Below are 114,864 nucleotides of genomic sequence, written 5' to 3' on the forward strand. Positions count from 1 at the left end.
TCCGGATCCACGTCGGAGAAGGGGACATGGTCCGGGCAGAGGACGCCCTTGTACCCGACCTCGCGGTAGGCACGGATGCAGGCCGCCATGTCGACCGACCCCTCGTCCGGCATCGCTTCGCGGAAGTCGAGGTAGCCGCCCCTGATGTTGCGGAAATGGACCATGAAGATGCGGTTCTGCGGACCGAAGGTGCGGATCGCTTCAAGCACCGTCTCGGTCGGGTTCCGCGACATCTCGGCGATGGTGCCCTGGCAGAAGTTGAAGCCGAGCGACCTGCTTTCCGGCGCCAGGGCGACGAAGCGCTTCAGTCCATCGAGCGAGCCCAGCACATGATGCACGCCGTTCAGGCCGCCCGGCGGATAGGCGGGGTCGTGCGGGTGGCAGGCGAGCTTGACGCCGGCCTTCTCGGCGGTGGGGAGCAGCGCTTCCACCAGATACTCGATGGCCCGCCAGCCGTCCGCTTCGGAGATGCCGCCGGCCTGGGAGGCTATCACCTGGCCGCAGGTTTCGGCAGCGCCGCCGGCGCGCGCGTCCTCGTCGTCCGGCAGCACGGTGCCCCAGTAGGAGAAACGGGCATCGTTCTCCGCCCGGTACTCGTCGGCCTTGAAGGTGGAGCAGCGCATGCCGCCGCGTCCCTCGACCTCGCCGGTGCGGGTGATGCCGACCATGGCGACCGTGTATTTCACCATGTCCACGCCGCCGTCGGCGGCGGCTTGGATATTGCGGCGAAGCTCCTTCGCCTTGGCCGCCGCCTTTTCCGGCGCGCGCAGGCTGTCGAGCAGGATGGAGCCGACGTCCAGCGCCATGCCTTCCAGGCGCATGCCATGGCTTTCGATCCACCGGCGCTGCGCCGCGACCTTGCCGGCATCCCACAATCCGTCCTCGCCGATCACCGCGTTGTTGGGGCGGGTGTCGATGACGATGCCCTTGCAGCCGAGTTGGGCGGACAGGCGCAGGCGGCTGTCTGTCGGGTTGATCAACTGTTCGCCGATATACATCGGGAAATCCTCTCGAATGCGTCTTCAGCGTGGGATGGCGGAGCCGTTTACTTCCTGAGTTCCATGCGCTTGATCTCGCCGACCACGACCAGATAGCTGACCGCGGCGACCAGGGCGTTGGCGCCGACGAACAGCAGGGCGCCGTTGAACGAACCCGAGGTCTGGATGATGTAGCCGATGATGATCGGCGTGCTGATCGACGAGATGTTGCCGCACATGTTGAAGACGCCGCCCGACAGGCCGGTGATCTCCTTGGGCGCGCAGTCCGACATGACGGCCCAGCCCAGCGCGCCGATGCCCTTGCCGAAGAAGGCCAGAGCCATGAAACCGACCACGATCCACTGCACGTCGGTGTAGTTGCAGGCGATCATGCTCATCGACAGCAGCATGCCGAGAACGATCGGCGTCTTGCGTGCCGCGGTCAGCGAGAAGCCCTTGCGCAGCATGGCGTCCGACAGCACGCCGCCCAGGATACCGCCGGCAAAGCCGCAGATGGCGGGGATCGAGGCGACGAAGCCGGCGCTGAGCACCGACATGCCGCGGGCCTGAACCAGATAGACCGGGAACCAGGTGATGAAGAAATAGGTGATCGCATTGATGCAGAACTGGCCGAGGAAGATGCCGACCATCATCCGGCTGGCGAACAGCTGGCGGATGTAATCCCACTTGGCGCCGCCCGCCGCATCGGTCTTCTTCTTCGCGGCGTCGTCCATGTTGACCAGACCGCCGCCCGCGGCGATGTAGTCGATCTCCGCCTGATTGATCTTCGGGTGCTCGACCGGGCTGTAGACGGTCTTCAGCCAGATGCCGGAGACGACCAGACCCAGGGCGCCCATGAAGCCGAAGGCCCAAGGCCAGCCGAAGGAGTGGGTGAGCCAGCCCATCAGCGGGGCGAAGATCACCGTGGCGAAATACTGGGCCGAATTGAAGATGGCCGATGCCGTGGCGCGCTCATGGCCGGGGAACCAGGCGGCGACCACGCGGCTGTTGCCGGGGAAGGACGGAGCTTCCGCAAGGCCGACGGCGAAGCGCAGCGCGAACAGGGCTGTCACCGCCGCGGCGCCGGTCAGGAAGCCGACGAAGCCCTGGAACAGGGTGAACACCGACCATGTGAAGATGCTCGCCGCATACACCCATTTGGAGCCGAAGCGGTCGAGCAGCCAGCCGCCCGGCAGCTGGCCGATCACGTAGGACCAGCCGAAGGCGGAGAAGATGAAGCCCATCTGCGCGGCATTGATGCCGAGGTCCTTGGACAGAACCGGGCCGGCGATGGCCAGGACGGCGCGGTCGGCGTAGTTGATTGCTGTCACGACGAACAGCATAACAACGATCGTCCAACGGATGCGTGTTTTTGTTGCCGCTGCCGCGCCTGCGACAGAGCTGTGATCCATCACTGTGTTGACACTCATGTGGCGCCTCCATTCCCGATGCTGCGCTGCCGTTTGTTATTTTCTAAGGCGCGCTTATCGGGAGAAAGATTCTGATGTGAGCGCTCTCTTATGGCTGGAAGAGCGCTTGATGTCTCTTGTTACCGCTCACAATAGCGCTGTGACTCCTAAACTCAACATCGGGCCGGCGCAAGAGCCTGCGGCGCTTTGCCACGATTTTTTCCGTTGGCCCAACGATCGAGGTAGTCGCCGGGGGGATCGGCCGAGACAGTAACCGGCACGTTTGCGGGCAACCCCCGGCTTGGGCACGCCGCCCGTCCTCGGGACGTCCTTGCGTCGAACCGTCGCAAGCCGTATCTAGACTCTACATCCTGGGGTTTACGCCGTGTCCGACACACCAGTTATTCGCCCGCGTCAGGGTGCAGCCAAGAAAGACGTCATGCCGGCGAAGACCGCCGGGAGCCGTGGCACACGGCCGACCAGCGGCAAGGCGACGCTGGAAACCGTGGCGACGCTGGCTGGCGTTTCCAGGATGACGGTCTCCCGCGTGATCAATCGTCCCGAATCGGTGACACCGGAACTGCGGGAGATCGTTCTCAAGGCCATTTCGGAAACCGGCTACGTGCCCAACCTGCTGGCCGGGGGACTGGCCTCGAGCCGGACCAAGGTGGTCGCCGCGGTCGTGCCGACGTTGACGCATGTGCTGTTCTCCGGGGCGATCCAGGCCTTCACCGACCGGCTGGCTTTGGACGGCTACCAGATGCTGCTGGGGCTGTCCGGCTACCCGACCGAGCGGGAGGGCGAACTGCTGCAGGCCATCCTCAGCCGCCGTCCGGACGCCCTGTATCTCACCGGCACCAGCCATCTGGCACAGACGCGCCGGCAGCTGCGCGCCGCCAACATTCCGATCGTCGAAACCTGGGATCTGTCGCACAAGGCTGTGGACATGGCCGTGGGCTTCTCCCATGAGGCGGTTGGCCGGGGTGTCGCCGAGTATCTTCATAACAAGGGCTACCGTCAGTTCGCGGCGATCAGTGCCGAGGATGAGCGCGCCATGCTGCGCACCCGCGAATTCGTTGCGACCCTGGCCCGGCATGGCATCCAGGAGGTCACCTGCCTTTCGACCGAGGCCCCCAGCTCCATGGCCATGGGGCGGCAGGCCTTGGGAGAACTGCTGGCCCGCGGCTTCCGCCAGGGCGCCATTCAGTGCAGTTCCGACGCCATGGCGCATGGCGTGGTGCTGGAGGCGCAGGCCCGCGGATTGTCGGTCCCGGGGGACATCGCCGTTATCGGCTTCGGCGACCTGGATTTCGCCGCCTACATGTCGCCGCCGTTGAGCACGGTGCGCATCGATCGGTCGGCGATCGGCCGTTTGGCCGCCGAAGCCCTGCTGACCCGACTGGCAGGCAACCGGGTGACCAAGAAAGTCATCGACGTCGGATTCGAGATCGTGGAACGGGCCACCGCCTGATCGACGATCTAGAGCCGGGTCAGACCGCCCCGTGCGCCTCCACATACAGGGCGTAGACGGAGTGGCAGCTCGCCATGTAGAGCCGGTTGTTCTTCGGCCCGCCGAAGGTCAGGTTGGCGCAGCGCTCAGGCAGCTTGATGAAGGCGATGGGTTTTCCCTGGGGGTTGAAAACCATCACGCCGTCCAGGTCTTCGGATTTTCCCTTCAACGGATAGACCATGCGGCCGCCGACCTGGGTGGGTTCGGCCTGTAGGGCGCCGTTGCTTCCCCAGCCGCACCACAGGTTCCCGTCGCGGTCGACCTTGAAGCCGTCCAGCGCCCCGAAATCGGCCGCGTCGATCAGCTTGGTCTTGTTGGACAGCGTGTTGTCCTTGCCGACGTCGAAGCTCCAGACGCTGCGGTTGGGCGTGCCCTTCCATTCCACCACGTAGAGTTTGCTCTCGTCGGGCGAGAAGGCCAGACCGTTGGGATTCACGAGGTCCGTGACCACCGCCGCGATGCGGCCGTCCGAGGCGATGCGGTAGACGTTGGTGGTTTCCTGCTCCGGCTTCGCCCTGAACCCTTCCCATTCGCCGTTGATGCCGAACAGGGGATCGGTGAACCAGACGCTGTCGTCCGACTTGACCACCACGTCGTTGGGCGCGTTCAGGCGCTTGCCCTGATAGGACTCGGCGAGCACGGTGATCTCGCCGCTCTTCTCGGTGCGGACCACCCGCCGGGTCACCGAATGCTCGCAGGTGACCAGCCGCCCCTGCCGGTCGCGGGCGTTGCCGTTGGCATAATTGGCGTTTTCGCGGAACACCGTGGTCTTTCCGGTCTTCTCGTCGAAACTCATGATGCGGTTGTTGGGAATGTCGCTGAACAGGAGCGTGCCCGTCTCCGGGAAATAGACCGGGCCCTCGGCCCAGCGGAAGCCGGTGGCCACCTGCTCCACCGAACTGCTGTAGATGCGGTACTTGGCGAAACTCGGGTCCAGGATCTGGACGGCCGGGTCGGGGTAGCGGGCGTTCGGCGTGAACGGGATCGCCTGGGCGAAGGCGTTGCCGGCGGCCATGGCCGCACCGGCGCCGGCGACCTGCAGGAAGCGGCGCCGGCCGAGGGTGTGCCGACCGAGGGTGGAGAATGTGGTCATGATGTCTCCTCCGGAGTTTCAGCATAGGATTTTTGGGCATGGATCGCCGGCTCACGGGAAGCGGTCGCCTTCCGTGTCCTTGCCCTTCCGCGCGCCGGCCGGCAGCGGAAGGGTCATGCGGGAAAAGTCATTCCACGTAGATGGCCGCCTTGCGGAGGATCTCCCCCCAGCGCTGCACCTCGCTGGCGAGTTGGGCCTGCAGGGCGTCGGGTTGCGCGTCACCGGGTGAGGCCGGGCGGGCGCCGCGGCCGGCGAAAGCCGCCGTCAGGCTCGGGTTCGCCAGCGCTTCCCGCAGTCCCGCCACGAGCGCGGCGACCGTTTCCAGCGGCGTGCCCTTCGGTGCGTAGAGGCCATGCCAGACCGTCAGGTCGAAGCCGGCCAGCCCCGCCTCGTCGAGGGTCGGCACCTGCGGCAGCTCCGCTGTCCGGGCCTTGGCGCTGACCCCCAGCACCTTCAGGCGGGCGGACCTGATCAGCGGCAAGGTGTGGGTGGTCTGGTCGCAGAGCAGATCGACATGTCCGTTCATCACGTCCATCACCGCCGGTTTGGTTCCGCGATAGGGGACGCTGGTCAGTTCGGTCTTCAGCATGTCCATCAGCAGCAGCCCGCACAGGTAGGAGGCCGAGCCGACGCCGGCGTTGGCGATGGACAGCCGGTTTCCCTCCGTCCGGACCAGCGCCTTGAACTCCTCGACCGTGGCAGCCTTCAGGCCCGGCTTCGCGACCAGCGTCATCGGCACCTCGGCCACCATGCCGATGGGGGCGAAATCATCGACCGGGTGGTAGCGCAACGCCGTGTAGAGCCACATGCTGGTGGCATGCCCGATGTTCGACAGCAGCAGCGTGTTGCCGTCGGGGCCGGCCTTCGCGACCCGCTCGGCGCCCACGGTGCCGCCCGCCCCATCCACATTGCGGACGAGCACCTTGCGGTCCAGGGAGTCGGCCATGGCCGTCGCCAGCGCGCGACCGAGCGCATCGGTGGGGCCGCCGGCCGCGAAGGGAACGACGATGGTCAGGGGCGGCCCGGCCCGCTCCGCGGCCTGGACGGGCAGGCAGGCCGTCACGAGCAGCACGAGGGAGGCTGACAGGGTGGCTCCCAGGGAGAACAGGGTCTTCGGCGACATGACGGTCACTCCTTGGAAACGGGTATCACTCCTGGAAGGCTTCCTCGCGCTTGCGCCGGACCGCGGGCGCCAGGACCGTCACCAGCAGAGCCAGCGCCACCACCAGCATGGCCGCGCTGATCGGGCGCGTCGCGAACACCATCGGGTCGCCCTTGGAGATCAGCAGCGCCCGCCGCAGATTCTCCTCCATCATCGGTCCCAGGATGAAGCCCAGCAGCATCGGCGCCGGTTCGCAGTCGAGCTTGCGGAAGACGTAGCCCAGCACCCCGAACCCGGCCATCAGGAAGATGTCGAAGACCGAGTTGTTCAAGCTGAACACGCCGATGGCGCAGAACACCAGGATCGCCGGATAGAGCAGATGGTAGGGGACCGCGATCATCCGAACCCACAGCCCGATCAGCGGCAGGTTGAGCACCAGCAGGAACAGGTTGCCCACCCACATCGAGACGATGATCCCCCAGAACAGCGCCGGCTGTTCGGTCATCACCGACGGGCCGGGCTGGATGCCCTGGATGATCATCGCCCCGATCATCAGCGCCATCACCGGGTTCGACGGGATGCCCAGCGTCAGCATCGGGATGAAGGAGGTCTGCGCCCCGGCATTGTTGGCGGCCTCCGGTGCGGCGACGCCCTCGATGGCGCCCTTGCCGAACTCTTCCGGATGGCTGGAAACCTTCTTTTCCATGGAGTAGGCCGCGAAGGAGGCCAGCATCGCCCCGCCGCCCGGCAGGATGCCGAGCAGCGATCCCAGCGCCGTGCCGCGCAGGACCGGCGCCACGATGCGTTTCAGGTCGCCTTTGGAGGGAAGCAGGCCGGTGACGCTCTTCACCATGGTGGTCCGCGTCGCCTCGTTCTCCAGATTGGCGACGATCTCGGCGATGCCGAACACGCCCATGGCGACGATGACGAAGCCGATGCCGTCGGCCAGCTGCGGCAGGTCGAAGGTGTAGCGCGCGGTGCCGGAGTTCACGTCGGTGCCGATCAGGCCGAGCAGCAGGCCCATGACGATCATCGCCAGGGCATGCAGCAGCGAGCCCTGCGCCAGCACGATGGACGCCACCAGCCCCAGCACCATCAGCGAGAAATATTCGGCCGGACCGAACTTCAGCGCCAGATCGGCCAGCGGCGGCGCGAACAGCGCCAGCAGCACCGTCGCCACCGTGCCGGCGAAGAAGGAACCGAGGGCGGCAGTGGCGAGCGCCGTGCCCGCCCGGCCCTGGCGTGCCATCTGATAGCCGTCGAGCGCCGTCACCACCGAGGAGGATTCGCCCGGCAAATTGACCAGGATGGCGGTGGTCGAGCCGCCATATTGCGCACCGTAATAGATGCCGGCCAGCATGATCAGGGCGGATTCCGGCGGCAGCCCGATGGTGACGGGCAGCAGCATGGCGATGGTGGCGACCGGCCCCAGCCCCGGCAGCACGCCGATGGCGGTGCCCAGGAACACGCCGAGCAGGCAGTAGGCGAGGTTGGAGAGGCCCAGCGCGGTCTGGAAGCCGAGCGCGAGATTTGCCAGGATGTCCATGGTGGCCTCCCGCTCATCCGGTGAACCAGGGGCCGAGCAGCGCCATCGGCACGCCCAGCCCCCTGACGAAGACCAGCGCGCAGAAGGCCAGCAGGGCCACAAGCCCCGCTGCGGCGCGGATGTCGAAGCGGAACATACGGCTGGCCGCGGCGCTGACCAGGATCAGGGCCAGCAGTGCCGGGATCAGCCCGGCCGGCTCCAGCAGCAGGCCGAACAGCGCGGTTGCTCCCGCCACCAGCGCCAGCCCCTTCCAGGCGACGGCGCCGATCGGCCCGCCGTCCTGGATGAAGGACCGGAGGACGGACAACACGCCGAAGACGGCCAGCAGCCAGCCGAGCACGGTGGGGAAATAGCCGGGTCCCATGCGGCTGCCGGTCCCGGGGGCATAGTCGCGGCCGATCCACACCGCCGCCAGCCCGACGGCGATGTAGATGACGCCCGCGTAGAGATCCTTGGGATTGCGCGAACAGGTCGTCATCGGATTTGCCTTATTGGTCCGGGGTGATGTTCCCGGTCTCCACCACCGACTTCCAGCGCGCCAGTTCGGCGTCGAGGAACTGCGAGAACTTGGCGCTGCCGGTGCCGACCACCTCGAAGCCCGCCTCCTCGAACCGGCCCTTGACGTCGGGGGCGGCCAGCGCGCCGGTAAGGCCGGATTCAAGCTTGGCTTTCACCTCCTTCGGCAGCCCGGCGGGGGCGGCGACGGCCTGCCAGGAATAGACCTCGATGCCGGCGACGCCGGCCTCCGCCATGGTGGGCGTATCGGGGAAGGCGGGGATGCGCTTGTCGCTGGTGACGGCGAGCAGCTTCAGCTTGCCTGCCTTGATGTGGCCGGTGACGACGCCGAGATTCTGGAATGACACCTCGGCATGGCCGCCGATCAGGTCGGTGATGGCCGGTCCGCCGCCCTTGTAGGGCACATGAAGGCCGGTGGTGCCGGTCTGCTGCCAGAACAGCGCCGCGGTCAGATGGTCCGATGAGCCGGTGCCCGAGGATGCGAAGGTCACCGCCTCCGGGTTCTTCTTCAGATGGGCGATCAGGTCCGCGACGGTGTTGACCGGAAGATTGGGCGTCGCCACCAGCGCGTTCGGCGTGCGCACCGCCACCGTCAGCAGGTCGAAGTTCTTTCTGGGATCGTATTTCAGCCCTTTGTAGAGCACCGGATTGATGGCGTAGACGCCGATCGAGGCGACCAGCAGCGAATAGCCGTCCGGCTTCGCCTGCGCGATCTGCGCCGCCCCGATGGAGCCGTTGGCGCCGGGCCGGTTCTCGACGACGACCGGCTGGCCGACCGCCTCGGTGAGCTTCGGTCCGATCAGCCGCGCCGTGGTGTCCGACGCGCCCCCCGGCGGGAAGGGCACGATCATCGTCAGCGCCTTGTCCGGATAGTCGGCGAGGGCAGGCACGGACAGCACCGCGGCGAGCGCGGCCATGGTGAGAAGCGGCAAGGTCTTCATGGTTCCTCCCTGTTCCACTTTGTTTTTTGACTGCCGCCGGCGATCGGCGGTCATGTCCGATGTCGTTTTCAGTCCCTGAATTTCCGGGCGATCGCCTCGGTGGTGCGGGCGAGCAGGCCGGTGTCGATGCCGACGGCGGTGTAGACGCAGCCGGCGGCCATGTAGCGGCGCGCCAGCGTTTCGTCGGCGGTGAGGATGCCGGCCCGGCTGCCGGCGGCGACGATCCGGCCGATGGTCTTCTCGATCAGTTCGACGATCTCCGGGTTGCCCTGGTCGCCGAGATAACCGAGGTCGGACGACAGGTCGCCCGGACCGATGAACAGCCCGTCGATGCCCGGCACCGCGGCGATGGCCTCCAGATTGTCGAGGCCCTTGCGGGTCTCGATCTGCACGAGGATGCAGATCTCCTCGTGGGCGCGGCGGTGATAGTCCTTCACCCGGCCGAAGCGCGAGGCCCGGCTGGCCCCGGCGAAGCCGCGGATGCCGTCGGGTGGAAAGCGCGTGGCGGCGACCGCGGCCTCGGCCTCCTCGACCGTCTCCATCATCGGGATCAGGAAGGACTGCACGCCGATGTCGAGATGGCGCTTGATGACGATCGGATCGTTGTCCGGAATACGGACGACCGGATGCGTCGTGTTCTCCATCATCGCCTGCAGCTGCGCCAGGATGCCCGGCACGTCGTTGGGCGCGTGTTCGGCGTCGAGCAGCAGCCAGTCGAAGCCGGAACCCGCCAGGATCTCGGTGGCGGTGGGGCTGGCCATGCTGTTCCAGAAGCCGATCTGCTTTTGGCCGGCCTGGATGGCGCGCTTGAAGGAATTGGTGCGGAGGTCCACGGGACGGCGTGCCTTTCGATGGGGGTTGAAGTCGATGGGGGTTGACGGGTTCGCCTGCCTATTCCGCCAGCGCTTCGGTGCGTTTGCGCAAAACGGCGGGGGACAGCATGGCGAGAAGCAGGACCGCGACGACCGCGAGCAGGACGGCGCTGATCGGGCGGGTGAGGAAGACCGAAGGGTCGCCGTCGGACAGCTGCATGGCGCGGCGGAAATTCTCTTCCAGCTGCGGGCCGAGCACGAGGCCGAGCAGCAGCGGCGCGGGCTCCACGCCCACCTTGATGAAGAAGTAGCCGACCGCCGCGCAGCCCAGCATGAGCCAGACGTTGAAGGCGCTGTTGGAAATGCCGTAGGTGCCGATGCAGCAGAACAGCACGATGGCCGGGAACAGCAGGCGGTAGGGGATCTTCAGCATCGAGACCCACAACCCGACCAGCGGCAGGTTGATGATCAGCAGCATCAGGTTGCCGGTCCACATGCTGGCGATGACGCCCCAGACCAGCGCCGGCTGTTCGGTCATCACCTGCGGACCGGGCTGGATGCCCTGCATCATCAGCGCGCCGATCATCAGCGCCATCAGCGCGTTGGCCGGAATGCCGAGGGTCAGCAGCGGGATGAAACTGGTCTGCGCCCCGGCGTTGTTCGCCGCCTCCGGCCCGGCGACACCTTCGATGGCGCCCTTGCCGAAACGCTGGGGATCGCGGGCGATCTTCTTTTCCAGCGCATAGGCGGTGAAGGGCGGCAGCGCCGCACCCCCGCCCGGCAGCACGCCCAGCGCCGAGCCGATGGCGGTGCCGCGCAGCATGGCGGGGAAGGCCGCCTTGAGGTCGGCGCGCGTCGGCACGAGGTCGCGCAGCTTCTGGCTGACCACCTGCCGGACTTCGTTACGCTCCAGGTTGGCGATGATCTCGGCCAGCCCGAACATGCCCATCGCCACCGGGACGAAATCGAGCCCGTCGGACAGGGCCGGGATGCCGAAGGTCATGCGGGCGGCACCGGAATTCACGTCGATCCCGATGGTCCCGAGCAGCAGCCCGAGAAACACCATCGCCAGCGACTTCGACACCGAACCATGGGCCAGAACGACGGCGGCGAGCAGGCCGAGGACCAGCAGGCTGAAATACTCCACCGCGGTGAATTTCAGCGCCAGCGCGGCCAGCGGCAGGCTGAGCAGCGCGATGACGATGGTGGCGACGGTTCCCGCGAAGAAGGACGACACGGCGGCGATGGCCAGCGCCGGACCCGCCCGCCCCTGGCGTGCCATCGCGTGCCCATCCAGGCAGGTGACGACCGAGGATGTCTCTCCCGGCACATTCACCAGGATGGCCGTGGTGGAACCGCCATACTGCGCGCCGTAGAAGATGCCGGCGAGCATGATCAGCGCCGATTCCGGCGGCAGCCCGAAGGTGAAGGGCAGCAGCAGAGCCACCGTCGGGATGGGACCGATGCCGGGCAGCACGCCGATGGCCGTGCCGATGACGACGCCGATCAGGCAATAGAGCAGGTTGTTGAATTGCAGGGCCGTGGACAGGCCGAGCAGGAGATTGTCGAACAGCTCCATGGGGCGCCTACCAGGGCCAGATGGGGACCGGCAGGGCGAGCGCCTTCACGAACAGAAGGACCGCCCCGGCGGTGACGCACAGGCCGAACAGGATGACTTCGAAAAGGCGGCTCTCGCGGCTGGCGGCGGCGGCCAGCAGGACCGCCGAGAAGGAGGCCGCCACCAGACCGGCGTCCTCGATCAGGAGCGCGAAGGCGCCCACGGCGACGGCGATCCCCAGCATCGGCCGCATCTGCACCCGTTCGATGCCGGTATGTCCACGCATCAGGCCGCGGCCGGCGAAGAACAGACCGAAGCCGAGCAGGATCAGCGCGATGGCACGCGGCATGTAGCCGGGTCCCATATCGGCTGCGGAGCCGCCGGAAAGCCTCGACGTTGCGGCGAAGGCGCCCGCCGACACCGCGATCAGGAATACGCCGAACAGAAGGTCGGGCCAGTCGAGCCGCCGCCCCTGCGGCCGGAGCTGGGACATGTCGAAATGGGGCATGGCGAATGTCCGGTGAAGCTGGTCAGTTGGACTTGATGTCCGCGGCACGGACGATGTCGCCCCAGGACTCGATGTTGGCGGCGAGCCAGGCCTTGACGTCGTCCGGCGTGCCGGGGCGCACCATGCCGCCCTGTTCCGCGACCTTCTCCTTGATCTCCGGCATCGCCAGGATCTTCTGAAGCTCGGCATTCAGCTTGGAGATCACCTCCGGCGGGGTCTTGCCGGTGGTCAGGATGGCCTGCCATGTCCCGGCGTCGGACAGCGGGAGCTTGGCCTCCTTGAAGGTCTGCGCCTCCGGCAGGGTGGGCAGCCGGCCGTCGCCGGTCACGGCGATCCCAACGAGCTGCTTGGACGTCACGAAGGGCAGCGTCGCCGTGGCGCCGTTGATGATCACCGTGCTTTCGCCGGACACGACCGCGCGCGACGCCGCAGCGCCGCCCTTGTAGGGCACGGCCTTCCAGTCGATGCCGAGATCGCGGGCCAGGGCCACGGATGTGATGTGGTTGAGTGCGCCGACGCCGGAATTGGCAACCGCCAGCTTGCCGGGGTTGGCCTTGGCGTAGGCGACCAGTTCGGGAACGGTCTTGGCCGGCACGGACGGATGCACCGCCAGCACATAGGGGCCGAACATCACCATTCCGACCGGCGCCAGATCCTTCTGCACGTCGTAGGACAGATCCGGGAACAGGCTGGGCGCCACCGCCAGCGAGCCGATGTCCATCAGCAGGAGCGTATGCCCGTCCGGCCGGGCCTTCGCCACGGCATCGGCGCCGATGTTGCCGGCGGCACCCGGCTTGTTCTCCACCACCACCGGCTGGCCGACGGCTTCGGACAGCTTGGGGCCGATGAGGCGGGCGAGAATGTCGGACGTGCCGCCGGGCGCGAAGGGAACGACGATGCGCACCGGGCGGTCGAACGACTGTGCCTGTACGAGGGTGGGAATGATGGCGCCGCACAGCGCCAGGGCGGCGACGGCCGCCCCCAGTCGACGAAACTTCATCGGCATTTCCTCCACTTGGCGGTTTTCGCGCGTGTCGTGCCTGTGGTCGGCGGCACATTTTTGTTCGCAGCGTTGATGGTATGTTACACGGACTGTCGTTGCTTAATGAGTTGTTCTGCGCATCGATCGATGCCATTTTTGGATCGATGTTCGAACTCAGCCATCTCCGATGCTTCGTTGCGGTCGCCGAGGAACTGCATTTCGGCCGCGCCGCTGCGCGCCTGAATCTCACGCAATCGCCGCTCAGCCGTCAGATACAGCTGCTGGAGCACGCGCTGGACGTCCGGCTTCTGGACCGCACCAGCCGGTCCGTCACCCTAACGCGGGCGGGGCACAACTTCCTGCCGGAAGCGCGCCGGCTTCTTCGGCTGGCGGAGGGCGCCGCCCTGGCCGCCCGGCGGACGGCGATCGGCGAGGAGGGCACGGTGACGCTGGGTTTCACCGCGGCCTCCGGATATGAATTCCTGCCGCGGCTGATCCAGACGCTGCGGGAGAAGGCGCCGGGCATCGATCTGGATCTGAAGGAGATGGTGTCGGCCGACCAGCTGGAATCGCTGACGGCCGGGCGGATCGACATCGGCCTGATCCGTCCGTCCTACAACCGCCGCGAATTCGACTCGCTGTGCGTGGTGCGCGAACCGCTGGTGCTGGCCGCACCGGAAGGCCATCCTCTGGCCACGCTTCCGGAGGTTTCGATCACCGACCTCGACCACCAGCCGATGGTGGCCTATTCGCCCTACGAGGCGCGTTACTTCTACGATTTGCTCGCCACCCTCTTCACCAGCGCCGGGGTCCGCCCGCGCTATGCGCAGCACATCAGCCAGATCCACACGATCCTGGGGCTGGTGAAGGCGGGAATCGGGCTGGCGCTGGTGCCGCGCGCGGCGCTCAATCTGGGTTTCCAGGGGGTGGTGCTGCGGCCGCTTGCGGGCGATGCGCATCCGATCGTGGAACTGCACGCGGTCTGGCGCCCGAGAAACGCCAACCCCGCCATGGCGACGGTGCAGACGGTCCTGCGCGAAATCGCCGGCGAACGCCGGACGCGCGGACAACCCTCCGCCTGCTCACCATCGGTCGCCGGATGATGTTCCCAAATCGGATGCCGGCCTATGCGAATTGGCGCCCGTAGCCGATCGGCGGCGGGGCCAGATCGAGAATGCGCTGGTAGAGCCGCTCCGCCTCCTCCTTCGGCTTGATGCCGAACAGGGGATTGTCGTTCTCGCGGAAGGCGGCGTCGATCTCCCGCCAATCCTCCTCCGTCAGAACCCGTTCGGCCAGGGGGAGAAGCTGTTCCTCCTCGGTCTGGAGATGGGCGTATTCCAGGGTGGCGTAGCGTTCGGCGGTGGCGAAGAAATCCTCCGCCGCGCCGTCGTCGCCGGCCTCGTAGCAGACCAGCTGGCGTTTCAGCATCTCGATCATCGGATAGCCCAGCGCGTGCTCGCGCTCCAGCTTGGCCAGCAGGGCTTCGGCTTCCGGCGCGCGGCGGCGGACCGCGGCGAAGAGGAAGCGGTCCTCCTTCGGGTGGTGCCAGTGGTCAGGGTATGTGACGATGTAGTCGAGGATGGCGCGCAGCAGGGGGAAGTCGGGGGATGCCCCGCTGCGGATGGCGCGGATCTGGTGGCGCAGGGCGTGCAGCACCGCGGCGATGGCGAAATGCTCGTCCTTGATGATGCGGATGGCGTCCATGCTGGGTCGGTCTCCCCGATCTGGGTGGTGAGGATCAGGGCAGCGCGCGCGAGGCGTCGCCCAGCCGGTGGTAGGCGCGGTTGAAGTAGACGAGGCCGAGATGATCATTGCCGCTGGCCTCGCGCTGGCGGATGTCGACGACCTGACAGTAGAAGACGCTGTGGGTGCCGACGCTGTGGGTGTCGACGATGCGGCAGTCGAAATTGACCAGTGCGCCGGCCAGCGCCGGGCTGCCGGTTTCCAGGCTGGTCCAGTCGGCATGGGGGAAGCGCTCGTCGGCCGACAGGCTGCGGTTGGAGAAGACCTCCGACAGGGACTGCTGCCCGCCGCAGAGCGGGTTGACGCACAGCACGCCATTCTCCGTGAAGGCCCGATGCACGAAGGACGACTGGTTCAGGCAGACCAGCAGGGTCGGCGGCTGGTCGGTCACGCTGCACACCGCGGTGGCGGTGAAGCCGGCCCGGCCGCCGGGACCGGCGGTGGTGATGATGTTCACGGCACCGGTCAGCATCGACATGCCGTTGCGGAAGCGGGAAACCTCAACCATGGGGGAAGTCCTTAGTCTCAGATGTCGAGGACGAGCGTGTCGGTGCGGGCGCGCGAGCAGCAGAGCAGGATCTGGTCGTTGTCGGCCTTCTCCTCTTCGGTCAGGAAGACGTCGCGGTGGTCCGGAATGCCCTCCAGCACGGTGCACAGGCAGGTGCCGCAGACGCCCTGTTCGCAGGACATCTGCACCTTGATGCCGATGCGGCCGAGCGCCTGGACGATCGTTTCGTCCTCCGCCACCTGCACGGTCTTGCCGCTGCGCTTCGCCACCACCTCGAAGGCACCGCCGCCGGTGGCGACCTCAACCTGGAAATATTCGCGGTGGATGTGCTCGGTGGGCAGGCCGAGGCGCGTCGCCTCGCCGATCACCCAGTCCATGAAGCCGGTCGGGCCGCAGACATAGAGGTGCGTGCCGGCGGGCGCGTTGCCGAGCAGGGCGGGCAGGTCGAGGCGCTGGCCGGCCGGGCCGTCGTCGAGATGCAGCGCGCTGCGGTCGTGGAACGCCGCTTCGGCCAGTTCGCCCAGGAAGGCGCAGGCGTCACGGCTGCGGCCGCAGTAATGCAGCTCGAAACTGCCGCCGGAGGCCGCCAGGGCGTGGGCCATGGCGATCATCGGGGTGATGCCGATGCCGCCGCCGATCAGGATGGAATGGGCGGCATCGACCGCCAGGGGGAACAGGTTGCGCGGCAGGCCGACCGCGACCTCCGCCCCCTCCTGCAAGCCCTCATGCGCCGCCACCGAGCCGCCGCGCGAGGCGGGGTCGCGCAGGATGCCCAGCCGGTAGCGGCTGCGGTCGGCCGGGTCGCCGCACAGCGAATATTGCCGGACCAGACCCGGCGCCAGATGCAGGTCGACATGCGCCCCAGCCTCGAAGGGCGGCAGCGGGTTGCCGGTCCTGTCGATGAGGTCGAGCAGCAGCACCCCGTTCCCTTCGACCCGGCGGCGGGCCACCGTCAGCGTCAGCTTGTCTTGCGTCGTCATGACCGTCTTTCCTCAGCGCATGAAGATGCCGCCGTTGATGTCCCAGGCCGCACCGGTGGTGAAATCCGCATCCGGCGAGGCCAGTTCCACCGCCATCCGGGCGACGAAGGCGGGGTTGCCCAGCCGCTTCACCGGGATCATGCCGATCAGCGTCTCCAGCCGTTCCGGCGGAACCGAGGCGCGGACGGAGGGAAGCTCCATCGGGCCGGGGGCGATGGCGTTGACGGTGACGTTGCCGGCCGCCAGTTCGCGGGCGAAGATCTTGGTCAGCGTCAGGATGCCGGCCTTGGAGGAGGCGTAATGGGCGCCCGACGCCGTGCCGCCGTTCTGCCCGGCCAGCGAGGCGATGTTGACGATGCGGCCGTAGCCGGCCTTCGCCAGATGGGCGCCGAACACCTGGCAGCCGAGGAAGGTGCCGCGCAGGTTGACGGTCAGCACCGCGTCGAATTCCTCCGGCGTGATCTGCATGACCGGGGTCATCGGCGTCATCGCGGCGTTGTTGACCGCCACATGCAGCGCGCCCCAGCAGGCCAGCACGGCATCGAGCGCCGCGGCGAAATCCGCCTTGCGGGTGACGTCGAGAACCAGCGGCAGCACCGCCTCGCCCGACGGATCCAGGCTTGCCGCCGCCTCCCGCACCGCGTTCTCCGCGACGTCGGTGAGGGCGACGCGGTAGCCGGCGGCGAGGAACTGTTCGGCGATGACCCGGCCCAGCCCCTGGGCCGCGCCGGTGACGAGAGCGACCTGTGCCATCCCGTGGACTCCTGTCAGAGGATGTAGCCGATGCTGTGCAGCGCGTCGGTGGAGTTCACCAGCCGGACGATCTTGCTCTTCAGCCGGAACCCGTCACCGCTGCGGGCGAGTTCGTAGGTCACGTCGGCGGTGTAGTCGCGCAGCGTCTCCTTGCGGAACTCGCACAGATGCTGGGCGGCGCGCACCGTTATGGCGGCGCCGTCGTCGGCCAGGATGCGGAAGCGCGACAGCGAGCGCACCGTGCGCGAGGCCGGCTGGGTCGAGACGGACTCGCCGCTGGTCAGGCGGGCGACGCGCTTGGCCCGCATGTCGGCATCGTCATAGGCGTAGTTCAGCCGGTCGGCGAGGTCCGTTGCCTCGGGATCGATCGGCACGATGTAGAGGCCGTCGGCGGTCCATTGCGCCAGCCAGTCCTGATAGTCGCGGTGGTCGAGCATGTCGGCCTCCTGCCAGAGGAAGGCGCTGACCTCGGTGAGGAGTTGGGTGTTCATGGGGTGTGTCTCCGGGGGGTGTCAGGGGGTGGCGGGGCCATTGCCCCCTCCCTAACCCTCCCCCGCTTCGCGGGAGAGGGAGGGACCCGCGGCGCAGCCGTGGGAGGGAGGGGGCATGCAGGGATACCCCCCTCACTCCGTCATCAGCTTCTTCCACTGCTGATAGGCGGCACGCATGCCGGTCTCGGCGCTGACGTCGCCGGCGCGGCCGTCTTCGGTGATGCGCTCGCCGGGCAGGCCGCGGTTCAGCAGGATCCACAGGTCGGTGCCGGCCTGGGCGCCCTTCTGCACCCGCTCCCAGGCTTCGGAGTCATCGGGCGTGCCGAAGCCCATCGGGCCCTGGAAATGCTCGTGCAGGCGAAGGCGGGCGCGGTTGCCCGCTGCGGGACCGCCGTCCATGGTGATGACGGCGTGGTGGATCTCGGTCTCGTTCACCGACACCGGGCGCAGCACGCGGAAGAAGGCCATCGAGCAGGCGATGTTCGGGAACAGGTTCAGGTTGAAGCCCGACCCGCCGACGGCGCGGACGATGCGGCGCACCTTGGCCTCGTCATGCCCCTCCCGGCGCAGTTCCTCCGCCAGTTCCTCGAAGCGGGCGGGGATGGGGGCGTCGAGATTCTCCTCCAGATCCACCAGCTCGGGGATCATCACCATGACGCTATGGCCGTTGCCGAGATCCTCGACGAAGCCGGGGCCGTTAACGAAGTCCAGCATGCGTTCGGTCTGCTCGTCGACCGAGGACAGGAAGGATTTGTGGACGACCGGGAAGTGATAGCCGTCGGTGGTGTTCTCCAGCTGGATCTTCCAGTTGCCGGGGAAGCGGAAGCGGTGCTCGCCGGCCACTTTGATCGGATAGCCGCCGCCCTGCTTCATGAACAGGTCCATCCACTTCTTCGCCGGGCCGAGCCAATCGGCCAAAGGCTCGATGTCCTCGCGGAAGGTGGCGAAGACCATGCCGGCATATTCCTCGACCCGCAGGCTCTTCAGCGGATATTCGCCCTTGTCGAGGCACTGGCCGTAGCTTTCCGGATGCGGCACGCCGCGCAGACTGCCGTCCAGGCCGTAGCTCCAGCCGTGATAGGGGCAGACGAAGCTGTTGGTCCGGCCCTTCTTCTCCTCGCAGACCGTGGCGGCGCGGTGGCGGCAGCGGTTCAGCAGGACGTGGATCTTCTGCTTGCGGTCGCGCACCACCACCACCGGCTGGCGGCCGACATAGGTGGACTTGTAGTCGCCGGCCTCCTTCACCTCGCTTACATGGGCGACCCAGACCCAGCAGTTGGCGAAGATGCGGTCCATCTCCTGCTCGAAGATCGCCGGGTCGGTGTAGAGCGAGGTGTGGGCGCGGTCGGCGCGGACGAGGTCGGCAAGATCGCGCGACGCTGCCGTAGGGGAGGCGGGCGGAGCTTTGAGGTCAATGGCCATTGCTATGGTCTTTCCGTCTTGGGGGCGGAGAGGAAGGGGGATCACTCCGGGACCGGAACCGGGTCGGTGCGGTTCCAGCCGTCGACCGGGCGGCTGAACAGGTTTTCGGTGCGGAAATGGCTCATGCGCCAGGCGCCCTCTTCCAGCCGGAAATCCACCGTCAGCCGGGCGGCGTTCAGGTGCGATCCGCCGGCGGTGAAGGTCGAGGTCTGCAGCATGATCCAGCTGCCCTCCGCCGATTCCGGACCGGTGATGCTGATCAGCTCGGAGGTCAGGAAATGGACGTTCAGCGCGAAGTGGGAGGGTTCGAGCATGTATCTGGCGAACATCCCCCGCAGGGCCGCGCGGCCGATGATCCGGCCGAAGGTCTTCGCGTATTTCTCACCGATGCCCTCCCACACCGCGTCGCGCGTGAACAGGCCGGCAAGCTCGTCCAGCGGCGTCGCCGGGGTCAGCGCGTCGCACAGCGCCATATAGCGGACCATGCAGGCGCGGACGGCGGCCTCCGCCTCGAAGCGGGCGAGGCGTGCCTGCAGATCGAGGACTTCGGCGGGGAGGGCGGCGGTCATTGCGGGATCACCAGCTCGCGGCCGACGCGGGCCTCGACGCGGCAGTATTTCCACAGCTTGAAGGTGCCGTCGCCGACGGGGGTAACGCGGAACAGGTTGCAGGCCGCGGTCACCGTCTCGATGTCCGGCACGTCGGCCAGCACATAGGTGGTCCAGGGCCAGTTGGTGGAGGGGCCGACCATGATCTGGTCGTCGTCCATGTTGCCCAGAACCGTCACGCCCGGCAGCTCGCCGATGCCGCGCATCATGCTGGAGAAGGCGCCCCAGACCTGCTTGGCCTCCTCCGCCGTCGCGTCGAAGAAGTTCTGGTTGACGCCGATGCAGAACAGAACGCGCAGGGGCTTCTTGTCGCTCATGGAAGGTCTCCGGGGTGGGGGTCAGAGATAGCCGGGCAGGGGGGACAGGCCGAACAGCATGGCGCCGGCGTTCTGGTAGGTGACGTCGCCGAGGAAGGCGTGCTGGGTGATCATCTGGACATCGCGGACCTGCCGCGCGATCGGGCAGCGCTCGTAGACGCCGGCCATCCCGGTCAGCATTTGCGCCCGGCGCGTCACCTCGGCGGCGGTGCGGGTGGCGTGGGTGGCCGACAGGCGCAGCATGCTGACCTGATCCGGCGCCGGATCGTCGCCGGCCAGCAGACATTGCCACACCTCGTCGATGGCGCCGTAGAACCAGGAGCGGGCTGCGCGCAGTTCGGCCTCCAGCTTCGCGGTCTCCAACTGCGAGGCGACCCGCTCGCCCAGCTTCGGCGCGCCGGTGACCGACGCGCGCGACCCCATGGAGCGCAGCTCGTCCAGGGCTGCCCGCGCGATGCCGAGAGAGACGACCGACAGGACCTGTGCCGCGAAGGCCAGCGTGGGATAGCGGTAGAGCGGCTCCTCCAGCGCCGATTTGCCGCCGCGTACGAAGGTCCATTCCTCCGGCACCACCACGTCGTCGACCACGAGGTCGTGGCTGCCGGTGCCGAGCAGCCCGACGACATCCCAGTTGCGTTCGATCTTGACCTTACTGCGCGGCATCACCGCCATGCGCGGCAGACCGCCGGTGCCGTCGCTGTTCTTCGGCGCGATGCCGACGCCGACGATATCGGCGCCCATGCAACCGCTGGCCCAGCTCCACCGGCCCTTCACCTTCAGGCCGCCATCGACGAAGACCGCCGGCTGCGGCGGGAAGATGCCGCCGGCGAAGACGAGGTCGGGTCCGCGGGCGTAGAGGCTGCGCAGCGTGTCGAGCGGCAGGGCCGACAGATAGACCGCCCCGATGCCGAAGCTGGCGACCCAGCCGGCCGATCCGTCGGCCTCGGCGATGCGCTCCACCAGCCGGCAGAACTCGGCCGGTGAGCGTTCGTCGCCGCCGAAGCGCCGGGCGACCAGGGCGCGGTAGACACCGAGCGCGCGGTAGCGTTCGACGATGTCCTGGGAGATGAACTGCTGCTGTTCGAATTCGGCGCGTCGGCTGCGGATCTCGGTCAGAAGCTCCGCAAGCAGAGCGTCGTCGAAGCTCCGGCCGCCGTCCTGTGTCTGCGCGGGCAGAGTCACCAACATCGGGATCTCCATGGCAAGGGATGGAGGGAGGGCGCGCGTCCGCATTCGGAGCGCGGCTCCGTCCATGGCGTCGGGGAATGAGGTGTTGGTCCTGAAGCGGCTAGGCTGGATTGGGCAATCGCTTGGCGATGTGGGCCGCGACCGCGCACAGCAGCTCGTCCTCGCCCTTGGCGGCGACCAGCTGCAGGCTGGCCGGCGCGCCGGCGACGGGGGCGAGCGGGATGGCGATGGCCGGGTGGCCGGACAGGTTGAAGGGGCGGACCAGAGTGGTCATGCGGACCAGCCGGCTGGTGTCGCCGGCATCCGCCACCAGCGGCGGCGGACCGGCCATGGTCGGTAGCGCGATGATGGGCACCCGCGCCAGCAGCGCATCGACCTCCGCGGTGAAGGCGGTGCGGACCGCTTCGGCGCGGGCCAGATCCTCCGCCGTGGTGCGGGCGGCGTTGCGCAGGCGGAACGCCACGTCCTCGCCCACCAGACCGGTTTCCACCAGGGCGGCGCAGGCGGCCCAGGTTTCGACATTAATGACCGACAGTCCGGCCTCGAAGGCGGCGTGCATGCCGTTCAGGGCGACGGGTTCCACCGGAAGGCCGGCGGCTTCGGCCGCGGCACGGACGGCGGCGGCGATGCCGTCGTCGGCGTCCGTTTCCAATAGGCCGATGATAACGCCATCGATGGCCGGCAGCGGGCCGAAGGTCGGGTCGATGGCCGCCATGCAGGCGACCAGCCGCTTCATGTCGGGGGCGAAGGGGCCGACGCAGTCCAGCGTGCTCCGGGCCGGCATCGCGCCCCGGCGGCTGACCCGCCCGAAGGTCGGCTTCAGCCCGAACACGCCGCAGCAGGCGGCGGGAATGCGGACGGAGCCGCCGGTATCGGTGCCGATCGCGGCATCCGCCAAGCCCGCGGCTATGGCGGCGGCCGACCCGCTGGATGATCCGCCGGGCACGAAATCGGGGAATTTCGGGTTGGGCGCGGTGCCGGCCCAGCGGTTGATGCCGGTGGTGCCGAAGGCCAGCTCGTGCATCGTGGTCTTGCCGGTGATCCGCCAGCCGGCGGCGAGCAGATTGTCCACGATTTCGGCGTTTCCCGCAGCCGGCGGAGCGTCGTCCAGCGACCGGCTGCCGGCGCGCGTCGGCGTGCCGGCGATGTCGATGCTGTCCTTGATCGCGACCGTTGGCGCCGTGTCGCGCTTGGTGGCGTCGCCGGCGAGGTCGAGCGATTGAACGAAGATGGTCATGGGCAATGCCTTCCCCGGTCGAACCGGACTCCCCGAGGACTCACACGACACCGGGCTTGTCATACGCCGCCGGGATCGGAGCCGTTAGGGGTGGATGGGATGCCCAAAGCCTAACGGTGAGAAACGTGAATAGTCAATTGACTTTGGGAAAATAATTTTTGGCGGCAAAGCACAAAATCCGAGCAGTGCTTTGGCGGTGACGCGGGCGGGCAAGCGGAACGGGATCGACGGGGCGCTTTCTTCATCACACTGATGAAAAAGGAGTTTTCCGAAACTTCGTACTTTCCGGATAAGGCCTCATTCCAAAGTACCTGATCGCCGTGCTGGGTGGGAGTTCGCCTGCAAAGCATGCATTCGAGTGCCAAAAAATGGGCAGTTTTTCTTGAAAATTCGATTGCGGATTCACGGAACTCTGGCTTAATGGGCGACAAGAGCGGCCGGCACCGGACGTGACCACCACAGGATTTCACCGGTGGTGCGTGGTGTCGACGCCATCGAACCCCCAAAAGAACAAAGCTGCCGGGCAATATTGGCCGGTGTGATGCGGAAGCGTCTTCGTTTCCTCATGTCCTTCCGATCTTCGTTCCTGCGGGGTATCCGATAAATGTTCGCGTCTCCTATTGTCGCTGTATTGGCTGATTGACGCGGCAGCGCCGCCGTTTTCATTGGCGCGGTCTTTGCTTTGTTCCTTTCGACAGAACAAGAGGTTGGGCGGCAGGGGGCTCCTTCTGGAACCGGCCGCACCGGCCCGGCGGGTCCGGCGGCGAAAAGCTCGTCGGACCAGGACAGACGGCTACACGAAATGGCGGCAACACGAAATGGAGGGTGTGGTGATTGCAAAGAAGCTGGCGGTTTCGCTGCTGTTCGGGGCGTTCGCGGTCGGCGCCGCCCTGCCGGCCGCCGCGCAGGTGAAGGTCGGCGTGGTGACCTCCTCGACCGGCCCCATCGCGCTGGTCGGCATTCCGCAGAAGAACAGCGTGCCTCTGCTGCCGGCCAGCGTCGGCGGCCAGACGGTGCAGTACATCACGCTCGACGACGGCAGCGACCCGACGGCCACCGTCGCCGCCTTCAAGAAGCTGATCACCGAGGAGAAGGTCGACGCCATCATCGGCCCGTCCGGCTCGCCCAACGCCATGGGCGTGATCCAGTTCGCCTCTGAGGCCGGCGTGCCGATGCTGGCACCGGTCGGCACTGCCGCCGTGGTTCTGCCGATGACCGAGCAGAAGAAATGGGTGTTCAAGACCACCCAGAACGACGACCTGATCGCCGAGGCGCTGCTGGCCCATATGGAAAAAGCCGGCATCAAGTCGGTCGGCTTCATCGGCACCGCCGATCCCTACGGCGACAACTGGCAGAAGGTGTTCGGCGAGGGTGCGGCCAAGCGCGGCATCAAGCTGCTGGCGAGCGAACGCTTTCAGCGGCAGGATACCTCGCTGACCGCGCAGGGGCTGAAGATCCTGTCGGCCTCGCCCGACGCGGTGCTGATCGCCGCCCCCGGCAGTTCCTCGGTGCTGCCGCAGACGACGCTCTACGACCAGGGCTATCGCGGCAAGATCTACCAGACGCATGGTGCGGCGCTGCCCGACTTCTTGAAGCTGGGCGGCAAGAAGGTGGAGGGCACGATCCTGGCCGCCAGCCTGATGCTGGTGCTGGACCAGGTGTCCGACAGCCATCCGTCGAAGAAGATCGCCGGCGATTATGTCGCGGCCTACGAGAAGCAGAACGGCTCCAAGCCCGCCACCTTCGGTGCCAACGTCTATGACGCCGGCCTGCTGCTGGAGCGCGCCATCCCCGTCGCTCTGAAGGGCGGGGAGCCGGGATCGGCCGCCTTCCGCAGCGCGCTCCGCGATGCGCTGGAGCAGGTGAAGGAGCTGCCGGCGACCCAAGGCGTCTACAACCTGACCGCCGCCGACCACAGCGGCTTCGACGAGCGCGGCCGGGAGCTGATCACCGTGTCCGGCGGCAAGTGGACGCTTGTGAAGTGAGCCGTGCGGCGCACCGCCCGTGAGATGACCTCGTGAAGTGATCCGGCGGCGGACCCGGCCCAGAGTCCATAACCGGGGCCGCCGCCGGAGCGAAGGGATACCGGTCATGAACCTCCAGATCGTCATGCTGCTGGGCCAGGACGGGATCACCAACGGCGCCATCTATGCGCTGCTGGCACTGTCGATCCTGCTGGTCTTCACGGTGACCCGCATCCTTCTGATTCCCCAGGGCGAGTTCGTCGCCTTCGCTGCCCTGACCATGGCGGCGATGCAGGGCGGAACCCCGGTCCGGCTGGGTTGGCTGCTGCTGGCGCTGTCCGCTGCCGCGCTGGTCATGGACAGCCACGCCGCATGGCGGCGCGACGGCCGCATCGCGGTGCGGCGCGGGCCGGCGCTGGGTCTCGCCTATGCCGCGGGGCTGACCGCGCTGACGACGCTGCTGCCGCTGGCCGATGCCGGCGTCGCGCTGCAGGCGCTGGTCACCATGGCGCTGATCGTGCCGCTGGGGCTGGCGCTCTATCGCGTCTTCTACCAGCCGATCGCCGCGGCGCACCCGCTGGTTCTGCTGATCGTGTCCATCGCCGTGCATGTCGTGCTGGTCGGCGTCGGCCTGCTGATGTTCGGGCCGGAAGGCGCGCGGACGGAGCCCTTCTCCGACGGCGGCCTCAGGCTGGGCATGGTGATGCTGAACAGCCAGACCATCTGGGTGGTGGCGGTGTCGCTGGCGCTGATCCTGGGCCTCTACCTGTTCTTCGAGCGCAGCCTGTACGGCAAGGCGCTGCGCGCTGCCGCGGTCAACCGGCTGGGGGCCGAGCTGGTCGGCATCTCGCCGGAACTGGCGGGCAAGGCCAGCTTCGCGCTGGCGGCGCTGATCGGCAGCCTGTCCGGCATCCTGATCGCGCCGATCACCACGATCTACTACGACAGCGGCTTCATCATCAGCCTGAAGGGCTTCGTCGGCGCCATCATCGGCGGGCTAGCGAGCTACCCGGTCGCCGCACTCGGCGCCCTGCTGATCGGGCAGGCCGAATCCTTCTCCACCTTCTGGGCCAGCAGCTACAAGGAGGTGATCGTATTCACGCTGATCCTTCCGGTGCTGGTCTGGCGCTCCCTCTCCCACCATGGCGCGGAGGACGAGGAATGAAGCCCGGCGTTCTTTCCAAAACTCCCGCTGCAAGGCCAACCGTTTCGATGCCCAGACTGTCGCCGTCCGGCTGGATCCTGCTGGCCCTGCTGCCGGTGCTGGCGGTCGCCCCGCTGGTTCTGCCGACATATCAGGTCACGCTGGCCAACAACATCGGCATCTTTGCACTGGCGACGCTGGGCCTCGTCCTGCTGACCGGCGTCGCCGGAATGACCAGCTTCGGACAGGCGGCCTTCATCGGCGTCAGCGCCTATGCCACCGCCTATCTCGCCACCGTGTCCGCCGCCGACCTGCCGGGGCCGCTCGCCTGGATGGCGGGATCGCCGCTGGCCGGGCTGGCGGTCGGGCTGGTGCTGACGCTCGCCATCGCGACGGTGCTGGGGGCGGTGACGCTGCGGTTGTCGGGGCATTACCTGCCGCTCGGCACCATCGCCTGGGGGCTGTCGCTGTTCTACCTGTTCGGCAATCTGGAGTTCCTCGGCGGCCACACCGGCCTGTCGGGCATCCCGGCGCTGAACCTGTTCGGCATCGCCTTGGACAATGCTGAGACGCTATTCTACCTGATCTGGGCGATTCTGCTGCTGGCGGTGGTGGCGACGCTGAACCTGCTGGACTCCCGCGTCGGCCGCGCCATCCGCGCGCTGCGCGGCGGGCAGCGCATGTCGGAATCGATGGGCGTCGACAGCTTCCGCGCCAAGATGACCGCCTTCCTGGTCGCCGCTCTCTATGCCGGGCTGGCCGGCTGGCTCTATGCCTACACCCAGCGCTTCGTCAGCCCGGCCCCCTTCAGTCTGCAGGCCGGTATCGACTTCCTGTTCATGGCGCTGATCGGTGGGGTGGGGCAGGTCTGGGGCGCGGTGATCGGCGCGGCTTCAGTCACCTTCGCCAAGCAATGGCTGCAGGATCTGCTGCCGCACCTGCTGGGCCGCACCGGCAACTTCGAAGCCATCGTCTTCGGCCTGCTGATCGTACTGCTGATGCAGCGCCTGCCCGGCGGCATCGCCGGCTGGATCGCCAAGGCGTTCGAGCGGCGGCGCCGGCCAACGGGTGTAGCGGACAGCCTTGAGCTGCCGACTGCCGAACCGTTGCCCCGCCGGCCGATGCCGCAAAAGGGCGAGGTGGTGCTGGAGGCCAAGGGCGTGACGCGCCGCTTCGGCGGACTGGTCGCCAACCGCGACATCAGCTTCACCGTGCGGGCCGGCGAGATCCTGGCGGTGATCGGTCCGAACGGGGCGGGCAAGAGCACGCTGTTCAACCAGCTCTCCTGCGTCGACCACCCGACCTCCGGCGAGATTCTGTTCCGCGGCGAGCGCATCGATGGCCGCACCGCCCGCGCCATGGCCGGCGCCGGCCTCAGCCGCAGCTTCCAGCATGTCAAGCTGCTCCCCACCATGAGCGTGCTGGAGAATGTCGCCATCGGCGCCCATCTGCGCGGCTCCAAGGGCGTCGCCGCCGCCGCATTGCGGCTGGACCGGACGGAAGAGGCGCGGCTTCTGGACGAGGCGCGCCGCCAGCTGGTTCGCGTCGGGCTCGGCCAATATCTGCACGTCGAGGCGGGCAGCCTGGCGCTCGGCCAGCAACGCATCCTGGAGATCGCCCGCGCGCTCTGCGCCGATCCCTGCCTGCTGCTGCTCGACGAGCCGGCCGCCGGCCTGCGCTTCCTCGAAAAGCAGGCGCTGGCCGAACTGCTGGTCAAGTTGCGGTCGGAAGGCATGGCGATCCTGCTGGTCGAGCATGACATGGATTTCGTCATGGGGCTGGTCGACCGCGTCTATGTGATGGAGTTCGGCGAGCGCATCGCCGAGGGGCCGCCCGAGACGATCCAGACCAACCCGGCCGTTCTCGAAGCCTATCTGGGAGGTGTCGAATGAGCGCGCCGCTGCTGGAGGTCACCGACCTGTGCGTCTCCTACGGCAAGATCGAGGCGCTGAGCAACGCCAGCCTGCGGGTGGGTGAGGGACAGATCGTCACCGTGATCGGCCCGAACGGCGCCGGCAAGACGACGCTCTTGTCCGCCATCATGGGCGTGCTGCCGTCGCGCGGCCGGGTCAGCTTCCTTGGCCAGGACGGGCAGTCGCCGGCCATTCAGGACATGGTGGCGCGCGGCATGAGCCTTGTGCCGGAGAAACGGGCGCTGTTCGCCAGCATGAGCGTGGAGGACAATCTGCGGCTCGGCGGCTTCCGCTTCCATTCGCGGTCGAAGCGGGAGCAGGACGCGGCGATGGAGGAACTCTACGTCCTGTTCCCCCGGCTGAAGGAGCGGCGCGGCCAGATGGCGGCGACGCTGTCGGGCGGCGAGCGGCAGATGCTGGCGCTGGCCCGCGCCCTGATGGGCGGGCCGAAGCTGCTGATGCTGGACGAGCCGTCGCTTGGGCTGGCGCCGCTGATTGTGCGCGAGGTCTTCCGCATCATCGCCGAACTGCGCAGCAAGGGCGTGTCGATCCTGCTGATCGAACAGAACGCCCGTGCCGCCCTGCGCGTCGCCGATTACGCCTATGTGCTGGAACTGGGACGCATCGCCATGGAGGGGCCGGCGTCGCAACTGGCCCACGATCCGCGCGTGGTGGCGGCCTATCTCGGCATGGCCGGCAAGCATCAGGAAATGCTCGCCTCATGACGGAACCCGACTGGCGAACGCATCGGGAGGCCGGGCACGGACATGTGGGGCACGGACATGTGGGGCACTGGCATGTCGGGATCGCCGGGGCCGGGGCCATCGGCACCACGCTGGCGGTGCGCATCGCGCGGGCCGGTCACCGGGTCGGCGTGCTGGCGCGCGGGGCGACGCTGGATGTCATCCGGCAGGACGGGCTGCACCTGACCGACCGCGAGGGCGAGCATCATGTGCGGGTGGAGGCCGGGCCGGCGGAGGATCTCGGGCAGCCGGGCCTGCTGTTCCTCTGCGCCAAGGCGCAGGATTTGCTGCCGCTGGTGCGCGCCGCCCGGCCGATGATCGGGCCGGACACGCTGGTCGTCCCGGTGGTGAACGGCATCCCCTGGTGGTATTTCGAGGGGGAGGGCGGACGCCACCAGGGCCGCGCCGTCCGCGCCGTCGATCCCGACGGGGCGCTGAAGGATCTGGTGCCGCTCGACCGCGTGATCGGCGCCATCGCCTACATCACGGCGGAGCGGATGGCCCCCGGCGTCGCCCGCAGTTTCAACCCGTTGAAGCTGATCCTGGGCGAGATCGACCACCGCCCGAGCGAACGCCTCGCCCGCGCCGCCGCCATGCTGACCGCCTGCGGTATCCACACCCAGGCGAGCGAACGGGTGCGCGATCCCTTGTGGACCAAGGTGATCGCCAACCTCTCCTCCAACCCGCTGTCGGTGGTGTCCGGGGCGACGCTGCAGGACATCTACGGCGACCCGTCGCTGTCGCAGATCGCCCGCCAGATGCTGTCCGAAGCGCTGCTGACCGCCGCCGCCTATGGCGCGCGGATCGAGCTGGACCCGGCGTCCCTGCTGGCGATGGGCGCCGGGATGGGGCCGGTGAAGACCTCCATGCTCCAGGACTTCGAGAAGGGGCTGCCGCTGGAACTCTCCGCCATCTGCGAGGCCGTCATCGAACTGGCCGAACTGCAGGGACTGTCCATGCCGCTGACCCGCAACATCGCCATCCTCGCCCGCTTCAAGAGCGACAGCGCGCTGCGCGCCGCAGCGGGCCTGTAACCTCCATCCGAAGAGGACCGCAAAGCATGATGACCGCAACCGCAACTGCTCCGAATCTCGGCCACAACAGCGTCGTGAAGCCCGCCCATATCGGCGAGGAGGAGTGGGCGCTGCGCTGCCAACTGGCCGACTGCTATCACCTCGTCGATTTCATGGGCTGGACGGAGACGATCTTCAACCACATCTCCGCCCGCCTGCCGGGGCCGGCGCACCATTATCTGGTGAACCCCTTCGGGCTGAACTACACCGAAGTGACGCCGGCCAACCTGCTGAAGGTCGGGCTGGACGGCGAGAAGCTCGAGCCGTCGCCCTATGACGCCAATCCGGCCGGATTCGCCCTGCACAGCGCCATCCACGAGGCGCGGGCCGACATCCATTGCGTGATCCACACCCACACCACCGAGGTGTCGGCCATCGTGCAGAAGAAGCAGGCCTTCTCGCACAACGATTTCTACGGCGCCCAGCTGTACGGCCGCGTCGGCTACCATGCCTTTGAGGGCATCACCCTGTTCGCCGACGAGAAGCCGCGCATGCTGGAGAGCCTTGGGGACAAGCACATCCTGGTGCTGCGCAACCACGGCATCGCGGTGGGCGAGTCCAGCATCCCCAAGACCTTCTTCCTGCTGTGGACGGTGCAGCGCGCCGCCGAGATCCAGACGCTTGCCGACAGCATGCGCGGCGAAGACGTGGAACTGTCGACCGAGGTCCGGCAGAAATGCAGCGACCTGACCGCCATGCTGATCCGCGACAGCGGCTTTGCCGTGAAGTTCTTCGACGCCATGGTCCGCAAGATGCGGGCGGAGCGCGGGCCGGGCTGGTGAGCGGTCGCGCCGCCGCAAGGCGTTTGGCAAGCCAACCGGCGATTGGTACAACAGGGCCCCGGCCTCGCCAAACGCTGGACAGATATTGGGCATCATGGCCATCACGAAAAAGCTTCGCCGCTACATCCCGTCGGACCCCGAATTCAAGGTCGAGGAATTTCCCTTCTACTGGCTTGCCCGCGTCCAGGGCATCTACACGCAGAAGATGGAAACGGCGCTGAAACGGATCGGCACCGACATCCCGACCTGGCGGGTGCTGTTCATCCTGAAGACGCACGGCACGTCGAGCATTTCGGAGATCTCGACCCACGCCATCGTCAAGCTGTCGACGATGACCCGCATCGTCTACCGCATGAAGGCGGAAGGGCTGGTGGACACCGGCACCAACGCCGACGACGGCCGCGTCACCGAAGTGACGATGACGCCGGCCGGCCATGCGCTGGTCGAACGCATCCAGGAGGCGACGGAAAGGCTGTTCGCCCGCAGCTTCGACGGGATGTCGGAATCGCAGATCGGCAAGCTGAACGCGACCCTGCAACAGCTCTACGGCAATCTGGCGGAGGATTGAACGCCCCGTCCGTCACCGTGTTCGGGAACGAACCGATTCCCGGCAGGACCCATAGGCGGCACGCCTACCGCCCGTTCAGCGTGCGCACCGCCATCGCGGCGGCGGCGGCGCGGTTCTCGACGCCGAGCTTCGCATAGATCTGTTCCAGATGCTTGTCGACCGTGCGGGGGCTGAGGCCCAGGATCTCGGCGATGTCGCGGTTGGGCTTGCCGTTGGCGATCCACATCAGCACCTCCGCCTCCCGTGCGGTCAGCGACAGCTTGTCCTTCAGCAGGGCGTCATCGCCGGCGCCGCTCTCCTCCACCAGCTGCAGCAGGATCTCGTCGGGACCGGTCTGGCCGACCGGGCTGAGGCGCAGGCTGCGGCCGTCCGTCCCGGTGGCGATCACCACGCTGTCCGCCTTGCGTCCCGATCCGCTGCCCGGCCCGCCGGCCTGCCGCTCGGCCAGCCAGCGCCGTGCCTCCTCCGGCAGGGACACTCCGCTTCCCGTATCGGCCCCGAAGGCGGCCTCCAGCATGCGGGTGGTCTGCGGCGTGCACCACAGCACCTCGCCCTTGTGGTTGGCGGCCAACAGTGTGCGGCCGGTCACGTCCAGCGCCGCCCGCGTGCTCTGCGCCACGCGGGCATTGGCGAGATGGGCATACATGCGGGCGATCAGCGTCTCGGCGATGATGGGCTTGGTGACGTAATCGACGCCGCCGGCCGAGAAGCCCTTCAGGATATGTTCGGTTTCGGTCAGGCCGGTCATGAAGATGACGGGGACATGGGCGACCTGGCTGTTGCGCTTCAGCTGGCGGCAGGTCTCGAAGCCATCCAGCCCCGGCATGATGGCGTCCATCAGGATCACGTCGGGCGTCACCTGCTCCAGCAGCGCCAGCGCCTTGCGTCCGTCCAGCGCCACCAGCACGGTCACGCCGGCCTCCTCCAGCGCGTCGGTCAGGAAACTGAGGGCTTCCGGCGAATCGTCGACGACGAGGACGACGTCACGCGGTTTGGTTGCGGATTTCATCGTCATGGCTGGGTTCGTCATGGCTGTCATCGCGGTAAACCGCCTCCAGCGCGGCCATATACTGGTTCAGGTCATAGTTGCTGACGAGCGTGCGCATGCGGCCGACGAAGCGGTCCAGTTCCGGATGGGCGGCGGCGATCTCGGCCAGCTTGGCCTGCATGCCGCGGACATAGCCGATGCGGCCGAGATGGATCAGCTCGGCAATGTGGTGCTGCGGCGGCAGCTCCGACGCGGCGAAGACCGGCGGGCCGTCGTCGGTGCCGGCCGTCGTCTCATACTCCCACTCGATGCCGCGCAGCCGGCCGATGCAGGCCAGCAGCCTCGGGATGGACACCGGCTTGGCGACGAAGCCGTCATGCGGCTGGCCGGGAGCGGGGGCGGAACGGTCCTCCCGCGTGTCGGCCGACACCAGGACGATGGTGGTCTCACCGTGGCCCGTGGCGCGCAGGTGCCGGGCCACGTCCAGCCCGTTCATGCCGGGCATGGAGATGTCGAGCAGCAGGATGTCCGGCCGGTGCCGTTCCGCCATGGCGAGGCAGTTCGGGCCGTCGGTCGCCTTGAACACGGCGAAGCCCAGCTCGGCCAGCAGGTCGGCCAGCAGGTTGCGGTGGGCGAGGTCATCGTCGGTGACCAGCACGCTCAGGCGCGGTCCGCGATAGCCGCGGATCGGATGGTCGGGCGGGGCGGCGGCGGTGGACAGCATCGCCGCCGACATCATCAGCCGCACCCGGAACAGGCTGCCCTTGCCAGGGGTGCTGGTCACGGTGATCTCGCCGCCCATCACCTCGGTCAGCAGCTTGGTGATGGTCAGCCCGAGTCCCATGCCCGGCACCATCGGGTTGGCGGCCGACCCGCGCTCGAACGGCTGGAAGATGCGCTCGCGATCCTCGGGAACGATGCCGGGGCCGGTGTCCTCCACCTCGAACTCCGCGATCTGGCTGCGGTGGCGCACACGCAGGCAGACGGTGCCGGCATCGGTGAACTTGATGGCGTTGGACAGCAGGTTGATCAGGATCTGGCGGATGCGGCCTTCGTCGGTGAAGACGACCGGCGGAAGTTCCTCCGGCGCTTCGAAGCGGAAGGCGATGCCCTTGGCCTCCGCCTGAAGGCGGAACATGCCGACGAGCTGATCGAGCAGTTCGCCGAAGCGGACCTCCGCCCGGTTCAACTGCAGCCGGCCGCTTTCGATCTTCGATACGTCCAGCAGCCCGTCGAGCAAGCCGGACAGATGCTCCGCACTGCGCCGGATGACGCGGACGGCGTCGATGCGGTGCGGCGGCATGGCGGGATCGCGCTCCAGCATCTGCGAATAGCCGAAGATGGCGCTCAAGGGCGTGCGGAACTCGTGGCCGATGCCGACCAGATAGCGGCTCTTTGCGAGGTTTGCCGCCTCCGAAGCCTCTTTCGCCTTCTGCAGCTGGGCATCGGTGCGTTCGTGCGCTTCGATCTCCTGAATCAGCAGGTCTGTCTGCCTGCGCGTTTCCTCCTGCGCCACCTTGCGGCTTTCGCGGGCTAGCACGAACAGCCAGGTGGCGACGCCGGCCACGATCATCAGGATGAAGAAGACCTTCCACAGCGTGCTGCGGATCAGCGCCTGCGCCTCCGCGTTCACGGACGCGACCTCGACATAGACCAGCGACAGCACGGCGCCGACTGCCAGCCCCAGCATCAGCAGTACCGCGAGATAATGGCCGAACCGCGCCTTGAGCGCCGTCGCGGCCCTCGCCGGCAGCACGGCATCCAGTGCGTTGCGCAGCTGAACGCCCAACCGGGCGTCGCGTTTGCAGCCGTCGCCGCAGCGGGCGTCCAGCGAACAGCAGAGCGAGCAGATCGCCCCGGCATAGATCGGGCAGAAGGCCATGTCGTCCGGCTCGAAGGCGTGCTGGCAGATGCGGCAGCGGATCGCCTCCTCCCCGTTCCAGTCGTCGAAGGGACGACGCGCGATGTAATAGTCGCCGCGGGTCGCCCAGGCGATGGCGGGTGCCGCAATGAAGGCGGTGGCGAAGGCGAGGAAGGGCGCGCAGACCTTCAGCGTCGGCCCTAACGCGCCGAGGAAGGCCAGCATCGACAGGATCGTCGCCAGCAGCATGGCGCCGACGCCGACGGGGTTGATGTCGTAGAGGTGGGCGCGCTTGAACTCGACATGGCGCGGGCTGAGGCCCAGCGGCTTGTTCACCACCAGATCGGCGACCAGAGCGCCGATCCACGAGGCTGCGACGTTGGAATAGAGCCCCAGCACCGGTTCCAACGTCTTGTAGATGCCCAGTTCCATCAGCATCAGGCCGATGACGACGTTGAACACCACCCACACCACCCGGCCGGGATGGCTGTGGGTCAGGCGCGAGAAGAAGTTCGACCAGGCGATGGAGCCGGCATAGGTGTTGGTGACGTTGATCTTCAGCTGCGACAGCACGACGAACAGCCCGGTGAGGCCCAGCGCCAGCTGCGGCGACGGCGTCACATACTGGAAGGCGACCAGATACATCCGCGTCGGCTCCGCCGCCAGTTCCAGCGGCACCGCGTTCTGCAGCGCCAGCACCACCAGGAAGGACCCCAGCAGAAGCTTGATCGTGCCGATGACGATCCAGCCCGGTCCGGCCGCCACCAGCGCCGCCCACCAGTACAGTTTTCTGCGTCCCCGGGCATCGGGATCGTAGGGCAGGAAGCGGATGAAATCGACCTGTTCGCCGATCTGTGCCAGCAGCGAGAACACCACCGACGCCGCGGCACCGAACAGCATCAGGTCGAAACCGCCGCCGCCCGTTTCCGTCGCCCGCCCGGTGAAGCCGGTCCAGGCGGTGAAGGCGCCGTCGTCCTGGATGGCGATGAACAGGAAGGGCAGGGCATGCAGCGCCAGCCACAGCGGCTGTGTCCACAGCTGGATGCGGCTGATGACCGTGAAGCCGTAGGCGACCAGCGGGATCACCACGAGCGAGCTGACGACATAGCCAGCGGCGAGCGGCAGGCCGACCACCATCTCCAGCGCGGTCGCCATGATCGCCGCCTCGATGGCGAAGAAGATGAAGGTGAAGGAGGCGTAGATCAGCGAGGTGATGGTCGAGCCGATATAGCCGAAGCCGGCGCCGCGCGTCAGCAGATCCATGTCCACGCCGTATTTGCTGGCGTAGTAGCTGATGGGAAGCGCGCTGGCGAAGATCAGGAGGGCGCCGGCCAGGATGGCGAGCACCGCGTTGGTGAAGCCGTAGCCGAGCGTGATCGACCCGCCGATGGCCTCCAGCGCCAGGAATGAGATAGAGCCCAGCGCGGTGTTGGCGACCCGTGACGGCGACCAGCGCCGCGCCTTGCGCGCGGTGAAGCGCAGCGCGTAATCCTCGAGCGTCTGGTTGGCAACCCACCTGTTGTAGGTCCGCCGGACCGCGACCACCCTCTGGCGCCCCGCCATCGGCCCCATTCATCCTCCCGATAGAATGTTTGCTACACTGATTATTTCTTTCTGCTGCTACGGCCCTGATCGGTAGTAAATGCCCCAGATTACGCAGTCTGACAAAAACAAATCGGAGGAACAACAAGACGAAAGAGTGCTGGTCTTCTGCGCGAAGACACGGGCAGGCCACTCGCTTCTCGGTGGTTGCGAGTGCCCGGCCGTCTTCAGACTGATGCCAGTGTATAACCATTTGCCGGCCGGCACCCCTATACGCAAATCCACGTATTGCTGCGCTGCACCGATCGGCCAACCATCGGACCGTCCAGTCGCGGATCGCTCCGCCAACTCCCCAAAAATACCGCCTTTCGAAAAGGGCCGCGCTCGTTGGCCGGCGACCTTTTGCAGGGCGATAACGGCCAAACATCAGGAGGTTTCATGTCCTCTGACAAGATGGATGCGGACAAGCTCAACGGCGGCAATCCGTCGCCGCTCCGCCGCAAGCTCCTCCTCGGCATGGCGGCGCTGCCGGCCGTCGCACTGCTGCCGCGCGGCGCGCTGGCCCAGGCGCTGCCCGCCAGTGCCGTCAATACGACCAAACTGGCGGTCACCGACAGCACGGTGAAGGTCGGCATCCTGCACTCTACCACCGGCACCATGGCGATTTCGGAAACCGGCTCGGTGCAGGCCGAGAAGCTCGCCATCGCCCAGATCAACGAGATGGGCGGCGTGCTCGGCCGCAAGATCGAGGTGATCCAGGAGGACGGCGCCAGCGATTGGCCGACCTTCGCCGAGAAGGCGCGCAAGCTGCTGGTCGAGGACAAGGTGGCGGCGGTGTTCGGCTGCTGGACCTCGGCCTCGCGCAAGGCGGTTCTGCCGGTGTTCGAGCAGTATAACGGCATGCTCTATTACCCGACCTTCTACGAAGGGCTGGAGCAGTCGAAGAACGTCATCTACACCGGCCAGGAAGCGACGCAGCAGATCCTCGCTGGGCTGGACTGGGTGACGAAGGAGAAGGGTGCCAAGACCTTCTTCCTGATCGGCTCCGACTATATCTGGCCGCGCACCTCCAACAAGATCGCCCGCAAGCACATCGAGATGAAGGGCCAGAAGGTGGTGGGCGAGGAGTATTTCCCGCTCGGCCACACCCAGTTCAATTCGGTCATCAACAAGATCAAGCTGACCAAGCCGGACGTGATCTACGCCTCGGTCGTAGGCGGTTCCAACGTCGCCTTCTACAAGCAGATGAAGGCCGCCGGCATCGACCTGAACAAGCAGACGCTGATGACCATCTCCGTCACCGAGGACGAGATGCTGGGCATCGGCGGCGAGAACATCGCCGGCGCCTATGCCTGCATGAAGTATTTCCAGTCGCTGAAGAATCCCAACAACGAGAAATTCGTCGCCGCCTTCAAGAAGATGTGGGGCGGCGAGAGCGTCATCGGCGACGTAACCCAGGCGGGCTATCTCGGCCCTTGGCTATGGAAGCTGACGGCGGAGAAGGCCCAGAGCTTCGATGTCGACAAGATCGCCGCCGCGTCGGCCGGCATCGAGTTCACCGGCGCGCCGGAAGGCTATGTCCGCGTCCACGAGAACCATCACCTGTGGAGCAAGACCCGCGTCGGCCGCGCCCGCACCGACGGCCAGTTCGACGTGGTCTACGAGACGGCCGACCTGATCGAGCCGAACCCGTTCCCGAAGGGCTACCAGTAAGGGGGAGTGAGGATGGGTGGCGTTAGACCCCCACCCTAACCCTCCCCCGCTCTCAGCGGACCTATGGTCCGCCTGCCGCGTCAGCATAAAGCAAAGCTTTGTGCGAGAGCTGGGCGGGGGAGGGAACTCCGCTAGAGCGTTGACAAAGCTCCTGTCCCCCTCCCCTGCGAGAGCGGGGGAGGGTCGGGGTGGGGGCAGGTGTGACAGGAGTTCCCATCATGTTCGAGGGCTACAGCCTGGCCGAGCTCGGGTCGATCTTTGCGATGCAGGGATTCGCCGGACTCATCCTGTTTTCCGTTTTCGTGCTGATGGCGCTGGGCCTCGCCATCATCTTCGGGCAGATGGGCGTCATCAACATGGCGCACGGGGAGTTCATGATCCTCGGTGCCTATGTGACCTATCTCTGCTCCACCTTCATTTCCAATTACATGCCGGCGCTGTTCCCGGCCTATTTCTTCGTCGCCATGATCCTGGCCTTCTTCGCCAGCGGGGCGCTGGGGATGCTGGTGGAATGGGGGATGATCCGCTTCCTCTACCGCCGCCCGCTCGACACGTTGCTGGCGACCTGGGGATTGAGCCTGATCCTGCAGCAGATCTTCCGCTCCGTCTTCGGCGCGCGGGAGGTGGGCGTGGTTCTGCCCGACTGGCTGATGGGATCGGTCGCCGTCACCGACACCATCGAGGTGCCGATCAACGGCCTGTTCGTCATGGGCCTGACCATCGCCATCACCGTCGTGATCTATGCCGTGATGTTCCGCTCCCGCTGGGGGCAGGGCGTGCGGGCGGTGATGCAGAACCGGGTGATGGCCGGCGCCGTAGGCATCAACACCGAGAAGGTCGACCGCTACACCTTCGGTCTCGGCTGCGGCATCGCCGGGGTGGCGGGCAGCGCCTTCACCATGGTCGGGTCCACCGGTCCGACATCGGGCCAGCTCTACATCGTCGACACCTTCCTGGTGGTGGTGTTCGGCGGTGCCCAGAGCCTGATCGGCACCATCGCGTCGGCCTTCACCATCAGCCAGGCGCAGTCGACGCTGGAGTTCTTCCTCAGCGGCTCGACCGCCAAGGTGCTGACCCTGCTGACCGTCGTCGTGATCCTGATGCTGCGCCCGCAGGGCCTGTTCGTCCTCAAAGTCCGCCGCTGAGGAGCCATTGATCATGACGCGTACCCCTCAAAATCGCCTTCTCGGGCGTATGGACGGCGACATCGCGGGCATCCTGCTGCTGGCCGCTCTGCTGGTCATCGTCCTGCCGCTGGGGCTCGATATCTTCCGGCTGAACATGGTCGGCAAATACCTGACCTACGCCTTCGTGGCGCTCGGCCTCGTGCTGTGCTGGGGCAGCGCCGGCATCCTGTCGCTGGGGCAGGGCATCTTCTTCGGCATCGGCGGCTATTGCATGGCGATGTTCCTGAAGCTGGAGGCTTCCAGTCCCGAGGCGACCAAGATCCAGTCCACCCCCGGCATCCCGGACTTCATGGACTGGAACCAGCTGAAGGAACTGCCCTGGTTCTGGGAGCCGTTCCACAGCCTGACCTTCGCCACCGTCGCGGTGGTGGCGGTTCCGGCGCTGCTGGCCCTCATCGTCGGACTGGCGATGTTCAAGCGGCGGGTCGGCGGCGTCTATTTCGCCATCATCACCCAGGCCTTCGCCGCCATCCTGACCATCCTGATCGTCGGCCAGCAGGGCTACACCGGCGGCATCAACGGCATCACCGATCTTCGCACGCTGAAGGGCTGGGACATCCGTACCGACGAGGCGAAGCTGGTGCTCTACTTCGTCAACGCCGCATTGCTGATCGGCTGCATCCTGCTGTGCGTCTACGTCCGCCGCTCCAAGCTCGGCCGCATCCTGGTGGCGCTGCGCGACAAGGAGGACCGGGTCCGCTTCTCCGGCTACGACGTCGCCAACTTCAAGATCTTCGTCTTCTGCTTCGCGGCGGCCCTGTCGGCGGTGGGGGGCGCGATGTTCACGCTGCAGGTCGGCTTCATGTCGCCGTCCTTCGTCGGCATCGTGCCGTCGATCGAAATGGTCATCTACTGCGCGGTCGGCGGACGACTGTCGCTGCTGGGCGCGGTGTACGGGACGCTTCTGGTCAACTGGGCCAAGACGATGCTGTCGGAAAGCTTTCCGGAGCTGTGGCTGTTCGCCATGGGCGCGCTGTTCATCGGCGTGGTGATGGTGTTTCCCAACGGGCTGGCCGGGATCTACCAGCAGTTCATCGCCCCGCGGCTGCGCCGGCTGACCACCCGCTGGGTTGGGGACGCAAGCGCCAGAGCGCCGATCATCCCGCCCCACACCGCCGCCGATTGAGGAGGGCGCAGATCCATGGCAAACCCCACCGATTACCTGCTGGCGGTCGAAGGGCTGACCGTGTCCTTCGACGGGTTCAAGGCGGTCAACGACCTGTCCTTCTACGTCGACAGCAACGAGATCCACGTCATCATCGGCCCCAATGGCGCCGGCAAGACCACGGTGCTCGACCTGATCTGCGGGCGGACCAAGGCGTCCGGCGGCTCCATCAAGTTCCGCAACCGGGAACTGACGGCTATGAAGGAGCACCAGATCGTCAAGGCCGGCGTCGGCCGCAAGTTCCAGACCCCGTCGATCTACGACGACCTGACGGTGTTCGAGAATCTGGAGATCTCCTACCCCCGCGGCCGCACGGTGTTCGGCGCGCTGGCCTTCAAACGCGACGCCGCGGTGCGCGAGCGGGTGGCGGAGATCGCCGAAATGATCTTCCTGGCCGACCATCTCGACCAGCGCGCCGAATATCTCAGCCACGGGCAGAAGCAGTGGCTGGAGATCGGCATGCTGCTGATCCAGGACCCCGAACTGCTGATGCTGGACGAGCCGGTCGCCGGCATGAGCGTGAACGAGCGCAAGAAGACCGCCGAACTGCTGAACCGCATCATCCGGAACCGGTCGGTGCTGGTGATCGAGCACGACATGAAGTTCGTGGAGGACATCGCCCACCGGGTCACCGTGCTGCACCAGGGCAAGATCCTGTCGGAAGGCAGCATGGAGCGGGTGAAGAACGACCCCAAGGTGGTCGAAGTCTATCTCGGCCATTGATTTATCTGGGCCATTGACCGGAGGAACCGACATGCTGTCCGTCAATCAACTCCGCGTGTCCTACGGCGAGAGCGAGGTTCTGCACGGCCTGGACTTCACGGTGGCGCCGAGCGAGATCGTCGCCATCATGGGCCGCAACGGCATGGGCAAGACCACGCTGATGAAGTCGCTGATGGGCATCGTGCCGGCGCGGTCCGGCGCCATCCGCATCGGCGAGAGCGACATCACCGGGCTGAAGAGCTACGAGCGGGTGGCGAAGGGCGTCGCCTATGTCCCCCAAGGCCGCATGATCTTCCCGGCCATGACGGTGCAGGAGAACATCGAGACGGGGCTGAGCGTCCATGGCGGGCGCAGCGTTCCCGGTGATCTCTACGAACTGTTCCCGGTGCTGCTGGAGATGAAGGGCCGGCGCGGCGGCAACCTGTCGGGCGGGCAGCAGCAGCAGCTCGCCATCGCCCGCGCGCTGGCGACTAAGCCCAAGGTTCTGCTGCTGGACGAGCCGACCGAAGGCGTCCAGCCCTCGATCATCCGCGAGATGGCCCGGACCCTGCGCCGCATCCGCGACGAGAAGGGCCTCAGCATCATCGTGTCCGAACAGGTGCTGAGCTTCGCGCTCGACATCGCCGACCGCGTGCTGGTGATCGAGAACGGCGAGATCGTCCACGAGGACAGCCGCGACGCCATCGACGAGGCCAAGGTCGCCCGGCTGCTGTCGGTGTGACGCGCCGAAACCCACCATCCCTTGAAATCAGTCCACAAGAAGGAAGAGCAAACCATGGCTGACACCCTGATCAAGGTCGACCTTTCGCAGACGCCTTATGAAAACGACATGATTCACAACCGCTGGCACCCGGACATCCCGATGGCGGTGACGGTGAAGCCGGGCGACGATTTCATCCTGGAATGCTACGACTGGACCGGCGGCCAGATCAAAAACGACGACGATGCCGCCGACGTGCGCGACGTCGATCTCAGCCAGGTGCATTTCCTCAGCGGTCCGGTCGGCGTCGAGGGGGCGGAGCCGGGCGACCTACTGGTGGTGGACCTGCTGGACATCGGCGCCTTCCCGCAGCAGCAATGGGGCTTCAACGGCTTCTTCTCCAAGCAGAATGGCGGCGGCTTCCTGACCGAGCATTTCCCGCTGGCCCAGAAGTCGATCTGGGATTTCGAGGGCATGTTCACCAAGTCGCGCCACATCCCCGGCGTGCGCTTCGCCGGGCTGATCCATCCCGGCCTGATCGGCTGCCTGCCGTCCCACGACCTGCTGGCCAAGTGGAACAAGCGCGAGCAGGCGCTGATCGACACCAACCCAAACCGCGTGCCCGGCCTTGCCAATCCGCCCTATGCGCCGACCGCCCATATGGGCCGGCTGAAGGGCGATGCCCGCGACAAGGCGGCGGCGGAGGGCGCGCGAACCGTGCCGCCGCGCGAACATGGCGGCAATTGCGACATCAAGGACCTGTCGCGCGGCTCGCGCATCTATTTCCCGGTCTATGTGAAGGGGGCCGGCCTGTCGATGGGCGACCTGCATTTCAGCCAGGGTGACGGCGAGATCACCTTCTGCGGCGCCATCGAGATGGCCGGCTGGGCTCATCTGAAGGTGAACCTGATCAAGGACGGCATGGCGAAATACGGCATCAGGAACCCGATCTTCAAGCCGAGCCCCATCGTTCCGACCTACAACGATTACCTGATCTTCGAGGGCATCTCGGTCGACGAAGCGGGCGAGCAGCATTACCTGGACGTCCACGTCGCCTACCGCCAAGCCTGCCTGAACGCCATCGAATATCTGAAGAAGTTCGGCTATTCCGGCGCCCAGGCCTACTCGATCCTCGGCACCGCGCCGGTGCAGGGACACATCAGCGGCGTCGTCGACGTGCCCAACGCCTGCGCCACCCTGTTCCTTCCGACGCAGATCTTCGACTTCGACATCACCCCGAACGCCGACGGTCCGACCAAGTTCATCAGCGGCGACGTCGACATGCCGATTGCCCCGGACCGCATGTGACCAGATAAGGGAGGCCGCGCCATGCCGATGTACGACTATGAGTGCCCGACCTGCGGCGATTTCACGGAAATGCGGCCCATGGCGGAAAGCAGCTTGCCGCAGCTCTGTCCCCATTGCGAGACACCGTCGCCGCGGGTGATCCGCATGGCGCCGGCCTTCTCCACCATGTCGGCGGCGACCCGGACGGCGCACGCCACCAACGAACGCAGCGCCGACCGGCCGAAACTGCTGTCGGAGACCGGGCCGAAGCACAAGCACGGCCCCGGTTGCGGCTGTTGCGGCGGCGGAAAGGGGCGATCGGTGCTGCGCACCGCCGACGGTGCGAAGGGCTTCCCCACGGCAAGGCCGTGGATGATCAGCCACTGACGCATGGGGAGCGGAAGAGCGAGGCGATGTGGCGGGGCCGGCCAGCCGGGGGCCAAGGGGGAACGAATGCCGCTCCCCCCAGCGCCTTTTCTGCTGGTTTGGCGACGGGATGGCGCGCGCTTACGCCGTCCTGTCCTGGGAGAGGTTGAGTTCCTCGATCATCGTCTGGCGCATCACGAACTTCTGGATCTTGCCGGTCACCGTCATCGGGAACTCGTCGACGAAGCGGATGTATTTCGGGATCTTGTAGTGGGCGATGGCGCCCTGGCAGAAGGCGGTTACCTGCTGTTCGGTCAGCGCCGCCCCCGGCTTCAGCCGGATCCAGGCGCAGAGCTGTTCGCCGAACTGTTGGTCCGGCACGCCGAACACCTGCACGTCGGCGATGTCGGGGTGGGTGTAGAGGAATTCCTCGACCTCGCGAGGATAGATGTTCTCGCCGCCGCGGATCACCATGTCCTTCAGCCGGCCGACGATGTTGCAATAGCCCGCGGCATCGATGGTGGCGAGGTCGCCGGTGTGCATCCAGCCGGCCTCGTCGATGGCCCGCGCGGTCTGTTCCGCGTCGCCCCAATAGCCGCGCATCACCGAATAGCCGCGGGTCAGCAGCTCCCCCGGCGTGCCCGGCGGGACGATGCGCCCCTCGGCATCGACGATCTTCACCTCCAGATGCGGCTGGATGCGCCCCACCGTGGACACGCGCCGTTCCAGCGGATCGTCGGTGGAGCTTTGGAAGCTGACCGGGCTGGTCTCCGTCATGCCGTAGGCGATGGTGATCTCGCGCTGGTTCATTTCCGAGACCACGCGCTTCATCACCTCGATCGGGCAGGGCGAGCCGGCCATGATGCCGGTGCGCAGGCTCGACAGGTCGTAGCGGCCGAAGTCCGGGTGGTCGAGCAGCGCGATGAACATCGTCGGCACGCCGTGCAGGCCGGTGCAGCGTTCCTCCTGCACCGCGGACAGCACGGCGACGGGGTCGAACCCCTCGCCCGGAATTACCATGCAGGCGCGGTGGGTGACGCAGGCGAGATTGCCCAGCACCATGCCGAAGCAGTGATAGAAGGGCACCGGGATGCACAGCCGGTCCAGCTCGGTCAGGCGCATCGCCTCGCCGACGAAGAAGCCGTTGTTCAGGATGTTATGGTGGGTCAGCGTGGCGCCCTTCGGACTGCCGGTGGTGCCGCTGGTGAACTGGATGTTCACGGGATCGTCGAATTGCAGAATGCCGGCCAGCCGGCCCAGCTCCGCCACGTCGGCGGGGCGGGCCAGCGCCGGCAGGTCGTCGAAATTCAGCATGCCCGGCGTCTTTTCCGCCCCCAGGCGGATCAGGTGGCGCAAGGTGGGCAACCGTTGCAGGGACAGGGGCCGGTCGGCGCACGACCGATCCAGTTCCGGCGCCAGCTTGGCGATCATGCCGAGATAGTCGCTGGACTTGAAGGACGGCGACAGGATCAGCGCGGCGCAGCCGACCTTGTTGATGGCGTATTCCAGTTCGTGCAGGCGGTAGGCCGGGTTGATGTTGACCAGGATCAGGCCAGCCTTGGCGGTGGCGAACTGGGTCACCACCCATTCGGCATTGTTCTGCGACCAGATGCCGATGCGCTCACCCGGCTTCAGCCCCAGCGCCACCAGCCCCGCCGCCACCCGGTCGACCGTGTGCTTGAACTCCGCATAGGTCCAGCGGACGTTCTGGTGCCGGACGACCAGCGCCGGCCGGTCGGGCGACAGCGACGCCATGCGGTCGAGATGCGCGCCGATGGTCTCGCCCAGCAGCGGGGTGCGGCTGGCGCCGTGGACATAGCTCTGGGTCAGCGACGTGGTATCCGTATGCAAGGCTGCTTTCCTTCCCCGGATGACTTATGGGCCGTTGGCCGTTCATGGGCACCGCCCCGCGGGCGGGACGGCGCAGTGCCCTAATGAACCCGCAAGGGGAGCGGTCTGTCGATCCCCCGTTCGGTCAATGGCCCCTGCCGATAAGGAACGGTCGGGTGGGGTGCGTACGGATGGGCGCGGTCACAAAGCCACCGCCGGGTCGGAACGGAGCGTGGATCGGGGTGCCGCCTTGCGCACCGTAATGGCGACGATTCGGCGCGCTACGCCGTACCGTGCCGGGCTCCGGCGACACGGCGGGGCAGGGTACCCGCCATCGGGGCCAGGGCCGCCTCGACGTCGTCGCGGTCGCGGCGGAGCACCGCGTAGCAATCGTCGCCGAACCACTCCAGCGAGCCTTCCGCCGCCGGATCGTCCGCCAGTTCGGCAAGGAAGCGACGATAGTCCACCACCCCGTCGAACAGCGGCACCATGCCGTCGCGCCGCCCGGCCGCAGCATAGACGTTGGCCGGCTCGAACACCGACAGGTCTTCGCGCGCCCGGATGTTCTTCAGGTGATAATGGCCGATGTGCGGACGCAGCACCCGCCGGGCCGCCACCGGATCGTCGCCGCCCTCCCAGACGTGCAGCACGTCGAAATTGACCTTCAGCGCCGGATGGCCGACCGCGGCGATCAGCGCGCGGGTGGCTGCGAGGCTGTCGGCCAGCGTGCCGGGGTGGGTCTCCACCAGCAGCGACAGCCCATGGTCGGCGGCCAGCCCGCACAGCGTGCGCAGCCGCTCCGCGATGAAGATCCTGCGCTCCGGCGAGGTCTCGGCGCTGCCGGTGCTGCCGGCGAAGCTGCGGATCCTGGGCGCGCCCCAGCGCTGCGCCAGCCGGCAGAGGTCCAGCGTCTTGCGCACCAGCGCGTCAGGGTCGCCGTCCAGCGGCAGATAGTCGCTGACCATCGGCACGGACAGGCCGAACTCCGCCAGCCAGTCGCCGCCGCGGTCGGACACCGCCGCCATGTTGCGGGCATGCGCACCCCACAGCTCGATCCCCTGGAAGCCGTTGCCGGCGGCCCAGACGGCCAGTTCCTCCAGCGACACCAGATGGTGCCGGAAGCTGATGGTGCAGAGCGACAGTCTCATCATGCCACCTCGGCGGAAAGGGGGGCGGAATTGGGGGCCGCAACGGCTACGGCGTGCCATTGCCGGAAGACGGCGGAAAGCTCGCCCTTTAAGGCCGTCTCCTGCCGGTCGAGCAGGTCGAGCCGAGCGAACAGGTCGGGGGCGAGGCCCACATCGCCGGTCTGGGCGAGGCGGAGGATCGCGTAATGCAGCGACTTGAAGCCCTGGAACAGCTCCTCGATGTCGTCGCAGCGGGCGAGGAAGCTGTCGTCGGGCAGGCGCAGCGCCCGCCAGAAGAAGGCGAATCCGTGCTCGTAGGCGTATTTGCGGATGGCGAACACCGGCAGTTCGCGCAGGGCATGCGACAGACCGGCCAGCGACAGCCCCTCCGTTCCGTCGAGATGCGCCGTCAGGATGCTGCGCACCGCGGCGGTCAGCGGGTTGGCGTCGGGCAGGAAGCAGGCCTCGAAATAGGCGGCGATGTCGGCGGGCCGGGCGGCGCGCAGCTCCCGCCGGTCGAACAGATAGCCGCCGGCGACGCTAGGCTGGAGGAAGGCGTTGGCGATGCGGTCGCGCTCGATCTCCCCTTCCCAACGGAAATCGGGGTCGCGGACCATGAAGACTGCCGGGTTGCTGCCGGTCTCCAGCATCAGGTAATGCGGGAAGGGGTTCTGGTTGAACTTGTTCTCCCGCTCCGGCAGGTGGAACAGATCGACCATCGCCATGATGGAAAGGCTGTCCGACCGCCGTTCCACCAGATCGACCAATAGGGCGAGGTTCTCCTCCTTGCTGCGGCCATGGTCGTACCATTGCCGCACCTCCGCCCCGTAGAGGCGGTGGTACCAGTCGCGGAAGAAGTTGTGGCTGATGGTCGGCGCATGATAGCGCAGGACCCGGTCGGCCCCGACCTCGAACCCGGCGTCCCACACCCCGAAATAGAAGGGCCGATGGTCGATCCCCGCCCGCTTCAGCGCGTCGCAGACGCAGCTGACGAAGCAGTGGATCTTGAGGTCCTGATACTCCTCGCCATGGACGCTGCCGGGGGGAAGCGCCTCTTCCGCGGCGGCCGGGCGGGTGCCGGCGAACAGGCCGGCCACGTCGGCCACCGTCGTCAGATCGCGCGAGGTGATCAGCTCGTCCGGCGCCTCCAGCCCGAAGGACAGCTCCAGCTGCAGGAACAGCTCCATCATCAGAACGGAGTCGAGGTAGAGATCCTCGTTCAGCCGTGCGTCCGGGCCGAAGCGGTCGAGATGCCGGTTCTGCAGATGGTCGCGCAGGACCGTGCGGATGGCTTCGACGATGTCCCGTTCGGTCATGGCCGGCGTCATTCCGCGGCCTCCGCAAAGCGGGCGGCGACCTCGCGCCGGCTGATCTTGCCGTTGGCCATGCGGGGCAGGGCGTCGGCGCGGATCAGTTCGCCCGGCTGCTGGTGGGCGGCGAGATTCTCCCGGCACCAGTCGCGCAACGCCTGGTCCGTCACCTCGGCGGCGGCGGTGAACAGCAGGGCGACCCGTTCTCCGGCGAAGCGGTCGGTGCGGCGGAAGGCGACGGCGTCGGTGACGCCGGGCAGCGCCATCGCCACGTCCTCCACCTCCTGCGGATAGACGTTGAGGCCGGCGACGTTGATGGTGTCGTCCAGCCGCGACACGAACATCAGCATGCCGTCGTCGCGCAGATAGCCCAGGTCGCGGGTGCGGATCTCGCTATCCGGAACAGACAGCACGATCTCCGCCGGGGCGTCCAAGGTGCCGGTGGACAGGCGGTGGTGGGGCAGCACGCGGCCCAGCTCGGCGCTGCCCGCCATGTCCGGGTTGATTGCGATGCAGCCGGCTTCCGAGCAGCCATATTGCTGGAACATATGGGTGGTCTTGCCGCGGATCCGCTCGAACCAGGGTTCCGGCAGCAGCGTGCCGGAGGTCATCGCCGCATGGATGCGCTCGCCCTCCGGCAGCAGCCGGGCCAGGGTGTGCAGGATGACGGGGGAGGAGTAGAGCAGCGGCTTCTCGATCTGCCGCAGCGCCTTCAGCAGGAATTTCGGATTGGTGGTGTCGAGGATCACCGACTCCGCCCCGCGCCGCAGACCTACCAGCAGGCCGCAGATCAGGCCGTAGGAATGGGTGGTCGGGCAGGCGATCACCGGGGTCATCCCGGCCGGCTCGGTGAAGAAGCCGACATAGCTCTCGATCTCGCGGTCGATCTCCGCCCAGCTGCGCGCGATGCGCTTGGGCGCGCCGGTGGTGCCGGAACTCATCTGCAGAAGCTGGCCCGGCCCAGGTTCCGCCGGCAGGGGGGCGATCGCCTCGGCCGTCAGGCTGTTGTGGTAGAGCGCATGGCAGCCGGCCTCGCGCGCCAGCCGCCGCGCCGCCTCCAGCGGGGTGGAGGGGTGCAGCGGCAGCAGGCTGCCGCCCGCCGCGCGGATGGCGAAGAACAGGGCAAGCCAGTCGATGGTGTCGGTGAAGCAGACGGCGAAGCGGGCGCCGGGCCGGTCGGACAGGCGGGCCCGCTCGGCATGGGCGGCGGTCAGCGCCTCCACCTCGGCCGGCGAATAGGATCGGTCGTCGATGCGGATCATCGGGAGCCCTCAGGCGCGAAGCGCGCGAAGATGTTGGGAACGGTGTGGTGAATCTCCTCCCGCGCGCGCAGCAGCTTTCCGCGCAGCAGGGATTCGGTGAGGATCTCAGGCGCGGCGTGGCCGACGCGGCGGTGCCGCTCCTCCAGCCCGTGGCGGCGGGCGTGGGCCTCCAGCAGATCGTGGACCCGGCGCCAGAATTCCGGCTCGGGCAACCCGTGCTTCAGGGCCAGCAGATCGGACACGTCGGTCAGGTTGAAGACGAACAGCGTGTCCATCGCCAGTTCGCGCAGCGCGTCGACCCCGCCGGCCCAATAATAGCGATCGGGCGGCGCGTCGCGGTAGGCCGGGTGCAGGTTGGGAAAATCGGGCAGCAGGGCCGGGTCGGCCACGAAGTCCGGTGCGTATTCCACGCTGTCGTGGAAGTCGCGCAGGATCAGCCGCACCGGCCAGCCGTCGCGGTGGACCAGCACCATGTTCTGGCCGTGCGCCTCCACCGCGATGCCGTGGCGGACCAGCAGATGCCAGACCGGCAGCACCGCCACCTCCAGCAGCCGGTCCAGCCAGGGCAGCAGCCCATAGCGTTCGATCCAGGGTGCGGCGAAGGAGGAGCCGTCGGCCTCCGTCACCATCAGCATGTTGAAGGGGATGGCGGATTCGCCCTCGCCCAGGGTGGACTGCACGCTGCGCCGCCACAGCGCCGCCATCTGTCCGGCCAGCGGGCCGTCGCGGTCGGCGATGATCCCCGCATATTCCGGCAGCAGGGTCAGCGGATAACGGTCGCGGAAGTCGGCATCGCCCGCCACCACGGCCGTCAGCCATTCGGAGATGGCCGGGCCGGTGCAGACCGAATGCGGGTCGATGATGCGGCGGGAGGCGGTGTTGATGATGTTCAGCGCCAGCTTGACGTCGGCCTTGCGCGGGTCGTCGGCGTTCATCACCGTGCGGAGCGACTGGGTGGCCCGGTAATGGTCGCCCAGCGGACCCAGGCAGACCGCGCGGCCGTCCGCCAGCCAGGGCCTCAGCCAGGACGCCCCCTCCCCCTCGCGCAGGTCCCACCATTGCCAGGGGTGCAGCGGCAGCAGGCAATAGTCGGTCGCCGGCAGGTTCAGCTCCTCCCGGCGCCGCCGGATCTCCTCCCAGGCGGCGGGGTTGAGTTCGGCGCGCCAGAACTCCTCTTCTTCACCGGGGATCGCCCGATGCAGGCAGGAGCGGGCGACCAGCAGCCAGACCAACTGGAAGCGCTGCCCGACCTCCGGCCCGAAGGCGGCATGGTCGGCCTCGTCGAAGCCCAGCCGTGCCTTGAAGCAGGGATGATAGGGATGCCCCTCCTCCAGCCGGCCTTCCAGGTCGGGGAAGGGCAGGCCGCGGCGCGGGGTGGCCGGCAGGTTGGCGGCGTTCCAGCGGCAGAGAGACACCGTGCGCTCCAGCTCGGCCAGCAGGCCGGTCAGGTGCGGCTCGGGGGCGTCCAGCCCGGCGACCATCCGGCCGAGTGTTGCGGCGCGCCACGTGCCGTCGTCGCCCCGCATCTCGACCGATCCCGACCGGATGCGCGGGCGGCCGAACGGCCCGGCGGAGGCGAGGCAGCGGAACTCCCGTCCACCGGACCGCCAGACGAGCCGGCGGTCACTTCCGTCCACCCCGGCCGCGGCCGGCTCGACGATCCCCTCGAACAGCAGGGCGGCGGCAAGCTGGCGCACCACCCGTTCCTCCGGGCGGCCGGGCAGGTCACGCGGAAAGGGCATGGCGTCCCCGCTCGGCTGCCGCGGCGCCGGTCCGGCACAGCGGGTTGGGCCATTGGGCGTACAGATCGGCCTCGTTGGCGGCCTGAAGCTCGTCGATGTTCAGCAGGCGGGTCGTCAGGTTCAGCTTGGCCCCGATGGTCGGGCTGTCCAGCACCCCTTCGGCGAAGCGCCGGCCGGCCTGGGTCAGCGACAGAGCCAACCGCTCCAGCCGGGAGCGTAGGATGCGCAGCAGGTCCTCCTCCGCCGCCAGCCGGTCCTTGCCCATGCGGGCGATCACCGAGAAGATTTGGTTGACGATCACGTAGTAGGAGAAGCGGCGGTTGATCTCCCCCTCCTCGTAATAGAGGGAGCGGATGTTGTCGGCCTCCGGGATCAGCCGGCGCAGCCGGTCGCGATAGGCGGCCGACAGGTAAAATCCCTGGTTGTCGCGGTAAAGGAAGCGGGTGGGCATCCCGTCCCGCAGTTCAAGCAGCCCGTTCTGCTGGTGCGCCTCCAGCGCCACGCCATGCGTGTCGTACAGGCGCAGCACCGGATCCAGCGCGCAATCGAGATAGGCGTCGAACCAGCGCCGCGCCGCCTCCGCCACGCCGCCGTTCCATTCCATCGCGACGCGGCGCACGATCCGCTCCAGCCGGGATGGACGGCCGGGAAGCGGATCGGCGGCCAGCGCCGCGATGGTGGCGACGCCGCGCTGGCGCCCTCCGGCGAAAGGATTCTCGCGCAGGATCACCTCGAACCCGCTCTCGCCGCCGTCCGGCTGGTCCAGCGTGATGTAGGCGGGGTCGAGCACGAAGCCGAAGCGCGGGCTCAACTCCCTTCCGATGACGCCGATCAGCTTGGCCATGATGACGCCGGCGTCCAGCTCGTGGCGCCGGTTGACTCGGATCGAATTGGTGATGCGCACCGGCAGCGAGAATTTCAGCATCCACGGGCTGTCCGGGCTGTAGACCGTCCGCACCGACGAGGTCGCGGTGAACTCCGGTCCGGCATCGCCCAGCGCCCGCAACGTGCCGCGCTCCAGCATCGCCTGCACCGCCGGGTCCAGCGCCAGCGCCTCGGCCTGGAGCGGATGCATCGGGATCAGCAGCTCGTCCTCCAGTGTGGAGAGCCGGGAGGCGGAGTTGCCTAGAATGGCGGCGATCATCTCCGGCGCCGACTGGCGGACGGCGGAGCGGTGGCTGACCCGCGCCGCCGGGGCGGCGAACCAGCGCAGCCGGAACCGCCCGCCCAATTCCGGCGCATAGACCGGCTGCTGCCACGGCGTCATGCCCTGGAGGCTTTTGGGCGTGGGGTGCAGCCAATGGCCGAAGACCAGCGACTGTTCGGCGGCGATGAACTCGTCCTCGTCGCCGTCCGCTCTCGGTGCGGCCTCAAGATAGCGCTGGACCGATTGGTAGCTTTGCAGGACGCGCAGCAGCAGCTCCAGCTCGCTGCCGCGCAGGTCGGCCCCGGAGCTTTTCCCTTCCATCCGGCGATAACTCTCGCCAGCGAGACAGAAAAGTGCTGTGAAGGGCTCGGTCTGCTGCCAGGAGGTGTCGGGCAGGGCGCGCTTCCAGACCCGCCCGAATCCGCAGGGGCCGCACAGCGAGCGCGAGACGACCTCCGCCCGCAGTGCTGCCCGCTGCGACGGCAGCAGCCATTCGACGCACTCGACGCCGGGTTCGGCCTCCGTGCCGTGCCGGGTGGTCCGGCCGGCGTCGATCTCCCGCCAATAGCAGTTGGCGAAGTTCTGGAAGGTCGCGTGCTCGGCGATCTGTTGGGTGGAACGCATGGTTTGCCGATCCTGAAGGGCTTCGGACAAGGCGTGGGCAGCGGCGTGGGCAAAAGGGCCGGCCTCACGCCGCCCAGTCGAGCGGCCGGTCGCCTTCGCGGAAGGCGAAGCGCAGCAGATGCCTCTCCACCACCGACTGAAGCTCGGCCAGTTCCCCCGCGGTGGGGGCGCTGGCCTCGATGATCAGGCGGTCGGGAGCCGCCCGCAGCCGGGCGATGCCGATCGAGAAGCGGCACTCGCCACCCTCTTCGGTCTCCACCGTTTCGATCTTGTGGGCGAAGTGGCGGCAGAGCTGGGTGGCGTAGCGCTTGCCGTGCTCCGTCTCGAAATGGGCGGTCGAATGCAGCATGCGGGGAGGCTCCCGGTTGCGGTGGAGACGGTCAGAACGTCGCGGAGGCGGTCAGCAGGAAGGTTCGGCCCGGCTGGTAGAGCGGGGTGACGGTGCCGAATTCCTGCCCGTAGGTGGCGCGGTCGGCGTAGGTCTCGTCGAACAGGTTGCGGACGTCGGCGCGCAGGGTCAGGTTGGAGTATTGCGGGATCTTGTGCTCGACGAAGAGATTGACGGTCTCATACCCCTTCAGCGGGCGCTGGCCGGCCTGGACCTTGTTGTAGTCCAGCACGATCTCGACGTCGGCGCCGAAGGTCAGCTCCCATTTCGGGATCGTGTGGGCGCCGCCGAGGGTATAGACGCGGCCCATCGGGGTGGCGATGTAGGTGCCGGTGTCGGAATCGGCGGGCAGACCGTCGATGGTCACGTCGATGTCGGCATATTTGGCGCGGACGAAGCCGGTATCCCAGGCATAGCCGACGCCGAGTTCATAGCCCTTCGACCGCACGTCGCGGACCAGCGTGCCGCTGCCGGCGGCGAAGCGCGGGGCGCGGACGTCGTCCAGGTCGGTGCGGAAGACGCGGCCCTCGGCGGTGAAGCCCTGGTAGCGGCCGACCAGCCCGGCGGTCAGGTTGCGGGCGGTCACCGGCTGCGGACCGGCACCATAGCGCCAGGCCGGGTTCATGACGAAGTTCTCGGCCAACTGGACGCCGCCCCAGCTGCGCGACCAGCCGGCCTTGGCGGTCAGATATTCGGGCAGGATGTCGACCTCGCCCGAAACATTGTGGCTGACACCGCTGTTCGTCCAATCCTGGCCGGTGGTGCCTTCGAACCACTGCCGGTCGGCGCGCATGCCGAAGGACAGGCGGACCCGTTCCACCGGGGACAGCCGCGCCTGTCCATAGACCCCGACGTTGCGGGCCTTCTCGAGCGCCGTCATCGTCCGGTCTTCATAATGGGCGCGGTCGACGTAGAAGTCGCTGCCGGCGGTGATGGTGCCCATGCCGACGTTGAAGACGTTCTCCAGCTTGCCGTTCAGCGAGCTGGTGGCACCCTGGCCGGGATAGCTGCCGGGGACCGTACTGCTCCCCACCGGACGGGTGTAGATCGGCGTCTCCACGTCGGTCCGGCCGTAGGCGACCACCAGCTTGGGGTTCCACAGGTCGGTCGGCAGGCTGTCGGTGTAGGTGAAGACGAGGTTCTGGCGGTCCAGCGTATAGTCGCGCACCCGCGGCTCCCACGCCGGGCGGCCGGAAATGGAGCCGACATTGGCGCGGAACGGGCGCGGGGCGTCGTCATAGACCCGCTCGTAGCTGACCTGGAAACGGTGGCCGGCATCCGTCTCGTAGGCGACCTTGCCGAGGCCGCTCCTCAGGTCGGTCTTGGTCCCCTCGACCTTGCGGCCGTCGCCGGATTCGAAGCGGGCGCCCTTGCCGTAGGTGAAATAGCCCAGCCCCTCCAGCCCCTTGTGGCGGCCGTAGCCGGCGGCGCTGTTGGTGAAGACGGAGCCGTTGGTGCCGAAGCTGGACTTGACGAAGGCGCCGATGCCGTCGCCGCTCAGGAAGTCGCGGGCATCCTTGGTCTCGTAGGCGATGGAGCCGGCCAGCGCGCCCGGCCCGGCATCGGCGGGCGCCACGCCGGCATCGACGCGGGCGGTCTTCAGGAAGACCGGGTCGATCAGGGTGGTGCCGTTGTGGTGGAAGACCTTGTTGTTCTGCCGGCTGCCGTCGATGCTGACGGACAGGTTGGTCTCCTCCACGCCGTTGACGTAGACCTTCTGCGACATCGGCACCGAACTGCCGACGCGGATGCCCGGCTCGCCGGCGAAGACGTCGCGGATGTCGCTGGGGTTCTTGCGGTCCAGTTCCTCCTTGCCGATCACGATCTGCGCCGGGCCACCCGGCACCGGGGCGGCGGCGGAGACCGAAACCGGGCCCAGCGCCATCGTGTCGCCGGAAGAGGCGACGGGGGCCGGGGCCAGCGTGGCGGTGGCCGGGCCGGTCAAGCGATAGGTCACCCCGGTGCCGGCCAGCAGGGTTTCGAGCGCCTTGGCCGGCGGCATGGCGCCGCTGACCGGGCGGGAGGTGCGGCCGTCGGTCAGCGTGCCGGGATAGCCGATCTGCCAGCCGGTCTGCCGGCTGAAGGCGTCCAGCGCGCTGCGCAGCGGCTGCGCCGGCAGCGAGAAGGCCGCGGCGGCGTCGGCCGGCGCCGTCTGCTGTGCCGTGGCGGGAAGCGCCGTCAGCGTGGCGCCGAGCGCCGTGGAGGTCATCAATGCGGCAAACAAATGCCCGGCGATCCGGGAACGGTTGAAATCTGCAACTCTGACTATCGATGCCGTGCGGCGGACCATGTCCTGCAACTCCCGTCTCAAGCTGGCGCGGGGGGCTCAATCGCAGGCAGACAAGCCTAACCCCCTGTTCGCCAGACGTACGGGATCGCGGACCCTCACAAAAAAAGTTGCGAGCGATTCTCAAGCTTGTCTGTCGTCAGCGCAGGACGAGGATGCCGCCCGGCAGGCTGGTGATCCGGGCGCCGACCATCCCGGCCAGCGCCGTCAGCGCGCCGGCGGTGTCGTCAAGCCGGTAGTTGCCGCTGACGCGCGTCATGGCGATGCGGTCGTCCAGCAGCAGGATCGGGGCGGCGTGGTAGCGCCGCAGGGTCTCCACCACGGTGTCGAAGCGCTCGTTGTGGAAGGCATAGCGGCCGTCGCGCCAGGACACCGCCTCGGCCGGATCGGGGCGGGGCTGCATGGTCAGGCCGCGCGCCGTCGCGGTCAGCCGGTCGCCGGGGGCGAGGGTCACCGGCCGGCCGGGATCGTCCAGCCGGCTGACCGCCACCCGCCCGCGCTCCAGGAAGACGGAGTCCCCGCGGTCGTCCGACTGCACGCTGAAGGCGGTGCCCGTCACCTCGACCGTGCTGAATTCGGCCACCACGCGGAAGGGGCGGGCGGTGTCCCGCACCACGTCGAACCACGCCCGCCCGCGCAGCAGCGCCACGCGGCGCTCCTCCCCGCCGAAGGCCAGCGCCACCGCGCTGTCGCTGTCCAGGATCAGCCGGGATCCGTCCGGCAGCGCCACCTCCCGCCGTTCGCCGACGGCGGTGCGGTGGTCGGCACTCCAGCGGGTCTTCAGATCGGGATAGAGGTGGGTGCCCACCACGGCCAGCAGCCCCGTCGCCGCGATCGCGCCCATCCAGGCGCGGCGCGAATGCCGCGCCTGCCGGATCGGCACGGGCACCGGATTCGCCGGGAGATGCGCCGCCGGCAGATGCGCCAAGGTGGCGCTGTGCAGTTCCGCCATGCCGCCGACCTCGGTCAGCCGGTCGAACGCCCGGGCGTGACGCGGGTCGCTCTGCCGCCACGCCCGATAGGCGGCCAGCGTCGCCGGATCGGCCGGAGCGTCGAGCAGCCGGACGAACCAGTCGAGCGCCGCATCGGTCACCGGATCGGCATGGCGGTAGCCGGGTTCCGCCTTCTTTCCGCTGGACCTGTCCTGCCTCACCCGCGTTGCCCATCCTCTGTCAGCATGCCCACGCATCTTAGACGTTCGAAGCGCGGGACGGCCACAAATTGCACCGGCACAAATTGCACCGGGTGGATATACGCGGGAACCGCCCGATGACATTCGCGGAGGCAAAGCCCGGAGCATCGAACCATTCCGCCGGCGATCTGCGGCCCGGCTTGACAGCAGCAACTGCGAATCATTATCAATCTCTGACGACCCCCGGAGAAGCGCCCCGTGCGACGGATAGGCCGACCATGCCCGCAAGTCTGACCGCCATCTATCTGGATCACCGCCAGTCCCTGCTCGGCCGGGCCCTGCGCATCGTCCGCGACGTGCCGACGGCGGAGGACGTGATCCAGGAAAGCTATCTCAGGGCCTGCAACGCGGTGCAGAAGGGCCCGATCGACAATATCGGCGCCTTCCTTCACCGCACCGTCCATAACCTCGCCCTCGACCAGATCCGCCGCCGCCGCACCCAGGAGCGGTTCGAGGCGCCGGCTTCCGACACCGCCGATCCGCTGGAGGTGGCCTGCGGCACCCCGTCGGTGGAGGACAGGCTTCTGCACCGCGAGCGGCTTGCCCAGTTCATGGGCGCGATGGAGGCTCTGCCGGAGCGCGCCCGCCGCGTCTGGGTGCTGAACCGGGTGGAGGGGATGTCCTATCCGCAGATCGCCGCCCATCTTGGCGTGTCCCAGGGAACGGTCTTCAACGACATGAAGCTGGCGATGGGCCATTTCGTGGACGCACTGTCGCGTGCCGACCGCGGCTGAGCCCGAAACGATCGCAGGGCGACGGGGGCGCATCGCGTTCGACGGGCGGCAATGACCCGCCCGGCGTTCTTCTAGACCTAGGTGTGGTATCCCGCCTCCACCCCGTCCGGATAGGATGCGCGTGGCGCCAAGGACCGGCGCCCTTCATTCGGTCGAGGCATCACGACGTGTCCAATGCACCCCTGATAGCGGTGGTCGACGACGACGAGGCGATCCGCGAGGCGTTGGACGACCTGCTGCGGTCCGTCGGCTTCCGCTGCCGGCCCTTCGTCTCGGCCGAGGATTTCCTGGCCCATGCGAACCGGGCGGACATCGCCTGCATCATCCTGGACGTGCGCATGCCCGGCCTGTCCGGACTGGACCTGCAGGAGCGGCTGAACGCCAACGGCGGCGGTCATCCGCCGATCCTCTTCATGACCTCCTATGCCGACGACAGCACGCGGGTCAGGGCGCTGGGCGGCGGCGCCCGCGACGTGCTGGGCAAGCCGGTCGACGGTCACGTCCTGATCGCCTCCCTCAACAGCGCCATTGCGGCGGGGTAAGAGCGGGCGAGCCGCGACCGTCAGCAGATCGGCTCCCTGGCGATCGGCTCCCCGGCGATTGGCCGCCCGGCGCCTGCAGGTGGAGTCCCCATCGTCGGCAAAATGCCGCTACCATGGGCGTGCAAGCGCGGGAGAGGCCGGTACATGGAGTTCAGTTTCGATCATCTGACGGCGACCGGTTCCGGCGGCCATGTTCTGGGCAGCGACGGGGAAAGCCGGCTGCTGCGGGTGATGCGGCCGGGCCAGCCTTTCCCGATCCTGGTCCGCATGGCGCTGACGCTTGCGAATGATCCGGGCGGGCGGTCCGATGCGGCGCTCGACCGGCTGCGGCGGGAGCATGAGCTGTCCCGCCGGCTGGACCCGGCCTGGGCGGTCAAGCCGCTCGACCTGCTGCACCATGGCATGGTCCCGGTACTGACCCTCGCCGATCCGGGAGGGCAGCCGCTGTCGGTCCTGCCGGTGCCGGCGACGCCCTTCCGCCAGCGGCTTTTGCTGGCGGTCCGCATCGCCCGGGCGGTGGCGCATCTGCATCGCCGCGGCCTGATGCACGGCGACCTGAGGCCCTTCAACCTGCTGGTCGGCGATGACGGATCGGTGCGCCTGACCGGCTTCGGCCGGGCCAGCCCCTTGCCGGTCCCCACACCAGATGCAGGCGTCGAGCGGCCGGACGCGCTGCTGCCCTACATGGCGCCGGAGCAGTCGGGCCGGATGAACCGTCCGGTCGACCGCCGCAGCGACCTTTATGCCCTGGGCGTCACGCTCTACGAGCTGTTCACCGGCGAGCTGCCCTTCGCCGCGCGCGACGCGATGGAGTGGGTGCACAGCCATATCGCGCGCGCGCCGATCCCGCCGGCCCACCATGCGCCCGATTTGCCGGCGGCCGTCGCCGACATCCTGCTGCGGCTGCTGGCCAAGACGGCGGAGGACCGTTATCAGACCGCCGACGGCCTCCTCCGCGACCTCACCCATGCCCTTCGGTCCTGGGATGTGGAAGGCCGCATCCCCGCCATTCCGGTCGGCCGGCGCGACATGCCGGAAGGGCTGGTAGCGCCGCCGGACCTCTATGGGCGGGACGAGCCGGTCGCTGCCCTTCAGGCCGCCTTCGAGCGGGTCGCCGCCCGCGGGCGGATGGGCGTCGTCCTGATCGCCGGACGGTCCGGCGTCGGCAAGTCGGCGGTGGTCCGGTCGCTGGAGGACCAGCTGGTGCCGCCGTATGGCCTGTTCGCCGCCGGCAAGTTCGATCAGGGCAAGCGCGACCTGCCCTATGCGAGCCTGGCGGAGGCCTTCCGTGCGCTGGTCACCCGCATCCTGGCGCTGCCGGCCCTTCATCGCGACCAGTGGCGCCGTGCACTTGCGGAGGCGGTGGGCGACGGCGGCGCGCTGATGACCGCCCTGATCCCCAATCTGGCCCTGCTGATCGGCGAACAGCCCGCCGTGCCGCCCCTGCCGCCGCGGGAGGCGCAGAACCGCTTCGACCTGCTGTTCCGGCGCGTTCTGCAGACCTTCGCCCGTCCCGACCACCCGCTTGTGTTGTTCCTGGATGATCTGCAATGGCTGGATCGCGCGACTCTCGACCTGCTCGATCGGCTGGTCGCCGATGGCGGCATCGGCCATCTGCTGCTGGTCGGCGCCTACCGCAGCGACGAGGTCGGTGCCGGCCATCCGCTGGAGGCGCTGATGCGCCGATTCCAGGCGGCGCGCGACGGCATCGCCGGTGAAGCGATCGATTGCGAGGAAATCGCGCTGGGACCGCTGTCCCCGGACGACCTGCGCCGCATGATCGCCGACACCCTGGACCGCAAGCCGGACGAGGTGGCGGCGCTCGCCGCCCTGCTGCAGGAGCGCACCGGCGGCAACGCCTTCTTCGCGGTGCAACTGCTGACCGCACTGGAACGCTCCGGCCGCCTGTGGTTCGACCGTGAGGCAAAGCGCTGGGGCTGGGATCTGGCGGCGGTGGAGCAGGCGCCGTCTGGCGCCGGCATCGCCACGCTGATGACGGAACGGCTGGGCCGCTTCCCGGCGCAGGCGCGCGACCTGCTGTCCCGCCATGCCGCGCTCGGCGCCGCCGTCCGGCTGTCCACCCTGGCATTCGCCGCCGGCCTGACGGAGGAGGAGACGGAGCGCCATCTGGAACCGGTGCTGGCCGAGGGGCTGATCCTGCGCAGCGAGGACGGTTTCCGCTTCCTCCACGACCGCGTGCAGGAAGGAGCCTATGCCCTGGTGCCGGCGGAATCGCGCGGCACGCTCCACCACGACATCGCCCGCGCGTTGCGCCGCGGCTTTGCCGCCGACATGACGGGGGAGCGGCTGTTCACACTGGTCGGCCAGTATGACCGCTGCCTTCCCCTGATCCAGGACGGGCCGGAGCGGGCGGAGGTGGCGACGCTCCATCTCGCCGCCGGTCATCAGGCCAAGGCCGCCAGCGCCCATGGCTCGGCGTTGGCCTATGCGCTGGGCGGCCTGCGCCTGCTGGAGGGCGGTGGGATCGAGCGGCGGCACCGGCTGGCCTTCGCACTGGAGCATCTGCAGGCCGAATGCGAGTTCCTCTGCGGCGACCTGCAGCAGGCGGAGCGGCGCCTGCTCGGCCTTGCCGGACGGGCCGAATGCCCGGCGGACCGCGCCGCCATCACGGCGTTGCTCGTCACCGTCTATACCGCCATCGACCGCAGCGACCGCGCCATCGATGCATGTCTGGCCTATCTGAAGGGCGTCGGCATCGACTGGGCGGCCCATCCGCCGGCAGCGCTGGCACAGGAGGAATACGCCCGGCTGAGGGAGGCGATCGGCGACCGGCCCATCGCGTCGCTGGCATCGATGTCGGCCGTCGCCGACCCCGACAGCCGGGCGACGCTGGATGTGCTGGCCGCGGCCCTGCCGCCGGCCTTCTTCAGCGACCGCAACCTCGTCTGCCTGATCCTGTGCCGGATGGCGAACCTGACCCTGCGGAACGGGCGCAGCGACGCGTCCGCCCTGGGCTTCGCCTATCTCGGCATGATGGCCGGCCCCTATTTCGGCGATTACGCCGCCGGCTACGAGTTCGGCCGGCTCGGCTACGATCTGGCGGAGCGGCAGGGGCCGACGCGCTACCGGGCGCGGGTGCTGATGACCTTCGCCTATCACGTCGTCCCCTGGACCCGCGACATCCGCAGCGAGCGCGCCCTGCTTCTGCGCGCCTTCGAGGAGGCGCGGGAGGCCGGCGACGTCACCTATGGCGGGTTCACCAGCGTCACCCTGGTCACCAGCATGCTGGCCTCGGGCGATCCGCTGGCGACGGTCCAGCGCACGGCGGAGGCGCGGCTGGCCTATGTCCGACAGGTGAAGTTCGGGCTTTGCGCCGATATTCTGACGACCCAGCTGCAACTGCTGCGCGCCCTGCGCGGACAGACCGACGCCATCGGCTGCTTCGACGGGCAGGGCTTCGACAATGCCGCCTTCGAGGCGCGGCTGCTGGCCAATCCCAGCCTGGACATCGCAACCTGCTGGCACTGGATCCGCACCCTCCAGCTCCGCTGCATCGCCGGCGAGATGGCGGCGGCGGTCGAGGCGGCGGAGCGGGCGGAAGGGTTGCTGTGGACCACGTCCGGCCATTGGGAGATGGCGGAATTCCATTTCCACGCGGCATTGGCACGGGCCGGGGCGATGGACGACGTCCGGCCGGACCACCGCGCCCACCACGCCGCCGCACTCGCCCGCCATCTCGACCAGCTGCGCGACTGGGCGGGCCACAGCCCCGACAGTTTCGACGCCCGCTTCGCCCTGGCCGAGGCGGAGGATGCCCGGACGCAAAGGCGGACGGAGGATGCCATGCGCGGCTATGACCGCGCGGTCCAGGCGGCGCGGCGCACCGCCCTGCCGCATGTGGAGGCGCTGGCCCATGAATGCGCCGCCGGCCTCTATCGCCGGCTGGGCGTGCCGACGCTGGAGCTCGCCTGCATCCGCGACGCGGCAGCCTGCTATGCGCGCTGGGGCGCCACCGCCAAGGTCGGGCAGCTCGCCCGCCGCTATCCCTCCCTTGGCCTGGATGCGGAGGAACCGGCGGTGCCGGAGGCGCCGCGCGGCTTCGACGGCATCGATCTGGCCGCACTTCTCGGCACGCTGCGCACGGTTTCCGACCAGGCGAGCGTGGAACAGCTCACCACCACGTTGCTGACCCTGGTGCTGGAACATGCCGGCGCCAGCCGCGGCATGCTGATCCTCGCCCGCGGCGAACGGCTGCGGGTGGAGGCGGAGGCGACGACCGGGCTGTATGGCGTGTCGGTCCGGCTGGTGCAGGAGGATGCCGACCGCATCCCGCTGCCCCATGCCATCCTCCATGGCGCGATCCGCGACCAGGAGGCGGTGATCGTCGACGACACCCGCGCCCCCGGCCCCTTTTCCGCCGATCCCTACCTGCGCGAGACGGAGGCGCGTTCCATCCTGTGCATGCCGCTGGTCCGCCGCCGCCGCGTCGTCGGGCTGCTGCATCTGGAGAACGCACTGGCGACCCATGCCTTCACCCCGCAGCGGGTCAACATCCTGACGCTGCTCGGCGCCCAGGCGGCGGCGTCGCTGGAGACCGCGACGCTGGAAGAGAAGGAGGCGCTGCTGAAGGAGATCCACCACCGGGTGAAGAACAACCTGCAGCTGGTCACCAGCCTTCTCAACCTCCAGGCCCGCCGCATCGAGGACGAGGCGGTCGCCGCCCTGTTCGCCGACAGCCGCGACCGGGTGCGGTCGATGGCGCTGGTGCATGAGAACCTCTACCGGCTCGGCAATTTCGCCCGCGTGCCGATGCGCGAGCATCTGGAATCGGTGTGCGCCCATCTGTTGCGCGCCTATTCCCGGCAAGCCGGCGCGGTGCGGCTGGACATCGACATGGATGACCTGAAGCTCGACCTCGACCGGGCGGTGCCCTGCGGCCTGATCGTCAACGAACTGGTCTCCAACGCGTTGAAGCACGCCTTTCCGGGCGGGCGGGGCGGGGTGCTCGGCGTGGGGCTGGCGTCGGACGGGCGGGACTGCCGGCTATCCGTCCGTGATGACGGCGTGGGCTTGCCCGAAGGGTACGATCCCGATAGGATGGACACGGTCGGTTTTCAGCTGATTGCTGACCTGACCAGCCAATTGCACGGCTCGTTGAAATACAGGTCCAGCACAGGGACGGAGTTCATCGTCACCTTTCCTTTGAAGGGGCGTAACCGGGGAAGTGAATGATCGCGGCACGGATCCTGATCGTCGAAGACGACCGCATCGTTGCGCGCGATATTCAGCATCAACTTTCCCGAATGGGGCATGTCGTGGTCGGCATGTCGGCCAGCGGCGAGGAGGCGGTCCGGCTGGCCTGCAGCCATCAGCCCGATCTGGTCCTGATGGACATCCGCCTGGAAGGGGAGATGGACGGGATCGAGGCGGCGCGCCTGATCCGCGATGCCCAGCGCATCCCCGTCGTCTTCCTCACGGCTTACGCCAATGACGAGGTGGTGCAGCGCGCCAGCCTGACGGAGCCGTTCGGCTATCTGCTGAAGCCCTTCGAAGAGCCGCAGATGCGCACCGTCATCCAGATGGCGCTCTACAAGCACGCCAGCGACGCCCGTCTGCGGATGAGCGAGCGGCGCTATGCCGCCACGCTCGCCAGCATCCGCGACGGAGTCATCCTGTGCGATCCCCAGGGCCGCGTCGATTTCATGAACCGGGTGGCCGAGACGATGACCGGCTGGACGGCGGCGGAGGCGGCCGGGCAGCCGCTCGCCTCCGTCTTCGTCGCGGTGGACGAGGAGACGCACGAACCGCTGGAGGATTTCTCCGCCGTCGTCCTGCGCAGCGGCGCCTTCGCTCCGCCGGAACGGCTGTCGCGGCTGCTGCCGCGCGGCGACACCGCTCCGGCCGGCGTGGTGGTGCCGACCGGGATCGTGGTGGAGGAGCGCTGTTCCGCCATCATCGACGACCGCGGGGACATGGTCGGCTCCATTCTGGTGTTCAGCGACCTGACCCAGCGCCGCCAGATCGCGGAGGCGCTGCGCAAGGCCCAGGCCGACCTCGCCCATATCGGCCGGCTGACCATGATGGGGGAACTGGCCGCCGCCGTGGCGCATGAGGTCAACCAGCCGCTGATGGCGATTATCACCAACGCCGGCACCTGCCTCCAGCACCTGTCGCAGCCGCATCCCGACTTGGCCAAGACCCGCGTCGTGGTGGAACGGATCGTGCGCGACGCCCAGCGGGCCGGCGACGTGGTTCGCAGCATCCATGCCCTGGCGCGCCGGACCCCGGCCGATCCCGGATGGGTGGATATGAGCGCGCTGATCGCCGACACGCTGGCTCTGGTGCGGGGAGAACTGCGCCGCGCCCGCATTGCGGTGGAGACCGACCTGCAGGCCGGATCGCCGTGGGTCCATGGCGACCGGGTGCAGTTGCAGCAGCTCGTCCTCAATCTGGTGATGAACGCGGTCGAGGCGATGGCGGACCCGGACCTGCCGGAGCGGCGCCTGCGCATCGTCACCGCCAGCGAGGACGGCTGGATCCGTGTCCGCGTCGAGGACAGCGGAACGGGCATCGCGGACGCCGATGTCGACGCCATCTTCCGGGCCCTGTACACCACCAAGCCGGACGGGTTGGGCATGGGCCTGTCGATCAGCCGGTCGATCGTGGAGTTGCATGGCGGACGGCTGACCGCCACGCCGGGCACCCCTTGCGGGAGCGTTTTCGAATTCGTGCTGCCGGTATCGTCCGGAGGGGTGTGATGAGGGGCAAGGCCGAAACCGCCGCGGACGTGGTGACCGTGGTGATCATCGACGACGACGAGGCCGTCCGCGAGGCGCTGGAAGGGCTGCTCGATTCCGTCGGGCTGCAGGTGAAGAGCTTCGGATCGGTCCAGCAATACATCGACCAGCGCCCGGTCATCGATGTCGGCTGCATGGTGCTGGACGTGCGGCTGCCGGGGCGCAGCGGGCTGGATTTCCAGGCGGAACTGGCGCGCTGCGGCAACAGCCTGCCGGTGATCTTCATCAGCGGGCATGCCGACGTGCCCATGTCGGTCCGCGCGATGAAGGCGGGGGCCTTCGAGTTCCTGACCAAGCCGGTGCATCACCAGGAACTGCTGGACGCCATCCACGCCGCCATCGCCCGGCATGGCGAGCAGCGCGACCAGGAGCGCGGCCTCGTCACCCAGCGCGCCCGCTTCGACACGCTGACGGCGCGTGAGCGCGAGATCACGATGATGGTGGTGTCCGGCCTGCGCAACAAGCAGATCGCCGACGACCTCGGCCTCAGCGAAGCGACGGTGAAGCTGCACCGCGGTCAGGCCATGCGCAAGATGGAGGCGCGGTCGGTGGTGGAACTGGTGCGGATCGTCGACAGCCTGGTGCCCGGCCGGGTTCACTGATTGTGTGCCTTGACCGGGCCGGGCGGGCCTCCCTCAGAAGCGCCGGCGCAGCCGCGACAGCATGGCGGCCAGTACGAAGCCGCCGACCAGCCCGAGATGCTCGAAGAAGGCGTTGGTCGCCATGAAGCGCTCCTGTCCGGCCATGGTCCAGAAGTCGTTGGCGATCAGCGCCGCGAGCACCGTGAACACGCCGAGCGCCCCGGCGCCCAGCCACAGCGCCCGATCCAGCAGGATCAGCAGCGGTCCGACCAGCTCCACCAGGATGGTCAGCGCCGCCCACAGCTCCGGCGGATGCAGACCGAAATGCGCCTGTTCGGCGACGGCGCCCGGCCAGTCGGCCAGCTTCACCAGCCCGCCCAGCAGATAGGCCCCGACCAGCGCCAGCCGCGCCAGCAGCCATGTGCCGTCCCAGTCCAGGATGCGGTCGATGGGGCGTTCCAGATCGCGGAAGGTCATGGTGGGGACCGTTTCGTAGATTTGGGGGAGGGGAGAATCCCCCTCTCCCCCCCCGGGGAGAGGGTCGGGGTGAGGGGGATGCATCGAGTGGATTCGGTGGGGGGCGGAGAGCGTGCGATTCTTGAAGATCCTCGCCGCGCGCCCCCCTCACCCTAACCCTCTCCCCAGGGGGGAGAGGGGACCAGCTTCAGGGGAGAGGACCTCACACCGCCCAGCAACCGCAGCCGAGCGCGCCCCAGAAGGACTGCACGTCGGCGGCCGGAACGTCGGCGGCATAGGCGGCGGCATGGTCGTGGCCGTGGACGCCGCAGCCGGTGGCGCAGCCACAGGCCGATGCCAGAGCCTTGCGCTGGTCGCCCGCACCGCCGTCGGCCGCCTTGTAATAGCCGCCGAAGGTCCGCACCGGCGACCAGTCCGGCATAGGCTTGGGCAGTTGCGGCGCCAGCGGGCCGTAGTCGCCCTCGCCATGCACCACCGCGCCGCCGAGCATGGTCAGGACGGAGCCGAGATGGGCGATGCGGTCCTCGGAAACCGAGAAGAAATCGTCGGACAGCACGGCGAGGTCGGCCAGTTGCCCGGCCTTGATCTGGCCCTTCTTGCCCTGCTCGTTGGAGAACCAGGTGTTGGCCTCCGTCCACAGCCGCAGCGCCGTCTCGCGGTCCATCCGGTTGGCCTGGGGGTAGAGGCTGAGGCCGCCCACCGTCCTGCCCGTGACGAGCCATGACAGCGAGACCCATGGGTTGTAGCTGGCGACGCGGGTGGCGTCGGTACCGGCGCCGACCGGCAGGCCGGCCGCCATCATCTTGGCGATAGGCGGGGTCCGTTCGGCCGCCTTCGTGCCATAGCGCTCGACGAAATATTCGCCCTGATAGGCCATGCGGTGCTGGACGGCGATGCCGCCGCCAAGGGCCGCGATGCGGTCGATGTTGCGGTCGCTGATTGTCTCGGCATGGTCGAAGAACCAGTGCAGCCCGTCGAAGGGGATGTCGCGGTTGACCTTCTCGAACACGTCCAGCGCGCGGCTGATGGTCTGGTCGTAGGTGGCGTGCAGACGCCAGGGCCAGCGGTTCTCGGCCAGCAGGCGGATTACCGGCTCCAGATCGCCTTCCATGTTGGGCGGCATGTCGGGGCGGGCGACGCGGAAATCCTCGAAGTCGGCGGCGGAATAGACCAGCATCTCGCCGGCGCCGTTGTGGCGGTAGCTGTCGTCGCCGTCGCCGGGCTTGACCTTCGACGCCCAGCCGGCGAAGTCGGACAACTCCTCCTTCGGCTTCTGGGTGAACAGGTTGTAGCTGATGCGCAGCGTCAGCTCGCCATCGGCATGCAGCTTCTCGACGATGGCGTAATCGTCGGGATAGTTCTGATAGCCGCCGCCGGCGTCGATCACCCCGGTCACGCCCAGCCGGTTCATCTCGCGCATGAAATGGCGGGTGGAGTTCAGCTGGTACTCGGGCGGCAGCTTCGGTCCCTTCGCCAGTGTCGAATAGAGGATTGTCGCGTTGGGCTGGGCCAGCAGCAGGCCGGTCGGGTTGCCGGCCGCGTCGCGCACGATCTCGCCGCCAGGCGGGTTCGGCGTGTCCTTGGTGTAGCCGACGGCGTGCAGGGCCGCGGCGTTCAGCAGGGCGCGGTCGTAGAGGTGCAGGATGAAGACCGGCGTGTCGGGGGCGGCGGCGTTCAGTTCCTCAATGGTCGGCAGGCGCTTTTCGGCGAACTGGTGCTCGGTGAAGCCGCCGACCACCCGGACCCATTGCGGCGGCGGCGTGATCGCCGCCTGCTGCTTCAGCATGGACATGGCGTCGGCAAGGCTCGGCACGCCGTCCCAGCGCAGTTCCATGTTGTAGTTCAGGCCGCCGCGGATGATGTGCATGTGGCTGTCGATCAGCCCGGGGATCACCCGCCGGCCCTTGGCGTCGATCACCGTCGCCTGCGGCGCGGCGGCGCGCACCTCGGCCTCCGTGCCGACGACGAGGAAGCGGCCGTCGCGGATGGCGATGGCGCTGGCCTGCGGGTTGGCGCGGTCCAGCGTGGTGACCTTGGCGTTGACGAGGATCACGTCACCAGTGGTGGCGGTGTTGGGCATGGCGGCATTCCCGGTTCTGGACGCGAGGGTGGACATCAGCGGCGCGGAGAGCAGGGACGCGGCGGCGGTTCCCGCCATCGCCTTCCGGCGGCTGATCGCGGGCGGGTTTGGGGGCGTCATGCCTTCTCTCCTTCCGGAGTGGTGGCGGCCGGCGTCCTGTCGGCCCCGGCCTGCGGTCCCAGCACATGGCGGGCGCAGTCGGTCTGGATGAAGGCGACGACCGGCTCGCCGGCGATCAGGCGCTTGACGACCGGCACAACCTGCTCACCGACCAGCATGCCGAGCAGCCCGATCAAGGCGATGGTCGGCGGTGCCGGCGACCGGACCCCGATCAGCGCATAGATGACGCCGACCAGGATGCCGGCGCCGGCCGAAAGGACATAGGGCAACATGGGTCCGGGCTCCCAGTCTATGAATCGGGTCTGGAGGTAGGGGGCCGGTGCCCGGCCGGAACCGGGCACCGGGGAGCGGGATCAGGCGTGCCGGTTACGCATGTTCGTGGGCGGCGGCGCCGGTCACCTTGTGGGCGTACTCGCCGCGCTGCGGGGCCTTGTGGACCATGGTGTAGGCGTAATCGACGCCCATGCCGTAGGCGCCGAAATGCTCGCGAACGATGTTCATCACGCCGTCATAGGTGTCGCGCTTGGCCCAGTCGCGCTGGATTTCCAGCAGGACGTTGATCGAGGTGATGGAATGGGCGCCGGCCTGCTCCATGCGGCGGACCGCGGCGTCATGGGCCTCCTTGGAGGTGCCGCCCGAGGCGTCGGTGACGATGTAGACCTCGAAGCCTTCCTCGATGGCGCACAGCGTCGGGTAGAGCAGGCAGGCTTCGGTCCACAGGGCGGCCATCACCAGCTTCTTCTTGCCGGTCGCCTTGACGGCGGCCACCAGCTCTTCCGAATCCCAGCTGTTCATCGAGGTGCGCTCGATCGGGTCCTGCCTCAGGACGTCCATCAGCTCGGGCCAGATGTAGCCGGAGAAGCTCTCGGTCTCGACGGCGGTCACGATGGTCGAGGCGCCGAACAGCTTGGCGGTCTTGGCCAGAGCGATGGTGTTGTTCTTCAGCTGCTGGCGGTCGATGTTGACCACGCCGAAGGACATCTGCGGCTGATGATCGATGAAAATGAAGACGGTGTCGTCGGCGTTGATGAGCGACTTGGCCGGGAAGGTCATTTTCGTTTCCTGTTTTGCTTGGGTTTCAAAAGATTGGGGCGCCTGCTGTCGGTGCGTCGTCGGTGCCGTCTGACAGGGACCTTGTCATGGTGGAGGCGGTTCGAACAATCATGCGATTTGAAACATGACTGTTGCGTCAAAGGGAACAGTTACGGTGGAGATCAGGCGGCGGATTCGCCGGTCACCAGATGGGCTTCGAGCATCCACAGCTGCTTGTCGCACTCGCGCGAGACCTGCGTGAACAGATCGGCGGTGTCGGCATCGCCCACGCCGGTGGCGGTCTCGATGTCGGCGCGCACGCGGGCGCCGAACTGGGCCAGTGCGCCGGCCAGCGCCTTCAGGTGCGCCACGCCGTCGACCGCCTGCAGCGGATATTCGTAGAGAGCGCTGCGGGCAGCGGTGGTCTGCACCCGGCCGTCGGCGATGTGGCCCAAGGTGGTGATGCGCTCGGCGATCAGGTCGACGAAGCCCTCGACCTCATCATGGACGCGGTCGAACAGTTCGTGCAGTTGCAGGAAGTGCGGACCCTTGACGTTCCAGTGCGCCTGCTTGGTCTGGGCTTCCAGGTCGAGCGCGTCGGACAGGCGGGCCTGGAGCAGCGCCGCAGCTTCCTTGCGCACCACATCGTGCAGGTCGAGACGGGACAGGTAGATCATGGCTCAGCTCCGGATGAAGGCCAGCAGTTCCTCGTTCACGATGTCCTTGTGCGTGGTGCACAGGCCGTGGGGAGCACCGGCGACGACCTTCAGCGTGCCCTTCGGCAGCATCGCCGCAGCGGCCTTGCCGGTGGTGGCGAGCGGGACGACCTGATCGTCGTCGCCGTGCAGGACGAGCGTCGGGACGATCATCTTTTTGAGATCTTCGCGCTGGTCCGTCTCGGAGAACGCCTTGATGCACTCGTACTCGGCCTGCAGGCCGCCCATCATGCCCTGCATCCAGAAGCTGTCGATGACGCCCTGCGAAACCTTGGCGTTCGGGCGGTTGTAGCCGTAGAAGGGAATGGTGAGGTCCTTGAAGAACTGGGAGCGGTCGGCCTTCACGCTGGCGCGGATGCCGTCGAACACCTCCAGCGGAACGCCTTCCGGGTTCCAGTCGGTTTTGACCATGATGGGCGTGATGGCGCCGATCAGCGCGGCCTTGGCGACGCGCGACACGCCATGACGGCCGATGTAGCGCGCGACTTCGCCGCCGCCGGTGGAATGGCCGACATGGACGGCGTTCTTCAGGTCCAGCGCCTCGGTCACCGCGGCCAGATCGTCGGCGTAATGGTCGAGATCGTTGCCGAAGCCGGGTTGCGACGAGCGGCCATGGCCGCGGCGGTCATGGGCGATGGTGCGGTAGCCGTGCTGGGCCAGGAACATCATCTGGTCTTCGAAGGCGTCGCCGGTCAGCGGCCAGCCATGGCTGAACACCACCGGTTGGCCGGTCTGCGGTCCCCACTGCTTGACGTAGATCTGGACGCCGTCCTTGGTGGTGACGTAGCTGCCCTGGAGCATGGGTTTCGTTCCTTTGATCATGTCTTTGCGTTCGGTCTGCGTGCCGGCCGCCGCGGCCGGGCCGGTGAGCGCGCTCAGCACGCCGCCACCTGCAACGGCGAGGGCGGCGCTGCCGGAAAGGACCGTCCGGCGCGACGGGTGGAAGTCGTGGATGGTCATGCGTAGTCCGTTCGGGGCCGTGCCGGCCGGTTGGTCCGGCTCCGGTTGTCTTGATGAACGGATGCTACGGAAAGGGCAGGTGGCTTGATTGCCTCATCGGAACGGCTTTTGCCGGTTCTGTGCATTGCGCTTGGCCGAACGCAAAAAGCCTTGAATCCCCTCTCCCCCCGGGGAGAGGGTTAGGGTGAGGGGGGCATTGGGAGGATCAGGGGGGATATGCGGCGCCTTGCGCACTTTGCAAAGCCACGCGGTGCGTCCCCCTCTCCCGCCCCCCTCTCCCCGGGGGGGAGAGGGGGGCGGGAGAGGGAACTAGTCAGCCAACGACACCCACGCTGCATTGCGCCGGCTGGACTCCACCGCGCCATGGATGAAGCGCACGCCGCGCACCCCGTCCTCCACTGTCGGCAGCGGCACGTCGGCGGCGGGCGGGCGGCCGTCCAGCCGGGCGGCGATGAGGTCGGCGGCGTCGCGGTAGATCTGAGCGAAACCTTCCAGATAGCCTTCCGGATGGCCGGCGGGGGTGCGGGAGATGGCGCTGGCGGCCGGCAGACTGCCGGCACCGGCGCGCAGCAGGGTGCGGGTCGGCTCACCCAGCGGGGTGAAGCGCAGTTCGTTGGGTTGCTCCTGCTGCCATTCCAGCCCGCCGGCCTCGCCGAAGACGCGCAGGCGCAGGCCGTTGGTGGTGCCGGGACAGACCTGGCTCGCCCACAGCATGCCGCGGGCGCCGCCGTCGAAGCGCATCATGATGTGGGCGTTGTCGTCCAGCCGCCGGTTGGGCACGAAGGCGGTCAGGTCGGCGGCAAGATCGGTGCAGTGCAGGCCGGTCACGAACTCCGCCAGATGGAAGGCGTGGGTGCCGATGTCGCCGATGCTGCCGGCGATGCCGCTCCGCTCCGGGTCGGTGCGCCAGGAGGCCTGCTTTTGCCCGCTGGCTTCGAGATCGGTCGCCAGCCAGTCCTGGGCATATTCGACCTGCACCACGCGGATTTTGCCCAGCATGCCGTCCGCGACCATGGCACGGGCCTGCCGGATCATCGGATAGCCGCTGTAATTGTGGGTCAGCACGAAGACGAGGTCGCGGCTGCGCACCAGTGCCGCCAACTCCTCCGCCTCCTCCACCGTATGGACCAGCGGCTTGTCGCAGATGACGTGGATGCCGGCCTCGAGGAACGCCTTGGCGGCTGGGTAATGCAGGTGGTTGGGCGTGACGATCGCAACGGCGTCGATGCCGTCGGGGCGTGCCGCCTCGGCTTTCGCCATGTCATGGAAGTCGTCGTAACAGCGGTCGGGCGCCAGGAACAGCTCCGCCCCGCTGACCCGCGCCCGTTCCGGGTTGGAGGACAGGGCGCCGGCGACCAGTTCATAGCGGTCGTCGATCCGGGCGGCGATGCGGTGGACCGCGCCGATGAAGGCGCCCTGGCCGCCGCCGACCATGCCCAGCCTCAAGCGCCTGGAGGCCGCGGGTGTTTGGTCCGCGCTCATGATGTCCCTTTCCCCAGACCGAGAATCCGGCGGTTGGCCGCCTCGTCGGTTCCGGCATCGGCGAAATCGTCGAAGGCGCGGTCGGTGACGCGGATGATGTGGTCCTGAATGAAGCGGGCGCCTTCGGCGGCTCCCTGCTCCGGATGCTTGATGCAGCATTCCCATTCCAGCACCGCCCAGCCGTCGAAGCCGTACTGGGTCAGCTTGGAGAAGATGCCGCGGAAATCGACCTGCCCGTCGCCCAGCGAGCGGAATCTCCCGGCCCGGTCCTTCCACGGCGCATAGCCGGAATAGACGCCCTGCCAGGGGGTCGGGTTGAACTCCGCATCCTTGACGTGGAACATGCGGATGCGGTCGTGGAAGACGTCGATGTAGCCGAGATAGTCCAGCTGCTGCAGGACGAAGTGGCTGGGATCGAACAGGATGTTGCAGCGCCTGTGCCCGTCCACCCGGTCGAGTAACATCTGGAAGGTGGTGCCGTCGAACAGGTCCTCGCCGGGGTGGATTTCATAGCAGAGGTCGCAGCCGGCCTCGTCGAAGGCGTCGAGGATCGGGCGCCAGCGCTTCGCCAGCTCGTCGAAGGCGGTTTCGATCAGGCCCGGCGGACGCTGCGGCCACGGGTAGAGATAGGGCCATGCCAGCGCACCGGAGAAGGTGGCGTGCGCGGTCAGGCCGAGATTGGCGGATGCCTTGGCGGCGAGATGCAGCTGTTCCACCGCCCAGGCCTGCCGCGCGTCGGGGCGGCCATGGACCTCCGCCGGGGCGAAGCCGTCATAGAGCGCGTCGTAGGCGGGGTGGACGGCGACCAGCTGGCCCTGCAGGTGGGTGGACAGCTCGGTCAACTCGACCCCGGCATCGGCGAGCGTGCCCTTGACCTCGTCGCAGTAGGTCTGGCTGGTGGCGGCCTTCTGCAGGTCGAACAGGCGGCGGTCCCAGCTGGGGATCTGCACGCCCTTGAAGCCGAGGCCGGCGGCCCAGCGGGCGATGGCGTCCAGCGAGTTGAACGGCGCGGCGTCGCCCGCGAACTGGGCGAGGAAGATCGCGGGGCCTTTGATGGTCTTCATGGGTTTTGGCTCCCTGATGGGGGGAGATGTCGGCTGGCGGTTGCCCCCTCCCTAACCCTCCCCCGCTCTCGGCCGGCCGAAGGCCGGTCCGATCGCGGGAGAGGGAACTGCCGCCGCTTCGCAGAAGGCACCCTCTCCCGCGAAGCGGGGGAGGGTCGGGGAGGGGGCAGCCGGCGCGGATGCTCAGTACGGCGAATCCGCGAAGTAGAACTCCTTCGCGTTTTCCTTGGTGATCAGTGACGACGGGATGATGTGGGTCGCCGGCAGCTTGTCGCCCTTCAGGCGGGCTTCGGCGGTCATCTTGATGGCGTCATAGATGAACTTCGGCGAATAGGACACGTCCGCATGGAGCAGCGGGTTGGAGCTGTCCATGATGGTCTTCACCATCGTCTTGGAACCCGCACCGCCGAACACCTCCTTGATGTCGGTCCGCTTGGCCTGCTCGATCGCCTTCAGCACGCCGAAGGCCATGTCGTCGTCGGCGGCCCAGATGACGTCGATCTCCTTGAAGCGGGTCAGGAAGTCCTGCGTCACCTTGAAGGCGTCGTCGCGGTTCCAGTTGGCGTATTTGGCGTCCAGGATCTTGATGCCGGGATGCTGCTTCATCACGGCGGTGAAGGCCTCCCACCGCTCGTTGTCGAGCGTGGTCGGGATGCCGCGGAGCGCCACGATGTTGGCCTTGCCGTTGTACTTCTTCGCGATGTATTCGGCCGGGATGCGGCCGAAGGCGGTGTTGTCGCCGGCGATGTAGGCGTCCTGGGCGCTCGGATCGGTCAGGCCGCGGTCGACGACGGTGACGTAGACGCCCTTCTTCTTGGCCTGCAGCACCGGCTGGGTCAGGGCGGCGGATTCGAAGGGGAAGATGACCAGAGAGTCGATCTTGGTCACCGTCACCAGATCCTGAAGCTGGTTCGCCTGCTCCGGCGCGCCGCTGGCGGTCTTGACGGTGATCTTCAGGGTGGGATGGGCCTTTTCAAGCTCCGCCTTCGCCTGATTGGCCCACCAGACGATGCCGCCGGTGAAGCCGTGGGTGGCGGCCGGGATGCTGACGCCCAGCTTCACCGGATCCGCCGCGAAGGCGACGCCGCCGAGGGCGACGGTCGCGGCCATGGCAACACCGGCGCCCAAGACAAGACGGCCCAACATTGAACGGCGGGAATAACGCGCAACTTCCGACATGACGTTTCTCCTCCTTATCGTTTTTAAGGACGCCGGCGCTGCAGGAAGGCGACGGCGATGATGACGCAGCCCTGGACCGCCGCGTTCAGATAGACGCTGATGATGCTGGTCAGGTTCAGGATGTTGCTGATGACCGACAGCAGCACCGCACCGATCACCGTCCCGGCGATCCGCCCCTCGCCCCCCTTGAAAGAGGTGCCGCCGACGATCACCGCGGCGATGGCCTCCAGTTCCCACAGCAGGCCGGTGGTGGGGGAGGCGGAACCCAGGCGCGGCACATACAGCACCGTGGCGATGCCGACGCACACGCCGAGCAGGCCGTAGGTCAGCAGCTTCACCCGGTCGACATCCACCGCGGCGAAGCGGGCCACCTGCTCGTTGGAGCCGATGGCCTGGACATAGCGGCCGAAGGCGGTGCGGTTCAGCAGAACGGCACCCGCCACCGACACGGCCAGGAAGACCCAGACCGGCACCGGAATGCCGAGCAGGCTGCCGTAATAGACCGGGCCGTAAGCCTCCGACAGATCGTTGTCCAGCGTGATGGCGCCGCCGTCGGCCAGCCAGGTCAGCACGGCGCGGAAGATGCCGAGCGTGCCCAGCGTGACGATGAAGGGCTCGATCCGCCCGCGCGTGACCAGATAGCCGTGCGCCAGCCCGAAGCCGCCGCCCAGCAGCAGCGCGAACAGCATGCCGAGCCCCACCACCGCAACCGGCGAAGCGACCGATGCGGCCAGCGCGTTCATCAGCAGGATCATCCCGCCGGCGATCAGCGCCGCCATCGACCCCACCGACAGGTCGATCCCGCCTGAGATGATGACGAAGCACATGCCGATGGAGATGATGCCGATGAAGGCCGTGCGGGTCAGCACGTTCATCATGTTGTCCCAGGTCGCGAAATCCGGGTTCAGCGCCGTGCCGACGATCAGCAGCAGCACCAGCCCGATGACCGGGCCGAAGCGGTGCGGATCGAACCGGCGCGCCGGCTTGGCAGTGGACACGACGCGGGCCTCAGTTGCGGGGGTGGGCGCTGACGTCGGTCCCGCTGGCATCTGTCCCGATGGCATGGGCAATCAACTCCTCTTCGCTGAGCCGGTCGGCGGGCACGGTCGCCGTCACCCGGCGCCCGCGCATTACGATCACCCGGTGGCAGAGCCCGATCAGTTCGATCAGTTCGGATGAGATCACGATCACGCCGCGCCCTTCGGCAGCCAGCCGCGCGATCAGGAAATAGATGTCCCGCTTGGCACCGACATCGACGCCGCGCGTCGGCTCGTCCAGCACGAAGACGCGGGGGTCGGGCTCCAGGAACTTGGCGATGGCCAGCTTCTGCTGGTTGCCGCCGGACAGGGACGATGCCGCCCCTTGCGGATCGCCACGGATGCCGAAGTTGGCCACCGCGTGTTCCAGAGCATTGGCCTCCGACGCCGGCGACAGCAGCGGCTGGGCGTGGTGGCGCAGCGTCATCAGGGTCAGGTTGTCGCGCAACCCCATCTTGACGTGCAGGCCCTTGCCCTTGCGGTCCTCGCTGAGATAGGTCAGGCCGTTGCGCATCGCCTCGCGCGGGGTGCGCAAGGACACCGGGCGGCCTTCGATCTCGATGGTGCCGCCGCTGCGCGGGCGCAGGCCCAGGATGCCTTCGAACAGTTCGGTGCGGCCGGCGCCGACAAGCCCGGCGAAGCCCAGAATCTCGCCGGGAGCGAGGTCGAAGCTGACATCCTCCGCCCAGCCGGGGACGGTTAGTCCGCGCACCGCCATCAGCGGCTTGCCGATGGCCGGGATGTGCTTGTCCGGGAACATGTCGGTCAACTCGCGCCCGACCATCAGCGTCGCCATGCGCTGGCGCGGCGTCTCGGCGGTGGGGGCGCGGGCGACGAAGCGGCCGTCGCGCATGACGATCACCTCGTCGGTGATGCGCTCCACCTCGTCGAGCTTGTGGGAGATGTAGACGATGGTGACGCCGTCTTGGCGCAGCCGGCCGATCAGCTTGAAAAGCCGGTCGCATTCGGATGGTGTCAGGCTGGCCGTCGGCTCGTCCATGATCAGCAGGCGGGCGTTGCGCAGCTGCGCCTTGGCGATTTCCACCAGCTGTTTCTCGGCGACGATCAGATCGCGGACCTTGGTGTCGGGGTCGCGGTCGAAGCCGACCTGCCGCAGGGCGTGGGCCGCCTGTTCGCGCATTGCGCGGTCGTCCAGCAGCCACCCCCGCTTGATCTCGTGGCCGAGGAACATGTTCTGGGCGACGGTGAGGTCGTCGGCAAGGCTGAGTTCCTGGTGGATCAGCACGATCCCCCGCTTCTCGGCGTCGCGGGAGCTTTTGAAGGTCACCGGCTGACCATCGATGCTGAGCGTGCCGGCGGTCGGCGCGTGATAGCCGGAGAGGATCTTCATCAGCGTCGATTTGCCGGCGCCATTCTCGCCCAGCAAGCCATGCACCCGCCCTGGATGCAGGTCGAAGCCGACGCCGTGCAGCACGCGCACGGCTCCAAATTCCTTGGTGATGCCGTCGAAGGCGACATGCAGGCTCATGGCTCCGCACCCCCTGACGGCCTGTCCACCGGCCGCGTTGTGGCGGGGCGGATGCCGTCCATGACGTTTCTCCCATCGCGGAGCGTGTCGTCCCGGAAGACGCCGCTTCGTCTGTTAAGCGGATGGTAAGCTCGTCGCTTTGGACAGACAATGGACGACTTCGAACATAATTTGGCAAAAGTGGGGTGGGTGTGGTAGGGATAGGGGTGGGTTGGTGCTGGCTTCGACTGCCCCCACCCTAACCCTCCCCCTCTTCGAGGGAGAGGGGACTGCCGCCGTCCTTCGCAGAATCCTCACCAAGAATCCTGCCCCCTCTCCCTCGAAGAGGGGGAGGGATGGGGAGGGGGCAAGAGCACTCCAGAAAGGCATTCCTCCATGGTTGACTGGCAACGTCTGTCGGACGGCGAGCGCGCCATGCTGGAGCGGCTTTTCTGGTCGGGCGGGCTGTCGCGCGGCGAAATGGCCTCGTCCGTCGACTTCTCCAAAAGCAAGGCCAACCTGGCGATATCCAGCCTGATCGGGCGCGAATTGATCGAGGAGGGCGGGGTGCAGCCCTCGTCCGGCGGGCGGCGGCCGGAGGTGCTGCGGCTGAGCCACCGCATGGGGGTGTTGGCGGGGATCGACATCGGCGCCACCAGCGTCGATGTGGCTCTGCTCGCGCCGGACATGACGGTGCTGGACCATCGGTCGGAACCGGCCGACGTCCGCGACGGCCCGGCCGTCCTGTTCGCACGCGTGCGAGATCTGCTGCGAGAGGCGCGGGAACGCTGTGGGATCGGTGCCGCGCAGGTGCTGGGGATCGGGGTCGGCGTGCCGGGGCCGGTCGCCTTCGACAGCGGCATGCTGGTCAACCCGCCGCTGCTGCCGGGGTGGGAGAGCTTTTCGATCCGCGACTGTCTTGCGCAGGACTATGCCGCCCCGGTCTTCGTCGACAACGACGTGAACATCATGGCGCTGGGCACCCATTGGCGCCTGCGCGGACAGCTTCAGAACTTCCTGGTCATCAAGATCGGCACCGGCATCGGCTGCGGCATTATCTGCCACGGCATGGTCTATCGCGGGCGCGACGGTTCGGCCGGCGACGTCGGCCATATCTGCGTCGATCCGCAGGGGCCGCTCTGCCATTGCGGCAATGCCGGCTGTGTCGAGGCGATGGCGGCGGGCCCGGCCATCGCCCGCATGGCGGAAGAGGCCGCCCGTGCCGGGGACAGCCCGCGGTTGATGGAGGTGCTGGAGCGCAACGGCGCACTGACCACCGTCGATCTCGGCAATGCCAGCCGGGCGGGCGACGCCGCCGCCAACGCCATCGTCCAGCAGGCCGGCGCCCATATCGGCCGGATGCTGGCTGCGGTGGTCAATTTCTTCAACCCGTCGCACATCTTCATCGGCGGCGGCGTCGCCCGGATCGGGCCGCTTCTGCTGGCCTCGATTCGGCAGAGCGTCTACCAGCGCTCGCTCGCCCTCTCCACCCGGCATCTCGACATCCAGTATGTGCCGGAGGTGGAAAGCGCCGGGGTGATCGGGGCGGCGGTGATGGCGGTGCAGGAAACCATGCTGGCGGGGGCGGGCAGGGAGCGGAACGGCCGTCCCTGATGCCGTCGCTGGCCCGCCCTGTTGTATGGAGTTACGCCGCGCGCACCGCGGTGATGAAGGACGTGACCTCGCCGCGCAGGGTTTCGGCCTCGCGGGCAAGGCTGCTGGCGGCGTCCAGCACGTCGGTGGCGGCGGAGCCGGTTTCCAGAACCGCCTGATTGACGCCGACGATGGTGGAGGACACCGATGTGGTGCCGCGCGCGGCCTCCGTCACGTTGCTGGCGATGTCGCGGGTGGCGGCACCCTGCTCCTCGATGGCGGCGGCGATGGTGGTGGTGATCTCGCTGATGCGGCCGATGGTCTGGCCGATGCCCTGGATCGCCTCCTGTGCGCCGCCGGTGGCGAGCTGAATCTCCCGCACCTTGGCCTGGATCTCGTCGGTGGCGCGCGCGGTCTGGCTGGCCAGCGCCTTCACCTCGCCGGCGACGACGGCGAAGCCCTTGCCGGCCTCTCCGGCGCGGGCGGCCTCGATGGTGGCGTTCAGCGCCAGCAGGTTGGTCTGGGCGGCGATGGTGTTGATCATCTCCACCACATGGCCGATCTGGTCGGCCGCCTCCACCAGGACGCGCATGGTGGTGTTGGTCTGTTCGGCCTGGGTCACCGCTTCGCCCGAGATGCGGGTGGAGGCGGCGATCTGTCGGCCGATCTCCAGGATGGAGGCCGACAGTTCCTCCGTCGCCGAGGCCACCGTCTGGACGTTGGCGGAGGCCTGTTCGGACGCCGCGGCGACGGCGGTCGCCTGCTCGCTGGCCTGGGAGGCCGTGGTGGACATGGCCCCGGCGGTGCCCTGCATCTCGGTGGCGGCCGACGCGACGGTCTCCACGATGTGCATCGCCTTGGCGTCGAAGTTGCGCATCAGCGCTTCCAGATGGGCCGCGCGCTTTTCCTTGGCGGCCTGTTCGCGCGCCTGTTCGGCGGCGAGCCTGTCGGCGGTGATCATGCTGTCGCGGAAGACGGTGACGGCCGCGGCCATGCCGCCGATCTCGTCGCTGCGGTCCAGTCCGGGGATCGCCACCGCCATGTCGCGGTCGGCCAGTCGGCGCATCGCGTCGGTCATGGAGCGGATCGGGTCGCTCACCCGGCGCTTGGCGACGATCAGCCCGACGATGGTCAGGGCGATGGCGATCACCACCAGAAGGCCGGCAATGACGGCGTCGCGCGCGGCATGGGCAGCCTGCGCATCGGCACGGGCGACCATCCGGTCCACCGCGGCAAGCGCTGCATCGACGATATAGCCCTGGCTGGTGGTGTCCTGCTGGCGCATCGTGCCGATCTCCACCGGCGACTTGCGTCCTTCGGCGAGCGCGGCGAGCACCGCCTTGCGCTGTTCGACCAGCGGACCTTCGAAATTCACCTTGGCCTTCTCGACCGCGCTGCGGATGGTGTCGGGCGTGTCGGGACGGGCGGCGGATTCCGTCACCAGGGTCCAGGCCTGGGTGGTGCGGCCGATAGCCTCCGCCACCGCCTGCGCGTCGGCCGCGGTCCAGGCTTGGCCGGTGGCGACCGCAGTCTGGATGCGCAGCGCCATGCCGCCGGCATTCAGCCGGGTGTTCCAGGCGGCGCGCTTGATGCCCAGCAGGTGATCGACCATCGGATCGGCCAGCTTCAGAGACGCGTCCAGCAGATCGGTGGCGGCGGTCAGCGCGTCGAGATAGGCGACCGGCGCCGTCGCCCAGGCCGCGGCCACCGACGGATCGCGCGCCGACTTGCCCTGCCGGAGGGCATCGTCGACACGCCGACGCAATTCGGCGAGCGTGTCGTGCGTGCTGCGCAGCTTTTCCGTTGCAGCCGGCAGGCCGGGAAGGTCGAGCCCGCCCAGCTTGGCGGCGATGGCGGCGTAGCCGGCCTCCGCCACCTCGCGGTTCGCGGAGATCTGGCGGAGTTCGGTGTCGCCGAGCGATCCTTCGGCCCCCAGCGCCGGTCCGACCAGCCCGCGCTCCAGCCGGATCGCCAGCAGCGTGCGCAGCAACTCTCGACTGGTCTCGCTGAGCGCGGCGACCCTGTCGGCGGTGCGCGTCCGGTTCACCACGTCGATCATCGTGTAGGTGCTGGTGGCGATCAGCAGCAGGCCAAGCGCGGCGACGACAAGGCCAAGCGTGGCGCGGATCGACAGCCGCGGAAGGAGCGTGATCATGGTCAGGTCCTGTCTATGCGAAGAGTTCCGGCCTGTGCGGAGGGAGCGGCCGTAACGCCGGCCGGCATGAGCCCGGGAGGTGTCCCAGTCCGTGCGGCAGTGGGCATTCGACGTAGTCCATGGTTTAAACCAAAGACAATAAAGGAAGCAGAGCGGTCAGCCCGGCTCTACCCTTATTGACAACTGGACAGTTCCTTCCGCCGGGGCATTCCTTCGACGTTGATATACTAGTATGTTAACTCATAAAATTTTGAGAATGCAGGCATATTCAAAATGTGGATCAAAATGCCGCAGCAGGTCCCGTGGAAACTGTCAGTAAAATTTGCAGAAATTTCGAATAAAAGAGCCAAGAGCGGGCTAGGCTACCTTGTGATGGTAAGGTGTGCGGGGGTTTTGCGATCAGTGTTTGTGCATCCCTCAACTTTGTTCGGACCGGGTGCTTTCATGAGGCTTCTGGCGCAACCCTGATTTGCTGGACTGCGCCGCTGAGCGTCAGTGAAAGCCGCCACTGTGACCACCGGGGCTTCCTCCCGGCCCGGCGCCTGATCCGGGACCATGTCCGCGGGGGCCCCTGCCTGGACCGCCACCGCGGCCGAAGCTGCTGCCGGGTGTGCCAGCCGGTCCCCTGTCCGGTCCGCTGAACCTGCTGCCGGCCGGCGAGGATGCACCGGGTGAAGGTAGGCTGCCGGCGCGCGCCGAGCCGGATGGTGCATCTGCGTCGGTGGCGGAGCGGCCGGGTTCCGGTGTCGGTCCATCCATGCCCGGCCCGCCCGGTGGGCCGTCAGGACGCTGACTTTCACGCGCCAGTCCGGCGGCGCGTGCCGCGGGGTCGGCGCCGGACAGCGACCGCCCGCCGAGGCGTGCGGCACCGAAGGTGCGGCTGCGGCCGAGTCCGCCGCCGGATGTCACCACGCTGTCGATCACCACCCGTGCCGGCGCCGCGCCGCGATCCGCCATGTCCAACCGGGGGCCGCCGGGGATCGCCGTCTGTCCCGACGAATCCACATAGGTTTCGACCGACAGTGCGCCGACTGCAGAGCCGAAGGGGTTGAAGGGATCCGGATCGACCGACAGCGCCGCGGTGCCGGAGGCATCCGCCGCAGCCAGAACTCCGGCGACGCGGACGAGGCTTCCGACCGGAGGCATGGCAGCGCTCACCCCGTGCCGAAGCGTTACCCCGGCGACGGTGAGAGTGGTGGGTGTGGCCGCATCCAGCCGGCCGCGCAGGATCCAGCCCCGGGCCGGGTCCCAGGGATCGACCCGGCTGGCATCGACGACGCCGTCCGGCCGGCGCAGGCCGGAAACGGCGACCCAACGGCCGGGGGTGAGCGCGGTGGTTCCCTCCGCATCGGCGAGGTCTATGCGCTGCCCCATCACCAGACCGCTGCCCCCTTCCGCCCGCTCCACCGGACCGGCCACGACATAGCGGACCTCCAGCGTGCGTGCGGTGAGCCCGGTCGGTCCGCCGGGGCTCGCCGTCATGGCGACCGTATGGCCGAGCCTGACCTCGCCGGGCTCCGCCGGCCGGCCTTCGATCTGCACCGCCGTGGTGGGCGGCAGATCGACCCGCAGGCCGTTGACCCAGACGCTGCCGAATGCGGTTACCGTGCCGATAATTCCCGTTTTGCCGATACCCGTGCCGCCGATCCCTCGGTCGGTGACCGAAATGCCGGTTCCCCCGATCCCACGATCCGCCACGCCTCCATCGCGGGAGGAGCCGTCGCGCAGAGGGCCGCAGCCGGCGGCAACCAGCAACAGCGTGAATACAAGGTTGCGGGCCAGCATGCCGGCCGGAAATCCGACCGGGCGACGAAGCGGGGGGCTGGCTGGATCGGTCACGACGGAGCCGTTTCCCCGCCTGAATCGGCGGCTTTCAGCGCAGGGGCGGGCGGTTCCGCCTCGTGATAGAGGTAGAGGCCGGCGGTGAAGCGGTGGTTGGCGTCCTCGCGGCCGGCATCCCCGTCGGCAAGGTCGGCGGCCATCCGATTCAACTCCACCAGCATCGCCATGCCCAGCCGGTCCGCCTCCCGGCGCAGGGCGGCGACGGACTCGGGGCTCAGCCGATCATAAGCCAGCGCCCGTTCCAGGAAGGGCGGTGCGCCGCCGGCCAGATTGTGCCCGGACGCCGCCAGATGGTCGGCAAGGTTGCGGCCATAATAATAGGCGAGCTTGTCCAAGTCGCCGCGCGGCACATGCGCCGCCGCAGCGAGTTCGAGCAGGCCGTCCGGCCGCTCCGCCACCAGCCCGGCATGCAGAAGTTCGTCCAGCAGGGCGCGCGGGCGGATGTCCTTGCTGATGCCGGTGACCAGCGTCTCGAAACTGTCCTTGCCATCGGCTGAAGCGGTGCGGGGCAGGGGGCGCGGCCGGCCGCCGGCATCGCGGTAGGCGGATTCGGTCAGCCAGCGGCTCAGCACCTGCGATCCGAACGACGGTGCCGCGGCGGCGGCGGCCTCCGCCGGCGGCGGAGCGTTGCGGATCTGGCTGACGTCCTTGCGGTGGACGCCGGTCAGCAGGGTGATGCGGCTGTCGGTCATCGGCTTCCCCGGCAGCGCGAAGCCTCGCTCCGCCACCTCGACATACACCGACTTCAGCAGGTTCGCCAACATCGGCCAGGATATCCCGAAGCCGATCAGCGTCCGCACCAGCGGCACCAGCACCCGGCGAACCGCCGTCAGCACCCCCGGCGGGGGAGCCGCCCCGGATAAGCCGGCCCCCTTCGGGCTGTCGGATGCGGGGTTGCGGGTCGGCACGCGCCGGAAACTCCAACAAAACTTGGGAATGACGAAGGCGATCATGCCCCGGGACAGAGCCGACAATAGCGCGGGTCAGCGGAAAGGGAATTACCTTTTCACTTGATGTGGGAAATTTTCCCACGCAACATGGCCGCGGTGCACCGGCTCCGCTCCGGCGCCTCGTTCCAGCGCCCCGTGGTGAAGGAGCGGCCGCCCGGCCGTAACCCGCATGAGCCTAGTATCGTTCGACCAGTCTCCCCACCGGGACTCACCGGCTCCATCCTCGGTCCTTCCTTTCCGAACGCGAGCGTCCGACATGGCGTCGTCCACCGCCCGTCACGCGGCCTTGAACCGATCCACCCTGGCCCGCAGCGGCTTGTTTGGAGCGCTGGCGAACCTGCTGGTGGCCGGCAGCGCGCTTTATGCCGGTCCGCTCCAGGTGGCCCTGTGGGACGGCGCGGGGAATGGTGCGCTGCTTGCTCTGGTCGCCGTCGCGTTGGGACTTTTCGCCCTCCATGCCCTGCTGGACTTCGCCCAGATGCGGGAACTGGCGCGGCTGATGCCGTCGGGGGGATCCGTGGCGTGGCTGGACCGCGTGTGGGTGCTGGAGGCCGTGTGGGCACCGGTCCATCTGGCGGTCCTGGCCTTGCTGCAGCCGCTGTTGGGTGCGCTTGCGATGGCCGGCGTCGCGGCGCTGGCGGCGATGATCGCCCTTGGCGCCACCGGACCGGCGAGCCCGATGACGGGGCGGTCGCAGGTCGGCCGGCTGGTCGGCGGCGACGGCTTCGGCGGTGCCGACCCCTTCCTGGCCGGTCTGCGCTTTTGCGAGACGGTCTACCGGGTGCTGATCGTCGGGATGGCCGCCGCACTGCTGATGCGGGGCGACCTGCAGCCCGGCCTGTTCGTCGCCGCGTCGCTGATCGGCATCGCCGCGATGCGCACCGCCTCCCGCGCCGCCGCCCGCTGGCATGGCGGATGTCAGGCAGTGGCCGCCATGCTGATGGCCGGCCGGATCTGAGCCGCCTCCACCTGATCCGGGCTGCTCGCAGAGAGGAACCCGTAGAGAGGAAAAGGCCGGTCCGCCCGGAAACGGGCGGCCGGCCTTTCGCTTGCGGGCCTCTGGCTTGTCTGGTCGGCGTCAGATCGCCGGCCAGGTCTCCGCCACCAGCCGGCGGACTTCGTCGGCGCTGTCGGTGCCCAGTGCCGCTTCGGCGACGCGGCGGCAGTCCTCCATGCGCAGGGTGCGGATGAAGGCCTTCAGGTCGGCGATCACCGCCGGGGTGGCCGACAGTTCAGTCACGCCCAGCCCGATCAGCAGCGGCGCCGCCATCGGGTCGGAGGCAGAGCCGCCGCAGACCGCGACCGTCCGGTCATAGGTCTTGGCCCCCATCACTGCGAGGCGGATCAGCCGCAGCACGCCCGGATGCAGGGCGTCGAGTTGGGCCGCCACATGCGGGTTTCCGCGGTCCATCGCCAGCACATACTGGGTCAGGTCGTTGGTGCCGATGGACAGGAAATCGGCCACCGCGCTGATGCGGTCGGCGATCAGCGCCGCGGCCGGCACCTCGATCATCGCGCCCAGTTCGATCGGTTCCGCGCGGCCGAGCCTCTCGCGCTCCTCGTCCACCATCCGGCGCACCGCCAGCAATTCCGACGGCGAGGCGATCATCGGCACCATGATGCGGCAGGCGCCTGCCGGCTTCACCCGCAGGATGGCGCGGATCTGCGCGCGCAGAAGCTCCGGTTCGCGCAAGCCCACGCGGACGCCGCGCAGGCCCAGCACCGGGTTCTCCTCCTTCGGCAGCGGCAGATAGGACAACGGCTTGTCGCCGCCGACATCCAGCGTGCGGATCACCACCGGCCGGCCTTCCAGCGCGTCGGCGATCTGCTGGTACTGCTGATACTGCTCGTCCTCCGTGGGTGCGGACTGGCGTTCCAGGAACAGGAATTCGGTGCGCAGAAGGCCGCAGCCCTCCGCCCCCTCCATCACGGCGCCGGGGGCGTCGCTGACCCGGCCCAGGTTGGCGAAGACCTCGATCCGCGTGCCGTCGGCCATGCGGCAGTCCTCGCCGGCGGTGCGGCGGTTCTCCTCGCGGCGCGCGGCGCGGGCGGCGACGGCGGTTCGCGTGGTCGCCAGCATGTCCTCCGGCGGGAAGACCAGCAGTTCGCCGCGGTTGCCGTCGATCACGACGGGGGCGCCGTCCGGCACCCGCTCCGCCTGCCGGCCGAGCGCCACCACGGTCGGCACGCCGAGCGCCGCCGCCAGGATGACGGCGTGGGAGGTCGGGCCGCCATGCACCATGCCGATGCCGGCCAGCCGTCCCGCCGGGACGCCGGCAAGGTCGGAGGGGAGGATTTCGTCGGCCAGAACGATGCTGCCGGCCGGCAGTTCCGCCAGACCGACGCTCGGCGCCTTGCCGGCCAGCACGGCCAGCACCTGCTGTTCCAGGTCGCGCAGGTCGGCCGCCCGTTCCGCCATGCGCGGGTCGGCCAGCGCCGCCAGCGCATCGGCCTGCAGCCGTGCTGTTCGCTGCCACGCCCATTCCGCGCTCTTGCTGGCGCGGATGTCGGCGAGCGCGCCGTTCAGCAGTTCCGGATCGTCCAGAAGCTCGCGGTGGGCCTGAAAGATGGCGGCGTGTTCCGGCATCCGTTCGGCCGAGCGGCCCAACTCCGTGATCACGCTGTCCAGCGCCCGACGCAGCCGCGGCTCCTCCACCGCCGGTCCGCCGCCCTCTTCCGCCACGCGCACGGCGCTGCGGAAGTGGCGCACGACGGTTCCCACCGCCTGCCCCGGCACGGCGATGGTGCCCTTCAGCAGAACCTCCTCGCCGGGGGCGAAGGGCGGGCCGATCTCCTCCTCCGCCGGTTGGGCCAAAATGGCGGCCGTGGGGGTGGCCAGGCCGGCGGCAGCCGGCGCGGACGCCGCCGCTCCGTCGACGACCGGATCGCCCAGCCCGCCTTCGATCAGCACGGCGATGCTCTCCGCCATGTCCTGGGCGCCGGGACCGGCGGCGCGCACGGTCAGCCGGTCGCCCAGCACGGTGCCGAGTCCCATCAGGGCGACGACGCTCTTGGCGTTCGCGCTGCGGTCGCGGCAGAGGATGGTAACGGTTCCGGGATAGGCCTTGGTGGCGGCGACCAGCGCCGCGGCCGGCCGGGCATGCAGCCCGTTGGCGATCGGCAGGACAACGCCGCGCTCACCCGTCTCGTCCGAGTCGGAAGCGGCGGCGGAAGCCACGGCATCGGCGCCGCTGCCGCCGTGGATGGTCATCGCCGGCTCGCCGACGGTGATCTCACGGTTGACGGACTGGCCGTCGACGGTGAAGCCGTCATTCACGACGACCATCATGCTGACCAGGCTCTGCGCCCGGCTTCCCACCAGATCCATGTCGAAGCTGATCAGCGGATCGCCGGCCTTCACCGCCTGCCCGTCGCGGACATGGGCGGTGAAGCCTTCGCCGTTCAGCCCGACGGTGTCGACGCCCAGATGCAGCAGCACCTCCGCACCGCTGGCGGCGCGCACGGTACAGGCGTGGCGCGCGCGGTGAATCGACAGCACGATGCCGTCGCAGGGGCTGCGCAACTCGTTCACGGTCGGGTCGATGGCCATGCCGGTCCCGACGAGCCCCTGGGCGAAGGCGGGGTCGGGAACCTCGGCCAGCGGCATGGCCCATCCGGCCAGCGGTGCTGCAAGCGTGATCGCGGTCATGATTGGTTGGTCCTCATTCTTAACGCATCGACCCCAGCGGGCGCCTTCGCGTCGGACGGCTGCGATCCTGGCACGGACGCCGGATCGTTTGTATGCGCGCAGACGCCGCATGGCCCAGGCGTAGTTCCCGCTATAGATTATCGAAACTTTCTGTCCGGAAAAGGCGGAAGCCTGCGGTCAATACGTTCCGGATCATGCGCATCCGGGATAAGCCTCAAGCCTTGCCTGACATGCTATGTCGCCTATGTCGTGAAACCTGTCCCCCTTGCGGGTTGTATTCCCGTCCGGGGATGACGATGTTGCCGCCGCCGGACAAATTGCGGGAGAGCCGCCATGGCCTTGAACCCCTTTGCGTTTCTACAGAAGATCGGCAAATCGCTGATGCTGCCGGTGGCGGTGCTTCCCGTCGCCGGTCTGCTGCTGGGCATCGGAGCGGCGAATTTTGAATGGATGCCGCCGCTGCTGTCGATGCTGATGAAGAATTCGGGCGACGTGATCTTCGGGAATCTTCCGCTGATCTTCGCCATCGGTGTGGCGCTCGGCTATACCGAGAATGACGGCGTGTCGGCCATCGCCGCCACCATCGGCTATATTGTGATGCTGGCCACGCTGGGCGTGATGACCACGGTCTGGGGGATGGAACCCAAGACCATCATGGGCATCAAGTCCATGGAAACCGGCGTGTTCGGCGGCATCCTGGCCGGCGGTCTTGCGGCGGCAATGTTCAACCGCTTCTACAAGATCGCCCTCCCGGCCTATCTCGGCTTCTTCGCCGGCAAGCGTTTCGTGCCGATCATCACCGCACTGGCCGCCATCGTGCTGGGCGTCGTGCTGTCGGTGGTCTGGCCGCCGATCCAGGGCGGCATCAACAGCTTCTCGCACTGGGCGGCGGTGAACGATCCGCGGTTGGCCGCGACCATCTACGGCTTCGTCGAACGCCTGCTGATCCCCTTCGGCCTGCATCACATCTGGAACGTGCCCTTCTTCTTCGAGATCGGATCCTTCCAGAACGCCGCGGGACAGGTGGTCCATGGCGACATCGCCCGCTATTTCGCGGGCGACCCGACCGCCGGCATCCTGTCCGGCGCCTTCCTGTTCAAGATGTTCGGCCTGCCGGCCGCGGCCATCGCCATGTGGCACGCCGCCAAGCCAGAGAACCGGGTGCGCGTCGGCGGCATCATGATCTCCGCGGCGCTCACCTCCTTCCTGACCGGCATCACGGAACCGATCGAATTCTCGTTCCTGTTCCTGGCGCCGGTGCTGTACCTGATCCACGCGGTTCTGGCGGCGACCTCGCAGTTCATCATGAATTCGCTGGGCGCCCATATGGGCTTCACCTTCTCCCAGGGCGGCATCGACTTCGTGCTGTTCAACGTGCTCAGCCCCTATTCGCAGAAATGGTGGCTGGTGCTGATCCTGGGGCCGGTCTACGCGGCGATTTATTACGTCGTGTTCCGCTACACCATCCAGGCGCTGAACCTGAAAACCCCCGGCCGCGAGGATGTGGCGGAGGGTGGCGCCACCGCCGCCACCGGCAGCGAACGGGCGCGCGACCTGGTGCTGGCCTTTGGCGGGCGCGGCAACATCTCCAACCTGGATGCCTGCATCACCCGGCTGCGCGTGGTGGTGCAGGACCCGGCCCGCGTCGACGAGGGCAAGCTGCGCGGCATGGGCGCCTCCGGCATCCTGCGGGTGCGCGACAGCGTGCAGGCGGTGTTCGGCACCCTGTCGGAGAATCTGAAGACGGAAATGCAGGAGTATCTGCGCAGTGCCGGTCCGGAAGCCGACGGTCCGGCCGCCATCGCGGCGCCTGTTTCCGCCAAGCCGACCGCCGCTTCGTCCTCGGCCGCTCCGGCCGCACCGCTGCCGACCGACCGCGCCGCCCGCCTCGCCGAGGCGCTGGGCGGTGCCGGCAACATCAAGACGCTCGCGGCCTTCGCCACCACCCGCCTGCGGATCGAACTGACCGATGCCGGCAAGGCGAATGCCGAGGCGCTGAAGAAGGCCGGCGTCCGTGCCGTGATGGGGTTGGGCGCCAACGGCCTCGACCTGATCGTCGGCAACGACGCCGACGCGCTTGCCGGCGCGCTGACCGGCCTGTTGCCGGGCGGGCGCCGCGCCGCCGAATAGCGCGAGTCTCATCTGGTATTCGACTGGTTTCATCATGCGGCGCGGCCTTCCCAGGTCGCGCCGCTTTTCTTTTGCATAGTGCGATTGCTGCTGAGATGCGATTCCACCAATGGGCGCTGGCCTCCGTCGCGATAAGGTCTTACATTGGTATCTATACCAGTCAATCGCGAGCGCCGCCATGACAGAGCAGAAGCCGCCCCGAAACCTCCCCCTGATGGCAACCGAGACGGCAGAGGCGCCCGCCGCGGTGGCGCGGCAGATCGAGCGTTGCGGCGCCGGCTTCGCCGAATTGGGGGAGCGGCTGCGCCGTCATCCGCCGCGCTTCGTCGTCACCTGCGCCCGCGGCAGTTCCGACCATGCGTCGGCCTACGGCAAATACCTGATCGAAACGCGCATGGGCCGGGCGGTGGCCTCCATCGGTCCATCCATCGCCTCGGTTTATGGCGGACAGCTGAGCCTGGAGGGTGCGCTGTTCGTCGCCGTCTCGCAGTCCGGCCGCAGCCCGGACCTGCTGCGGCTGGTGGAGGCGGCGAAGGCCGGTGGGGCGCTGGTGGTCGGCTTCGTCAATGCGGAGGATTCGCCGCTGGCGGACATGTGCGACCATTTCCTGCCGCTGTCGGCGGGGCCGGAGCGCAGCGTCGCCGCGACCAAGTCCTGTATCGCCTCGCTCGCCGCCTATCTGCAACTGGTCGCCCATTGGCAGGACGACCCGGCTCTGAAATCCACACTGGCCGCCCTGCCGGAAACGCTCGAGGCGGCGAAGGGGCTGGACTGGAAACCGGCTTTGATGCCGCTCGCCGGTGCGCGGAACCTTTATGTGCTGGGGCGCGGCGTCGGCTTCGGGGCCGCGCTGGAGATGGCGCTGAAGTTCAAGGAGACCTGCCGCCTGCATGCGGAAGCCTTCAGCGCCGCGGAGGTCGTCCACGGCCCGCTGGCGCTGGTCGGTCCGGGTTTCCCGGTGCTGGCCCTGACTCAGGCCGACGCGGCGGAACCGCACACCCGCGCGGTGGTGGACCGCATCGTCGGGCTGGGGGCCGCCGTCGCCACCACGGAAAGCGGCCTTGACGGTACCACCCTGCTGCCCAGCCTGCCGGATCTGGCGCCTGAGGCCGCGCCGCTGGCAGCGTTGCAGAGCTTCTACGGCGCGGTCCATGAACTGGCGCTGGCCCGCGGCATCGATCCCGACAGCCCGCCCAACCTCGCCAAAGTGACGAAGACCGTCTGATGCGACAGCTCCTGACCGGCGCCCGGATTTTCACGGGCGAGACCATCCTCGACGACCGCAGCCTGCTGGTTGGGGATGGCCGCATTCTCGACATCGTCGCCCCCGGCCGCACTCCGCCGGACATCGACCGGACGGTGGCGCTGGAGGCGGGCGACCTGCTGGCCCCCGGCTTCGTCGACATCCAGGTCAATGGCGGCGGCGGCGTGCTGTTCAACGAGCAACCGACGCCGGAGGCGACGCTTGCCATCGCCGCCGCGCACCGGCGCTTCGGCACCACCGGCCTGCTGCCGACCATCATCACCGACACGCCCGAATGCCATCGCGCCGCCGCCGAGGCGGCGGTGACGGCGGTGGCGCAACCCGGCAGCGGCGTGCTGGGCATCCATTTCGAAGGGCCGTTCATCAGCCCGCAGCGGGTGGGCGCCCATGACCCGCGCTTCGTCCGTGCGCCGGACGAGGCCGATCTAGACTTCATCGGCGGCCTGCCGGCGCGGATGCCGGGCGGCCGGGTGCTGCTGACCCTGGCGCCGGAATGCGTGGAGGACGCGGCCCTGTCGCGGCTGATGGCGGCCGGGGTGATCCTGTCGGTCGGCCACACGATGGCGAGCGCGGAGCGGGTGGTGGAGGCCTTCGACCTCGGCGTGCGCGGGGTGACGCACCTCTACAACGCCATGCCCGGCATCGCCAATCGCCAGCCCGGTCCGGCCGGTGCGGCGCTGGGCGACGGGCGGCCCTGGTGCGGGCTGATCGCCGACGGGCATCACGTCCATCCGCTGATGATGCGTGCGGCGCTGGCCGCCCGGCCGCGCGGCCGGATGATGCTGGTGACCGACGCCATGCCGCCGACCGGCACCGATGCGGATCGCTTCGACCTGAACGGCCGGACCATCTACCGGCGCGACGGCCGGCTGGTGCTGGCGGATGGGACGCTGGCTGGCGCCGATCTCGACATGGCGACGGCGGTGCGCAATGCCGGGACGCTGATCGGCCTGCCGCTGGAGGAGTCGCTGCGCATGGCGTCGCTCTATCCGGCGGAGTTCTTGGGGATGGTCGGCGAGCGGGGGAGGATCGTGCCGGGCTGGCGGGCGGATCTGGTGCTGCTGCGGCCAGACTTGACGGTGCGCGGGACTTGGGTTGACGGGGAATGGCGGGGGGCTTGAGGTGGATTGGGAATGGGTGGGTGTCGGCTGACGATGCCCCCTCCCCAACCCTCCCCCGCCCTCGGCCGACCAAAGGTCGGTCCGATCGCGGGAGAGGGAGTTGAGTGCAAGTGCGGCGGAGTTCCCTCTCCCACCGAAGGTGGGGGAGGGCTAGGGAGGGGGCATTCGAAGCCTGAACTCCAAGGACCCTTCAGCCCCCCACCGCGATGATCTCCAACCCATCCTCGTCCACCCGCACCCGCAGCGCCGTCAGGTCGGGCAGGCACAGATTCTCGCCCAGTTCATGCGCCGGCAGGGTGGTGGTCAGGGCGATCACCCAGGCGCCGGCGGCGTTTCCGGCCGCCAAGCCGGCCGGGGCGTCCTCGAACACCACGGTCTCGCGCGGGTCGAAGCCCAGCTTCTCGGCGGCGGTGCGGTAGCCTTCGGGGTGGGGCTTGCCCTGGGTGACGTTGTCGGCGCCGATCAGCAGGTCGGGCAGGGGCAGGCCGGCCTGGGCGATCCGCTTTCTCGCCATGTCCTGCGGCGCGGAGGTCACCACCGCCCAGCGATGGCGCGGCAGCGATTGCAGAAGCTCCAGGGCGCCGGTAACGGCACGCACGCCTTCGGTGTCGTTGGTGTAGCACTCCTCCACCAGACGCACCTCTTCGTCGATGTCGGCACCGGCGGGGGCGAAGCGGCGGACGGTCTCGATGCTGCGGACGCCGTGGCAGACGGCCAGGATGGCGTCGGGATCCAGATCGTGCCGGGCCGCCCAGCTGCGCCAGGAGCGTTCCACGGGACCCGTGGTGTCGATCAGGGTTCCGTCCATGTCGAACAGGATGGCGCGGACACGGAACGGGGTATCAAGGGCAGGCTTCATCGCGCGCTCTCGTCAGGATTTTTCTGCGTGGGAGGGGATGATCCGCAGGGATCAGGCCAGCGACAGCTCCACGACGAAGTCATAGGCGTCGCCGCGGTAGTGGGAACGGACGAACTCCAGTGGAGTTCCGTTCTCCAGGAAGGTGCGGCGCTCAATGTAAAGGGCGGGGGCGCCGTCGGGAACCCCCAGAAGCGCCGCCTGATCCACCGGCAGGCGAATGGCAGACAAGCGTTGCAGGGCACGGAAGGGCGGATGGCCACGCCCGCGCAGGATCTCGTACAGGGAGCCCTGCACCAGTTCCGGATCGGGCAGGAAGCAGGATGGCAGGGCGCTGAGTTCGATGGCGAGCGGCGTTCCGTCGGCCAGACGCAGCCGGTGCAGCCGCACCACCTCCGCCCCTGGACGCAGTCCCAGCGCCATCGCTTCTTCCGGAGTCGCCGTTCCGACGGAACGGGTGAGCCAGCGCGAGTCCGGTTTCAGCCCACGCCCGCCGATGTCCTCGGTGAAGCTGGTCAGCGCCGACAGGCGCTGTTCCACATGAGGGCTGCGGTTGATGAAGGTGCCGGCTCCCTGGCGCTGGTGCAGCAGCCCTTCCGCGATCAGCTCCCGCAAGGCCTTGCGCACGGTGACGCGCGACACGCCGAAGGTTTCCGCCAGCTCGCGCTCGCCGGGCAGGGCATCCTGGTCGGTCAGGCGCCCTTCGACGATCAGCGTCCGCAGATGCCGCGCCAGCTGAAGGTAGAGCGGCAGCGGCAGGGCATCCGACAGGGCGGTCGGGTCGAACGGGGCCGCGGCGGCGGCTGTGGACATCGGCAACCACTCCAATGCTCTGGGACGAGCATGATACCACTGAAAGGCCAATGGGCAACAGCCGCCGGGGGATTCCCTGAAAGAGGCAAAGGCGAACAACCAGATTGCGATTGCGGACAGACCGGATTTTGGTATGCTGCACATACAGTCCAATCTAATACCACCGGCGGCCGGCAGGCGGTCGGGAATGGGGCGCCCGCCATGGGCGGCGAGCAGAGCGGGAGCAGCGGGAATGGCGGGCGGCACGGAGGATACGGCGTACCGGTACAGCCGGCTGGACGTGTGGCCGGCCGACGAACTGATGACGGCCCTATGGGAGGGGCAGACTCGAGCGCTCGCCGCCTGTGCACCCGCCCTGCCGGCCGCCGCCGCCGCCGTGGAGGCCGCGGCGGACCGCCTGTCCGGCGGGCGCGGGCGGCTGGTCTATGCCGGCGCCGGGTCTTCGGCCATGGTCGCGGCGCTGGACGGGCTGGATCTGGGGCCGACCTTCGACTGGCCGGCAGAGCGGCTGGTCCTGCTGATCGCAGGCGGGCTCGACCTGTCGCGCGGGCTGACCGGTGCGGCGGAGGATGACGAGGATGCCGGCCGGGGCGAAGCGGCCCGTGTGGGCATCGCCGCGGAGGATGTCGTCGTCGGCCTGTCGGCCAGCGGGGCCAGCGCCTACACCGTCGGCGTTCTCCGCGCCGCGCGGGAGGCGGGGGCCCTGACCATGGCGATCGCCAGCAGCGCCGGGTCCCCGTTGTTGCAGGCGGTGCAGCATCCCATCCTGACCCTGACGGGGCCGGAGGTGATCGCCGGGTCCACCCGCCTGGGTGCCGGCACTGCGCAGAAGGTGGTGCTGAACCTGTTTTCGACCGGCGTGATGACCGCGCTCGGCAACGTCTACGACAACCTGATGATCAATGTCCGGCCGGAGAACGCCAAGCTTCGCCGCCGCTGCGCCGCCATGGTCGCGCGCATCGCGGGGGTGGACGAAACAGCGGCCGGTGCGGCGCTGGAGCGGCATGGCGATGTCCGCCGCGCCGTGCTGGGCCTTGCCGGTCTGGACAATGCCGACATCGACCGACTGCTGATCGAGACCGGCGGCAACCTGCGCCGGGCGATGGAACGCGCCGGGCTGACAACGCGAATATGACCAACATGACAGACCCGGCACCCTGAGGCCGGAGTCCGTTTCACTGGGAGACGTCCGAATGTCTGCTGATCGTTTTTCGGGCGACCGTTTTTCGGGCGTCCAGAGGCTCGGGCGGGCGTTGATGCTGCCGATCGCCGTGCTGCCCATCGCCGGGCTGCTGCTGCGCATCGGCCAGCCCGACCTGTTGAACATCGCCTTCATCGCCGCGGCGGGCGACGCCGTTTTCTCCAACCTGGGCGTCCTGTTCGCCGTCGGCATCGCCATCGGCTTTGCCCGCGAGAACCATGGCGCGGCCGGGCTGGCCGGTGCGGTGGGATATTTCGTGGCGGTGAAGGGCGCCGTCGTGCTCAGCGGAGTGCCGCCGGAGCTGGTGGCGAAGATGTCCAGCCGCATCAGCATCCCCGTCGGCATCCTGATCGGCATCATCGCCGGCCAGCTCTATAACCGGTACAAGGACATCAAGCTGCCGGACTATCTCGCCTTCTTCGGCGGGCGGCGCTTCGTGCCCATCGTCACCGGTCTGGCGGCTCTGGGGATCGCACTGGTCTTCGGCTATGGCTGGCCCATCGTCGATGCGGGCTTGAGCGCGCTGACCACCGGCGTGCTGGGGCTGGGCAAGCTGGGGCTGTTCCTCTACGGCGTGCTGAACCGGGTGCTGATCATCACCGGCCTGCACCACATCATCAACAACATCGCCTGGTTCCTGCTGGGCGACTACCAGGGCGTCACCGGCGACCTGAACCGCTTCTTCAAGGGCGATCCGGCGGCCGGCGCCTTCATGGCCGGCTTCTTCCCGGTGATGATGTTCGGCCTGCCCGCCGCCTGCCTCGCCATGTACCACACGGCCAAGCCGGAGAACCGCGCGGCGGTCGGCGGCGTGCTGCTGTCGATGGCGCTGACCGCCTTCCTGACCGGCGTGACGGAGCCGGTGGAATTCGCCTTCATGTTCCTGGCGCCGGTGCTGTTCGCGGTCCACGCCGTGTTGACGGGCCTGTCGATGGTGCTGATGGATGTGCTGAACGTGAAGCTGGGCTTCGGCTTTTCGGCCGGCCTGTTCGACTATGTGCTGAATTACGGCAAGGCGACCAACCCGATCCTGCTTCTGCTGGTGGGTGCGGTCTATTTCGTGGTCTATTACACTCTGTTCCGCTTCGTCATCCGGCGCTTCGACTTGAAGACGCTGGGTCGCGACGATGTCGCCATCCCCGCCGGGCAGGCGGCGCCGGCCGTCCATGCGCCGACACCCGCGGCGGCGGCGAGCGACCGGGCCGGCGCCTATGTCGCGGCACTGGGCGGGGCCGGCAATCTGCGCTCGGTGGAGGCCTGCACAACGCGCCTGCGTCTGGCCGTCGCCGACGCCGCCCGCATCGACGAGGCGGAACTGAAGCGACTGGGTGCCCGCGGCGTGGTGAAGCCGTCCGCCAACTCCGTGCAGGTCATCGTCGGGCCCATCGCCGACCAACTGGCCGGGGAGATCCAGGATACGCTGAACATCTCGGCCGGCATGAGGGTTTGATTGGAGGTTGCTGGGCAATAGCTTGAAGCCTGGCAAGGAGTTGCGAAGCCCCTCTCCTGCAAGGGGAGAGGGGCTTTTCATTTTTGGACTCGTACCCCGTCAGGCCGGCTCCGGTTCGTCGGCGAAGATCGCCTTCAGGTCGATCCGGGTGTCGGTCTTGGCTTCCAGATCCAGCTGACGCTCGACCTCGTCGAGGTGCTCGATCATCAGTGCGGTCGCCTCTCCGGGCGCATTGCCGATGAGAGCGGCGATCAGGCGGCGGTGGTCGTCGGCTGAGCAGGTGTGCGACGAGCGCCGTTCGAAGGCCGCGATGGCAAGGCTGGAGCGGTCGATCAGGTCGGCCAGAATCCCCGTCAGCGTCGCGTTGCCGGCGAATTCCGCCAGCAGCAGGTGGAACTGGCCGGACAGCCGGATCATCGCCTTGCGGTCGGCCGCAAGCTCCGCGGCATCCTCCAGCGCGCCATGGCCGCGCAGCTTTTCCAGCACATCGTCGGGCAAGGGGCGCGGCATCCGTTCGAGCCGTTCCATGATCGCGCGTTCGATCACCCGGCGGGCTTCGAACACCTCGCGCGCCTCCTTCGGCGTCGGCTTGGCGACGAAAGCGCCGCGGTTGGGGATCAGCGTCACAACGCGCCGCTGCGCCAGCAGAAGCAGAACCTTGCGCACCCGTTCCCGACTGACCCCGAACGCTTCCGCCAGGCTTTCCTCCGTCAGCTTGGTGCCGGGCGGCAGGCGGCGGTCGGCGATCGCCTCGCCGATGCTGCGGACGATGCGGGTTTCGGCGCTGGCGCGGGGCGTGCGGCGGGCTGGCTTGGCGGGCGCGGCGGTCGTCATTGGCTGGCAGGGTGCTTTTAACGGTGTGCGGGAAACGTACTGCAGATTGTGCACAAACCGGGCCAGCAGGAAAACGGCAATCTCCCGAGTGGCGCAGCGGTGAATGCCGGGAGCAACGCTGCTCAAATTATCGCCATTGCGCCGAATCGCTGCACAAATGCCGAGCCGTTGCGCAATTGAGCATCGGAAAACCGGCTGATTCCCGGCCTTCCACCGCTGGCACGCGGCATGCACAAGGCGAACCGGTCACAAACGACCGCGCAGATTGTGCACAATTCTGGAGGCGCTCAGATGACGGCAGGTTCGACGGTCGAACTCGTGAAGCTGCGCAAGGCCTATGGCACGACCGTGGCGGTGGACGGCATCGATCTGCGGATCGCCGCCGGTTCCTATTGCTGCCTGCTGGGGCCTAGCGGCTGCGGCAAGACCTCCACCCTGCGGATGATCGCGGGGCATGAGGACATCACGGACGGCGACCTGCTGATCGGCGACAGCGTGGTCAACGACGACCCGCCGGCCAGGCGCGGCACGGCGATGATGTTCCAGAGCTACGCCCTGTTTCCGCATCTGGACTGCACCGACAACGTCGCCTTCAGCCTGAAGATGAAGGGCGTCGCCAAGGAGGAGCGCCGCCGCCGGGCGCGAGAGATGCTCGACCTCGTCGACATGAGCAAATACGCCGGCCGCCTGCCGTCGCAACTGTCCGGTGGACAGCAGCAGCGCGTCGCTCTCGCCCGCGCGCTGATCACCCAGCCGGGCGTGCTTCTGCTGGACGAGCCGCTATCGGCGCTCGACCCCTTCCTGCGCGTGCGCATGCGGGAGGAGCTGAAGCGCCTGCACCGCGACATCGGCATCACCTTCATCCACGTCACCCACAGCCAGACCGAGGCGATGGCGCTGGCCGACCTCGCCGTGGTGATGAACCAGGGGCGGATCGAACAGGCCGGACCACCGCGCGAGCTGTTCAACCGCCCGCGCACCGCCTTCGTCGCTCGCTTCATCGGCGGCCACAATGTAATCGAAGGCGGAGTTGTCGGCGATGCCGGCCGCTGCGCCGTGCGCGCCGACCGCATCCAGCTGGGTGGCGCCGATCTGCCGACCGAGATCCAGGTGGAGGGCACGGTGCGCTCGCTGGAGTATCACGGCGCTTCCGTCCATCTCAGCCTCGACATTCCCGGCGCCGACGAGTTCGCCGTCGTGCTGGACGAGGCCCGCTATTTCGACGCGCCGGTCACGGTCGGTGACCGCGTGCGCGCCGGCTGGAGCCGGCGGGACGTCCACCCGCTGGCGGCCTGATCCCTTTCAAAAGCGCTACCCAAAAAACAACACGACGAACAGACTGGAGGCTCAGCGATGACCGACACCCGTACTCCTTCGAAACTCTCGACCGGCGTCAGCCGCCGCACCCTGCTGAAGGGCACCGCCGCCGTCGCGGGTGCGGCCGTCGGCTCCGGCGCGATCACCGGCTTTCCGACCATCTGGGCGCAGAACATCAAGAACATCACGCTGCGCCAGTTCGGAACCGGCGTGTCGAACCTGAATGCCGTCGCCGACAAGGTGAAGGAGGATCTGGGCTTCACCCTGCAGATGACGGCGCTGGATTCCGACGCGGTGACGCAACGCGCGGTGACCCAGCCGAAGTCCTACGACATCGCCGACATCGAATACTGGATCTGCAAGAAGGTCTTCCCGGCCGGCGTGATGCAGCCGATGGATGTTTCCAAGATCAAGAACTTCGACAAGATCGTCCCGATCTTCGTCACCGGCAAGCTGACGCCGGACAGCGCCATCGCCCAGGGCACCGCCCCCCACACAGTCGGCTTCGTCGAGGGCAAGGACAGCACCAAGTTCGCCAAGTCGCAGACCCAGTGGATGACGCTGATCCCGACCATCTACAACGCCGACACGCTGGGCATCCGCCCCGATCTGGTCGGCCGTCCGATCTCCAGCTGGAAGGACCTGCTCGACCCCGCCTTCAAGGGCAAGGCGTCGCTGCTGAACATCCCGTCCATCGGCATCATGGACGCCGCAATGGTCTGTGAGGCGATGGGCGAGATCAAGTATGGCGACAAGGGCAACATGACCAAGGAGGAGATCGACAAGACCCTCAAGATCATGACCGAGGCCAAGAAGGCCGGCCAGTTCCGCGCCTTCTGGAAGACCTTCGACGAGAGCGTCAACCTGATGTCGTCGGGCGAGGTCATCATCCAGTCCATGTGGTCGCCGGCCGTCGCCGCCGTGCGCGCCAAGGGCATCCAGTGCGTCTACCAACCGCTGAAGGAAGGCTATCGCGCCTGGGGCGGCGGCCTCGGCATCGCCAAGCATCTGAGCGGGCTGGAGCTTGAGGCGGCCTACGAATACATCAACTGGTATCTGTCGGGCTGGGTCGGCGCCTATCTGAACCGCCAAGGCTATTATTCGGCCGTGCTCGACACCGCCAAGCAGCACATGACGCCGGAGGAATGGGCCTTCTGGATGGAGGGCCAGCCGGCCAAGACCGACATCCTCAGCCCCGAAGGCAAGGTGATGGAAAAGGCCGGCGCCGTGCGCGACGGCGGGTCGTTCCAGGACCGCATGGGCCGCGTCGCCTGCTGGAACGCGGTGATGGACGAGGACCGCTACATGGTCCGCAAGTGGAACGAGTTCATCGCGGCGTAGTCGTCGGCTTCGATGCCCCCTCCCTAACCCTCCCCCTCTTCGAGGGAGAGGGGACTGCCGCTTTCTGTCCCTCCACCGCCGAAGGCGGGGGAGGGAGGGACCCGCGAAGCGGGAGGGAGGGGGCACCGCACCAAATCCATCATTCCAACCCGCAGGACCCCGCCCATGACCCTGACCGCCGAAACGCCCCGACCGACCGTCACGGCCGCCGTCGGCAGGACGAGGCGCCCCCGCTTGGCTCCACGCGTCGCCCCCTATCTCCAGGCGGCGCCGCTGACCGTCGCGCTGCTGCTGTTCCTGCTGGTGCCGATCCTGACCATCGTCGCGGTCAGCTTCTGGGATTACGACAGCGTGCGCATCTACCCGGACTTCGTGCTGACCAACTACACGGAACTGCTGACTTCGCCGGTCACCTGGAAGACCTATCTGAACACGCTGAAGTACGCGGCGCTGACCTGGGCGATCACGCTCGGCATCGGCTTCACGGTCGCCTATTTCCTGGCATTCCATGTCCGGTCCACCACCTGGCAGATGGTGCTGTTCCTGGTCTGCACCATTCCGTTCTGGACCTCCAACATCATCCGCATGATCTCGTGGATCCCGTTCCTGGGACGCAACGGGCTGCTGAACTCCGGCCTGATCTCCGCCGGGATCATCGACCGGCCGCTGGAGTTCCTGCTGTTCTCCGACTTCTCGGTCGTGCTGGCCTTCGTCCACCTCTATGCGCTGTTCATGGTGGTGCCGATCTTCAATTCGATGATGCGCATCGACCGCGCTCTGATCGAGGCGGCGCGCGACGGCGGCGCCAGCGCGGCGCAGACGCTGTGGAACGTCATTCTGCCGCTGACCAAGCCCGGCATCGCCATCGGTTCCATCTTCGTCGTCACGCTGGTGATGGGCGACTTCATCACCGTGCGGCTGATGAGCGGCGGGCAGAGCGCCTCCATCGGCCTGATGATCGCCAACGAGATCTCGCTGCTGCAATACCCGGCCGCCGCCGCCAACGCCGTGGTGCTGCTGGCCGTCGTCCTGATCATGGTGGTGGCGATGCTGCGCGTCGTCGACATCCGGAAGGAGCTGTGAGCGATGAACACCTCCCGCCGCGGCCTGTCCTTCTACCTGCTGGCCGGCTTCTTCGCGCTGTTCGTGCTGTTCCTCTACGGCCCGACCGCGACCATCCTGATCCTGTCCTTCCAGGGACCGGAGGGGGGCTTGACCTTTCCGATGAACGGCGTCTCGCTGCACTGGTTCCGCAACCTGTTCGAACAGCAGGCGGTGGGCGATTTCGGCGGGTCGTTCCGTCGCTCCATCGCGCTGGGGCTGATGGTGATGGTGCTGACCGTGCTGTGCTCGGTGCTGGCCGGCTTCGCCTTCCGCCGCCGTTTCCGGGGCAGCGCGGCGCTGTTCTATCTCGCCGTCGCCAGCCTGATCGTTCCGTCGATCCTGGTCAGCCTGGGCATCGGCCTGTTCTTCAACATCCTGGGGCTGGAACCGGCCTGGTACAGTTCGGCGCTGGGCGCGCATCTGACCTGGACGCTGCCCTTCGGCCTGCTGATCGTCTTCGCCATCTTCAACCGCTTCAACCCGGCCTATGAGGAGGCGGCGCGCGACCTGGGCGCTTCGCCCTGGCAAACGGTGCGCCATGTCGTGCTGCCGATCCTGCTGCCCAGCCTGATCGGCGTCGGGCTGTTCGGCTTCACCCTGTCCTACGACGAGTTCGCCCGCACGCTGATGACCGCCGGCAGCTTCAATACGCTGCCGCTGGAGATCTACGGCATGACCACCAACGTCACCACGCCGGTGCTCTATGCGCTGGGATCGCTGACGACGGTGTTCTCCTTCACCGTGATCGGCGTGGCCCTGCTGGGCCTGATCGCGCTGCGCCGCCACCGCCTGCGCCGAAGCGGCATTTGAGGAACCCCACCACCATGCGCATCCTGGTCGTCAATCCCAACAGCACCGCCTCGATGACCGAGCGGATCGGCGCCGCCGCCAGCAAGGTCGCCGCGCCCGGCACCGAGATCCTTGCCACCAATCCCCCGACCGGCCCCGCCAGCATCGAGGGCTATTACGACGAGGCGCTGGCCGTCCCCGGCCTGCTGGCGGAGATCGACCGGCACCAGCGTGGGAGCGACATCGCCGGCACCGTGATCGCCTGCTTCGACGATGTCGGGCTGGATGCCGCGCGCAGCCTTGCCACAGCACCGGTGATCGGCATCTGCGAGGCGGCGATGCAGACCGCCGGGCTGCTGGGCGGCCGGTTCAGCGTGGTGACGACGCTCCCGCGTTCGATCCCGGCGCTAGAGCGGTTGGCGCAGCGTTACGGCATGGCTGGCCGTTGCACCATCCGCGCAGCGGGTGTGCCCGTGCTGGCTCTGGAGGACCCGTCATCCGGCGCCGTCGACCGCGTGCGCGCCGAAATCCGCCGGGCCATGGAACAGGATGGAGCCGAGACCATCGTGCTGGGTTGCGCCGGCATGGCCGACCTCGCCCGCTCGCTGAGCGAGGAGATGGGCCTGCCGGTGGTGGATGGTGTCACCGCCGCCGTGAAGCTGGTGGAGGGGCTGGCGGTGCTCGGCCTGCGCACCAGCAAGACCGGGGGCTATGCGCCGCCGCTGCCGAAGGCGCGGTGACCTCCCTGCCTATTCACACCCGCTGCGGATCGGGACACTCGAGCGTCGGCATCACCGGCAGCGCCCCTTGGCCTGCCGCCGCGCCGCCGGCCCGGCCGTCCAGTATCCGCCGGGCCGCTTCGGCGCATTGGCTGCGCAGTTCGGGCACGGCGGTCATTTCCCAGAAGGGTGCCTTGGCGACCGGACCGAAGGCCAGCAGGCGCGCCGCCGGGGTGCCGTCGGCGGCGATCACCGCACCGCCTTCCGTCACGTCCAGCCCCAGCCGCAGCGGGTCCGGCCGCGCAAGGCCGCGGTCCAGCAGCGAACGCACCAGCGGATGGCGGATGCGGGTGTAGTCGCAGTTGGTGCCGGTCGCGTTGATCAGCGCACCCGTCGACAGCACCCGTGCCGCTCCGCCGCCACGCTCGACGATGTGCAGGTCCAACCCGTCCGCGGTCAGCGCCGCGTCCTTCAGACGGCCCGGCAGGATCGTCAGCTGGCCGCCGGCACGGGCGGCGGCGATCCGGTCGGCCACCTGGGGGGCCATGCGGTGGCGGTGCACCTCCCAGAAGGGGCGGGCGTGACGGAGGAAGCGGCGGCGCTCCTCCATCGGCAGATGCGACCAGATGCGGTGATGGTGCGGACGCAGCGCGTCGAAGGCAGACCGCCAGTCATAGCCGTCCGCAGTCGCCCGGCGCGCATCGGCCTTCAGCGCGATCAGCACGTCCAGCACCGTGCTGGGCAGCACGTCGGGATGCAGGAAGGAGGTGTAGGGCCGCGTTTCCTCATGGCGCAGCGGCAGCAGGCCGCGGCGCGACACGGCGGTGATCGGGCCGTGATGTCCCTGGTCGAGCAGCGACAGCACCGTGTCCACCATGGTCAGGCCGGTGCCGAGGATGGCAACGGGGGCGTCCTGGTCGATGCGGCCGATGGCGGCGGCATCCCACGGGTCGCCGATGAAGCGGTCGGACACGAAGGCCTCCGCCGCAGTCGCCGAAGCCAGGCAGGGCGCGGAGGGCGGGAAGTTGCCGATGCAGAGCGCGGCGGTATCGGCGCTGACCACGCGGCCGTCGCCGAGGCGCACATGCACGGCGCGCTTGCCGTTGGCCGGGTCCTCGGTGCGGACGTCCACCGCCTCGCCGCGGATCAGGTTCAGGCGCGCGTGGGTGGGGGCCTCCGCCTGCGCTTCCGCCAGAACGTCCTGGATGTAGGCGCCGTACAGGGCGCGCGACACGAAGGCGTGGCCGCTGGGCGGCACCGGCTGTTCCGGCGTCGGCCCCTCCGCCCGGCTCCACAGCCAGCGCAGGAAATGGCGCGGGTCGTCCGGATAGGCACTCATGTTATAGGCGCGGACGTTCAGCACATGGGCGCCGTTGGGGGTGGAGTAGGCGACGCCGGTTCCCGGTCTGCTGCCATATTCGATCAGATGGACCACCAGAGGCGCCCGCGCGCCGCGCAGCAGGTGGGCCGCCAGCAGGCTGCCGGTGAATCCCGCGCCGACGATGGCGATGTGGCGCTCGGCATGACGCTCAAGGGGCCCCAGGGGATTGCCGCCGGGCGGATGGAAGTGAGGCGTTGCAGGCATCGGAGTCCGTCCTTCCGTGAGTCATTCCGGAAAAGGCCGGCCGTTGGCGATCAATCCCCCGGCTTCGGAACTGCAAAGGCCGTGTCGGGGCCAGGGGACTCGCGTCGGCCGTGTGTCTGCTCGGTCCGCTTCGTTCTCTCCTGATTATCACACGCTGTCGGCACGTGCCATCGGCCGAAGGGCAAATACCCCGACGAAAGTAGAGATCAGGATAGTTCCACAGAAAGAAATGCAGAAAATGTAAAATAGCCGAAAGGCTTTGTCGATTCCCAGCGGCACCCGCATCTCGCGCCGCTGCCCGTTGCGTCGACCGCATGATCCTGGTCGCCAAGCCGACGCCGATGTGGCACATGCGATGGCACGTTCCGCTATAGTCCGATCCTTCCCATGACCTGCCAGGAACCAGACATGCCCGTGTCCGCCGCCCCCCATCTGTCCGCGTCCGAACGGCTTGAGGCGGCGCTTGCCCGCATCGCCGATCCGGAGCGGCAGGGCGCGATGGTCTTCACTGAAATCTATGCCGACGAGGCGCGGGCCGCCGCGGCTGCCAGCGACCGCCGGGCGGCAGCGGGTCGGCCGCTGGGGCCGCTCGACGGCCGGATCGTCTCGGTCAAGGCGCTGTTCGACGTGGCGGGTGACACCACCGCGGCCGGCTCCGCCATCCTGCGCGGCCAGCCCGCCGCCGGGCGGGATGCCCATGCCGTGGCGCGGCTGCGTGCCGCCGGCGCCGTCATCGTCGGCCGCACCCACATGACCGAATTCGCCTTCTCCGCCGTCGGCATCAACCCCCATTATGGCAACCCCGGCAACCCGCGCGACCGGTCGCGGGTGCCGGGCGGCTCCTCCTCCGGTGCGGTGATCTCTGTGGTGGATGGCATGGCTGAGATCGCGGTCGGCAGCGACACCGGCGGTTCGCTGCGCATTCCGGCGGCGCTGTCCGGCGCGGTGGGGTTCAAGCCGACCTCCGGCCGCCTGTCGGCCGAGGGCGCCTTCCCGCTGTCGCCGTCGCTGGATGTGATCGGCCCGGTTGCCGCGACCGTCGCCGACGCGGCCTTGCTCGATTCAATTCTCGGCGACGGCGACCCGGCTCCGCTGGTCCCGCTGCCGGTTGCCGGCCAATCCTTCCTGGTACCGCGGTGGCGGTTGTTCGACGGGATCGAGCCGGCGGTCGCCGCTGCTTTCGAGGCGGCGCTGGACCGCCTGCGTGCCGCTGGTGCTCACATCGTCGAGGGCTCCATCGACGCCGAACTGGACGCCCTGGCCGATCTGGACCGCGTCGGCGTCTTCACCGCCATCGAGCTTGCGGCGACGCTGGCGGAGCTTGGCATCGCGGAGCTCGACGGCATCGATCCCAAGACCCGCGCCCGCATCGAGGCCGGTGGCCGGACGCCTGCCGCTGATTACGTCCGCATGCAGCGCCGCCGCGCGGACCTGATCCGTCTGATGGACGAGCGGCTGGCCCGGCATCCGGTCCTGCTGCTGCCCACCGTTCCGCTGACCGCTCCCGCCATCGCCGATGTGCTGGAGGATGCCGCCTTCCACCGCGTCAACCTGCTGCTGCTGCGCAACACCCGCATCGCCAACCTGTTCGACGTGCCGGCGATCTCGCTGCCGGTGCCGTCCGCCGGGCTGCCGGTCGGGCTGATGGCGATGGGCCGCCGGGGCAGCGACCGCAGCCTGCTGGGCATCGCCGCCGGGCTGGAGACCGCCTTGGCAGCCTGAGCCCCGGTTGCCCCGACCTTCCTTCAGGCGACCGGCGAGCGCCAGAGCCAGACCAGCCCCGCGACCGCCCCGGCCACGAGAAGGACCAGCGCCAGGATGATGGCAAGGGCGGTGCGGCGGTCCTTCGCCTCGCGCTGCTCCGCCTCGCGCCGCTTCTTCAGCAGATATTGCTGTTCGGGGCTGAGGAAGCGTCCGGCGGCTGCATCGGGCGTGGCGGCGAAGCTTGGCCTGCGCCCCTTGGCGCCGGCCACCGCCGTCGTTCTCGCCGCCGTCCCTCTCACCGCCGTGGTGAGGCCGCCGGGCGACGGCCGGCCCATATTGATCGTGTCCGCCGCCGTCCCGCGGGCGGCCGTCACCTGCCTGCCCTTGCGCTTGCGCGGTAGCTTGCGCCGTCTGGTCGCCATTCCCGTCCCCTTGCTGTCCATCCCTCGAGTCGCGGCGGGGAGCATACCCGTCCCGGCCGTCCCGCGCAGCCGATCACAAGAGGATCTGCGGAAAGTTACATAGGACGGCTCGCGCGTCGTCGGCCGCCCGCTTCCCGCGCCCTGCGGCGAACCGGCGCACACCCCCAAGGGGCGCTGGAACGGCAATGCATACTAGTATACCAATTTATGACCCGTTCCTTTCCGGGCGGGCACGACAGCAATCGATTGGGAGGGTCACCATGCTCAAGAAGAATGCTTTCAAATCCGGCCATATCCGCTCGCGCCGCGTTCTGCTCGCCACAGCTGCCGTCGGGCTGGCGGCATCCGGTGCCATCGCCCCGCTGACGACCGCCTTCGCGGCCGACGACGACCAGCAGCTGGTGGCGAAGGCGGTGAATGCGCTGCGCGACGCCATGCTGGCCGGTGACGGCGCCACGCTGCGCGCGATGACGATGGAGCAGCTGACCTACGGCCATTCCAACAGCCGGCTGGAAGACAAAGCGGCCTTCGTCAGCAGCCTGGACGGCAAGAACGCCTTCAAGGCGCTGGACCTCAGCGACCATGTGATCCAGGTGGTCGGCGACATCGGCATCGCCCGCCACACCTTCGATTCCGTCAACAACCTGGCTGACGGCAAGACCAACACCGCCCATATCAAGGTGCTGCAGGTCTGGAAGAAGGTCGACGGCAGTTGGAAGCTGCTGGCCCGCCAGGCTTCGCCCCTGCCGGCTTGACCGGACCGCCGGCCCCATCGTCCCGCGGCGGCGGGCGGGGCCGGCGCCTTCCTCATCGGCGGACTTGTTCAGAAGTCCAGCAGGGCATTGTCGATCACCTCCTTCATGACGAAGAAGGTCCGCGTCTGCCGCACGCCGGGCAGGGCGATCAGTTGCTGCCCATGCAGTTCGTTGAAGTCCGCGATGTCGCTGACGCGGATTTTCAGGAAGAAGTCGAAGTCGCCGGCGACCAGATGGCAGTCCAGCACGAAGGGCAGCTTGCGGATCGCCTTTTCGAAGTCGCCGAAGCTTTCCGGCGTCGAGCGGTCGAGCACCACCCCGACGATCACCAGCGTCCCGCGGTCCACCTTCGCCGGTGCAATTTCCGCCCGCACCGACCGGATATAGCCGTCCTCAAACAGGCGTTGGGTGCGCCGGTGGCAAGTCGCCGGGCTGACATGGACCGCGGCGGCGACGTCCGCGTTGGTCATCCGGCCATCCCTTTGAAGATGCTGCAGAATCCGGCGATCAACCGCGTCCAGCTTTTCAGCCATGAAAGACTCTTCCATTTTTTGGCCTAGAATGAGGTTATCTCGATCACTGAGCGCCGGCAATGGTGGAATAGTGCGAAATCTGCCGACGAACTATGGAAGCACCTTTCAAAACGGCGGTGATACCGTTGCTCCACCTCACCAATGGAGCATGCCACGATGCGCCTCGACCGTTTCGAACGCTATCCGCTGACCTTCGGCCCGACCCCGATCGAGCATCTGCCGCGCCTGACCGCTGCGCTGGGCGGCAAGGTCGAGATCTACGCCAAGCGCGACGACTGCAACTCCGGCCTCGCCATGGGCGGCAACAAGCTGCGCAAGCTGGAATACATCGTTCCGGACGCCATCGCGTCGGGCGCGGACACTCTGGTGTCCATCGGCGGCGTGCAGTCCAACCACACCCGCATGGTGGCGGCGACGGCGGCCAAGATCGGCATGAAATGCGTCGTGGTGCAGGAAAGCTGGGTCCCGCACGAGGACGCCGTCTATGACCGTGTCGGCAACATCCTGCTGACCCGCCTGATGGGCGCGGACAGCCGCATCGTTCCAGACGGCTTCGACATCGGCATTCGCAAGAGCTGGGAGGACGCGATCCAGTCGGTCAAGGATGCCGGCGGCAAGCCCTACGGCATTCCGGCCGGCGCGTCGGTGCACAAATATGGCGGGCTCGGCTATGTCGGCTTTGCCGAGGAGGTGCGCAAGCAGGAGGCCGAACTCGGCTTCACGTTCGACTACATCGTCGTCTGCGTGGTGACCGGATCGACCCAGGCCGGCATGATCGTCGGTTTCGCCGACGACGACCGGGCCGACCGTGTGATCGGCATCGATGCCTCCGGCACGCCAGAGCAGACCCGAACCCAGGTTCGCCAGATCGTCGACAGCACGGCCGAGTTGGTCGAACTCGGCCGCGAGGTCCGCGACGACGAGATCGTCATCCTGGAAAACTACGCCTATCCCGCCTATGGCGTGCCGAGCGCCGAGACCAACGAGGCCATCCGCCTCGCCGCCCGTACCGAGGCGATGATCACCGACCCGGTCTATGAAGGCAAGTCGATGCAGGGCATGATCGACCTCGTCAGGAAGGGCTGGTTCCCGGAGGGCTCCAAGGTGCTCTACGCCCATCTCGGCGGGGCGCCGGCGATCAACGGCTACAGCTACACCTACCGCAACGGCTGAGTCCGGCGGACCGGGTTGCGGCTTGTCGAGGGTTTTAGCATATGGCGATAAACGCCCTCTCCCGGGGCGGGAGAGGGAGCCAAATGCGATGGCCCTGGCGACCTGCCGGAACCGGCCTTGACCTTTCGGGATGGCTTCTCTTCAATCCCGCGCGTGATGCGGCTGGCCGTCCGGCCGCATCCGCCGGGGCCGGCCCCGGACATCCCTCCTGCCAAGGCCGGCCCGCGCCATGCCCCGCTTCGCCGCAAACCTGACGATGATGTTCACGGAGCGGCCGTTCCTCGACCGCTTCGACGCCGCGGCGGATGCCGGCTTCCGCGCCGTCGAGTATCTGTTTCCCTACGACCATGCGCCGGACGAGATCGCCGGGCGCCTCCAGCGCAATCGCCTGACCCAGGCCCTGTTCAACATGCCGCCCGGCGACTGGGCGGCGGGGGAGCGGGGGCTGGCCGCTCTGCCCGGCCGCTTCGGAGAGGTGAAGGCCGGCGTCGCCACCGCGCTGCGCTATGCCGAGGCGACGGGCTGCCGCCGGCTGCACCTTATGGCCGGGCTGGGCGAGCCCGGCGACCCGGCGGCCGCCGCGCGCTATCGCGATGCGGTGCTGTATGCCGCCGATGTGCTGGGCGAACGCGGCATCGATCTGATGCTGGAGCCGATCAACGGGCGCGACATGCCCGGCTATTTCCTGAATGATTTCGCCGCCGCGGAAAGGCTGATCGCCGGGATCGGCCGGCCGAACGTCAGGCTGCAGTTCGACATCTACCACCGGCAGATCCTGCATGGCGACGTCACCATGGCGCTGCGCCGGCTGATGCCGATGATCGGCCATATCCAGATCGCCTCGGTCCCCTCCCGCCAGGAACCGGACGGGGAGGAACTGAACTGGCCCTTTCTGTTCGCCGAACTGGACCGGCTGGGCTATGGCGGGTTCGTCGGCTGCGAATACCGCCCGCGGGGCCGGACCGAGGAGGGGCTCGGCTGGTTCGGCCCCTACTGCGGCTGACCGGCCGCGACCGACCGGCCATCACGCCAGGACGGTGTCGTACAGCAGCTTCAGGTTCAGCACGACGATCACCGTGGCGACGATCCAGGACAGGGTGGCGACCCAGCCGGGGACGACGAATTTGCCCATCTTGCTGCGGTCGGTGACGAAGCGGACCAGCGGGATCACCGCGAAGGGCAACTGCATCGACAGCACCACCTGGCTGAAGACCAGAAGCTGCGCCGTGCCGCGTTCGCCATAGATCGCCGTCACCACCACCACCGGGATGATGGCAAGCCCGCGGGTCAGCAGCCGGCGCGCCCAATGGGGCAGGCGCAGCCGCAGGAAGCCTTCCATCACGATCTGGCCGGCCAGCGTCGCTGTCACCGTGGAATTCAGGCCGGAGGCCAGCAATGCCACCGCGAACAGCGTCGACGCGATGCCGAGGCCGAGCAGGGGCGACAGCAGCTCGAACGCCTGTCCGATCTCCGCCACGTCGGTATGGCCGCTGCCGTGGAAGACGCTGGCTGCCAGGATCAGGATGGCGGCATTGACGAAAAGGGCCAGCATCAGCGCGATGGTGCTGTCGGCGGTGGCCCAGGTGATGGCGTCGCGCCGCCCTTCCTCCGTGCGCGGATAGGCCCGCGTCTGCACGATGGACGAATGAAGGTACAGGTTGTGCGGCATCACCGTCGCGCCCAGGATGCCGATGGCGATGTAGAGCATCTCGGGGTTGGTGACGATCTCCGCCGACGGCACGAAGCCGTGCAGGACGGCGGCGACCGGCGGAGCGGCGGCTGCGATCTGCACGATGAAGCAGCCGGCGATGACCACCAGCAGCGCGATCACGAAGGCTTCGAGATAGCGGAACCCCCGCTGCATCAGCAGCAGGACCAGGAAGGCGTCGAGCGCGGTGATCAGCGCCCCGCCGATCAGCGGGATGCCGAACAGCAGGTTCAGCGCGATGGCGGTGCCGATCACCTCGGCAAGGTCGCAGGCGATGATCGCCGCCTCGCACGCCACCCACAGCACCATGTTGACCGGACGCGGGTAATGGTCGCGGCAGGCCTGGGCCAGATCGCGGCCGGTGACGATACCGAGCCTTGCGGCCAGCGACTGCAGCAGGATCGCCATCAGGTTCGACAGCATGATGACGGCCAGCAGCGTGTAGCCGAACTGCGACCCGCCGGCGAGGTCGGTCGCCCAGTTGCCGGGATCCATATAGCCGACCGACACCATGTAGCCAGGCCCGGCGAAGGCCAGCATCCGGCGCAGCCACAGACCGCCCTGCGGCACCGCGACTGAGGCATGGACCTCCGGCAGGCTGAGTCGCGCCTCTCCATCCGGACTGGAATTCCTCCAGGCCTTCGGGGTCGGCAGGGCGGCTTCGGCTTCCGACATCGGCGAGACTCCTGGCCGAGTTGCGAATTGGTATCAATCAAGTATGTACCGGGACAACGAGTATGCAAGGTGCTATACTTTCCGAACCGCAACTTTTTGCCGGAATCGTCACCGACCCCCGAAGGATGCGGCTCCTGAAGGGTGGGGCCGGCCGGGTCGACGCTGGGCTTGACGACCGGCGGTCGGCATCGGAGGGTGGGCGCAACCGTTTGTGCAACCGTTTGGGTATGACCTTCAGAGGAGTCGACGCGCGCGATGGCCGAATCCCGGAAGTCGCCTGAGTGGGAAGAGGGTGGGGCCGTGTCGGCTGATTCCGCCCTGCCCGATGCCGAACTCCATGCCGAGGGGTTCCGCCGCACGCGGGAGGCGCAGCGCTCCGCCCTGGCCGAGGATTACGTGGAGCTGATCGCCGACCTGATCGAAAGCGGGCAGGAGGCCCGGCAGGTCGACATCGCCGCGAGGCTGGGCGTGGCGCAGCCCACCGTCGCCCGCATGCTCGACCGTCTGGCGGCGGAGGGGCTGGTCACCCGCAAGCCCTACCGGGCGGTGTTCCTTACCGATGCCGGCCGCCGGATCGCCGAGGAAAGCCGGGAGCGCCACCAGACGGTGGAGGCCTTCCTGCGCTCCCTCGGCGTCAGCGCCGACACTGCGCGCATCGACGCCGAAGGCATCGAGCACCATGTCAGCGCCGAGACGCTGGACGCCTTCCGCCGCGCGCTGGCGCGGGGCGGCTGACCGTCTCCCAGCCTCAGTGGTCGCCTCAGTGGCTCCCGCAGGAGCCGCCGTGGCGCCGCACCGGCTTCGGGCCCGCCGCCTCGCAGCCGCAGCAGCCCCCGCCGCAACCGCCCGTCGGGGCTGGCGGGGCGGGGCGACCCGCCAGCCGGCGCAGGCGGTCACGGGCGGCGGGCGGCAGCAGGATGGTCCAGGCGACCCAGGCGAAGGCCAGGGTGACGATCAGCCCGACGACGAGTGTTTCCATCATCGCTCACCCTCCCAGCAGGGCGCTGGACACCCGGAAGGTGACGAAGGCCGCACCGTAGGCGAGCAGCGTCATGTAGGCGATCATCACCAGCATCCAGAACCAGGAGTTGGTTTCCCGCTTCACCACCGACAGGGTGGAGACGCATTGCGGGGCGAACACGAACCATGCCAGCAGCGACAGCGCGGTCGGCAGGCTCCAGTCCGCCGCCAGCACGCCGGACAGCGATCCGGACAGCGCGTCCCCCGTCTCGCTCAGCGCATAGACGGTGCCGAGCGCGGCCACCGCCACCTCGCGCGCCGCCATGCCTGGAACCAGCGCGATGGCGATCTGCCAGGTGAAGCCGATGGGCGCCAGCAGCGGCGCCAGCGCATGGCCCAGCATTCCGGCGAAGCTGTAGTCGATCGCCGGGCCGGTGGCGCCCTCGGGTGCCCCCGGGAACGTGCCGAGGAACCACAGCAGGATCATGATGGCGAAGATCACCGTGCCGGCGCGGGCCAGGAAGATGCGGGCGCGCTCCAGCAGGCCGATCAGGATGTCGCGCGGGCTGGGCAGCCGGTAGGCCGGCAGCTCCATCAGCAGCGGATCCCGCGCGCCCTTGAAGATCGTGCGCTTCAGCACGAAGGCGACCGCCAGCGCCGACAGGATTCCCGCGGCATAGAGGGTGAACATCACCAGCCCCTGCAGCCCGATCATGCCGCCGGCCACCGTCCGTTCGGGGACGAAGGCGGCGATGATCAGCGTGTAGACCGGAAGCCGGGCCGAGCAGGTCATCAGCGGCGCGATCATGATGGTGGCCAGCCGGTCGGCGCGGTTCTCGATGGTGCGGGCCGCCATGATGCCGGGCACGGCGCAGGCGAAGCTGGACAGCAGCGGGATGAAGGCCCGTCCGTGCAGGCCGACGCCGCCCATCAGCCGGTCGAGCAGGAAGGCCGCCCGTGCCATGTAGCCGGTGGATTCAAGGATCAGGATGAAAAGGAACAGCACGAGGATCTGCGGCAGGAAGATCACCACGCTGCCCACCCCGGCGATGATGCCGTCGGTGATCAGGCTCTTCAGCATGCCGTCGGGCAGGGCGGCGCCGGCTGCCGCCTGCACCCAGCCCAGGGCGCCCTCGATCATGTCCATCGGCAGGGCCGCCCAGGCGAATACCGCCTGGAACATCAGGAACAGCACCAGGAACAGGAAGGGCAGGCCGATGGCCGGGTGCAGCAGGGCCGCGTCGATGCGTTGCGTGGCGAGCGACGGCTTTCCGGCGTCGCGCAGCGCGGCGGCCAGGATCGATTCGACCTCTTGATGGTAGGCGCGCAGGTCGCGTGCCGACGGTTCGCTCCATCCGCAGGGTGCCGGGGGGCCGTCGCCCACCATCACCATCATGCTGCGGTCGATCTGGTCGAGCAGGCCGACCACGCCGGTGCGCTTGATCGCCACCGTCGGCACCACCGGCACGCCGAGCGCCGCCGACAGGGCCGCCGCGTCGACGCGGCAGCCGCGCGCCTCGGCGACATCCATCATATTGAGCGCCAGGATGATGGGACGGCCGAGCTTCTTCAACTCCAGCACCAGCCGCAGATGCAGGCGCAGGTTGGTGGCGTCGGCGACGCAGACCATCACGTCCGGCGGCGATTCATGCTCGAACCGGCCGAGCACGACGTCGCGCGTCACCTCCTCGTCGGGGGAGCGGGCGCGCAGGCTGTAGGTGCCGGGCAGGTCCATCACCTGGACGCGGGCGCCGGCGGGGCTCAGAAGCTCGCCGACCTTGCGCTCCACCGTGACGCCGGGATAGTTGGCGACCTTCTGGCGGGCGCCGGTCAGGGCGTTGAACAGGGCGGTCTTGCCGCAGTTCGGATTGCCGACCAGCGCGATGCGCGGGAGTGAGGCCAAAACGGGTGCGGCCAAAACGGCAGAATTCGACATCGCGGAAATCCTTTCCGCAGGAAGGGGAGGCAACGCTCAGCCGAGCGTCACCAGAACGGCGTGCGCTTCCGCCCGGCGCATGGCCAGGGTGTGGTCGTTGATGCGCACGGCAAGCGGATCGGAACCCGGGAATCCTTCATGCAGGATCTCCACGCGGGCGCCTTCGATCAGGCCCATCTCGATCATGCGGCGTTCCAGTTCGCCGGGCGGCAGCGGGGTGGCGACCGCACTCTCGTCGAGACCGGTCACCACCGCGCGCTGGCCCTTGCGCAACGCACCGAGACGGCAGCCCTCCACGGCGGACGGCGGGTCGGAGGAGGTGCCGGGTGCCGGACCGGGCGTCATGCGGGCAACGGGAGAGGGAACGGCGGCGGAAGCGGGTCCGGAGATCGGACCCGACACGGGGGCAGTCATTGAGGATCACCTTTCGGCTGCACGGCACCGACAGGGCGTGCAATTCGGCGGCACCGGGCCGCGGGGGCCATAATGATGCGAATCACTCTCAACAGCGATGTGGCGAAGCGTCGCAAAGCCCTGCTATGGACATGCCGACAATGGGGTGCCCGCCGGGAGCGTAGTCATAGGCCTTTTTTCCTCTGCAATTTTGGTATGCGGGCTTGGTGCGAATTGCCCTGCACGAAGGACCGATGGACCCACTTTGCGTGGCGGCGATGGCTGCGCACCAATCTGAAATAGCGTCGAAAGGCCCGTGCTGCACTGCAACCGTCATTTGTCCTTGGACGATGGAGATCGCGGTTGCTTTGGTATGTGCTGTAGCGCAGACAAGAAAACGGTCTCTATTCACATAACGAAGTAGTTGTTCCCTATCTCCGCGAGTATCCGTCAGCATTTTACCGAAGATCTTCAGTATCAGTGATCTGAACAAAATGCATACACGGATATGCAACAATCCGGAGGAAACATTTATTTCCGATGCAATTTCGGTTTACCAATTCTTTGGAGTTACGATTTAGCCTCCAACACACTTCCTGAAAGCGGTTGTGTGTCTGGAGCTGCCTATGCAACCAAATTCGGTCGCACGTCCGCGCGTGACTCTGCCTGTCATCACAGCAATTAGCCTCTTCATCCTGTCTTTTCTGGTTTGTGCTAAATTTTATGCAAGCTATGCCTCGACAATTGAGCCCAATTCCGCACAGGTTGTGCTCAATGTCGTTCGTGATCGTTTGATGACAGTTGCCGCCGCAGTTTCGGCTGCGGTGGCGTTGTCGGCCCTGTGGGCTCCGGCCTTGCTGCGCGCGGCCGGAGCCACGCCCTTGCGCGCCATTATAATGGTGGCGACGGCCCTGATCGCCTTCGCGGCCGGGGTGCTGCCGCAGCTGACCTCCGTGCTGCCGGCCGAGGCGCTGCGCGGCATCCTCTTTGATGGCGCCGTTCTGCTGCTCGTTTCGCTTCTGCTGGTGTTCGAGGCTCTGCTCCTGCTTGCCGCCGCGCCGCACAGTGGGGCATCGGAACCCGCATCGGCGGTGGCGGGAATGCGCGCCGCGCTGTTCCTGTTCATGCTGGCGGAAGAGCTGTCGCGCTCCTTCCTGCCGCTCTACACGCGCGAGCTTTACACGCCGGTGCCCGGCCTGTCGGAAACCCTGATGATGGGCCTGCCGATCGGGCTGTTCATGGCGCTGGTCGCGGTCTTCACCCCCTTCGCCGGCGCCTGGGCCGACCGGTTCGGCAGCCGCCGCACCCTGCTGCTCGGCACCCTGCCGGCGGTCGCGGGCTTCGCCGGGACGGCGCTGGCCGGGTCGCTGACAGAACTGCTGCTGTGGCGCAGCGCCTGCGCGCTCGGCTATGCGGTGATGTTCATCGGCGCGCAGGGCTTCATCGCCCGCCACACCCCGGCCGGTCAGCGGGCGCGCGGCATGGCGCAGTTCGTCGCCGCCGTGATCGTCGCCGGCCTGTGCGGCGCGCCGCTGGGCGGTGTTCTTGCCGACCTTCTCGGCTATCGCGCCACCTTCGCGGCCTCGGCCCTGCTGGCGCTGGCCGCCGCCGTCACCGCCGCGACCCTGCTTCCGGCCGACCGGGTGGAGCGGGCGCAGGATCGTCGCTTCCGCTTGGGCGACGTGGGCGGGCTGCTCGCCAACCCGCGCTTCGTCGCCCTGCTGCTGTTCTCGTCGGTGCCGACGAAGCTGATGCTGACCGGCTACCTCTTCTATCTGGTTCCGGTCTCCCTTCATGCGGCGGGCGAGACGCCGGCGGGGATCGGCCGGTTGATGATGACCTATGGGCTGATCATCGTGCTGCTCGGTCCCTGGATGTCGCGGCTGGCCGACCGCACCGGCCGCCATGCCCTGTTCGCCGGGATCGGCGGGCTGGTCGGCGGGGCGGGCACGCTGGCGATCCTTCAGGACCCCGGCGTTCCGGGCATCCTGGCCGGCATCGCGGCATTGGGTGTCGCCCACGCCCTGAACAACGCGACCCAGCTGGCCCTGGTGCCGGAGGTCTGCCGTACGGAATGCGCCCGCATGGGCGACTCGAGCGTCTTCGCCGTCTACCGCCTGCTGGAGCGGGGCGGATCGGTGGCGGGCCCGCTGCTGGCCGCCGCCGTCGCCGACCGATTCGGGATTCAGGCGGCGCTGGTGACGCTGGGCGTGCTGGGCATGCTGTGCGGCACGGCCTTCTGCGCGGTGTTCCTGCTGGCCCCGGCCGCAGCCCCCGCATCACGGCCGGCCGGAGAGGGCGCGGCCCCATGACCACGGCGACCCGCTTGCCATCTCAGCATTCATCGATCCCCCACCCATCTATCACGGAGGCGAAGACGCCCATGCCTGACCAGATGCTCGTGGAGCCCCTTCGCGCCATGCCGGCACCGCCGCTCTGCGGCGGCCAGACCCTTCCAGCCGACGGCCGTCATGGCCGCGCGATGGAGGCGCTGCGCGCCACGCTGGATGCGCTCGGCATCGGATCGGCCGAAGAGATCAATTGGAAGACCTACGAGACGATCATGCGGGTGATCGAACCGCTGATCGGGGCCGGCCACAGCTTGCGCCATTTCGACTACACCCACAGCGCCGAGCTGCAGCCCGGCACGGTGGAGCGGCTGCGCACCGACTACAGCATCCGCCTCGCCTACACGGAATGGGGCAGCCCGCAGAATCCGGCGCTGATCTGCCTCGGCGGCATCGCCAATTCGGCCCGGCGCTTCGACTACATCGCACGTGCCCTGTCGCGCCATTACCATGTCCTGTGCCTGGACTGGGCGGGGCGCGGCCGC

At 68.0% G+C, this 114,864-nt stretch carries 97 protein-coding genes (1 of these 97 only partly in view); 40 read left to right on the forward strand and 57 right to left on the reverse strand.

The annotated features are described in order from the left end of the window. A partial coding sequence (locus VD964_RS22095; protein ID WP_324870653.1) for a mannonate dehydratase occupies positions 1-998 on the reverse strand: 998 nt, incomplete at its 3' end. A 47-nt stretch (positions 999-1,045) separates the two neighbouring features. Continuing rightward, entirely contained in the window at positions 1,046-2,320 is a 1,275-nt protein-coding gene (locus VD964_RS22100) for an MFS transporter (RefSeq protein WP_324870654.1), read from the reverse strand. A gap of 505 nt (positions 2,321-2,825) precedes the next feature. On the opposite strand from VD964_RS22100, the gene VD964_RS22105 reads away from it, so the two are divergent. Next, the gene (locus tag VD964_RS22105; RefSeq protein ID WP_324870655.1) at positions 2,826-3,857 is read left to right on the forward strand and encodes a LacI family DNA-binding transcriptional regulator; all 1,032 of its coding nucleotides are present in this window, start codon (positions 2,826-2,828) and stop codon (positions 3,855-3,857) included. Between the two features lie 19 nt (positions 3,858-3,876). On the opposite strand, the gene VD964_RS22110 is transcribed toward VD964_RS22105, so the two are convergent. The 9 genes from VD964_RS22110 to VD964_RS22150 all read right to left on the reverse strand — a co-directional run bounded on the left by VD964_RS22110 (position 3,877) and on the right by VD964_RS22150 (position 12,972). Continuing rightward, complete coding sequence (locus tag VD964_RS22110; RefSeq protein WP_414637230.1) at positions 3,877-4,989, reverse strand: SMP-30/gluconolactonase/LRE family protein; 1,113 nt, start codon at positions 4,987-4,989, stop codon at positions 3,877-3,879. A gap of 127 nt (positions 4,990-5,116) precedes the next feature. After that, on the reverse strand, positions 5,117-6,112 hold the full coding sequence (locus tag VD964_RS22115; protein WP_324870656.1) for a tripartite tricarboxylate transporter substrate-binding protein: 996 nt from the start codon (positions 6,110-6,112) through the stop codon (positions 5,117-5,119). Positions 6,113-6,137: 25 nt separating this feature from the next. After that, positions 6,138-7,637: a tripartite tricarboxylate transporter permease gene (locus tag VD964_RS22120; protein ID WP_324870657.1), complete on the reverse strand. Its 1,500-nt coding sequence runs from the start codon at positions 7,635-7,637 to the stop codon at positions 6,138-6,140. Between the two features lie 13 nt (positions 7,638-7,650). Next, positions 7,651-8,115, reverse strand: a complete 465-nt coding sequence (locus tag VD964_RS22125) for a tripartite tricarboxylate transporter TctB family protein (RefSeq protein WP_324870658.1) — start codon at positions 8,113-8,115, stop codon at positions 7,651-7,653. Between the two features lie 10 nt (positions 8,116-8,125). Then, positions 8,126-9,094, reverse strand: a complete 969-nt coding sequence (locus VD964_RS22130) for a tripartite tricarboxylate transporter substrate binding protein (RefSeq protein ID WP_324870659.1) — start codon at positions 9,092-9,094, stop codon at positions 8,126-8,128. Positions 9,095-9,162: 68 nt separating this feature from the next. Next, a complete protein-coding gene (locus tag VD964_RS22135; RefSeq protein WP_324870660.1) occupies positions 9,163-9,927 on the reverse strand; it encodes an aldolase/citrate lyase family protein in 765 nt (254 codons plus the stop codon). A gap of 58 nt (positions 9,928-9,985) precedes the next feature. Continuing rightward, positions 9,986-11,485: a tripartite tricarboxylate transporter permease gene (locus VD964_RS22140; protein WP_324870661.1), complete on the reverse strand. Its 1,500-nt coding sequence runs from the start codon at positions 11,483-11,485 to the stop codon at positions 9,986-9,988. Between the two features lie 7 nt (positions 11,486-11,492). Then, positions 11,493-11,972 carry a tripartite tricarboxylate transporter TctB family protein gene (locus VD964_RS22145; protein ID WP_324870662.1) on the reverse strand — a complete coding sequence of 160 codons (480 nt, stop codon included), beginning with the start codon at positions 11,970-11,972 and terminating at the stop codon, positions 11,493-11,495. Between the two features lie 22 nt (positions 11,973-11,994). Then, positions 11,995-12,972 (reverse strand): tripartite tricarboxylate transporter substrate binding protein, encoded by a 978-nt coding sequence (locus VD964_RS22150; protein WP_324870663.1) that lies wholly within the window; start codon positions 12,970-12,972, stop codon positions 11,995-11,997. Positions 12,973-13,118: 146 nt separating this feature from the next. On the opposite strand from VD964_RS22150, the gene VD964_RS22155 reads away from it, so the two are divergent. After that, a complete protein-coding gene (locus VD964_RS22155) occupies positions 13,119-14,057 on the forward strand; it encodes a LysR substrate-binding domain-containing protein (RefSeq protein ID WP_324870664.1) in 939 nt (312 codons plus the stop codon). Between the two features lie 22 nt (positions 14,058-14,079). Here VD964_RS22155 and VD964_RS22160 read toward each other — a convergent pair whose 3' ends face one another. The 10 genes from VD964_RS22160 to VD964_RS22205 all read right to left on the reverse strand — a co-directional run bounded on the left by VD964_RS22160 (position 14,080) and on the right by VD964_RS22205 (position 22,201). Next, on the reverse strand, positions 14,080-14,658 hold the full coding sequence (locus VD964_RS22160) for a hemerythrin domain-containing protein (protein ID WP_324870665.1): 579 nt from the start codon (positions 14,656-14,658) through the stop codon (positions 14,080-14,082). Between the two features lie 34 nt (positions 14,659-14,692). Beyond that, positions 14,693-15,205 (reverse strand): flavin reductase, encoded by a 513-nt coding sequence (locus tag VD964_RS22165; RefSeq protein WP_324870666.1) that lies wholly within the window; start codon positions 15,203-15,205, stop codon positions 14,693-14,695. Between the two features lie 17 nt (positions 15,206-15,222). Then, on the reverse strand, positions 15,223-16,185 hold the full coding sequence (locus VD964_RS22170) for a PDR/VanB family oxidoreductase (protein ID WP_324870667.1): 963 nt from the start codon (positions 16,183-16,185) through the stop codon (positions 15,223-15,225). Between the two features lie 12 nt (positions 16,186-16,197). Continuing rightward, positions 16,198-16,938 carry an SDR family NAD(P)-dependent oxidoreductase gene (locus VD964_RS22175; protein ID WP_324870668.1) on the reverse strand — a complete coding sequence of 247 codons (741 nt, stop codon included), beginning with the start codon at positions 16,936-16,938 and terminating at the stop codon, positions 16,198-16,200. A gap of 14 nt (positions 16,939-16,952) precedes the next feature. Further along, the gene (locus tag VD964_RS22180) at positions 16,953-17,429 is read right to left on the reverse strand and encodes an aromatic-ring-hydroxylating dioxygenase subunit beta (protein ID WP_324870669.1); all 477 of its coding nucleotides are present in this window, start codon (positions 17,427-17,429) and stop codon (positions 16,953-16,955) included. Between the two features lie 132 nt (positions 17,430-17,561). Further along, positions 17,562-18,851, reverse strand: a complete 1,290-nt coding sequence (locus tag VD964_RS22185; protein ID WP_324870670.1) for an aromatic ring-hydroxylating oxygenase subunit alpha — start codon at positions 18,849-18,851, stop codon at positions 17,562-17,564. A 41-nt stretch (positions 18,852-18,892) separates the two neighbouring features. Then, positions 18,893-19,420 (reverse strand): nuclear transport factor 2 family protein, encoded by a 528-nt coding sequence (locus tag VD964_RS22190; RefSeq protein ID WP_324870671.1) that lies wholly within the window; start codon positions 19,418-19,420, stop codon positions 18,893-18,895. Further along, the gene (locus tag VD964_RS22195; RefSeq protein WP_324870672.1) at positions 19,417-19,776 is read right to left on the reverse strand and encodes a hypothetical protein; all 360 of its coding nucleotides are present in this window, start codon (positions 19,774-19,776) and stop codon (positions 19,417-19,419) included. Before VD964_RS22195 ends, VD964_RS22190 begins: the two co-directional genes overlap by 4 nt. 21 nt (positions 19,777-19,797) lie before the next feature. Beyond that, a complete protein-coding gene (locus VD964_RS22200; RefSeq protein ID WP_324870673.1) occupies positions 19,798-20,964 on the reverse strand; it encodes an acyl-CoA dehydrogenase family protein in 1,167 nt (388 codons plus the stop codon). A gap of 100 nt (positions 20,965-21,064) precedes the next feature. Then, positions 21,065-22,201 carry an amidase gene (locus tag VD964_RS22205; RefSeq protein ID WP_324870674.1) on the reverse strand — a complete coding sequence of 379 codons (1,137 nt, stop codon included), beginning with the start codon at positions 22,199-22,201 and terminating at the stop codon, positions 21,065-21,067. Between the two features lie 830 nt (positions 22,202-23,031). Between VD964_RS22205 and VD964_RS22210 the strand changes: the two genes are divergently transcribed. The 7 genes from VD964_RS22210 (at position 23,032) to VD964_RS22240 (ending at position 30,388) form a co-directional block, all read left to right on the forward strand. Then, a complete protein-coding gene (locus tag VD964_RS22210) occupies positions 23,032-24,186 on the forward strand; it encodes an ABC transporter substrate-binding protein (protein ID WP_324870675.1) in 1,155 nt (384 codons plus the stop codon). Positions 24,187-24,292: 106 nt separating this feature from the next. After that, on the forward strand, positions 24,293-25,330 hold the full coding sequence (locus VD964_RS22215; RefSeq protein WP_324870676.1) for a branched-chain amino acid ABC transporter permease: 1,038 nt from the start codon (positions 24,293-24,295) through the stop codon (positions 25,328-25,330). A 47-nt stretch (positions 25,331-25,377) separates the two neighbouring features. Next, positions 25,378-27,201, forward strand: a complete 1,824-nt coding sequence (locus VD964_RS22220; RefSeq protein ID WP_324870677.1) for a branched-chain amino acid ABC transporter ATP-binding protein/permease — start codon at positions 25,378-25,380, stop codon at positions 27,199-27,201. Beyond that, entirely contained in the window at positions 27,198-27,947 is a 750-nt protein-coding gene (locus tag VD964_RS22225; RefSeq protein WP_324870678.1) for an ABC transporter ATP-binding protein, read from the forward strand. Before VD964_RS22220 ends, VD964_RS22225 begins: the two co-directional genes overlap by 4 nt. Then, complete coding sequence (locus VD964_RS22230) at positions 27,944-28,999, forward strand: 2-dehydropantoate 2-reductase (RefSeq protein ID WP_324870679.1); 1,056 nt, start codon at positions 27,944-27,946, stop codon at positions 28,997-28,999. Before VD964_RS22225 ends, VD964_RS22230 begins: the two co-directional genes overlap by 4 nt. A 26-nt stretch (positions 29,000-29,025) precedes the next feature. After that, entirely contained in the window at positions 29,026-29,820 is a 795-nt protein-coding gene (locus VD964_RS22235; RefSeq protein WP_324870680.1) for a class II aldolase/adducin family protein, read from the forward strand. Between the two features lie 94 nt (positions 29,821-29,914). Further along, entirely contained in the window at positions 29,915-30,388 is a 474-nt protein-coding gene (locus VD964_RS22240) for a MarR family winged helix-turn-helix transcriptional regulator (RefSeq protein WP_149224079.1), read from the forward strand. A 64-nt stretch (positions 30,389-30,452) separates the two neighbouring features. Here VD964_RS22240 and VD964_RS22245 read toward each other — a convergent pair whose 3' ends face one another. After that, complete coding sequence (locus tag VD964_RS22245) at positions 30,453-31,403, reverse strand: response regulator transcription factor (RefSeq protein ID WP_324870681.1); 951 nt, start codon at positions 31,401-31,403, stop codon at positions 30,453-30,455. Next, positions 31,372-34,800 (reverse strand): hybrid sensor histidine kinase/response regulator, encoded by a 3,429-nt coding sequence (locus VD964_RS22250; RefSeq protein ID WP_324870682.1) that lies wholly within the window; start codon positions 34,798-34,800, stop codon positions 31,372-31,374. Before VD964_RS22250 ends, VD964_RS22245 begins: the two co-directional genes overlap by 32 nt. 417 nt (positions 34,801-35,217) lie before the next feature. On the opposite strand from VD964_RS22250, the gene urtA reads away from it, so the two are divergent. The 7 genes from urtA (at position 35,218) to VD964_RS22285 (ending at position 41,941) form a co-directional block, all read left to right on the forward strand. Further along, positions 35,218-36,492 (forward strand): urea ABC transporter substrate-binding protein, encoded by a 1,275-nt coding sequence (urtA, locus tag VD964_RS22255; RefSeq protein ID WP_324870683.1) that lies wholly within the window; start codon positions 35,218-35,220, stop codon positions 36,490-36,492. Between the two features lie 218 nt (positions 36,493-36,710). Continuing rightward, complete coding sequence (urtB, locus tag VD964_RS22260; protein WP_324870684.1) at positions 36,711-37,637, forward strand: urea ABC transporter permease subunit UrtB; 927 nt, start codon at positions 36,711-36,713, stop codon at positions 37,635-37,637. 13 nt (positions 37,638-37,650) lie between these two features. After that, positions 37,651-38,805: an urea ABC transporter permease subunit UrtC gene (gene urtC, locus VD964_RS22265; RefSeq protein WP_414637231.1), complete on the forward strand. Its 1,155-nt coding sequence runs from the start codon at positions 37,651-37,653 to the stop codon at positions 38,803-38,805. Between the two features lie 15 nt (positions 38,806-38,820). Next, entirely contained in the window at positions 38,821-39,567 is a 747-nt protein-coding gene (urtD, locus tag VD964_RS22270) for an urea ABC transporter ATP-binding protein UrtD (RefSeq protein ID WP_324870685.1), read from the forward strand. 31 nt (positions 39,568-39,598) lie between these two features. Then, on the forward strand, positions 39,599-40,288 hold the full coding sequence (gene urtE / locus VD964_RS22275; RefSeq protein ID WP_324870686.1) for an urea ABC transporter ATP-binding subunit UrtE: 690 nt from the start codon (positions 39,599-39,601) through the stop codon (positions 40,286-40,288). A 54-nt stretch (positions 40,289-40,342) separates the two neighbouring features. Then, positions 40,343-41,575 (forward strand): formamidase, encoded by a 1,233-nt coding sequence (gene fmdA / locus VD964_RS22280; RefSeq protein ID WP_324870687.1) that lies wholly within the window; start codon positions 40,343-40,345, stop codon positions 41,573-41,575. Positions 41,576-41,596: 21 nt separating this feature from the next. Further along, the gene (locus tag VD964_RS22285) at positions 41,597-41,941 is read left to right on the forward strand and encodes a zinc ribbon domain-containing protein (protein WP_324870688.1); all 345 of its coding nucleotides are present in this window, start codon (positions 41,597-41,599) and stop codon (positions 41,939-41,941) included. A gap of 120 nt (positions 41,942-42,061) precedes the next feature. Here the strand turns inward: VD964_RS22285 and VD964_RS22290 are convergent, their stop codons facing one another. From VD964_RS22290 to VD964_RS22330, 9 genes are all read right to left on the reverse strand, one after another. Beyond that, positions 42,062-43,771: an AMP-binding protein gene (locus VD964_RS22290; protein ID WP_414637232.1), complete on the reverse strand. Its 1,710-nt coding sequence runs from the start codon at positions 43,769-43,771 to the stop codon at positions 42,062-42,064. Between the two features lie 260 nt (positions 43,772-44,031). Further along, complete coding sequence (locus VD964_RS22295; protein WP_324870689.1) at positions 44,032-44,901, reverse strand: sugar phosphate isomerase/epimerase family protein; 870 nt, start codon at positions 44,899-44,901, stop codon at positions 44,032-44,034. Beyond that, on the reverse strand, positions 44,898-46,205 hold the full coding sequence (locus VD964_RS22300) for a DUF6005 family protein (protein ID WP_324870690.1): 1,308 nt from the start codon (positions 46,203-46,205) through the stop codon (positions 44,898-44,900). Before VD964_RS22300 ends, VD964_RS22295 begins: the two co-directional genes overlap by 4 nt. Beyond that, positions 46,202-47,449 (reverse strand): AMP-binding protein, encoded by a 1,248-nt coding sequence (locus tag VD964_RS22305; protein ID WP_324870691.1) that lies wholly within the window; start codon positions 47,447-47,449, stop codon positions 46,202-46,204. The genes VD964_RS22300 and VD964_RS22305 overlap by 4 nt, the downstream gene beginning before the upstream one ends. After that, entirely contained in the window at positions 47,446-49,191 is a 1,746-nt protein-coding gene (locus tag VD964_RS22310) for an IucA/IucC family protein (RefSeq protein ID WP_324870692.1), read from the reverse strand. Before VD964_RS22310 ends, VD964_RS22305 begins: the two co-directional genes overlap by 4 nt. Then, a complete protein-coding gene (locus tag VD964_RS22315; RefSeq protein ID WP_324870693.1) occupies positions 49,175-50,962 on the reverse strand; it encodes an IucA/IucC family protein in 1,788 nt (595 codons plus the stop codon). The genes VD964_RS22310 and VD964_RS22315 overlap by 17 nt, the downstream gene beginning before the upstream one ends. 64 nt (positions 50,963-51,026) lie before the next feature. After that, positions 51,027-51,311 (reverse strand): DUF2218 domain-containing protein, encoded by a 285-nt coding sequence (locus VD964_RS22320; protein ID WP_324870694.1) that lies wholly within the window; start codon positions 51,309-51,311, stop codon positions 51,027-51,029. A 31-nt stretch (positions 51,312-51,342) separates the two neighbouring features. After that, on the reverse strand, positions 51,343-53,559 hold the full coding sequence (locus tag VD964_RS22325) for a TonB-dependent receptor (RefSeq protein ID WP_324870695.1): 2,217 nt from the start codon (positions 53,557-53,559) through the stop codon (positions 51,343-51,345). A 217-nt stretch (positions 53,560-53,776) separates the two neighbouring features. Then, entirely contained in the window at positions 53,777-54,790 is a 1,014-nt protein-coding gene (locus VD964_RS22330) for a FecR family protein (protein ID WP_324870696.1), read from the reverse strand. A gap of 257 nt (positions 54,791-55,047) precedes the next feature. Between VD964_RS22330 and VD964_RS22335 the strand changes: the two genes are divergently transcribed. The 5 genes from VD964_RS22335 (at position 55,048) to VD964_RS22355 (ending at position 63,465) form a co-directional block, all read left to right on the forward strand. Then, positions 55,048-55,563 carry a sigma-70 family RNA polymerase sigma factor gene (locus tag VD964_RS22335; protein WP_310116156.1) on the forward strand — a complete coding sequence of 172 codons (516 nt, stop codon included), beginning with the start codon at positions 55,048-55,050 and terminating at the stop codon, positions 55,561-55,563. 167 nt (positions 55,564-55,730) lie between these two features. Next, positions 55,731-56,105, forward strand: coding sequence for a response regulator transcription factor (locus tag VD964_RS22340; RefSeq protein WP_324870697.1), 375 nt, complete (start codon positions 55,731-55,733; stop codon positions 56,103-56,105). 144 nt (positions 56,106-56,249) lie between these two features. Continuing rightward, positions 56,250-61,298, forward strand: a complete 5,049-nt coding sequence (locus VD964_RS22345) for an AAA family ATPase (protein ID WP_324870698.1) — start codon at positions 56,250-56,252, stop codon at positions 61,296-61,298. Next, on the forward strand, positions 61,295-62,824 hold the full coding sequence (locus VD964_RS22350; protein ID WP_324870699.1) for a response regulator: 1,530 nt from the start codon (positions 61,295-61,297) through the stop codon (positions 62,822-62,824). Before VD964_RS22345 ends, VD964_RS22350 begins: the two co-directional genes overlap by 4 nt. After that, on the forward strand, positions 62,824-63,465 hold the full coding sequence (locus tag VD964_RS22355) for a response regulator transcription factor (protein ID WP_324870700.1): 642 nt from the start codon (positions 62,824-62,826) through the stop codon (positions 63,463-63,465). The genes VD964_RS22350 and VD964_RS22355 overlap by 1 nt, the downstream gene beginning before the upstream one ends. A 33-nt stretch (positions 63,466-63,498) precedes the next feature. Here the strand turns inward: VD964_RS22355 and VD964_RS22360 are convergent, their stop codons facing one another. The 11 genes from VD964_RS22360 to VD964_RS22410 all read right to left on the reverse strand — a co-directional run bounded on the left by VD964_RS22360 (position 63,499) and on the right by VD964_RS22410 (position 75,080). Further along, the gene (locus tag VD964_RS22360) at positions 63,499-63,921 is read right to left on the reverse strand and encodes a DoxX family protein (protein ID WP_324870701.1); all 423 of its coding nucleotides are present in this window, start codon (positions 63,919-63,921) and stop codon (positions 63,499-63,501) included. A 202-nt stretch (positions 63,922-64,123) separates the two neighbouring features. Further along, the gene (locus VD964_RS22365) at positions 64,124-66,121 is read right to left on the reverse strand and encodes an amidohydrolase (protein WP_324870702.1); all 1,998 of its coding nucleotides are present in this window, start codon (positions 66,119-66,121) and stop codon (positions 64,124-64,126) included. Further along, positions 66,118-66,393 carry a XapX domain-containing protein gene (locus VD964_RS22370; RefSeq protein WP_324870703.1) on the reverse strand — a complete coding sequence of 92 codons (276 nt, stop codon included), beginning with the start codon at positions 66,391-66,393 and terminating at the stop codon, positions 66,118-66,120. Before VD964_RS22370 ends, VD964_RS22365 begins: the two co-directional genes overlap by 4 nt. A 94-nt stretch (positions 66,394-66,487) precedes the next feature. Further along, complete coding sequence (locus VD964_RS22375; protein ID WP_324870704.1) at positions 66,488-67,174, reverse strand: hydrolase; 687 nt, start codon at positions 67,172-67,174, stop codon at positions 66,488-66,490. Between the two features lie 161 nt (positions 67,175-67,335). Further along, positions 67,336-67,830 (reverse strand): DNA starvation/stationary phase protection protein Dps, encoded by a 495-nt coding sequence (dps, locus tag VD964_RS22380; RefSeq protein WP_324870705.1) that lies wholly within the window; start codon positions 67,828-67,830, stop codon positions 67,336-67,338. A 3-nt stretch (positions 67,831-67,833) separates the two neighbouring features. Then, positions 67,834-68,670, reverse strand: coding sequence for an alpha/beta hydrolase (locus tag VD964_RS22385; RefSeq protein WP_349255959.1), 837 nt, complete (start codon positions 68,668-68,670; stop codon positions 67,834-67,836). Positions 68,671-69,138: 468 nt separating this feature from the next. Further along, positions 69,139-70,311, reverse strand: coding sequence for a Gfo/Idh/MocA family oxidoreductase (locus VD964_RS22390; RefSeq protein WP_324870707.1), 1,173 nt, complete (start codon positions 70,309-70,311; stop codon positions 69,139-69,141). Next, entirely contained in the window at positions 70,308-71,375 is a 1,068-nt protein-coding gene (locus VD964_RS22395) for a sugar phosphate isomerase/epimerase (protein ID WP_324870708.1), read from the reverse strand. Before VD964_RS22395 ends, VD964_RS22390 begins: the two co-directional genes overlap by 4 nt. Positions 71,376-71,558: 183 nt before the next feature. Beyond that, positions 71,559-72,485, reverse strand: a complete 927-nt coding sequence (locus VD964_RS22400; RefSeq protein ID WP_324870709.1) for a substrate-binding domain-containing protein — start codon at positions 72,483-72,485, stop codon at positions 71,559-71,561. A 92-nt stretch (positions 72,486-72,577) separates the two neighbouring features. Continuing rightward, positions 72,578-73,552: an ABC transporter permease gene (locus tag VD964_RS22405; RefSeq protein ID WP_324870710.1), complete on the reverse strand. Its 975-nt coding sequence runs from the start codon at positions 73,550-73,552 to the stop codon at positions 72,578-72,580. Between the two features lie 10 nt (positions 73,553-73,562). Then, positions 73,563-75,080, reverse strand: a complete 1,518-nt coding sequence (locus VD964_RS22410; RefSeq protein ID WP_324870711.1) for a sugar ABC transporter ATP-binding protein — start codon at positions 75,078-75,080, stop codon at positions 73,563-73,565. Positions 75,081-75,455: 375 nt separating this feature from the next. Between VD964_RS22410 and VD964_RS22415 the strand changes: the two genes are divergently transcribed. Next, positions 75,456-76,673, forward strand: a complete 1,218-nt coding sequence (locus tag VD964_RS22415) for an ROK family protein (RefSeq protein WP_324870712.1) — start codon at positions 75,456-75,458, stop codon at positions 76,671-76,673. A gap of 31 nt (positions 76,674-76,704) precedes the next feature. On the opposite strand, the gene VD964_RS22420 is transcribed toward VD964_RS22415, so the two are convergent. The 3 genes from VD964_RS22420 to VD964_RS22430 form a co-directional block, all read right to left on the reverse strand. Continuing rightward, entirely contained in the window at positions 76,705-78,807 is a 2,103-nt protein-coding gene (locus tag VD964_RS22420) for a HAMP domain-containing methyl-accepting chemotaxis protein (protein WP_324870713.1), read from the reverse strand. Positions 78,808-79,299: 492 nt separating this feature from the next. Continuing rightward, complete coding sequence (locus VD964_RS22425) at positions 79,300-80,592, reverse strand: DUF5666 domain-containing protein (protein ID WP_324870714.1); 1,293 nt, start codon at positions 80,590-80,592, stop codon at positions 79,300-79,302. 50 nt (positions 80,593-80,642) lie between these two features. After that, the gene (locus tag VD964_RS22430) at positions 80,643-81,557 is read right to left on the reverse strand and encodes a DUF6502 family protein (protein WP_324870715.1); all 915 of its coding nucleotides are present in this window, start codon (positions 81,555-81,557) and stop codon (positions 80,643-80,645) included. Positions 81,558-81,855: 298 nt separating this feature from the next. On the opposite strand from VD964_RS22430, the gene VD964_RS22435 reads away from it, so the two are divergent. Further along, entirely contained in the window at positions 81,856-82,557 is a 702-nt protein-coding gene (locus VD964_RS22435) for a hypothetical protein (protein WP_324870716.1), read from the forward strand. Between the two features lie 120 nt (positions 82,558-82,677). Here VD964_RS22435 and ptsP read toward each other — a convergent pair whose 3' ends face one another. Beyond that, entirely contained in the window at positions 82,678-85,248 is a 2,571-nt protein-coding gene (ptsP, locus tag VD964_RS22440; protein WP_324870718.1) for a phosphoenolpyruvate--protein phosphotransferase, read from the reverse strand. 333 nt (positions 85,249-85,581) lie between these two features. Between ptsP and ptsG the strand changes: the two genes are divergently transcribed. The 3 genes from ptsG (at position 85,582) to nagA (ending at position 89,763) form a co-directional block, all read left to right on the forward strand. Beyond that, positions 85,582-87,378, forward strand: coding sequence for a PTS glucose transporter subunit IIBC (gene ptsG, locus VD964_RS22445; protein WP_324870719.1), 1,797 nt, complete (start codon positions 85,582-85,584; stop codon positions 87,376-87,378). A gap of 214 nt (positions 87,379-87,592) precedes the next feature. Beyond that, positions 87,593-88,603, forward strand: a complete 1,011-nt coding sequence (locus VD964_RS22450) for an SIS domain-containing protein (RefSeq protein ID WP_324870720.1) — start codon at positions 87,593-87,595, stop codon at positions 88,601-88,603. Beyond that, on the forward strand, positions 88,603-89,763 hold the full coding sequence (nagA, locus tag VD964_RS22455; protein ID WP_324870721.1) for an N-acetylglucosamine-6-phosphate deacetylase: 1,161 nt from the start codon (positions 88,603-88,605) through the stop codon (positions 89,761-89,763). Before VD964_RS22450 ends, nagA begins: the two co-directional genes overlap by 1 nt. Positions 89,764-89,953: 190 nt before the next feature. On the opposite strand, the gene VD964_RS22460 is transcribed toward nagA, so the two are convergent. Together VD964_RS22460 and VD964_RS22465 are read right to left on the reverse strand one after the other, a co-directional pair. Next, a complete protein-coding gene (locus VD964_RS22460; protein WP_324870722.1) occupies positions 89,954-90,622 on the reverse strand; it encodes an HAD-IA family hydrolase in 669 nt (222 codons plus the stop codon). Between the two features lie 51 nt (positions 90,623-90,673). Further along, positions 90,674-91,432, reverse strand: coding sequence for a GntR family transcriptional regulator (locus VD964_RS22465; RefSeq protein ID WP_324870723.1), 759 nt, complete (start codon positions 91,430-91,432; stop codon positions 90,674-90,676). Between the two features lie 232 nt (positions 91,433-91,664). On the opposite strand from VD964_RS22465, the gene VD964_RS22470 reads away from it, so the two are divergent. Next, the gene (locus tag VD964_RS22470) at positions 91,665-92,567 is read left to right on the forward strand and encodes an N-acetylmuramic acid 6-phosphate etherase (protein ID WP_324870724.1); all 903 of its coding nucleotides are present in this window, start codon (positions 91,665-91,667) and stop codon (positions 92,565-92,567) included. Between the two features lie 58 nt (positions 92,568-92,625). Continuing rightward, complete coding sequence (gene nagE / locus VD964_RS22475; protein WP_324870725.1) at positions 92,626-94,083, forward strand: N-acetylglucosamine-specific PTS transporter subunit IIBC; 1,458 nt, start codon at positions 92,626-92,628, stop codon at positions 94,081-94,083. Between the two features lie 99 nt (positions 94,084-94,182). Here the strand turns inward: nagE and VD964_RS22480 are convergent, their stop codons facing one another. Next, positions 94,183-94,917, reverse strand: a complete 735-nt coding sequence (locus VD964_RS22480) for a GntR family transcriptional regulator (protein WP_324870726.1) — start codon at positions 94,915-94,917, stop codon at positions 94,183-94,185. Positions 94,918-95,208: 291 nt separating this feature from the next. Here VD964_RS22480 and VD964_RS22485 point away from each other — a divergent pair, with 291 nt between their 5' ends. From VD964_RS22485 to VD964_RS22505, 5 genes are all read left to right on the forward strand, one after another. After that, positions 95,209-96,213, forward strand: a complete 1,005-nt coding sequence (locus VD964_RS22485; RefSeq protein ID WP_324870727.1) for an ABC transporter ATP-binding protein — start codon at positions 95,209-95,211, stop codon at positions 96,211-96,213. Positions 96,214-96,270: 57 nt separating this feature from the next. Beyond that, positions 96,271-97,575: a PotD/PotF family extracellular solute-binding protein gene (locus tag VD964_RS22490; protein WP_324870728.1), complete on the forward strand. Its 1,305-nt coding sequence runs from the start codon at positions 96,271-96,273 to the stop codon at positions 97,573-97,575. Positions 97,576-97,740: 165 nt separating this feature from the next. After that, a complete protein-coding gene (locus tag VD964_RS22495) occupies positions 97,741-98,658 on the forward strand; it encodes an ABC transporter permease (protein WP_324870729.1) in 918 nt (305 codons plus the stop codon). Positions 98,659-98,661: 3 nt separating this feature from the next. After that, positions 98,662-99,489, forward strand: a complete 828-nt coding sequence (locus VD964_RS22500; protein WP_324870730.1) for an ABC transporter permease — start codon at positions 98,662-98,664, stop codon at positions 99,487-99,489. A 14-nt stretch (positions 99,490-99,503) separates the two neighbouring features. After that, a complete protein-coding gene (locus tag VD964_RS22505) occupies positions 99,504-100,208 on the forward strand; it encodes an aspartate/glutamate racemase family protein (protein WP_324870731.1) in 705 nt (234 codons plus the stop codon). A 13-nt stretch (positions 100,209-100,221) separates the two neighbouring features. On the opposite strand, the gene VD964_RS22510 is transcribed toward VD964_RS22505, so the two are convergent. After that, positions 100,222-101,772, reverse strand: coding sequence for an FAD/NAD(P)-binding protein (locus VD964_RS22510; protein WP_324870732.1), 1,551 nt, complete (start codon positions 101,770-101,772; stop codon positions 100,222-100,224). Between the two features lie 408 nt (positions 101,773-102,180). On the opposite strand from VD964_RS22510, the gene VD964_RS22515 reads away from it, so the two are divergent. After that, on the forward strand, positions 102,181-103,494 hold the full coding sequence (locus tag VD964_RS22515; protein ID WP_324870733.1) for an amidase: 1,314 nt from the start codon (positions 102,181-102,183) through the stop codon (positions 103,492-103,494). A gap of 23 nt (positions 103,495-103,517) precedes the next feature. Here VD964_RS22515 and VD964_RS22520 read toward each other — a convergent pair whose 3' ends face one another. After that, positions 103,518-103,898, reverse strand: coding sequence for a hypothetical protein (locus tag VD964_RS22520; RefSeq protein WP_324870734.1), 381 nt, complete (start codon positions 103,896-103,898; stop codon positions 103,518-103,520). Positions 103,899-104,158: 260 nt separating this feature from the next. On the opposite strand from VD964_RS22520, the gene VD964_RS22525 reads away from it, so the two are divergent. Further along, a complete protein-coding gene (locus tag VD964_RS22525) occupies positions 104,159-104,653 on the forward strand; it encodes a nuclear transport factor 2 family protein (protein WP_324870735.1) in 495 nt (164 codons plus the stop codon). Between the two features lie 68 nt (positions 104,654-104,721). On the opposite strand, the gene VD964_RS22530 is transcribed toward VD964_RS22525, so the two are convergent. Then, on the reverse strand, positions 104,722-105,201 hold the full coding sequence (locus VD964_RS22530) for an Lrp/AsnC family transcriptional regulator (protein ID WP_324870736.1): 480 nt from the start codon (positions 105,199-105,201) through the stop codon (positions 104,722-104,724). A gap of 141 nt (positions 105,202-105,342) precedes the next feature. Between VD964_RS22530 and VD964_RS22535 the strand changes: the two genes are divergently transcribed. Both VD964_RS22535 and otnI read left to right on the forward strand, forming a co-directional pair. After that, positions 105,343-106,359, forward strand: a complete 1,017-nt coding sequence (locus VD964_RS22535; protein WP_324870737.1) for a 1-aminocyclopropane-1-carboxylate deaminase — start codon at positions 105,343-105,345, stop codon at positions 106,357-106,359. A gap of 229 nt (positions 106,360-106,588) precedes the next feature. Beyond that, positions 106,589-107,362 (forward strand): 2-oxo-tetronate isomerase, encoded by a 774-nt coding sequence (gene otnI / locus VD964_RS22540; RefSeq protein ID WP_324870738.1) that lies wholly within the window; start codon positions 106,589-106,591, stop codon positions 107,360-107,362. 21 nt (positions 107,363-107,383) lie between these two features. Here otnI and VD964_RS22545 read toward each other — a convergent pair whose 3' ends face one another. After that, positions 107,384-108,742 (reverse strand): Nramp family divalent metal transporter, encoded by a 1,359-nt coding sequence (locus tag VD964_RS22545; RefSeq protein ID WP_324870739.1) that lies wholly within the window; start codon positions 108,740-108,742, stop codon positions 107,384-107,386. A gap of 255 nt (positions 108,743-108,997) precedes the next feature. On the opposite strand from VD964_RS22545, the gene mntR reads away from it, so the two are divergent. After that, the gene (gene mntR, locus VD964_RS22550) at positions 108,998-109,477 is read left to right on the forward strand and encodes a manganese-binding transcriptional regulator MntR (protein WP_324870740.1); all 480 of its coding nucleotides are present in this window, start codon (positions 108,998-109,000) and stop codon (positions 109,475-109,477) included. Positions 109,478-109,502: 25 nt separating this feature from the next. On the opposite strand, the gene VD964_RS22555 is transcribed toward mntR, so the two are convergent. From VD964_RS22555 to VD964_RS22565, 3 genes are read right to left on the reverse strand one after another with little or no spacing between them, the layout of a single operon-like run. Then, positions 109,503-109,724: a hypothetical protein gene (locus VD964_RS22555; RefSeq protein ID WP_324870741.1), complete on the reverse strand. Its 222-nt coding sequence runs from the start codon at positions 109,722-109,724 to the stop codon at positions 109,503-109,505. 3 nt (positions 109,725-109,727) lie between these two features. Then, positions 109,728-111,638 carry a ferrous iron transporter B gene (feoB, locus tag VD964_RS22560; protein ID WP_324870742.1) on the reverse strand — a complete coding sequence of 637 codons (1,911 nt, stop codon included), beginning with the start codon at positions 111,636-111,638 and terminating at the stop codon, positions 109,728-109,730. Positions 111,639-111,674: 36 nt separating this feature from the next. Next, a complete protein-coding gene (locus VD964_RS22565) occupies positions 111,675-112,052 on the reverse strand; it encodes a FeoA family protein (RefSeq protein ID WP_324870743.1) in 378 nt (125 codons plus the stop codon). Positions 112,053-112,825: 773 nt separating this feature from the next. Between VD964_RS22565 and VD964_RS22570 the strand changes: the two genes are divergently transcribed. Both VD964_RS22570 and VD964_RS22575 read left to right on the forward strand, forming a co-directional pair. After that, positions 112,826-114,343: an MFS transporter gene (locus tag VD964_RS22570; RefSeq protein ID WP_324870744.1), complete on the forward strand. Its 1,518-nt coding sequence runs from the start codon at positions 112,826-112,828 to the stop codon at positions 114,341-114,343. A 71-nt stretch (positions 114,344-114,414) separates the two neighbouring features. Beyond that, positions 114,415-114,864 carry the 5' portion of an alpha/beta hydrolase gene (locus tag VD964_RS22575; RefSeq protein ID WP_324870745.1) on the forward strand. It continues 708 nt past the right edge of the window, so only the first 450 of its 1,158 coding nucleotides appear in the window; it begins with the start codon at positions 114,415-114,417; the stop codon falls past the right edge of the window.

Source organism: Azospirillum sp. (genome assembly GCF_035628975.1).
GTDB lineage: Bacteria > Pseudomonadota > Alphaproteobacteria > Azospirillales > Azospirillaceae > Azospirillum.

Bases quoted from the DNA above. Each gene is read 5' to 3' on its own strand.
- VD964_RS22510 (WP_324870732.1), bottom strand. From the start codon at position 101,772: ATGCCTGCAACGCCTCACTTCCATCCGCCCGGCGGCAATCCCCTGGGG.
- urtD (WP_324870685.1), top strand. From the start codon at position 38,821: ATGGCAAACCCCACCGATTACCTGCTGGCGGTCGAAGGGCTGACCGTG.
- VD964_RS22415 (WP_324870712.1), top strand. From the start codon at position 75,456: ATGGTTGACTGGCAACGTCTGTCGGACGGCGAGCGCGCCATGCTGGAG.
- ptsP (WP_324870718.1), bottom strand. From the start codon at position 85,248: ATGACCGCGATCACGCTTGCAGCACCGCTGGCCGGATGGGCCATGCCG.
- VD964_RS22100 (WP_324870654.1), bottom strand. From the start codon at position 2,320: ATGCTGTTCGTCGTGACAGCAATCAACTACGCCGACCGCGCCGTCCTG.
- urtC (WP_414637231.1), top strand. From the start codon at position 37,651: ATGACGCGTACCCCTCAAAATCGCCTTCTCGGGCGTATGGACGGCGAC.
- VD964_RS22190 (WP_324870671.1), bottom strand. From the start codon at position 19,420: ATGACCGCCGCCCTCCCCGCCGAAGTCCTCGATCTGCAGGCACGCCTC.
- urtB (WP_324870684.1), top strand. From the start codon at position 36,711: ATGTTCGAGGGCTACAGCCTGGCCGAGCTCGGGTCGATCTTTGCGATG.
- dps (WP_324870705.1), bottom strand. From the start codon at position 67,830: ATGATCTACCTGTCCCGTCTCGACCTGCACGATGTGGTGCGCAAGGAA.
- VD964_RS22180 (WP_324870669.1), bottom strand. From the start codon at position 17,429: ATGAACACCCAACTCCTCACCGAGGTCAGCGCCTTCCTCTGGCAGGAG.
- VD964_RS22515 (WP_324870733.1), top strand. From the start codon at position 102,181: ATGCCCGTGTCCGCCGCCCCCCATCTGTCCGCGTCCGAACGGCTTGAG.
- VD964_RS22115 (WP_324870656.1), bottom strand. From the start codon at position 6,112: ATGTCGCCGAAGACCCTGTTCTCCCTGGGAGCCACCCTGTCAGCCTCC.
- VD964_RS22450 (WP_324870720.1), top strand. From the start codon at position 87,593: ATGGCAACCGAGACGGCAGAGGCGCCCGCCGCGGTGGCGCGGCAGATC.
- nagE (WP_324870725.1), top strand. From the start codon at position 92,626: ATGTCTGCTGATCGTTTTTCGGGCGACCGTTTTTCGGGCGTCCAGAGG.
- VD964_RS22120 (WP_324870657.1), bottom strand. From the start codon at position 7,637: ATGGACATCCTGGCAAATCTCGCGCTCGGCTTCCAGACCGCGCTGGGC.
- ptsG (WP_324870719.1), top strand. From the start codon at position 85,582: ATGGCCTTGAACCCCTTTGCGTTTCTACAGAAGATCGGCAAATCGCTG.
- VD964_RS22545 (WP_324870739.1), bottom strand. From the start codon at position 108,742: ATGTCGGAAGCCGAAGCCGCCCTGCCGACCCCGAAGGCCTGGAGGAAT.
- VD964_RS22155 (WP_324870664.1), top strand. From the start codon at position 13,119: ATGTTCGAACTCAGCCATCTCCGATGCTTCGTTGCGGTCGCCGAGGAA.
- VD964_RS22425 (WP_324870714.1), bottom strand. From the start codon at position 80,592: ATGCTGGCCCGCAACCTTGTATTCACGCTGTTGCTGGTTGCCGCCGGC.
- VD964_RS22295 (WP_324870689.1), bottom strand. From the start codon at position 44,901: ATGATGAGACTGTCGCTCTGCACCATCAGCTTCCGGCACCATCTGGTG.
- VD964_RS22500 (WP_324870730.1), top strand. From the start codon at position 98,662: ATGAACACCTCCCGCCGCGGCCTGTCCTTCTACCTGCTGGCCGGCTTC.
- VD964_RS22175 (WP_324870668.1), bottom strand. From the start codon at position 16,938: ATGGCACAGGTCGCTCTCGTCACCGGCGCGGCCCAGGGGCTGGGCCGG.
- VD964_RS22355 (WP_324870700.1), top strand. From the start codon at position 62,824: ATGAGGGGCAAGGCCGAAACCGCCGCGGACGTGGTGACCGTGGTGATC.
- VD964_RS22335 (WP_310116156.1), top strand. From the start codon at position 55,048: ATGCCCGCAAGTCTGACCGCCATCTATCTGGATCACCGCCAGTCCCTG.
- VD964_RS22390 (WP_324870707.1), bottom strand. From the start codon at position 70,311: ATGAGCGCGGACCAAACACCCGCGGCCTCCAGGCGCTTGAGGCTGGGC.
- VD964_RS22245 (WP_324870681.1), bottom strand. From the start codon at position 31,403: ATGACGATGAAATCCGCAACCAAACCGCGTGACGTCGTCCTCGTCGTC.
- VD964_RS22555 (WP_324870741.1), bottom strand. From the start codon at position 109,724: ATGATGGAAACACTCGTCGTCGGGCTGATCGTCACCCTGGCCTTCGCC.
- VD964_RS22130 (WP_324870659.1), bottom strand. From the start codon at position 9,094: ATGAAGACCTTGCCGCTTCTCACCATGGCCGCGCTCGCCGCGGTGCTG.
- VD964_RS22215 (WP_324870676.1), top strand. From the start codon at position 24,293: ATGAACCTCCAGATCGTCATGCTGCTGGGCCAGGACGGGATCACCAAC.
- VD964_RS22360 (WP_324870701.1), bottom strand. From the start codon at position 63,921: ATGACCTTCCGCGATCTGGAACGCCCCATCGACCGCATCCTGGACTGG.
- VD964_RS22170 (WP_324870667.1), bottom strand. From the start codon at position 16,185: ATGACGACGCAAGACAAGCTGACGCTGACGGTGGCCCGCCGCCGGGTC.
- urtE (WP_324870686.1), top strand. From the start codon at position 39,599: ATGCTGTCCGTCAATCAACTCCGCGTGTCCTACGGCGAGAGCGAGGTT.
- VD964_RS22490 (WP_324870728.1), top strand. From the start codon at position 96,271: ATGACCGACACCCGTACTCCTTCGAAACTCTCGACCGGCGTCAGCCGC.
- VD964_RS22325 (WP_324870695.1), bottom strand. From the start codon at position 53,559: ATGACCTCCACGGCGCTCGGCGCCACGCTGACGGCGCTTCCCGCCACG.
- VD964_RS22320 (WP_324870694.1), bottom strand. From the start codon at position 51,311: ATGCTGCATTCGACCGCCCATTTCGAGACGGAGCACGGCAAGCGCTAC.
- VD964_RS22140 (WP_324870661.1), bottom strand. From the start codon at position 11,485: ATGGAGCTGTTCGACAATCTCCTGCTCGGCCTGTCCACGGCCCTGCAA.
- VD964_RS22300 (WP_324870690.1), bottom strand. From the start codon at position 46,205: ATGACGCCGGCCATGACCGAACGGGACATCGTCGAAGCCATCCGCACG.
- VD964_RS22220 (WP_324870677.1), top strand. From the start codon at position 25,378: ATGCCCAGACTGTCGCCGTCCGGCTGGATCCTGCTGGCCCTGCTGCCG.
- VD964_RS22150 (WP_324870663.1), bottom strand. From the start codon at position 12,972: ATGAAGTTTCGTCGACTGGGGGCGGCCGTCGCCGCCCTGGCGCTGTGC.
- VD964_RS22240 (WP_149224079.1), top strand. From the start codon at position 29,915: ATGGCCATCACGAAAAAGCTTCGCCGCTACATCCCGTCGGACCCCGAA.
- VD964_RS22375 (WP_324870704.1), bottom strand. From the start codon at position 67,174: ATGACCTTCCCGGCCAAGTCGCTCATCAACGCCGACGACACCGTCTTC.
- VD964_RS22485 (WP_324870727.1), top strand. From the start codon at position 95,209: ATGACGGCAGGTTCGACGGTCGAACTCGTGAAGCTGCGCAAGGCCTAT.
- VD964_RS22225 (WP_324870678.1), top strand. From the start codon at position 27,198: ATGAGCGCGCCGCTGCTGGAGGTCACCGACCTGTGCGTCTCCTACGGC.
- VD964_RS22385 (WP_349255959.1), bottom strand. From the start codon at position 68,670: ATGCTCCAGGGCAGCTACGTCACCACCAAGGACGGCGTCCAGATCTAC.
- VD964_RS22185 (WP_324870670.1), bottom strand. From the start codon at position 18,851: ATGGCCATTGACCTCAAAGCTCCGCCCGCCTCCCCTACGGCAGCGTCG.
- VD964_RS22250 (WP_324870682.1), bottom strand. From the start codon at position 34,800: ATGGCGGGGCGCCAGAGGGTGGTCGCGGTCCGGCGGACCTACAACAGG.
- VD964_RS22235 (WP_324870680.1), top strand. From the start codon at position 29,026: ATGATGACCGCAACCGCAACTGCTCCGAATCTCGGCCACAACAGCGTC.
- VD964_RS22370 (WP_324870703.1), bottom strand. From the start codon at position 66,393: ATGTTGCCCTATGTCCTTTCGGCCGGCGCCGGCATCCTGGTCGGCGTC.
- VD964_RS22410 (WP_324870711.1), bottom strand. From the start codon at position 75,080: ATGAGCCTGCATGTCGCCTTCGACGGCATCACCAAGGAATTTGGAGCC.
- VD964_RS22165 (WP_324870666.1), bottom strand. From the start codon at position 15,205: ATGGTTGAGGTTTCCCGCTTCCGCAACGGCATGTCGATGCTGACCGGT.
- VD964_RS22305 (WP_324870691.1), bottom strand. From the start codon at position 47,449: ATGATCCGCATCGACGACCGATCCTATTCGCCGGCCGAGGTGGAGGCG.
- mntR (WP_324870740.1), top strand. From the start codon at position 108,998: ATGGCCGAATCCCGGAAGTCGCCTGAGTGGGAAGAGGGTGGGGCCGTG.
- VD964_RS22350 (WP_324870699.1), top strand. From the start codon at position 61,295: ATGATCGCGGCACGGATCCTGATCGTCGAAGACGACCGCATCGTTGCG.
- VD964_RS22495 (WP_324870729.1), top strand. From the start codon at position 97,741: ATGACCCTGACCGCCGAAACGCCCCGACCGACCGTCACGGCCGCCGTC.
- VD964_RS22565 (WP_324870743.1), bottom strand. From the start codon at position 112,052: ATGACTGCCCCCGTGTCGGGTCCGATCTCCGGACCCGCTTCCGCCGCC.
- VD964_RS22365 (WP_324870702.1), bottom strand. From the start codon at position 66,121: ATGACGCCCCCAAACCCGCCCGCGATCAGCCGCCGGAAGGCGATGGCG.
- VD964_RS22125 (WP_324870658.1), bottom strand. From the start codon at position 8,115: ATGACGACCTGTTCGCGCAATCCCAAGGATCTCTACGCGGGCGTCATC.
- VD964_RS22535 (WP_324870737.1), top strand. From the start codon at position 105,343: ATGCGCCTCGACCGTTTCGAACGCTATCCGCTGACCTTCGGCCCGACC.
- VD964_RS22145 (WP_324870662.1), bottom strand. From the start codon at position 11,972: ATGCCCCATTTCGACATGTCCCAGCTCCGGCCGCAGGGGCGGCGGCTC.
- VD964_RS22465 (WP_324870723.1), bottom strand. From the start codon at position 91,432: ATGTCCACAGCCGCCGCCGCGGCCCCGTTCGACCCGACCGCCCTGTCG.
- VD964_RS22205 (WP_324870674.1), bottom strand. From the start codon at position 22,201: ATGACCATCTTCGTTCAATCGCTCGACCTCGCCGGCGACGCCACCAAG.
- fmdA (WP_324870687.1), top strand. From the start codon at position 40,343: ATGGCTGACACCCTGATCAAGGTCGACCTTTCGCAGACGCCTTATGAA.
- VD964_RS22195 (WP_324870672.1), bottom strand. From the start codon at position 19,776: ATGAGCGACAAGAAGCCCCTGCGCGTTCTGTTCTGCATCGGCGTCAAC.
- urtA (WP_324870683.1), top strand. From the start codon at position 35,218: ATGTCCTCTGACAAGATGGATGCGGACAAGCTCAACGGCGGCAATCCG.
- VD964_RS22470 (WP_324870724.1), top strand. From the start codon at position 91,665: ATGGCGGGCGGCACGGAGGATACGGCGTACCGGTACAGCCGGCTGGAC.
- nagA (WP_324870721.1), top strand. From the start codon at position 88,603: ATGCGACAGCTCCTGACCGGCGCCCGGATTTTCACGGGCGAGACCATC.
- VD964_RS22525 (WP_324870735.1), top strand. From the start codon at position 104,159: ATGCTCAAGAAGAATGCTTTCAAATCCGGCCATATCCGCTCGCGCCGC.
- VD964_RS22315 (WP_324870693.1), bottom strand. From the start codon at position 50,962: ATGCGTTCCACCCAACAGATCGCCGAGCACGCGACCTTCCAGAACTTC.
- feoB (WP_324870742.1), bottom strand. From the start codon at position 111,638: ATGTCGAATTCTGCCGTTTTGGCCGCACCCGTTTTGGCCTCACTCCCG.
- VD964_RS22200 (WP_324870673.1), bottom strand. From the start codon at position 20,964: ATGTTGGTGACTCTGCCCGCGCAGACACAGGACGGCGGCCGGAGCTTC.
- VD964_RS22480 (WP_324870726.1), bottom strand. From the start codon at position 94,917: ATGACGACCGCCGCGCCCGCCAAGCCAGCCCGCCGCACGCCCCGCGCC.
- VD964_RS22395 (WP_324870708.1), bottom strand. From the start codon at position 71,375: ATGAAGACCATCAAAGGCCCCGCGATCTTCCTCGCCCAGTTCGCGGGC.
- VD964_RS22570 (WP_324870744.1), top strand. From the start codon at position 112,826: ATGACAGTTGCCGCCGCAGTTTCGGCTGCGGTGGCGTTGTCGGCCCTG.
- VD964_RS22400 (WP_324870709.1), bottom strand. From the start codon at position 72,485: ATGGCCGCGACCGTCGCCCTCGGCGGCGTCGCCTTCGCGGCGGATCCG.
- VD964_RS22110 (WP_414637230.1), bottom strand. From the start codon at position 4,989: ATGACCACATTCTCCACCCTCGGTCGGCACACCCTCGGCCGGCGCCGC.
- VD964_RS22530 (WP_324870736.1), bottom strand. From the start codon at position 105,201: ATGGAAGAGTCTTTCATGGCTGAAAAGCTGGACGCGGTTGATCGCCGG.
- VD964_RS22285 (WP_324870688.1), top strand. From the start codon at position 41,597: ATGCCGATGTACGACTATGAGTGCCCGACCTGCGGCGATTTCACGGAA.
- VD964_RS22420 (WP_324870713.1), bottom strand. From the start codon at position 78,807: ATGATCACGCTCCTTCCGCGGCTGTCGATCCGCGCCACGCTTGGCCTT.
- VD964_RS22230 (WP_324870679.1), top strand. From the start codon at position 27,944: ATGACGGAACCCGACTGGCGAACGCATCGGGAGGCCGGGCACGGACAT.
- VD964_RS22105 (WP_324870655.1), top strand. From the start codon at position 2,826: ATGCCGGCGAAGACCGCCGGGAGCCGTGGCACACGGCCGACCAGCGGC.
- VD964_RS22160 (WP_324870665.1), bottom strand. From the start codon at position 14,658: ATGGACGCCATCCGCATCATCAAGGACGAGCATTTCGCCATCGCCGCG.
- otnI (WP_324870738.1), top strand. From the start codon at position 106,589: ATGCCCCGCTTCGCCGCAAACCTGACGATGATGTTCACGGAGCGGCCG.
- VD964_RS22520 (WP_324870734.1), bottom strand. From the start codon at position 103,898: ATGGCGACCAGACGGCGCAAGCTACCGCGCAAGCGCAAGGGCAGGCAG.
- VD964_RS22435 (WP_324870716.1), top strand. From the start codon at position 81,856: ATGGCGTCGTCCACCGCCCGTCACGCGGCCTTGAACCGATCCACCCTG.
- VD964_RS22345 (WP_324870698.1), top strand. From the start codon at position 56,250: ATGGAGTTCAGTTTCGATCATCTGACGGCGACCGGTTCCGGCGGCCAT.
- VD964_RS22505 (WP_324870731.1), top strand. From the start codon at position 99,504: ATGCGCATCCTGGTCGTCAATCCCAACAGCACCGCCTCGATGACCGAG.
- VD964_RS22460 (WP_324870722.1), bottom strand. From the start codon at position 90,622: ATGAAGCCTGCCCTTGATACCCCGTTCCGTGTCCGCGCCATCCTGTTC.
- VD964_RS22310 (WP_324870692.1), bottom strand. From the start codon at position 49,191: ATGCCCTTTCCGCGTGACCTGCCCGGCCGCCCGGAGGAACGGGTGGTG.